Below are 115,343 nucleotides of genomic sequence, written 5' to 3' on the forward strand. Positions count from 1 at the left end.
AATTCCGAAGGGGCTGAAGATGCGGACAAAATCCTCATGAAGCAGCTTGGAATTATGGCTAAAATGTGTGACGACGATTTGGCCTTCAGGCTTCAGGATATTTTCTTTTTGGAACTCGCGCTGGACTTCCAGCACCGTCTCGACGCACATATGATTGCGGTCGCGGGAGTTCCCCGTATATCCATGCGTGCAGTCGAGGATGGCGCAATCCAGATTTTTGCCCTTTAACCATGCCCATGTCGCATCCGGGAACCAGCCCGAATCGTGCCCGTACAGCAGTTTTTTTCCTTCCCTTTCGATCACGTATAACAGACAGGTTTCCATGCGGTCATGATCCGCCAACAATGGCGTTACCGTTGCATCGCCCATAGCGAAGGTCTCAAACGGGCGCAACAGATGGAATTGATACCTTTGTCCTTCAAATCGGCCGATGGCGGCACGCGTGTGATGCATCACCGTACCATTCCCGTAAATGTGCATCGGATGCTGAAGGCCGTGCGCAATTCCTTCCCTGCGGGATTCCAGATCAGCAGCATTGTAATGGTCCATATGCGAATGCGTCACCAACAGGTGCTCGATTGCTCCCAGATCGATATTGTCCCGCAGCGCCTGCATATAGGAATCCGGGGAATAGTCAAACTTGATGACATCGTCCAGGATGGCGGAAGTTCGCGTACGGATATTTTTTCCCCCAAGCTCCCGCGCTTTGTTGCAATGCTCGCAGCGGCAAAAGGCATTGGGAAAGCCTTCTGCGGCTGCAGTTCCTAGAAAGTGAATTTTCAAAGTCATGTCTCCTTGCCATGCAAACTGTAGTGATCCATTTTTACGTCCTGGATTGAACGGATTGTCGTTCTACAATCGATGTTTGAATTTTAATGGTGATGGGATTTTCGTTGGAGTTGCCCACGCGCTTCATCAGCAAATCAACGGCCGATCGGGCAAGCTTCTCGGTATCTTGTCGAACCGTCGTAAGCGGTGTCGGAATATATGCCGCTAACTGAATATCGGAGAACCCGACGATGGACAGCTTTTCAGGAACCGGAATCCCCATTTGCAGTGCGGTGTGAATGGTCGAGATGGCGACATGGTCATCCCCGCACATGATGGCCGTCATCCGGGGGTTGTCGAGAATAAACTGCTCCTGTTCCGGATCGCACTCATTAATGCGGCTGGTATCGCAAGCGACGCTTCGAAAATGAATGTTCTGGATCTTCACCGGAATTTTATGGTCGAGCAGCGCTTGGATATAGCCTTGATACCGTTCCTTCCGGCTTGTGATATTGTCGATCGGATTCGAAGTGTATCCGACTTCCCGGTGCCCCTTCTCGATCAAATACTTCGTCATTTGATAAGAGCCCGTATAGTGGTCGTGATACACGCAATCAATCTCCACTTCATGGAAAATACGATCGATGATCACCAGCGGCAGTTTGCGCAGCTTTAGTCGCAGCACCTGATCGCTGCAGGTCTTCCGCCCCTGAGGAAACAGAATGATACCGGTGATCCCTCCTTCGGCCAGCCTTTCCAGACAAAGATCCTCATCGTCGCAGTCCTTCGTCATTTTTAAAATGAGGTCGCACCCGTGCTTTCGCACTTCAGCCTCGGCTGCGGCGATGATTCTGGAAGTGTAATCGGATAGATGGGGCATAATGAGTGCGATCTGTCCAACCAGCCTGTCCACGTTCGGCGCCGCCTCGGTGACTTGGGGAGAAGTTCCTCCATCGGCCATCAAACCTTCTATCGGCTGGGCAAGGAAGGTCCCTCTTCGGGGCAGGCGGTATACCAGTCCCTGCTCTGCCAGTTTTTGAAGCGCCAGCTTGCTTGTCATTCGACTCACGCCGAACAGCTTGGCAAGCTCTCCTTCGGATGGAACAGGATCATGCGGCCGCAGCCTACGACTTTGAATAATCTCGATTACCTGATCCGCCACCCGGTGATATAATTGATTCTGTTTAATCAAACGTACATCTTTCATCAAATTATCCCTCTAATCGTTGAGTCGACTCGTAATCCGCAAGGGATCTGATTTAAACTTAATGAATGTCACTGACATATTCAATGATATATTTGTAAAAGCCTTGTAAATTCTATGTTAAATCTCAATGCAGCGGTCCTGAATCATAAATTATATATCAGTGATTCATTCATTCGCTTCATATGTTTGCTTCAAAAAAGCGCACCGCAAGCCTTGAAGTAAAGGCTTGTGGGACGCTTTGCTTTTTATTGCCGGGTAAATTCTGCCCGGTCAAAGTTTCCGATATATTTATAGGTGGAATCGGTTGAGTCGGTCAAAACAATATGGATCGTGAACGCCTGTGAGCGTCTCCGTCAGCTGTCCGGCTGGCGCCTGACAACCATCCGTACCCGCTTATTACGTCCACTCGTGCAACCAATCCTCCTCTGTCGGCGTAATAAAAGGAAGACACACACGCTGGAAAAATGGGTCGTATTCTTCTAGTCATGCAATCATTGTCATCAGGCAACCTTCTCCACCAAGGCGATCAACATCCTGGGGGCGGTGTACCAACCTGGTTTCACGATTGGCAAGGGCCATTTTTTCGGAAGTTATTTTTACATGTATTCGCTATAAAAATCTATTTGAAAGAAGGAAGAACGCATGATTATTACAACGACATCCACCATTGAAGGTTACCCTGTTCAAAGGTATATCGGTATTGTGACCGGCGAAGTCATTATGGGTGCTAATGTAGTGAGGGACTTTCTGGCCTCCATTACCGATATTGTCGGCGGGCGCTCAGGGGCTTACGAAAACAAGCTGCAGGAAGCAAGGGATGCAGCGTTTGTCGAGATGGAAGATCGAGCCGTGCGCCTGGGGGCAAACGCCATTATAGCAGTGGACATCGACTATGAAGTTATTCGTGAGGGAATGCTGATGGTGGCCGTCAGCGGAACCGCAGTGGTGGTATAGCCGGTACAGTGTCAATTTTCCGTATATAAGTTCTTGTCGTTAAGTTATGACAAGAACTTATATACTTTGCCGTCTTTGGTATCTCAAATCTCTTATAAATAAAAAAATCCCATCATTCATAATTGATGGGATTTTTTTAGACCTTTAATTTTGAAACGTATTTATCAACGTATTGTTGATATTCATTTTTGTTGATTCCATTCCAATTACCGCATCCAGATTTCTGCGTGTCTCTGTGCAAATTGTTGGAAGGAGACAGGCGCCTTCCCAGTCACCCTCATTACAGTATCAGTACTTACATCCTCCGCTCCTTCCTTTCGAATTTTACGGTCGAATCTGAAAAAAAAGAAGACGGTACCTGGAGTTCCGTGCATGTCTCCAAAGGTGCCGTCTTCCACTTTGGGGCAAGAGAAACTTTAAGTCTTTCACTCTTAGTAGGAAAAGAATATATAGATAAGTTGAAATCCGAAAATGATGATACCTTCGGATCTACTAAAGGTGCTTGAACCGGGTTGATTATACCTGAATCCAAGCGTTAGCTAGTAGAAGTGCTCCCCGAGCAGCCGCGGTATCGGCCAAATCGTTTAACATCACGAAGTCATGGATGATGCCTTGGAAGCGAACAGCCGTTACTCTAACTCCGGCTTCCCGCAGTTTATTGGCATACGCTTCACCCTCGTCCCGCAATACATCGGCTTCGCCTGTAATTACCAGAGCTTCAGGAAGCCCAGCCAATTGCTCAGTTGTCGCTTGCAGAGGAGATGCGTAAATTTCTTTTCTTTGCTCCGGATCCGTTGTGTATTGATCCCAGAACCATTGCATCGCGTCGCGACGCAAAAAGTAACCTTCGGCGAATTGTATGTAGGAATCGTTGCCGAATGAAGCGTCCGTTACCGGGTAGAACAACAATTGTTTGTGAATCTTCGGCCCTTTTCGATCTTTGGCCATCAGCGTAATGGCTGCGCTCATGTTGCCTCCGACGCTATCACCGGCTACTACAATACGGTTGGTATCAAATCCGTATTTGCTCCCGTTCTCTGCCACCCAGTCGAGTGCCGCGTACACTTCTTCGATCGCTACCGGATAGCGATTCTCGGGAGATAAACTGTAATTTGTGAACACAACTGCAGATTGGGAGCCAACGGCCAATTCGCGGATCAGTCGATCATGCGTATGTGCGTTACCGAATACCCAGCCGGCTCCGTGTGTGTACAGAATAACCGGAAGCACGCTCGGTGCATTTTGCGGGCGGACAATGGTAAGAGACACACTACCCTTAGGGCCGCCGTTAATGGTCAATTCTTCTATTTCAACCGGCAATTTATTCACAGAGCCGGATTGGACTTGATCGACGACTTCGCGGCCTTTCACCGGGCCATGATCAAACAAATAGGGAGGGTTGGCTGTCGCCTCCGCAAATTGTTTAGCAGCTGTTTCGAGTACGACTTTATTTGTCATTTTAAAAACTCCTGTCTCTTCTTTGGATTTGTTAAATTAAATTTTGAAATATTTGTGAATATAACATTTGTTCCCGAGATTTGTCTTACTTTACCATAAAATAAGTGTCAACATCCATATTACCAGGTATTCACGGAAGGTGAATAGGCGTTTCAATTTTAAAATCACATTTAGATTTAGATAGCTAAAAAAGATTCATGTAACACACTTCCTTCAAATTAATTTAGAAATCTAATATTCCCATTGTATTTGCAAAGAACCCGGAAATGTAATTACGCACATATTTGTAACTTAATCAATGATTTGGGTAGTATTGGCAGATGTGAATTGAACAAATTGAGGAAAAAGGGGCCCTCCGCAAAAGGAGGTCCTAATACTTGCCGTTACAGACAGCACGGGGATGCGTATCATCAACCATAATACTGTCGTACCCGATAGTTCAATCTAGCGTGACGCGGCTCTTGTTCATTGCCAAGCCAATCAGGAGTTTAAAACCGAAGATTTTCTTCGATGCGGTTGATGTGCGGACGAATATCTCTCACGCCTTCCGAACCGAAGGCGAGTAAAATACGTCACCATGCATATGCTGAATTTTGTCCCAGTTGCCGGGATTGGTCGTGTCTGGAGCGCGGTGCTCCAAAATGGCCTGATATAGGACGGTTTTTTGTTCCAAATGGGCAATGTGCTGTTTGGCTTCTTCGAGCTTAACGAGCGCCGCTTCTTTATGCTCCATTATGAGAGTGTAGCGTTGCGGAATGGTCGAATCCCCTTCGAGGCAGAGGTCGACGTACGTTTTAATGACTTCAATCGGCATCCCGGATTGCTTGAGGCATTTGACGCCATGCAGCCAGTTGATCGATTCTTCGTCGAACATCCGAATGTTGTTTTGATTGCGCTGTACGCTTGGCACCAGGCCTTTATCCGTATAAAAGCGCACGGCGTGCTCGGTAAGTCCCGTAATCAGGGCGGCTTCTTTGACCGTATGCATGTGTAATCCTCCTTGGAAAATAAATTTTTGAAGACGGCTTGACTTCGTGTAACACGAAGGCAGTAGGCTTATTGTAATGCAAATCGACCGAAAGCGGAAGCCCCGCTGAGGTGCCCGATTCACGGGATTCGCGGCCGTTTGCCGTTTTACATTTGAACCATGGGAGGAATTACAATGCAAACTGTAACATTGAACAACGGAGTGAAAATGCCGATCATCGGCTTCGGAGTCTACCAAATTCCCGATGCTGAAGAATGCGAGAATGCAGTATATGAAGCGCTGATGGCCGGTTACCGCCTGATCGACACCGCCGCGGGTTATCTGAATGAGGAAGCGGTCGGACGCGCGATCAAGCGCAGCGGCGTACCGCGTGAAGAGCTGTTCATCACGACCAAGCTCTGGGTTCAGGATGCCGGCTACGAGAGTGCCAAGCTGGCGTTTGCCAAATCCTTGAGGAAGCTGCAGCTCGACTATCTCGATCTGTACCTTATTCACCAGCCGTTTGGCGATTACTACGGCGCTTGGCGTGCGATGGAAGACCTGTACCGCGAAAGCAAAATCAAAGCGATCGGTGTCAGCAACTTCCTGCCCGATCGACTTATGGACCTCATCGTGAATAACAAAATCGTGCCCGCCGTCAACCAGGTCGAAACGCACCCCTTCTACCAGCAAATCGAGAACACCGCTTTTATGAAAGAGCAGGGAGTGCAGCACCAATCGTGGGGGCCGCTCGCTGAAGGACGCAACAACATGTTTGGCAACGAAGTGCTGACCTCGATCGCGGAAAAATACAACAAGTCCGTCGCTCAGGTCGTGCTGCGCTGGCTTGTTCAACGTGAAGTCGTTGTCATTCCAAAATCAGTGAGAAAAGAGCGGATCGTCGAAAACTTCAACATTTTCGACTTTGCGTTGAACGCGGACGATATCGAACAAATTTCCACCCTCGATACGCGGAAAAGTCTTTTCTTATCGTACCGCGATCCGGAAGTCGCCAAGATGATGGGCAACTGGAAAGTCGATCTGTAAACCTTGATCGAACCGTAAACTCATCACGCGTTCATCCTCATCTATAAAGAAAGGACAGTGCGCCCCTGTCCTTTCTTTACTTGAATTGCAAATTGTTTGTCCTGGATAGGATCGGGTCGCGAAAATAAAACAAGCAGCGCCGGGAACCCCCACGCTGCTTGTTTTCATGATTTAAATTGATTACCCATCATTGTATTCAATTTCGTCCCCAATTCGCCCCCAAGACCTTTTCTGAAAAGAATTAACAAGTCATTAAAAAACAAAAAAACCCTTGATGTACCATCAAGGGTTTTCTTCATATGGAGCCTAGGGGGATCGAACCCCTGACCTCATCGCTGCCAGCGATGCGCTCTCCCAGCTGAGCTAAGGCCCCGTAAGCGACTTCTATATCATATAAAAAATCAGCAGGCATGTCAACATGTTTTTCACATTTTTTGATGACGTGCTGTATCCCTTTTACTTCTCTATATCATGTCACTTATCGATAATGAGGATGGGCGCCATGGGAGCACCGGAAGAGCACCTGGATCACGCGGAACCCCGGCGCTCTTACAGCTCCTGACCGTCCGTATCCTTGGACAGCAGGCTTTTCAGTTCCTTCATAAACATATTGATATCCTTGAACTGCCGGTACACGGATGCAAACCGGACGTAAGCCACTTCGTCGACTGGATATAACCGTTCCATCAGAAGCTCCCCGATCTGGCGGCTCTCCACCTCTGCTGCTGCGGTATTTCGCAGTGCCTTCTCAACATCCGATACGATCATATCCAGCTGGTCCACCGATACCGGACGCTTCTCGCATGCACGTATCAAACCGCGGAGTACCTTCTCCCGGCTGAATTCTTCGCGGCTTCCGTCCTTCTTCACGACGATCAGCGGCGTTTCCTCCACCATCTCAAAGGTTGTGAATCTCTTGCTGCACTGCTCGCATTCCCTGCGGCGGCGGATGGATTTATTCTCGTTGGCAGGCCTGGAATCAAGCACTTTCGTCCCGGCATAACTGCAATATGGACATTTCATAAAGTCAACTTCACTTCCTTCGTTTCAGCGTATTTTAGCCTTAATGGCGCTTAAGAAAAATTTACCAGCAAAACTTTTTTCTTTTATGTTATGAAAATGCGAAACCCGAGACATAATACTTTTACCAACCCAAGGAGGTGAACTTAACATGGCACAAAGCAACAACAACTCCAACAACCTGGTTGTTCCTCGCGCAAACGCTGCTCTTGAGCAATTGAAGTACGAGGTAGCTCAAGAACTTGGTATCTCCATTCCACAAGACGGATACCAAGGTAACATGACTTCCTACGAGAACGGTTCGATCGGGGGATACATCACAAAGCGTCTTGTAACCCTGGCCGAGCAACAATTGGCTGGTCAATTCTCCGGTCAATAATTGATTCTTCCTTAAAAAAGGAGTGTTGGACGGCTCGATGTAAGAGCCTGTCCAGCGCTCTTTTTTCGTTAAAAGCCGTCCTTATACACATCCGTATATTGATTATAATAATAAATCACGCGCTGTACATAGTGACGGGTTTCCCCGATGGGAATACTCTTCACATTCTCGTAGGTTCCATCCCACATGCCCTTGTTGATCCAATTCTTGACGTTCCCGGGGCCTGCATTATAGGCAGCGATGGCGGCAATCGGATTGCCGTCCATTTCCTTGTGCAGGTTCTGAATATACCAGGTGCCGAGCTGGATATTCGCATCCACTTCATTCTTCACGCTCAGCAGGTTCACCGACGGCAGCTTGGCCATTTCCATCGCCCAGTTCGCCGTATCCGGCATCAGCTGCATAATGCCCAGCGCGCCTTTCTTGGACTCCTTGCCCGGCTTGAAGTTCGTTTCTACTCGTATGATGGAAGCCACCAGGAATGGATCAACCTCATAATAAGCGGCATGCTTCCGAATTTCATCCTTATAATGAATCGGATACAGCAAGGTCATCCAGTTCGAGCTCAGAAACAGCAGCGCTACAAAAGAAACAAACAGCAGGAGCAGCACTCTTTTTTTACGGAGCCACTTCATAACCGAACCAACCTGCCCCACAGGTTGTCCACCTGCTGCTGTGTTTCGGCCAATGTTCCGCTGTTATCGATGAGGATATCCGCCAGACGCTTCTTCTCCTCGATATCCATCTGGCTGTTTAAACGCGCTTCTGCCGCTTCCCGGTTAAGATCATCGCGCACCATCAGGCGCTCAAGCTGCAGCTCTCGCGGCACATAAACGACAGCAATCTGGTCAAGATAAGAATACTGCTCCCTTGCCTCAAGCAGCAGCGGAATATCCGCTACCACGAGCCGGTCGGGATACTGCCGCTCATATGCTTCCGTCCGTTCCCGGATTTCCTGCCGGATCGCCGGGTGCGTGATCTCATTCAACACCGTTCTCTGCTCGGGATGATGGAAGATCATTTCCCCGAGTTTTTTTCGATTCAACGTACCGTCCTCAAACAGGATCGCTTGTCCAAAATGTTCGGTCACTTTACCCAGCACCGGATGACCCGGGAGCATGACTTCCCGGGCGATAAGATCCGCATCGACGAGAAGTGCTCCCTTCTTGGTCAACATAGAGGACACGGTGCTCTTGCCTGTTGCAATTCCTCCGGTTAAACCGATATTCATGACTTCACCTCATAACAGCTTCATTATACCCATGACGATTAACAAAAAAGCAGGCAAATAAGAGATAAAACGCATGCCGCCCTTGGATGCAAAGCGTAAACCAACCCTCATGCCCAGCACCAGGAATATCCCGCTAAACAAGGAAACGATAGCTGCCGTACCTAGCGGTGAGAAGCCCAGCATGGCAGCGCCAAGTCCTGCTCCGAACGCATCGAGCGATAACGCGATCCCGAGCCACATCGCCTCCCACGGGGAGATGCTGCCGGAGTCGTCCAGATCCGCTTTTGATGGACTGCGGAGAATTTGAATGACAATGCCGATCTTTGGAATCTCAAGAGAGAATACCGCCCGCTGAACATGCTCTTGACCTGCCGTGTTAACCTCACGTCGTGATTTCACTTGATAGTCAGCCGCCTTCGTTTCCATAAGGGACTGGGAAATATCCCTATTAGAAACCGGCTGCACATCAGACTCGTTTTTTCTGCGAACTTGCTGATATAGAGACCATAAGCCCAGCAGAATCAAAATGGCGGCTCCGATCACGGACGCCACAGATGGGGATAAGAACCGCTGCAACAGCGCGCCTGCCTGCATGGAGGCGCCGAGCACCAAGCCGGAACATAGCGAGATGATCAATACAGACAGCAGCGGTATCCTTGTTTTGCGCAGACCGTATGTAACCCCCGCGCCAAATCCGTCCAGGCTTAACGCCATGGCCAGCAGCGCAGACGAGAAAATATGACTGAGCACCCTTTTCCCTCCTCGTAAGCTCCACATCAAGCGGCTCATTCATGAAGAAGAGCAGCTCCATGCGCTCCACATATGTTCCACATTATATGTGTAGGGAAAGGAATGGGTGCACGCCTATTGGATTACTTCTTTACCGGCTGACACTTCGGGCAGAAATGGGTCCCCCGTCCGCCAACCACGATCTTATGAATCGGTCCGCCGCATGTATGACACGGCTTGTCCTTCCGTCCGTAAATCTGATGACTATGCTGGAACATCCCCATTTCACCCTGTCCATTGACATAGGACTTTATGGAAGATCCACCCGCGTCTACGGCTTCGGACAGTGTATCCACAATCGCATGATACAGTCGCTTGAGCTCGGCATCCTTCAGGCTGTTAGCATTACGCTCCGGATGAATCTTGGCTCGAAACAATGCCTCATCGACATATATATTGCCGATGCCGACCACATATGCCTGATTCAGCAGCACCGCCTTAATCTTCGTTTTCTTGCTGCCGATGACTTCCTTGAAGGTTCCGAATGTAAACGTATCATCCAGCGGCTCATACCCCAGCTTGGCAAGCGGAGCATGCTGGAACTCTTCCCCTGTTGCAAAGAGATGCATCGTTCCGAATTGGCGTACGTCCTTATAGCGCAGCTCCGTGCCGTCCGAGAAATGGAATATGACATGGGTGTGCTTCTCCACCGGCTCCTCGGCAGGGTACAGCCCGTAACGCCCTTCCATCCGAAGATGCGACACGATCACCAGTCCGTCCAGCAATATCCGCAAAAATTTCCCGCGGCGCTCTACGCCTTCCACGGTATGATCCTTCAACATAAACGCAAAGGCCTCAATATCGTCAGGACGCTGTATAATCCGCGGCAGATGTACGGATACATGATCTATATGCTTACCTTTAATCAATTGGTTAAGTGTTCGTTTCACGGTTTCTACTTCCGGCAATTCCGGCATAATGACTTCACCTCATCTCCCATTATACCGGAAGTTGGGACAGAGCGGGACCATGGTTTTGTGGAAAGGTATGGTGCATATGGCCCCCCTCTTCACGCCATGATCCCTGTAAACAATCCTCTATCGGCTGGCACCGTGTGCAGCTTTACTTCGCTTCGTACCAGTTCTCGCCATAGCTGACTTCCGATTTCAGCGGTACCGACAGCTTCAGTGCCTGACTCATCACGTCCGGCACCAATTCCTTCATGATCTCCAGCTCATCCTCCGGCACCTCGAACACCAATTCATCATGCACCTGAAGCAGCATGCGGCTCTTCAATTGACGATCATGCAGCGCCTTGTCCATATGGACCATGGCCAGCTTGATAATGTCCGCAGCGGTTCCCTGAATCGGCGTATTCATCGCCGTCCGCTCGGCAAAAGACCGCAGGTTAAAGTTGCTGGCGTTAATCTCTGGCAGATAGCGTCTGCGTTCAAGCAATGTTTTCACATAGCCGTCTTGCTTCGCCTGCTTGACGATCACGTCCATATAACGCCGCACACCCTGGAATACCTCGAAATACTGGTCGATGAACGCCGCGGCTTCCTTCCGGGTAATATTCAGGTTCTGGGACAAGCCATAGTCGCTGATTCCATACACAATGCCGAAGTTAACCGCCTTCGCGGATCGGCGCATATTGGAATCCACCTCATCCACGCCGACTCCAAACACGTCCATCGCGGTCTTGGTGTGGATGTCCATATCGTGGACGAAGGCTTCCTTCAGCCGCTCATCATCCGAGATATGCGCAAGCACGCGCAGCTCAATCTGGGAGTAGTCCGCCGCCAAAATGCTCCAGCCCGGCTCGGACGGAACGAAGACCTTGCGCAGCTTGCGGCCCTCCTCCAGACGGATCGGAATGTTCTGCAAATTCGGGTATTGGCTGCTCAGACGCCCCGTTGCGGCAATCGTCTGGCGATAGTACGTGTGCACTTTACCAGTCTGTGATGAAATCTCCTTCAGAAGACCTTCCACATAGGTGGATTGCAGCTTGGCCAAGGTACGATACTTCAGAATCAAGCGGACAATATCGTGATAAGGCGCAAGCTTCTCCAGCACCTCGGCATCGGTAGAATAACCGGTTTTGGTCTTCTTGATGACCGGAAGCTCCAGCTTCACAAACAGAATTTCGCCCAGCTGTTTAGGCGAATTGAGATTGAATTCCGTCCCGGCAATCTCATAAATCTCATGTACGAGCTTCTCGATCTGTTCTTCAAACTCGCGACCCAGCTCCTTCAAAGCCTCCGCATTAACGGCAATGCCCTGCTTCTCCATATCGGCCAGAATTCGGGACAGCGGCATCTCCAGCTCATGGAACAGCGGCAGCATTTCATTGGAAGCCAGTTCCTTCTCCTGAACAGGTACCAATTCGGATACGGCCAAACATTTTCTGGCCATGTGCTCGCTGAGCTTCTCCATATCGGGAACCTTGTACTTTGCTCCTTTACCGAACACGTCCTCATCGGCTTGAAGATACGCAAGCCCGTATTTGGAGGCCAGGCCGCTAAGGCTTTGATTGGATTCGGTCGGGTCCAGCAGGTATGCAGCCAGATGAACGTCGAATGCCGCGCCGGCAAAAGCGATGCCCTGCCAATGGAGGGCCAGATCAATGCGGTGCAGATCATAACCGCGTTTAGGGATCTCGCTGTCGGCAAGCCAAGTACGGACAGGCTCTGCCCCTTCCGACTTCAGAACCTCAAACGGAATGAAGTACTGTCGTTCCTCTGTAGCGAGCGCGAGTCCGATCACCTCGGCATGATGAGGGTTGTCCCCATGCGTCTCTACATGGAGTACGGTCACCTGGGTCAGATTATCGGCAACCTCCTTAAGCCCCTTTGTGTCCACAAGGGTCACGTCAATCTTCGCTTCGGGCTTCGATTCAGCCGCATCTCCGCCCATTCCGCTTGTGCTTAGGTTTAACCGTTCAATTAGCGATTTAAACTCCAGCTTCGCCAGTGCAGGTCCTGCCGTCTCTTCATTCAGGCCTGTAAATGCCATTTCATCCAGCGACTGCTCCAGCGGTACTTCGCGGAAGATCGTAGCCAGCTTCTTGCTGAGTATGGCGGAATCGGCATGCTCTTCGATTTTCTCTTTCATCTTGCCCTTCAGTTCATCTGTGCGTGACACCACGGCTTCAACGGACCCAAATTCATGAAGCAGCTTCAGGGCCGTCTTCTCACCCACTCCAGGAACGCCGGGAATGTTATCGGAAGCATCGCCCATTAGTCCCTTAAGGTCGATAATCTGATCAGGCGTCAGGTTATATCGCTCCTTAATCTGTTCCGGTCCGTAATACTCGATATCGGTAACGCCCTTGCGGACCATCGCGATCGTAGTATGCTCCGAAGCCAGCTGCAGCATATCCTTATCCCCGGATACGACCATCACCTTCCGGCCGGCTTCGTCAGCCTGACGGGTAATGGTGCCGATAATGTCATCGGCCTCATAACCGCCGATTTCAAACTGGGATACGCCTAGGCCTTTCAGCAGCTCCTTCAGCAAAGGGAATTGTCCGGAGAGCTCGGGAGGTGTCTTCTGGCGACCACCCTTGTAATCCTGAAAATCCGCATGCCGGAACGTTTCCTTGCCTGCGTCGAATGCGACCATCATATGGGTCGGCTTATGCTCCTCAATCAAGCGAAGCAGCATGGTTGTAAAGCCGTAAACCGCATTCGTCTGCTGTCCGCTGGCATTAGTCAGCGGCGGCATCGCGAAGAATGCCCGGTAAATGATATTATTTCCATCAATTAAAATCAGCTTGTCCATAGAACACCTCGCACCAATATAACTTCCTTTCCACATGATAACATAGGTTACCGTCAATTCCGAACAATCCGTTCGATTCACGATGATTTCCTAATCATACGCAAAATAACCCCACAAAGTGGAGCCTGTGCTTCGATGCTTATTCCAAATACTTTGCGGGGGCCCCCAATATATAAATGCGATTAAAGAATTGCTTCCGCTTCGCTGGAATTTTCTAAATTCTCGCAAAAAAACGCCAGCTTTCGCCAGCGTTTGACTAATTCATTATGCTATTGATTGAGGTCGGGACGGTGACCCGTTACAAGGTACACGGTGCTCTCTCCAATGTTCGTCGCATGGTCGGCGATCCGTTCAATGTAACGGCCCACCATGATCAGCAGCATCGCCTGATTGGCCGAATCCGGATCGGAGGTTAGATGCGCATACAGATCCTGCAGAATGACGCTGTACAAATGATCGACCTGATCGTCATCCTGGGCCATTTTATAAGCCAGATCCGTATTTTCCGTCAGATAGGACTCGATGGATTCCGAAACCATCGCACGCACCAAATCCGACATCCGCGGAAGATCCACCAAAGGCTTGATCAGTTTCTGGCCTTGCAGACGGATCGTAACTTTAGCGACATCCCGAGCCAAGTCTCCCATACGCTCCAAATCGCTGGCGATTCGGAAAGCAACCAAAATCCGGCGCAAATCCTTCGCCACAGGCTGCTGGGTCACGATCAAGCGGGAGCCGATGTCCATGATCTGCTCTTCCATTGTGTTTAACTGCACATCATTCTTGATAACCGCCTGCGCTTTCTCCGCATCCAAGGTCTGGAGAGACTCTACGCTGCTTGCCAGTGCCTCCTCCATATGCTTGCCCATATCCTGCAGCAAGGTTTTCAGCTCATCAAGCTGCTGATCAAACTCAATTCTCCGGATCATATGTGATGCTCCTCCTATCTACTTTTAAGAAAGATCATAGTCGTGATAATGGCTTAACCGAACCGGCCCGAGATATAATCCTCGGTACGTGCATCCGACGGTGTCGAGAACAGCGTATCGGTGTTTGCGGATTCAACCACTTCGCCATTCAGGAAAAATACCGTCTGCCCGGATACGCGTGCAGCCTGATGCATATTGTGCGTAACCATGACGATGGTATATTTGCTCTTCAGCTCTTGCACCAGCTCTTCGATCTTCAGTGTCGAGATCGGGTCCAGCGCGGACGTGGCTTCGTCCATCAGCAGGATATCCGGCTGTACGGCAAGTGCCCGGGCAATGCACAGACGCTGCTGTTGGCCGCCGGACAAGCTCAGCGCGGACCGCTTGAGATAATCTTTGACTTCATCCCACAGCACGGCTTGTTTCAAGCTTTGTTCCACGATTTGATCAAGCTCCGCTTTACTGCGGATCCCGTGGAGACGAGGCCCGTAGGCGATGTTGTCATAGATCGATTTAGGAAACGGGTTCGGCTGCTGGAATACCATCCCTATCTGCTTGCGCAGGGCTTCAACGTGGACTTCCTCGCTGTAGATTTCGGTCCCGCCGATTTGAACGCTGCCTTCAATCCGTGTGGAAGGAATCATGTCGTTCATCCGATTCAGCGTACGCAGCAGCGTTGACTTACCACAGCCCGACGGTCCGATGAACGCCGTCACCGTTTTCTCCGGAATGTCCAGATCCACGTTTTTAAGCGCATGGTACGTGTCGTAGTAAAGGTTTAATTTCTTAATCTGTATGATGGATTCCATATCTTATTCATGTCTCCTTTTTCACGATTAGATCTGCTTATGCGTATCTTAGATGTTCTTCGAATACTTGTTCCGGATCCATACGGCTGCAATGTTCATGATGAACAGCATGATGAGCAACAGAATAATACCCGAAGCCGCCAGTTCGTGGAAAGCCTCACTTGGTCTTGATACCCAGTTAAAGATCTGGATCGGCATGACAGTAAACGAATCGAGCAGATTTTCCGGCAAGAAGGCCACGTACGTTAAGGCACCAATCATGATCAGCGGTGCGGTTTCGCCGATCGCACGAGACAAAGCCAGGATAACCCCGGTCATAATTCCTGGAATCGCTGACGGGAGCACGGCGCTGGATACCGTTTGCCATTTCGTTGCGCCCAGCGCATAAGAAGCATCGCGCCGGTTCTTAGGCACGGCGCGAAGCGCCTCCTGAGCGGCAACGATAATAATCGGCAGCACCAGCAGCGTCATCGTTAATACCCCGGAGAGCAGGCTGCGGCCAAGATTCATGCCGCGTACAAAAATCGCCAGTCCCAGGATACCGTATATAATAGAAGGAACCCCTGCAAGCGTACTGATATTCAGCTGAATCAGCCGAACCCAGCGGCTGCGTCCTGCATACTCTTCGAGAAAGATCGCTGCGCCCACGCCTAATACGAAGGACAGCGGGGCCATGAGCAGAAGCAGATAAACCGTGCCGACAATCGGCGATTTCAGTCCTGCTTTATCCGCGATACGTGACGGAAAGTTGGTGAACAGATCAGGTGAGAGTCTGTGAACACCATCCATCACGATCGTGACAATCAAAGCCATCAAGGCAAGAATACCGATACTGGTACAAGCCAGGAATATCATGTGCAGCGTCTGGTCACTACGGCGTCTCCGGTTGATTCCTTTGCTATCTCCCAGATTCAATTGTTCCATCTAGTATTCCTCCCTGAAGCGGCGAGCGACCCACTGCGCCAATATATTAAGCAAGAAGGTGATGACAAACAAGGTCAGACCTACAGCAAAAATCGTGCCGTATTCAATCGTTCCGCGCGGAACATCACCCATACTTACCTGAACGATATAAGAAGTCATCGTCTGAATGCTATCCAGCGGATTCAGCGTCAGCTGCGGCGTAGCGCCGGCCGCAACCGTTACGATCATCGTTTCGCCAATCGCGCGCGAGAATGCCAATACGAAGGATGATACGACCCCCGACAGAGCGGCAGGCAGCACAATTTTCAGCGCAACCTCAAATCGGGTAGCACCCAGCGCGTATGCTCCGTGACGAAGGCTTTTAGGTACCGCGCGCATCGCATCTTCACTTAGAGACGAAATCATAGGCAGGACCATGATCCCTACCACAATACCCGCACTTAGCGCATTGAATATACCCATATCGGGAAAAATCTTTTGAAGGAATGGCGTTACCGTTTCAAGCGCAAAATATCCATAAACAATCGTTGGTACACCAGCCAATACCTCGAGCACTGGCTTTACAACCCCCCGAACCCGGGCAGGAGCGTATTCATTAAGATAAATAGCGCATGCCAAGCCGATAGGCACTGCGAATAAGATCGCAATGCCTGTAATCAGCAATGTGCCGCCCAGCAGGGGCAGCACGCCGAATTCTTTTGGAGGGAGAATCGGACTCCATGTCGTTCCTGTCAGAAAGGACCATACCGGCACTTCCTTGAAGAAGATCACGGATTCCTGTAGAAGCGTATATACAATACCGATGGTAGTAAACACCGAAAGCATGGCACACAAGCCGAGCAGGATTGGAATGATTTTGTCTGAGGTGCGCGTTTTGCTTCGACGGAATGTCATGCTTTTTGTGTTTACCGCCACGGGTGAAGTTTTGTTCATTCTCCTCTTCCCTTTCTATCGGTTGCCCGAAGGATTCCCTTCGGGCATGTAGTCTTTAAATTATTTTGCCAACTTGTCTTTTTCTTCTTTGTACTGTTCATCTTGAAGCGGTACGAAACCAACTTCGCCAGCAAGACTAGCGGCATTATCAAGGTAGAAGTTCATGAACGCATTCACTTCTGGACGCTCAAGCTCTTTATCGTTAACATAGAGCAGCAGCGGACGGGACAATGGAGCATAACTGTTATCCTTGATCGTTTCCATGCTTGGAGCTACGGTAGCCGTACCGTTATCGATCGGAACCAGCTTCAATTTGTCTTGGTTCTCTTCATAGAACGAGAATCCGAAGTATCCGATGGAGTTCTTGTCGCCGGCAACCCCTTGTACAACTGCGTTTGTATCGGCACTGAACGTAATTTGGCTATCGTTTCTGCTTGCTTGCGCTTCACCGTTGATCGCTTCTGTGAAGTAATCGAATGTTCCGTGGTCTGTACCTGGCGAGTAAATTTTGATTTCCTCTGCCGGCCATCCTTCACGAACGTCAGCCCATGTTTTTACAGTGCTGTTCGGCTCATAAATTTTCTTAAGCTCATCTACGCTCAATTTATCTACGAAATCATTGTCCGGGTTAACAACAACGGACAATCCGTCATAAGCTACCAGAACCTCATGATAGGTAATGCCTTTGGATTTTGCTTCTTCAGCTTCACTGTCTTTAATTGGACGGGATGCATTGGAAATTGGAATCTCTCCATTATTGAAGCGTTTGAATCCGCCACCTGTTCCGCCTGTTCCAATCGGAATGCGGACATCCGGGTTAGCTGCGCCGAACTCTTCAGCAATCGCTTCGGTTAATGGATGCAGTGTGCTGGAACCGTCAATCTCAATCGTTCCTGACAAAGCTGTTGCAGTACTTCCTTCGTTTTGCTGTGCTGAACCGTTGTCTGTAGTTTCTCCGGAAGCACCGCCGGAAGTTGTTCCTCCTCCGCATGCCGCCAAAAGCGTGCTCAGCATTAACACCAATACGAGAATACCTGCTGGTTTACGACCCCTTCTTTTAAACAAACGAATCCACTCCTTCAAAATGGTTGTTGTCTCTACTTCCTACTTACAATATTGATATTAATCCCGGAATGTAATAGCAGTTTCTGAGAAATGTAAACGTAGTGTAAAATATTTAATAAAAGTAGAGTTATAGATTCGAACTTTCTTCCATGATCGAATTTTCACCGGTGTTCATTCCGGCAAGCTCATCCTTGACCCGCTCCACACGCTTCACGGTTTCCTCGGCCAGTTGATAAACGTGATTACCGGACTTCTGAACCTCTTGAACGGCGTTGTCCATCTCATTAAACATCTGGGCACCTTCCGTTACATACCCCTCGCAGGATTGGATTTCCCTGAGCGATGAAACTGCCCCCTTGGCTGTATCTGCTGCCAGGCGCTGGATGTGCTCGAGCAGCTGCGATATGTCCCCTGACAGCTTGCGCGTTTGTTTTGCCAGCGATTGTACCTCTGCCGCAACCACTTGAAATCCCCGCCCATGCTCGCCGGCATGTGCGGCTTCAATCGAGGCATTCATGGCCAGCAGACTGCTTTGGTTTGCAAGCTCGGTAATCATGCCGGTGATGGAAAATATTCGGCTGGCATCGGCAGCGAGCTCGGAGGCCTGGCCTTCACGCTTCGTCATATCCTCCACAAGGCCAAGGTACGAGGTCCGGACAAGATCCAATTTCTCCTTCCCGGTTTGTGACCACTCCCTCATGCGTATACATTCCGAGTTTGTTCTCGCTGCTGCCGTTCGGACTTCAGTTAACGAGGATTGAATGTTCCGAGTATGCCGGTAGCTTTCCTGCAGGATCAGTTCCCGCTTCTCTTCCGCTTCCGCTTGAAGCCCGCTGGACAGACTCATCAGATCCCGGACGGTAAGCACGCCCAGCAGCCGGTCAGCCTCCGTGATCAGGACACAATCGTAAAATTTTGAATCCGGGCGCTGCAGGGACCATTCCAGCAGCGTTCCGACCTTCTCGGAAATATCGACACGCATCGGTTGATGGTCCGCAAACTGAAAGGCGGGCTTGGAGTAATACAGGTCAACGGCAAACCTGCCCATCATTCGCTGGTAAAAGACATCCCGCATGATCAGTCCTGCCGGTGTATCTGCCTCATCGCAATAAATAACGCACGGAATACGGTGGTCCTTCGTAAACACATTCAGCACATCGAGGCAGGATTCAGATTTTCTTATAACAGGGACCCTTCTTATGTAATGCCGATATAATGCGCCTGCTTCAGGCTCGCTTGTTACTTGTTCATCAAGTTCCGGCTCTACCTCCATCTTCATTCTCTCTGTCTGATTCGGTTTGGTTTGAAGCAGTGTCATGCGCCTTCACCCCTTCTTCATCTGGTCCTTTAGACGCATCTTACCGGACAAGTATTATGGGAATATACTCGAATGATTAAGGGAGTGTAAACTACGGAAGGATCATGGCCGGGATATGAGACATTAGACAGGTCAGAATCTGACCAAAGACCCAAAAAAAAAGACCCCTCATCATTTCAAACGGAATGATGGGAGCCTTTTTTCGGATTCACTACGAGTTTATAACCAACCCCGCGAATGGAGTCAATGTGTACAGATTCAGGATCGAGCTCAAGCTTCTTGCGCAGGGAACTCACATGAACGTCCACGGTTCGCTGACCGCCGATATAATCGAAGCCCCAGACCACGTTCATCAGATCATCCCTCGTTAACACTACGCCCGGTTTTTTGGCCAGGTAGAGCAGCACCTCAAATTCTTTCGGCCGGAGATTAATGCTCTGACCGCCAAGCCGGACCTCGTATTTCTCAGGATAGATTTCCAGCTGTCCAAGTGAAATGACATTTCCTTGATGGTCTGTCGTCTTTACTTCATCGGCGTGACCGGACACCCGGCGCATGACGGCCGATACACGGGCCAGCAGCTCAGATACGCCAAATGGCTTGGTAATATAGTCATCCGCCCCCATCTTCAGGCCTTGAACAACTTCCTCCTCGGCGTTCTTCGCGGTCAGAATGATGATCGGCGTGGTAATTCCGTTGCTGCGAAGCTTCTCCAAAATCTGAAAGCCGTTCATGCCAGGCAGCATGACATCCAGCAGAATCAGATCATATTCATGGTGCGACGCTTTCTCGTAACCTGCGGTACCGTGTTCCTCTACCTCGACTTGAAAGCCTTCCTGTGTCAGATTGTAGGACAACAGCCGCGAAAGTGTCGGCTCATCTTCAATAACAAGCATGCGTTGCGTCAATGTTACCCCCGCCCTTATCTTGATAATTGGACTGCTCATGCAAGTATATCAACAGAATGTTAACGGAGTGTTAACTTCCTGTATCGGCCGTTTCCTGCAATACCGGGAGCTCAATGATGAAGGAGCTGCCGATTCCCAGCTCGCTCTCCACCTTGATGGTTCCGTGATGAAGATCCACCAGATGCTTCACGATCGATAGTCCAAGCCCCGTTCCGCCTGATCCGCGCGAACGCGCTTTATCCACCCGATAGAATCGTTCAAATATACGGGGAAGGTCTTTCTTCGGAATGCCAATCCCGGAATCCTTAACAATGAATTCCACAATATCCTCGGCATTCCCATTACTATGCTTTTCACGAGCCGTTAATTTTACTCGTCCGCCTTCTTGCGTGTAACTGATCGCATTCGAGAGCAGATTCATAAAAATCTGGCGGAGCTTGTCCTCGTCCCCCTCCATAAACAGCTCTTCCGGAATGTCGAGCTCCAGGCTGATCCGCTTCTTCTCCGCGACCGTGCGCATCATTTCGGATATCGTATCAAAGAACGCCGACAGATGAATCGGCGAGTAATCCATCTGAATCCGCTTGGATTCGATCTTGGACAGCTCCAGAATGTCACCGATCAGCCGGTTCAGCCGTTCGGACTCGTCATAGATAATCTGGAGGAAGGAGCGAGATGTCTTCTCATCAGTAACCCCGCCGCCAAGCAGCGTTTCGGCAAACCCTTTAACCGCGGCAAGCGGAGTCTTCAGCTCGTGAGATACGTTGGCTACGAATTCGCTCCGCATGCGTTCAAGTCTGCGGATATCACTTACATCCTGCAGCAGGAACAGCATGCCTCGATAAGACTCCTGCTCTTCCTCTTGCATCATCGCAACCCCATCCAGGCGGATGATCGATTCCACCGGATAATAAATGTTGCGCTCCTCATGGAAGCCTTCCTTGCTCTCCAGGCCTTCCTCCATCAGTTTGGTCAATTCATAATGCTGCTTGAGCTCACGGTACGATTTGCCTGTTATCACTTCGGCATTAATGCCGAGCATTTTCTCGGCAGCACGGTTCACAAGAATGATCTGGCCTGCCCCGCTCACCATGACAATACCGCCTGTCATATTGTTTAGAACGCTTTGCAGCAAATCTTCATTATCCCGTATCGTCCGCAGCTGGGTCTGTAGGCTGTCGGCCATTCCGTTAATGGCTTGCGCCAATTGACCGATCTCGTCTTTACGGTGAATCTTCACCCTCGCATCATATTCTAGGCGCGATATCCGTCTGGCTACGCGCGTGATCTTCTCCAGCGGCGATGTCAAGCCCTTGGCAACGCGATAACTCACCAAGGCAGCAATCAAGAACAGCACCAGCAGGCCGATCCCCATCACAGTCCAGCCTTGTTTGACTCCCTGGTCCACTTCCTTGAGACTGACGGACAATCTGACGAATCCGTCGAAATTCTCTCCGGCCTTGACCGGAAGAGCGACATACAGCATGTCCTGCTCAAGCGTATCGCTCCGACGAATGGTACTCCCGCGGCCTTCTTTTACGGCTTCAAGCATCTCCTCACGATTAGCGTGGTTATCCATGGTTAACGGATCACTCTCCGAATCCCCGATCACCTTACCATCCTTCAATATAAACGTCACTCTCGCATCGGACAGTTCCTCAAGCTGCACGGATCTGTTGGTATAATACGAAATAGCATCCGCGCTGTCCGTATCCGGAAACTCCATCATGGTCTGCAGAAGCCGTATCTCCCGGACCATATTGTCCTCCAGCAGCTGAATATGGGACTGCTTGAATACCGTCACCATAGCCAGTCCTGCCGCGAGCATAGATAACCCAATTAAAGTAAGCATAATTAGAGTCAAACGATTGCGATACTGCCTCATGGTCTCTCCTCTTTCTGCCGCGTGGTCATTTTGGATAACTTACCGTCCGTGTGCGTCTTCGGTGAAATAACGCATGAATGAAGGTTGCCGCCGGCTGCTGGAACATAATGCCCAGCACTACCGGGATCGAAGCCTGGGGTGAGAAATAAGTTGTAGCCAGCACCATCCCGAGTGATATATTACGCATTCCGGACGCGTATGTAAATGTAATTTGCATTTCCCGTGTCGGTCCCAGCATCGCATACGAGCCAAAATAACCAAGCAAATAACAGATCACAATCAGCGTGAAGACAACCGGGACGACCACCAGCATCTCCTCTTTCATGCCTGCTGCATGGGGAGCGATGGCTGCTGCATTCAGCATAACCACAAGCATAAAAAACAGCTTCGATATCGGCTGGGCTACGGGAGCCGACCAGTCCTTAATCCGTCCTTTGGAACCTTCATACAGCATCACCCCGATCAGAGTGGGCAATACCACCATCGTCAGCAAATCGAGAATCAGCTCAGACGCATTCCAGGTAACCAGCGCATCTCCGATAAACATATCCATCAAAGCCGGGACGACTAGCGGACTGAGTATGGTATCCAGCACGACCACCGCTAAGATGAACGGAACGCTGCCGCCGGAGCTACCGACCCACATCACCGAGGATATTCCCAGCGGAATGATCGCAAATAACAGCAAGCCGATCGTATAATCCGAGTGCGCACCAAACACGGCCGAGCCCAGTCCATAGGCAAGCAACGGAGCTGCCGCATGGGCAAGAAAGAGCGTTAACATAACGGCAAAGGGGCGTTTGCGAACCCCTTGCAGATGACGGATCCCACAGCCAAGCGCCATAACCAGCGTGATATAACCGAATAGATAAGGAATCCAGTGTACAAAGTCCAGCAAAACATCCGAAAGCAGCCAGCCTAGCACCAGCGAGCCGGGAATCAAGAGAAAGGTGTACTTTTCAAACCAAGATGCAAAGGCCAGTCCAAAACTTCTCACCTGTTTCCTCCTATGACTGAATTGACGTATTTGACTTTCATCATAAACCGGAGCGTGCGAAAACCGCAACGAAAATTCGAAATAAGAGTCCCAATCCCAAGCTCAACAAAAAAGCATCGACCGGCTCATTGTGGCCAATCAATGCTTCTTCATATGCTATGGATTAGGAGAACACCGGATCTTTAAACATGGCCAGCTTCTGTGCCGAATCCTTGCTCACATCGGCATGCAGGCTGTTTCCGTGCGAATCCATCGTGACGATGGCGGCAAAGCCATCGACCTCCAAATGCCACATCGCTTCCGGAATGCCAAACTCCATGAAATCCACGCCGTTTACTTTTTTGATGCATCTCGCATAATACTGGGCGGCCCCGCCGATCGCATTCAGATACACGCCGCCATGCTCCTGCAGCGCTTGAAGCGTCTTGGGACCCATGCCGCCTTTTCCGATGACCGCGCGAATGCCGAATTTTTTCAAAATATCGCCCTGGTACGGTTCCTCACGAATGCTGGTTGTCGGGCCTGCCGCCTTGACATGCCATCCCTCTTCATCCTGCATCATAACCGGGCCGCAGTGATAAATCACGGATCCGTTCAGATCGATAGGAGCATCGTGATCCATCAGGTATTTATGAAGCGCATCCCGTCCGGTATGCATCTCGCCTCGGATAACCACCACATCCCCAACGCGCAGGGAACGAATTTGCTCCTCGCTGATTGGCGTCTGCAGGACCACCTCGCGGCTCTTGGAATCACTTGGTCCGGAGTCCTCGGCTTGAGAAACAGCCGTTTCGGAATTTGCGTTCATCTGCACCTCGCTGCCCGCTTCATACAGCCAGTCTGTGATCTCCCCGGTTTCCGGTTCAACCAATACGCCTTGACGGCGGAATGCCCAGCAGTTATAAGCAACCGATACAAAAAAGCTTGCCGGCAAACGGTTCATCGCACCGATCTTGCAGCCGAGCAGCGTAACTTCTCCGCCAAAGCCCATCGTGCCGATCCCCAGCTTATTTGCATTTTCCAATATGTAATCTTCGAGCTTCGCCAAATCTTCATTCGGATTCACATCTTCCACATGACGGAACAGCTGATGCTTCGCAAGCTCGTAACCGGTCGTCCGGTCGCCTCCAATGCCTACGCCGATAAATCCGGCGCTGCAGCCCTGTCCTTGAGCTTGATACACCGCATGCATGATGCATTTGCGGATTCCGTCCAGATCGCGGCCCGCTTTCCCCAACCCTTCAAGCTCTGCAGGAAGACTGTACTGGATGTTTTTGTTCTCGCAGCCGCCCCCTTTCAGGATGAGACGGACATCCACCTTATCCTGCTCCCATTGCTCGAAATGGATGACGGGCGTACCAGGACCGAGATTATCCCCGCTGTTAGCGCCAGTCAACGAATCCACCGAGTTTGGACGCAGCTTGCCATCCTTCGTGGCACGAATCACTGCGGAGTAAATCGCCTTCTTCATCTCGATTTGGTTCGCACCCACCGGGGTATGCACGATGAATGTTGGCATGCCGGTATCCTGGCAGATCGGCGATACTTCCTGCTCGGCCATCTCAATATTTTGAGCGATCGTTGCCAGTGCCAGCCCCGCTCGCGTTGCCGCATCCTCAGACGCTCGCCCGCGGTTGACTGCTCTTCGCACATCCCCGGGCAAATTCGTGGAGGTTTCTACAATCAGTCGATACATGCTCTCTTCAAATAATTTCATAACGTTGGTAAACTCCTCTCTTTCATAACCCTGACATGATAGCAAAAAAGAATCATTATAAACGGCCAATATTGTTATCATATCATATCATTTCGCACATGAAAGGGTTTACTTCAAAAAATGAAAGAGTAGAGAAAATGTGTTGATTTTCCCCGTCGCATCGACCATACCAATCTATGAATCTCACATATATTGGTTAAGGAAAGGAGGTGATTGCTATGATGAAAGCCTCAATCTCCCAGGTGGTCTTTCCAAGGCTTGCCTTGTTTAGAAACGAGTTTTACAGAGGACGCCGATTTGTAGTTCGTGGTAACGTCGGGATCCGTAATCTCGAGAGAACTTTCGGGGACATTGAAAGCTTGAGATTCTTCTCGACCAGTTCCAATGCAACCCTGGTCCTGTTCTCGGAGACGAATTTCAGGGGCAGATTCAGGGTATTCCGCGGCAACACCAACATCGCCGATCTGGATGATATTATTCGCGGCGAAGAGCCAGAATCCATTATCAGCTCCAACCGTCGTTTGACGCTGGCACAGATCAGAGCGATCCGGGAAACCGGCGTGCTTCCTTCCGGTTTTAGAAGCATCTGATTCTCCGTAAGCCCCGTAACCTCTCCTAAACTCACCCATGATAAAATAGCGGACATCCGGGCCGAAGCCCCGGATGTCCGCTCTGTTTTCCATGTTATGTTGTAACCAACGGTTGTTAGCGAGCGAAACGTCTTAGCCGTTAATGACTTCGCCGCCATTCACGTGGATCACTTGACCGCTCACATAGGAAGAGTCGGTTGAAGCCAGATATACATAGGCAGGAGCCAGCTCTTCCGGTTGGCCCGGACGTTTCATCGGCTGGGTCGCCCCAAACTCGGCTACCTGATCCGGCGGGAACGTCGAAGGAATCAGCGGCGTCCAGATCGGTCCCGGCGCAACGGCATTCACCCGGATTCCTAGCCCGACCACGTTCATCGACAACGAACGCGTAAAGGCTACGATAGCCCCCTTGGTTGATGCATAATCTAGCAGCTGCGGACTTCCCCGATATGCCGTAATGGAGGTTGTATTAATAATCGAGCTTCCCTTGGACAGATGCGGCATCGCCGCCTGCGTCAGATAGAACATGCCGAATATATTCGTACGGAATGTCCGCTCCAATTGTTCTTTGGTAATATCCTCAATCTTCTTCTGTGGATGCTGTTCGGCTGCGTTGTTGACAAGAATATCGAGCTTCCCAAGTTTCTCCACGGTTTCGGTGACCGCATCGCGGCAAAACGCATCGTCGCCAACATCGCCGGCGATAAGCAGGCATTTACGGCCTTCCTGCTCCACTTGACGCTTGGTCTCTTCCGCATCCTTGTGCTCGCTCAAATACACAATGGATACGTCCGCGCCTTCCTTGGCATAGTGGACCGCAACCGCACGGCCGATTCCGCTGTCGCCTCCGGTAATTAGCGCAACCTTTCCTTGTAACTTACCGGCTGCTTTGTACTCGTTGCTTTCAAACTCCGGTTTTGGGTGCATCTCCGATTCGGTTCCGGGTCTGTGATCCTGATGCTGGGGCGGCAATGTTTGTTTCTGTTGATCTTGTGGCATATGAACATTTCTCCTTTCAGGTCAGTATCTCAAACTACCTCTCATAGGATGCGTTCGACGCGGCTTCTTATTCTCATAAAAAGCCCTTCGCTATTGTTTTTACCCATATTGAACGGGATCAAACGTAAGCGCGGTTCTTTTCCCGTAACAAAAACCCTCCTCAAAAACCGGGCCTTGCGCCTAAAGTCCAGTCAAGATTTTGCCGGGACCCCCCGGAATATATAATTGCTGTAACATCAAAAAACCGCCCGAATAAACGGACGGCTTCTCTTTCATATGTAGCTGTTCTTAGATGATGTCATTAAATACCATGAAGAAAATCATGACGAGCAGCAGGAGGGACAACAACGCGCTGAATGTACTAAGCTTACCCGTTTCTTCCTTCACTTCACGCTTCTCGCGGATTCCTGCAAGCGCATTCTTCAGGGGTTTGCCCATAATGCCTCCAATCGCAAACATCGCCAGCAGCAGAACCGTTACAATGATCATCCAAGGAACCGAATACTCGCCCTGGGACATCATATATCCGCCAGTCAACAACTGAATAACCAAACCGTACTGAGCAAAACGGTTCGCTACTCGAATTGTATTAACGGCTCCTTCTTGAGCGCCGAGAGACAGCTTCTGAATACCGCCAACAACAAACGGCAGGATCAAGTAAAACCCTAGCGCCGCCGTGCCGACCATATGCAGAAAAAATGTCACATTCCACATAAACAATTCCTCCAAAGTCATAAGTGTGATTTTTATTACATCAAGTTCATCGTCTCTTATTATACTGGAGAGATCATCCAAAGAAAAGCAATCCCGTCCCGAATCACGGGACGGGATTGCATTATTAGACGATTTTGTGAATCCTGATTCAATTACAGGTTCACAACCGAAGTTACGTTACGCACGGATTCCGCTGACTTATCAAGTGCAGCTTTCTCTTCGCCAGTCAGCTCAAGCTCGAAAATTCGCTCGATGCCGTCTCCGCCGAGAATTGCCGGAACGCCCATGAACAGGTTGTCATAACCGTACTCGCCTTCCAGAAGTGCAATAACCGGAATGATCCGTTTCTTGTCCTTCAGAATCGCTTCCGTCATTTGGACCAGGGAAGCAGCCGGCGCATAGTATGCGCTGCCGTTCCCCAGCAGGTTGACGATTTCGCCGCCGCCGACCCGGGTGCGCTGCACAATCGCTTCAATGCGCTCAGCCGGAATCAGCGTGTCGATCGGAATGCCGCCCACGCTAGAGTAACGAACGAGCGGAACCATGTCATCGCCATGGCCGCCCAGAACGAAACCGCGGACATCCTCAACGGATACGTTCAGCTCTTGCGCGATGAAGGTGCAATAGCGTGCCGTATCCAGTACGCCCGATTGACCGATTACGCGGTTCTTAGGAAAGCCGAGTGTGTTGTATGCCACATAGGTCATGGCATCCACCGGGTTACTCAGGATGATAACCGTGGAGTTCGGTGCGTGACTCTTCACGTTCTCACATACGGATTTTACGATCCCTGCATTGGTATTAACGAGATCATCGCGGCTCATACCCGGCTTGCGGGCTACACCTGCTGTAATGATTACGATATCGGAATTAGCTGCATCTTCATAGTTGGACGTACCGACTATGTTGCTGTCAAATCCTTGAACGGGACTTGCTTCGAGCATATCCAGCGCTTTACCTTTCGTTGGGTTCTCGAGCTGCGGGATATCCAGCAGCACCACATCACCCAGTTCTTTTTGAGCAAGCATCAGGGCGGTAGTCGCACCTGTAAAGCCAGCACCTACTACCGTAATCTTTTTACGAGTAATTGCCACGATGAATCTCCTCCTTACAGGTTTTTAATGATTTCGTCTGCGAACTCGGAGCATTTCACTTCGGTAGCGCCTTCCATCAGGCGGGCGAAGTCATAAGTCACAGTTTTGTTGTTGATGGATGTTTCCATACCTTTGTAGATCAGGTCAGCCGCTTCCTGCCATCCGAGGTGCTCAAGCAGCATGACGCCGGAGAGGATAACGGAACCAGGGTTGACTACGTCTTTGTCTGCATATTTCGGAGCTGTACCATGAGTCGCTTCGAAAATCGCATGTCCTGTTACATAGTTGATGTTAGCCCCTGGAGCGATACCGATACCGCCAACTTGTGCAGCCAGCGCGTCAGACAGATAGTCCCCGTTCAGGTTCAATGTCGCAATGACATCAAAGTCGGTTGGACGAGTCAGAACTTGCTGCAGCGCGATGTCGGCAATCGCATCTTTAACGATGATTTTGCCAGCCTCTTCAGCTGCTTTTTGAGCAGCGTTAGCCGCATCTACGCCGTCTTTGTCCTTGATGATATCGTATTGAGCCCAAGTGAACACTTTATCGCCGAATTCAGCTTCAGCCACTTCGTACCCCCAGTTTTTGAAGGCACCTTCTGTAAATTTCATGATGTTGCCTTTGTGAACCAGTGTCACGGATTTGCGGCCATGCTTGATCGCATACTCAACCGCTGCACGCACAAGACGCTTGGAACCTTCGGAGGATACAGGCTTGATCCCGATACCGGACGTTTCCGGGAAGCGGATTTTGTTTGCTCCCATTTCGTCTTGAAGGAACTTGATCATTTTCTTCACTTCTTCGGAGCCTTCTTTATACTCAATACCTGCGTAGATGTCTTCCGTGTTCTCACGGAAAATAACCATGTCAACCAGCTCAGGGCGTTTTACCGGAGATGGTACGCCGTTGAAGTAACGAACAGGGCGCAAGCAAGTGTACAGGTCCAGCTCTTGGCGAAGGGCAACGTTCAGGGAACGGATACCGCCGCCGATTGGCGTTGTAAGTGGTCCTTTAATAGCAACGATGTACTCGCGAATCGCTTCAAGCGTATCGTTCGGGAGCCATTCACCGTATGTATTGTATGCCTTCTCACCGGCAAATACTTCATACCAGGCAATTTTCTTGGAACCGTTGTATGCTTTTTCTACGGCTGCATCAAGGACGCGCTTGGAAGCTTTCCAAATGTCACGGCCTGTACCGTCACCTTCAATAAAAGGAATGACAGGGTTGTTAGGCACCTGCAGGGTTCCGTTATCAATCGTGATTTTCTCGCCTTCGGTTGGTAATGCGAATTTTTCCAATTTCATGAGTATGAGTTCCTCCTTAGAATATGGTTCTTGTCTCTAGCCATTCCCAAAATACTCGCGTGAATAGGCACAGAGAAACCCGCCACCCGCGATTCAGTCACGTTTGAGCGGTTCTCTAGCCTATTGTACATGATTGCCAGCCACTTAGCGAAGTTCTATCGGCACATATTTTTGGTCGGTCATCCCTGTATACTCTGCGCGCGGGCGGATGATACGGTTGCCTTCATACTGCTCAAGAATGTGCGCAGTCCATCCGGATACACGGCTGATGGCAAAAATCGGCGTGAACAATTCCTGCTCGATGCCGAGCTGCGTATAGACCGATGCGGAATAGAAATCAACGTTCGGCTTCAGCCCTTTTTGGTTGGTAACCGTTTCGTCGATCAATACCGACATGTCGTACAGCGTGGTGTCGCCTTTCATTTCACCAAGCTCGCGGGACATTTTTTGCAGATGCTTCGCTCGCGGGTCGCCGTTTTTGTATACGCGGTGTCCAAAGCCCATAATTTTTTCACGGTTGTCCAGCTTCTCCTGAATGTAAGCCTGAGCCCGATCAATCGAACCGACTTCGTTCAGCATCTTCATGACGGCTTCATTCGCGCCGCCGTGCAGAGGTCCTTTCAGCGCGCCAATGGCGGAAGTAACGCCGGAATATATGTCGGACAGCGTGGCTACGGTTACACGGGCAGCAAACGTGGATGCGTTAAGCTCGTGATCCGCATGCAATACCAGTGCCTGGTCCAGAGCCTTGATCGAAGTCTGATCAGGGTCTTCGCCTCTGAGCATATACAGGAAATTCTCCGAGATGGAGACGCCGGCTTTCGGAGCCACCGGCTCTTTGCCCTGACGAACACGGGCGATGGCAGCAATGATCGTCGGAAGCTGCGCTTGAAGTTTAACCGCTTTCTTCTCGTTCGATTCACGGCTCATATCGTCGCCTTCGGCGTCATACAGAGCAAGCGCGGATACAGCTGAGCGAAGCGCAGCCATCGTATTGGTATCCTTCGGATACAATTTGATCTGCTGGATAAGCTCATCCGGAATGGCAGCATAGTCGCTCAAATCTTGTTGAAGGGCTTTAAGCTCTTCGGCATTCGGAAGTTTTCCGAACCAGAGCAGATAGGCTACCTCTTCAAAACTTGCATGTTCTGCGAGATCGTCAATATCATATCCACGGTAAGTCAGAACGCCATCGACGATCGAACTAATCGCGGAGGTGGTAGCTACAATGCCTTCCAAACCCTTGGTAGCTGTCATGCAACATCTCTCCTTTATGATCGGGATAAACTGAACTATTTTGACAATCATGAAAACATTTTCATGAAGTCGGATAAAAAAGAAAAACGCGCAAAAAAATTGCTATGGTCCTAGTCACAAACCTTCTCATATCATACTGGATTTTGTCTGATATGTGAACATGAGCAGCGACATTCGCCGCATCAAATTGTTTTATCGACACCATAAACATTTTTTTGAAATCACTTACAATTCCATTATACCTGTGATAATTCTCATTGTCGAATCATGAAGACAAGCGTTTTCCAACTCTTTATCCTTATATTGAAACTCCTTGCATACGTATAGGAATGAGCGATTCTGCTCGTCCCTGAAGTGCTGCAAAGGAGTGTGATGGTTTGGAACGATTGATGCTCAAGCGTTTTGGCCGGGGAGTGTGGGTGCTGTCTTCCATCTTCGTGATCGCCTATTTGATATATGTACTGCTGCCGCTGCTTTATCCCTTCCTTCTGGCCTGGATCATCGCCTATGCCATGAATCCTTGCGTCCACCTGCTTCAGCGGAGTTTGAAGCTGCCGCGGTGGCTCGCTGTCACGTTGTCCCTGCTGCTGTATTTCGGAGCGGCTCTGCTGATCCTCACTGCGGCTGTCACCAGACTGGTCAAGGAGCTGATTATCCTGTCCCAGTCCTTCAATCTCCATATTGATGCCTGGATGGAATGGCTGACCGCCTGGACGCAGAATGATAGCTTCCAGAATATCATCAATGAGATTAGCCGGTTCTATCAGAACAACCCGAATTATCACGATACCATCAATCAGAATATTACCCGCACAACGCAAACGATTGGCACGGCCGTGACCGATTTAGTTACTGGTATTTTTAACGGAATTTTGCAAATTATTTATTACCTGCCGAACTTAGGCACGATTCTCATCGTCGTTTTGCTGTCCACGTTCTTTCTCAGCAACAGCTGGGAGCGCCATAATCGCGCGCTTCTCCGCATCCTACCGGGCGTCATTCGCAAACCCATGATCTATATCTTCTCAGATCTGAAAAAAGCGTTGTTCGGATTCGCGAGGGCCCAGTTGATTCTCATCTCCATCACGGCACTTATCGTCATGATCACCCTTTATGCGCTCGGGGTCGATTCCGCCTTCTCCATCGGTCTTCTGATCGGCTTGGTGGATCTTCTCCCATACCTGGGCGTCGGCATCGTCCTGATCCCTTGGTCGCTGTATGCCTTTATGACGGGCGACCTGACGCTCGGCATCGGACTCACCGTCCTGTACAGCATCATCCTGATCGTCAGGCAGATCATGGAGCCCAAGGTGCTCGCCAGCAGTGTGGGACTGGACCCGCTCGCCGCCCTGCTGGGCATGTTCGTCGGGCTCAAGCTGTTCGGCATTCTGGGGCTGATTGTAGGTCCCGTGTCGCTTGTCATCCTGGATGCTTTTCACCGGGCCCATGTATTCAAGGACCTTAGGAATTATATTATCGGGGGCAGGTTCAGGTAGCAGTCGGACGGACATGTTTGACTCATCATAGGGCTATAGTGATCAGATTATCATAGGATTGATAGAGGTACTTTCTGATCTTCCCTGATATTTCCTGATACTCTCTTGTGCTCCATGCATAAATAGACCGGCCCCTGAGGGGCCGGTCTTATGGGTGATGCCTGTTAGTATTATCTGCGAAATATCGTAATCTTGCCGTTTTTCATGTTTTTCTTCATCCATTTCAACAGCAAAATCCGATACAGCGGGCGAGTCAGCGGAAATATCAGCGTAAATCCGATAATGTCAGTTACAAAGCCCGGCAGAATAAGTAGTACTCCACCCGCAAATATACATAGACCATCGGCCATGGAAGCACCCGGAACCATGCCCGAATTCATTCTCTGCTTGGCATCTTCCATCGCTTTGCGGCCTTCGAACCTCATCATGGCCACGCCAACCGCAGAGGTCAGCAGCGTCAATAGCAAGGTATTCATGCCGCCCACGCGATCCGCAACGAACTGGAAGCCGAATATTTCAATAGCAGGCACGAAGATAATCGCTGCCAGCAACCATTTGAACATGAAGCTACTCCTTCCTCCCCCAAAGGGTGTCCCTCAATGCATCATACAGCTTTGGCGCGCATTTATCCAGTCGGGCCGGCTTCCACTCTCTATTCAGCCATACATGACGGGTCGCGCCTGCCGTTAACAAGGCACCGGGAAGCCCGGATTCGGGAGACAGATCCATCGTCCCCAAATCTGCCTGCTCCTGCTCGCTCAGCAAACGGACCTCATATTCATAGTGTATTCGAAGCGGGGAGAAAGCAGTCATTCTGGTAAACACCGTTACAAGATCATCATACCGCGCAGGCTGGCGGTACTTGATATCTAGATCAACCACCGGGAGCAGGACGCCTTCTTCTTCCATTCCGCGATACGTAAATCCCATTTCACGGATCATTTGGGTACGCCCGATCTCGAACCAGTTTAAATAGTTAGCATGATAGACGACACCCATTTGATCGCTTTCCTGGTAACGCACCCGAAAGGAAGTCCAGAACCAGCGACTTGGTGCCGGTACGGATGGTTTAGGCATCAACATCACCCCCTCATCTATGCAAAAAGCAATGGTCGATTATAATCATCGTCCATTGCTTATATGCAGCTATATTCAGAATCCAGCGGATTCTTGACTGTTGTATTACTTCTCCTGTGGAATTTGATCCACTTTCAGAAGGTTGGTTGAGCCGGAACGGCCCAGCGGCACGCCTGCTGTAATCACAACAAGATCGCCTTCTTTCACGAGTCCGGACTTCACGCCGCCTTGCAGCGCATAATCAAACATCTCATCCGTAGAAGAAGCCTGTTCGCCTTTAACCGGCGTTACGCCCCAAGTCAGTGCCAAACGTCTCAACGTTCTGTCTTGAGTCGTGACAGCGACGATAGGAGCCTCTGGACGGTATTTGGATACCATTCGAGCCGTTTGACCGGATTCCGTGGACGAAATGATGGCTTTAGCATTCAGGTCAAGTGCCGAGATCGCAACGGATTGGCTGATTGCTTCGGTAACGCTGGTATCTTGAGCAATACGCTGCTTCAGGAACATTTCACGGTAGTTCAGTGCGGATTCCGCTTTCTCTGCGATACGGGACATGGTCAGTACGGATTCTACAGGGTATTTACCTGCAGCCGTTTCGCCGGACAGCATGATGGCATCGGTGCCGTCGAAAATCGCATTGGCAACGTCACTTGCTTCCGCACGGGTAGGACGCGGGTTGCGCTGCATGGAATCCAGCATTTGCGTAGCCGTAATGACCGGTTTGCCAGCCAGGTTACATTTTTCGATCATACGTTTTTGAACCAATGGAACTTCCTCAGCCGGAATCTCTACGCCGAGGTCGCCACGAGCTACCATCAAGCCGTCGGATACTTCGAGGATTTCATCCAGGTTGTCAACGCCCTGCTGGTTCTCGATTTTGGAGATGATTTGGATGTGCTCGCCATTATGCTTCTTCAGCAATTCGCGAATTTCAAGCACGTCACTTGCTTTACGAACGAAGGAAGCGGCAATAAAATCGATGCCCTGTTCGATCCCGAAAACGATATCGTTGGCGTCTTTTTCCGTAATTCCTGGGAGAGAAATCGCGACTCCCGGTACGTTTACACCTTTTTTGCTCTTAATGGTTCCGCCATTGACGATGCGGCATCTGATTTCGGTGCCTTGAATCTCCACCACGGTCAGACCGATCAGACCGTCATCGATCAGGATCGTGGATCCGACTTGAACATCTTGCGGCAACTCTTTGTAAGTAATGGACAAACGATTCTTATCACCTAGGATTTCCTCGGTAGTAAGGGTGATATATTCATCTTGTACAAGCTCAATCGGTTCCACTTCAAGTTTGCCTGTACGGATTTCCGGTCCTTTGGTGTCAAGCAGGATCGCTACCGTTTTGTTCAACTCTTCACAAGCTTGGCGGATGTTCTTGATCCGGTTGCCATGCTCCTCGAAGTCGCCGTGGGAGAAGTTCAGACGAGCCACGTTCATGCCGGCCATAATGAGCTTCTTGGTGTTTTCCAACGATTCACTGGAAGGACCGATGGTACATACAATTTTTGTTTTGCGCATTTGGGTTTCCTCCGTTTATTAAAGGGTTCTCTATATCTCTTTTTCCAACAACTAAATCTACTACAAAAAGTCTCATTTGTATAGGAACTTTGTCATATCGTCACATACTCATCAGACTTTTACAGAATCACGTCTTCCTGTTCCGCCTTTGCAAAATCGAATTCGCCGATCTTGCGGAATTTGCGGTACCGGTCTTCCTTCAGCTCGCAGGCATCCATGACGGACAGCTCTTTCAGCTGGCTGATCAGTGCGCTTTGAATGGCGGCGGCCGTCTCTTCATAGTTGCGGTGCGCACCGCCCTTAGGCTCCGGTATAATTTCCTCAATGACTTCCATTTCAAGCAGGTCCTTAGCGGTGATCTTCATGGCTTCCGCAGCCTGATCCGCTTTGGATGCATCCTTCCACAGAATGGATGCGGCGCCGTTCGGTGAAATGGCGGAATAGATGGCATGCTCGAGCATCAGCACACGATTGCCTACAGCCATCGCAAGAGCACCGCCGCTTCCACCTTCGCCGATGACCACACAAACAATAGGCACCCCAAGGGACGACATTTCCCGTAGATTACGGGCAATCGCCTCGGACTGACCTCTTTCTTCTGCTGTATTACCCGGATATGCGCCTTTTGTATCAATAAACGTGATAATGGGACGCTTGAACTTGTTCGCCTGCTGCATAAGTCGCAGGGCTTTACGGAAGCCTTCCGGATGTGGACTTCCGAAGAAACGCGCGATATTGTCCTTCGTATCCTTACCGCGCTGCTGACCGACCACTGTGACGGGAACGCCGTCGAGTTTGGCCAGGCCGCCGACAATGGCAAGATCGTCCCCGTAGAGACGATCTCCATGCAGCTCGATAAAATCCGTAAAGATCAACTGGATCAAATCAAGCGACGTCGGTCGCTGCTGATGACGGGCCAGATGCATTTTCTGGGAAGGCGAAATCGAAGAATAGATTTCTTCCTCCAAACGACTATATCGTTCTTCCAGGCGGGCGATTTCATCCGTGAAATCGATCCCTTTTTCCTGTCCGAATTGTTTCAGTTCATCAATCTTCTTGCGCATTTCGGCAAGTGGCATTTCAAAAGGCAATTCGCCTGACATCAGAATCCCCCTTTCACGGTATGCATCTCCAGCAGCTTACCAAGCATGGAGCGCATATCTTTCCGATGAATAACCATGTCAAGCTGACCATGCGCCAAGTTGAACTCCGCTGTCTGGAAATCATCCGGCAGCTTCTGGCGAATGGTCTGTTCAATAACGATACGGCCCGCAAAGCCGAATACGGCTCCCGGCTCGGCAATATTGATGTCGCCAAGCGTCGCAAAGCTGGCGGATACACCGCCGGTCGTCGGATCCGTTATCACTGAAATATAGAGCCCGCCGAGCTCGTTAAACCTGGACAGGGCAGCGCTTGTTTTGGCCATCTGCATCAAACTGAGAATACTCTCCTGCATCCGGGCACCGCCGGAGGTCGAGAAAATAATGAGAGGCAAACGCTTGTCCGTCGCAAACTCGATCGCTCGGGTGATTTTTTCCCCGACGACGGAGCCCATGCTTCCCGTGAAGAAATCAAAACTCATCACGGCTACCACAACAGGCTGGCCGAGAATCGAGCCTTGACCGGTAATAACCGCATCATGAAGACCGGACTTCATCTTCTGCTGCTCGAGCTTGGCCGCATATCCCGGAAATTTGAGCGGATCCACCGAGATCATGTCCGCGTCAAACTCTTCAAAGCCTGTCTCATCCAGCGTCATCGCAATCCGTTCTACCGCGTTCAGGCGCATATGATGTCCGCATTCCTGACACACCTTCAGATTCTTCTCAAGCTCTTTGCTGTATTGAATGGTGCCGCACTTAGCACACTTATTCATCAGACCTTCCGGAATTTCCCGTTTCGGGCGTTCGCCTTCCTGAGGCTGCCCTGCCGTCCCAAGTCGTTCCGATGGGATCGTTGCGTATTTCCTTTTTTTCTGAAACAAGTCTTTAAACACAACTACACCTCTCCAGCCGTAAATTTGAATGGCCGCTGCAATAGCACATCGCCGATCCGTACGCTAAGCTTCGCTATGTAACCCAGATGAAACTAGGGGTGCAATATCGAATTCAACACTTCCTGTACTTCCTCAAGCTCTCCGGAGGGTACCAAAATCTCAAACTGCTGTTTGGAAAGATTCACAGGACGGCTTTGAACCAAAAAACCTTCTTCCGTTAGCCTGGTCTTGATCATTTCCGCCACCTTTGCAGTTGGCGCAATATAGATTACCGTCCACATGCCTTTCAGATCCCCCTAATCTCGTCCCACAGGCATATCCTGAGCCGATATAATGGATAATGATAACATACTTCAGTTTTTACCTCAACAAAGAGAGCAGGGGGCTGAAAGCCAAATCTGTACCCTTATGCAGCGATTCGACACCGCTCGCGCAAATCAGTCAGAACCCGCGGTGTAATGGGCCGCATCGGGATTGTTATGGGCGATGCGCGAGGAAGCGGCAGCGGCGATGCCTGCAACGAGATCATCCAGAAACACATGAATCCCGTCGGACTTTTCATTTAATATCTCAATTACACCAATTTTTTCTTTGTCCAGATAACCGAAACTGGTCAGTCCGATCATGCCATATATGCTCGTGACACCAAGCGCCATGGTCTCATCCACTCCGTAGAGCGGTTCGTCTTGCTCCATAATCGATTGCAGCGGCTCCGGCAGCAGTTTTTTCTCCGCCAACTCATCCAGCGCAATGCCCGTATACAGCGTATACTGCACTTCGCGCTTGCCGAGAACCGCCCGGACGCTTTCTTCACATTGCTCGATGGTTAACTTCGGATGATAACGCTGCTGAAGCTTCAACACAATATCCGCGATGGAGCTTACGCTGACTCCTCTGCGGCTGAGCATGCTTTCTGCCAAGTCCATTGACATCACAAATCCCCCCCGCGTCTTTGGCCGTGCTCTTTCATTCCGGTTCTATCATGAAGAGCCTTCTTCATGCGAATACTCGGCCAACATTACCTGTAGTGTCCTAATTGTATGCGGGAGGGATGGGAAACGTTCTTAAATTTTCATGTCACTTCACTTTAACGGTGTCCTTGCCCAGCATGCTCTCCATTTCGGCAAAAAGCTCTGTCGAGGGCTTGATCCGATAGGCATCGCTAAGCGCAAGCACCTTCTGGCTTCGCTCATAAAACAGCACCGTCGGCACATGCCCCGGGTGCTGCTGCAGGAGCTCTTTCAGCTTCACCAGCAGCTCTGATTGTTCCGCATCGGCTGTTATTTTCACAAACACACGCTGCCCAGCCTTATGATTCGATACGACGGTACGAGATTCCTTCTCGGGCGATAGGCTGCTGCCCGATGCTTCGTTTCCGATTGGGGTCGAATCATGACCACGGCGGGCGGCAAGCGGCTCCGGGGTCGGGACTGCCGATGAATTACCGGCCGAAACCGGCTGCATGCCGGCTGCCCCCGATTTTCCGCCCCGGCCGTTATTCTCTCCGCCGGATCTTCCTCTGCCGCTCGCTGTTCCCCGCAGCTTGCTTCGTTGAACCAGTTGGCTCAAGGTTTGCGCCTCGAGCGGAGCGATTTCTTCGGCCAGCAGCTTGAAGCCTTCGTCCTGCAGTTGGACCTTCGCCCGTATCGCGAGCAGCGCGCCTTTTTCAATCAAATGCGCGCTTCGCTTCCACACTTCTGGGAAGAGAACGACCTCACAGCGCTCGATTTGATCCTCGCACTCCATGAAAGCCATCGCTTTCCCCTGTTTCGTCGTAATGGTCTTCAGTGTAACCACCATCCCGGCAACCGTAGCCATCGACTCATCTTCCGCTTCATGCAGATCCATTAACCGATCAGCTCCGGACTCCGTCAGCGTATCTTCGAAGCCGTCCAGCGGATGGCCGGACAAATACATACCCAGCAGCTCACGTTCGAATTCGAGCTGTTGACTTGCGGTATAAGGCGGGATGTCCGGATATTCAATGTCCCAATTCGTCGTTTCCACGAAGTCGAAGAGCTGAATCTGGAGATCATCCCGCTCCTTTCTCCACTTCACGGCCGCTTCGACCGTTTCGTCCAGCATGGCAACCAGCTGGGAACGATGCCCCTGCAAGGAATCGAAAGCCCCCGCCTGAATAAGCGACTCGATCACACGCTTGTTGCATACGCGGAGGTCCACCCGGCGGCAAAAATCGAGCAGGCTTTCAAACGGCTTTTCACGCCGGATCTCGACGATATTCTCCACCGCTTGCGTGCCGACGTTCTTGATCGCGGCAAGCCCGAATCGGATTCCGCCTCCGGCCGGACGATTGGCTTCATCATCGCCGCCCTCGGCAGCAGGGCCGCTCATGACAGGCGTGAAATACGTTCCGCTTTCGTTCACGTCCGGCGGCATCACCTCGATGTCGAGGCGCCGTGCCTCCAGCACATATTCGGCTACCTTCCGGTGGCTGCCCATAACGGCAGTCAGCATGGAAGCCATGAACGGAACCGGATAGTGCGCCTTAAGATAAGCCGTCTGGAAGGCCAGCACGCCGTAGGCGGCGGCATGCGCACGGGGAAATCCGTAGTTCGCGAACCGGACGATCATATCGTACACGCGGTTGGCCTCATCCTCGCTATAACCGAGCTTGAGACTGCCCGAAACGAAATGGCTCCGCTCCCGGTCCAGCACTTCGCGCTTCTTCTTCGAAACGGCTCTTCGCAGCAAATCCGCTTCCCCGAGCGAGAAGCCGGCCATCGTCGAAGCGATCTGCATGATCTGCTCCTGATAGACGATAATGCCGTACGTATCGCCTAATATCGGGATCAGGTCCGAGTGGGGATACTCCGGCTCAATCCGGCCATGCTTGGCTTGAATGAACTTTGGAATAAACTCCATGGGACCCGGGCGATACAAGGCATTGACGGATACGATATCCTCAAACACCGAAGGTTTCAGATCCTTCAAGACCCGCCGGATGCCCGCGGATTCGAGCTGAAATACGCCCGTGGTATCGCCGCGCCCCAGCATCTCATACGTTAGATCATCGTCATCCGGCACTTGTTCGAAATCGAGTGTTCTGCCGGTCAATTCTTGAATCCATCTCAGCGTACGCTCAATAATGGACAACGTTCTCAGACCTAAAAAGTCCATCTTGAGCAGCCCCACACTCTCCAGATTCTCCATGGAATACTGCGTCAGCGCCGTCTTCTCGCTGCCTTCCTGCAGCGGCACCGCATCCGTCAGCGGATCGCGGGAAATGACAATGCCCGCCGCATGCGTCGAAGCATGACGCGGCATGCCCTCGACCTTCATTGCCATATCAATCAGCTCGCGCACCTTCGGCTTCTTCTCGTACTGCTCCTTCAGCTGCGGGCTTTGCTCCATCGCACCTGCGATGCTGATGCCCAGATGGTTAGGGATCAGCTTGGCCGCCTTGTCCACATCCCCGAACGGCACATTCAGCGCACGTCCCACATCACGGACGGCTGCCCTTGCCGCCATCGTACCGAACGTAATGATCTGGGCGACATGCTCTTTCCCGTATTTATCCACCACGTAATCAATGACCTCTTCCCGGCGCTCGTCACTGAAGTCGATATCAATATCCGGCATCGTAATCCGCTCCGGATTCAGGAAGCGTTCAAACAACAATTTATATTTCATCGGGTCCACATTCGTAATCTGAAGGGTGTAGGCTACCAGGCTGCCCGCCGATGAACCCCTTCCCGGTCCAACCGCGATGCCTTGCCGATGGGCATAGGCGATAAAATCCCATACGATCAGGAAATAATCGCTGAAGCCCATGTTCTCGATGACGCCGAGCTCATAGTTCAGACGCTGCTCCAACTCGCTGCGTTGCGCTTCATCCTGCCACCGCTCCGTATTCCCGTAACGTTCTTGCAGCCCGTTCAAGCAGAGCTCCCGCAAGTATTCGGCTGCATCTTTCCCTTCCGGAAGAGAGCTGTATTCCGGCAAAATCGACTTGCCGAATTCCAGCTCCAGGTTACATTGGTCCGCAATCTTAGCCGTATTTAATATAGCTTCTGGCACATGAGGATACAGACGCTCCATTTCGCTGCCGCCCTTCAAATAGAGCTGGTTCGTCTGGATTTGCAGCCTGTCTTCATCTTCCACCGTTTTGCCCGTGCCGATGCAGATCAAGACGTCCTGAACTTCAGCATCGCTCTCGGCCAGGTAATGCACATCATTGGTGGCGACCAGCGGAATGCCGGTCTCGCGGCTCAGCTGAATCAGCTGGGGATTCACGCGCTTCTGCTCCGGAATTCCGTGATCCTGCAGCTCCAGGTAGTAATCTTCTCCAAAAATCGCCTGGTAACGAAGCGCAGCGACTTTTGCTTCCGCCTCCCGTCCATGAAGCAGATGCTGAGGAACCTCGCCTCCCAAGCAAGCACTGAGACATATAATCCCTTCATGATGGGCGGCGAGTGCCTCCATATCGATTCGGGGTCTGTAATGGTACCCCTCCAAATGTCCGATCGAGCACAGCTTCATCAAATTGCGATAGCCGGTCTCATTCTTGGCAAGCAGAATCAGATGATAGATCGGCTGATCCTTGCGGCTTCCCCGCTCCTTGCGGGAGCCTGCCGTGATATAGGCCTCGCAGCCGATAATCGGTTTGATGCCTTGCGCCAGACAGGCTTTATAGAATGGTATGGCACCATACATCACGCCATGATCCGTCAGCGCCAGCGATTTCATTCCAAGCGCCGCCGCTTCCCGCACCAGGTCACCGATACGTGCCGCTCCATCGAGCAAACTGTATTCACTATGCACGTGCAAATGCACGAAAGAGCTCATCGTAACGCCTTCCTTTCGCCGGTACATGTATATTTAAAATCAATCCAAGAGTATCTTAAAAAGTCTTTATACCATTTTATCATAATCCCGCTAGGCCCGCCCATAGAATGAAACTAGGGAGTACGTGGACAGGCGGTTGCCGTGACATCCACCAAGACAAGAGAGGAGACATGAGGGCATGAGTGTTTTTTTATCAAGAGCAATCCTGGACTTTTTTATAGCCTTCGGCATCGTGCTGGGGGGAGCCATGGTGGGAGGCGTGGGCGCCGTGTTGTCCCTGCAGCCCCCCACCCAGACCATGCTAGAAGTTGCGGACCGGATTAAGATATGGGCGCTTGCGGCTGCCATCGGAGGCACCATTGATCCGATGCGGGTCATTGAAAGCAACGTGGCCGTCGGCAATTTATCCCCTGCGATCAAACAAATTCTATATCTCGGCTTTGCATTTCTCGGAGCACACATGGGCAGTGAGCTGGTCAAATGGGTGTGCTCCAGCCGGAGTTAATCCATGCGGGTACCTCCAGCCCACCGCTTCCGCCCCTTCTATCAGGTTGCTTCCATCTTCGTGCTGGGGATGGTTGTCGGCAGCATCGTCTACAACTCGGTCTATCATGCAGCCTACAATAAACTATGGGAAACGAATCAAGGCCAGCAGATCCAAATCGCACAGTATAAAAAAGACATCGATTCGTTAAAAAAATACAATAAACAATCCACGGTCATCAAGGAAATCAAGATCCGCAGCGAGCAAAACGACAGGGTGCCGCTGGATCCCGTCATCATCAAAGAGCTCGTCAGGCTTATGAGCGACGATCTGGCTGCCCTTCGCGGCCGCAACGTGTTTGATATCGACGCCGACAGCAAGCTGACGCGCTCGCTCCTAAGCGACAAAATCTATACGGTTCGCGAGAAAGATTACAAGGTCCAGATCAGGACCATGCTGGTCATGGAAGGCGTACTGCAAATCTGGGTTAGCTTTGATCATGTGGATGCAAAGTCAACCGGATCATGATACAATACCGGTATTGTACATGATCGAATCTAACACGCTTGGCGTCGACATCGTCAATCGTTAAGCTGTTATGGACCCAAAGGAGCCTCCCATGATCACAGTCATCCACTATATCCTATACATGATCCTCGTTGTGTCCGTGGTAGCTGCCGCCCTGTATAGCATTCGCGCACGCCGAGTAGCGGATCCCGCTGACCGCGGCATCTATATGTCCATGATGAACCTCTTTATGGGCATTATGCTGGTTTCCCTTTCGCTAGTCTGCATGTTTCTGTTCAGCGGCTCCACGCCGGCTGTCATAGTAGAGGCCGTGTTCTTGGTGCTTGGAGCATTTAATATATTTTCCGGCATAAGAAGCCGCTCCTATTACAGCAGACTGAAAAATTCGCGGACAGCCAGCTAAGTGAAATTGAACGAACAGGGGCATCCCGGAAGGTCCATTGCGACCTGGGGATGCCCCTTTATGTTGTCCGGCGTTTGAGTTAGCCGTGATCGATCGCCTGCATCGTCATGACCGCTTTGGCAATCAGGTTTGTCTGATGCTGGATCTCAATCTCCATCTTGCAGGTACGACGGCTGATCTCCAGCAGTTTCGGCATAATGACGATCGGATCCTCAATCTGCACGGGCCGGATGAAATACGTCGACAGATGGTCCAGCACATGATCCCAGCCGCTGATATCCTTGGCCGCTTTAACCGCCGCTTGGCTCATCACGGTCGTGAGCACCCCTTGCGAAATCGTTCCGAGTTCTGAAGCCATTTGGGGCGTGATAAAACCGTGAAAGAACAAACGCCCCTCCTCATCCCGATCCTCTGCGATTCCGTTCCAGATCAGCTGATCAAACGTCTCGCCGAGCTGAGGCTGGTTTCGCGCATCCCGCAGTGCCCCAAGCACTTCTTTACGGGTGACCGTAGCAAGCAGCTTTCGGTTGCGATCCACAATCGGCAGAAAATCGATCCCTTCCCACATCATAATCTGCGCCGCTGAGGCGAGCGAAGTTTTCATGCTTGCCGTCACGGGGTTTCGGGTCATCGCTTTCTCGATCGACTGGGTTTCGGCGAGCCCTTCCACATCCCGAACCCCGACGATGCCGATGACCCGGTTCCATTCGTCCGTTACCGGATACCGGATTTCCCCGGTCGCCTGTGAAATCCGTTTGAATTCCTGAACCGTGACGGAGTTTTTCAACTGATGATTCTTCGGCTTATCATGAGCGATATCCTCCACCAGCATAATTTTCTTCTTGATTAAACGGTCAAAAATGGCGCGGTTAATCATGGAGGCGACGGTAAACGTGTCATGCCTAGACGATATAATGGGCAGATGCAGCTGGTCTGCCAGCTGTTTCACTTCCCGGCTGGTGCCGAAACCGCCGGTGATCAACACCCCCGCCCCCTGCTCAAGTGCAAGGAAATGGGCATCTTCACGGTTACCGACAATCATGAGGCTTCCGGCATCGATATATCGGATCATTGCCTCCACCTTCATGGCGCCAATCACATACTTATGCAGGCTTTTATTAAGCCCTTCCGCACCGCCAAGCACATGCCCTTCTACAATTTCAACGACATCGGCAAACGTAAGCTGCTCGGATATGTTCCGCGGCTTCCGTTCCACGCGAACCGTGCCAATCCGTTCCTTCGTGACCACGATGCCCAGGCTTTCCGCTTCCTTCACCGCCCGATAAGCGGTACCCTCGCTGACGCCCATCTCTTTGGCTAACCGTCGTACCGATATTTTGCTTCCAACCTTCAAACTTTCAATATGCTGAACCAACTGCTCGTGTTTGGTAATCGTATCATCTCGAACGTCCAACTGTTACACCCCCAGAACACTATCTGTACCATACTGTATCTATTATATCACGTCCAATGACGCTCCCATACCCGTCAGATACAAAAAACCTCCCCTGAAGGATAACGGATGGGCGATCCAAACCGTATCCCTTAAAGGGAGGTTTTTGTTCATCACAGCTTCCGCTGTGATTTGACTCTTAATTGGCTTCCTGGCTTTTCTGCTCCTCAGGCCATTTCAATTCCCATTGATGCAATTTCTCCTTGCGGATCTCATCGAGCGCTTTTTGTTTCGCTTCATCTACACCGATGAGGTAATAGAGATGCGAACCGATCACGAGTAGGGCAAATCCTGCCCAGACTGCACCGAACAGCGAAACCCATGAGAACCCGCCAGAGAAAGAAATGCTGGGAAGGGCGTATATCAACATGCCGAGTGCAACCAATAGATACGCGGTGTGTTTAAACTTGTTCTTCTTTTTTTTCATTGTAAACGCAGCTCCTCTACTCTCTGAAATCTATATTTCTACTCTATGAGGAGCTTGCGCAATTTATGAGACAAGTTTTTAAAAATATACCGAATTTGTCTTGAAGTTATCGGCACGCAACCTGATGAAGAGAGATCGTTTATGGTTGGGCTGGTCCGTACAGATGCTGGAGGCTGTCCGATATAATCTTGTTCACGTCTTCGATAATGACACTCAGACGCCGCTCAGCGTCAAACAAACGGCGGATGTTCAGGTTCAGGCTCAGCACCTCAAACTGCTTCTCCATCTTCTCCATTTCGTCCTGTGCCGGCATATCGCCGGACATCATGCGCTGTTGAAGCTCCATCTGGCGCTGACGGAAGTCATCCAGCATGCGTCTGCTCTCCGGATCTGCATCCACGAGTTTCATAGCTGAGGTAATTTCCTCTACTTCCTTGCTTTCCTTCATCGCTTTTGCCAAATCATGTGCTTTGTCATAAATGTTCATTCGTTATTCCTCCAATATATTCGGCCGAAACGCCGTTTTTTAATTCGCCTTTCGCCTTACTCCATCAAAAATCTTATCTCCACAGCATCGTCAGCATGGATTGGAACAATCCAATCACTCCGCCCAGCAGAACCCCAAGCCAGGTGATGGCCCTGAATTCACGGCCGGACACACTCAGGATGATCTCTTCCAGCCGCTCAATTGGAAACTTCTCCACCTGCTCTTGAACGAGCTGCGGTAAGTTAACAGCCTTCATGGCCGCAGGGATGCTTCGCTCAAGAAAGCCAAGTCCCTTATCGAGCAGTCCAGGCAAAGCTGCTTTAATGGCAGGCATTCGCGGTCCAATTACCTCGTCTACGCGAAGAAACTCGATTCGCTCAATCCACTTGGACCAAGGAAGCTTGTCATCCAATGTGCGTGTGATCCAAGCTAGACCAGGCTCACCCGCAGCATGTTCGATGATATTTCCGAGCGGCATCTCACCGTAATATGACAGCTTTCCTGAGATGATATCCGTGATGGTCTTGCGGATCTTCTCTCCCTCCAGCTGCTGAATCAGCATGGGCGTCAGCTTCTGGACCAGCTTATCCTCATCCACAAAGATCGAAGCCATCGTTCCCAGAAACCCGCCAGCCTTATCGATAAGCGAAGAAGCCACATCCGATAGCATTAGCTGCCCCTTAGCGGACAGCAGAGTGTTCTTCAGCTCCTTCAGCACAACATCGGCGGCAGCTCCGCTCCAGCCCTGAATCGTTTCCTCCGACCAGCCGGGAACAAGCTCCTTCAGCGGCTTTGCCTCCAACCCGTATCCGTGCCATACTGCTGCGGCACCCCGGGCCGTAAGCTGGCGGGCCGATTGTTCGGCCCTGACCTTCAATTGCTCCCACTGTTCGGAGCTCCATACCTTTAGCGCCAAGTCTCCGAAGCTCAGCTCCGACCGGCTCCATTCCTCCAGCTTCCGATAGAGGCTGTCCTCTATCTTACCCCGAAATACCGGCTTACGAATAAGCTCCTGCAAGCCCTCGCTTGTCACCAGGTAATCCGAGACCACGCGTCCCAACGACTCGGCTATTTCGTCTTTACGCTTTGGAATGAGCCCTGGCGTGAAGGGTACGCGGCGGCCCAGGATGATTTTTTCTTCACGGGGATGAAACAGCATTTTTATCGCAAAGTGGTTCGTTATGCCGCCAACAAAAGCAGCAACGCACACGTTCACCAAAATAAACAGCCAGTTCTGCATTTTAAGCACTCCTTTTTCCCGAGCAGTACAATCACCAAGGGATATATGTCCTCATATGATGCATTACATGCAATGATCAGATGAAGTCTTTGTCTGTTCACTTAAGTATCCAGTTGTTGTCGGAAGGAGATCCATCATGCGCAAATCCAAGATCAAATCCAACACCAAATCCAAGGTATCGGTTCAATTAATCCGCTCAGCCCAGCTTTCGGATAACGATATCAAGCTTGGTGACCGGCTCATAAGACAGCTCCGTATCCCGACAGATTCACCGATACAGCTTGCCTTTGGCTCCTTCAAGCAGGAAATCCGTGTTACCTCGGGAGGAAAATCGAACTCGCTGGCCCTTAGCCCTTCCGTATTCAGCCATTCGGGACTTCTTCCGCGTACCGTCATGAATGTCAAATATTATCCAACGGAAAGAACACTGAAGCTCGGTCCGCTTATCGGGATCATGGTCAGCCGCTACCAACCGGATGAACCTGATAAACCTTTCGGATCGATCTCAGCTTTCTGCCTGGAAATGGTCAACGCGGCCAAGAAACAAGGCGCATATGTATATTTTTTCACCCCTGACATGATCGGTTCGAACCCGTCAACACTTGAAGCTATTGTCTATGACACGGGATGGAAAAGGCTCAGCGTTCCAGCTCCGGACGTCATTAATAACCGGCTGTCTACCCGCAAACTGGAGAATAGTCCTAGCGTACAGCATTTTATGAGAGAAGTAAAATCGCGATTCGGCACCCATATCTTTAACGAGAAATTTCTCGATAAATCCGATGTCTTCGAGGCACTCGGACCTGATGCGAAACTCCAGAAATATTTGCCCGAATCCTATTTGCTCAGCGGTTATCCGACGCTTAAAAAAATGTGCGCCACTTATCGGACGCTCTTCCTGAAACCGGTGCGGGGAAGTCTGGGAAAAGGCATCATCCGGATATCCCGCCAAGAGAACGGCAAATATCAAACGATGACCACCTCTCTTGAAGGAAGCAAGAAGAATACCTACTCCTCACTTCCAAAGCTGTTCAGCAGCTTATCCGGGAAAATAAAAAAAACGCGTTATCAAATTCAGCAAGGATTGGATTTGATTCGCATCAACCGGCGAAACGTTGATTTTCGCGCGCTTGTTCATAAAAACAAAAATGGCAAATGGGCAGTGACTTCGGTCGTGGCCCGTATTGCCGGCGGAAACCACTTTGTTTCCAATCTTGCCAGAGGCGGTACGTTATCTTCCGTCAAGGACGCACTTGCCATGAGCAGTATCCCGTTAACCTCCAAGCAAACGGCCCCCGCCCGAATGAATCAAGCGGCACTCGATATTGCTCATGGACTGGAGGCTGCCATTCCCTATCATTTCGGAGAGCTGGGCATTGACTTGGCGATTGATACAACTGGACGCATTTGGCTCCTAGAGGTCAACTCCAAGCCGTCCAAAGGCGAAAACGCACCGCTGAATGCCGACTCCAAAGTAAGACCGTCAGCCGTACGACTCGTTCAGTACTGTCAATACTTGACGGGTTTCTAAAAAAGGAGAACCCTATGTCCTCAAACAAGATAGGCACCCTGGGTGTCATGGTATGCCGCAAACCGGGCTTCCCTCCCTTTGGCGAGAAGGAATTTCTCCGAGAACTCAGCTCGAAGGCCAAGGAACTCGGCATGCAGGTATTTGTTTTTTGTCCGGATGATGCCTCCCCTGCTTCTGGTGTTGAAAGCTCCATAGACAGGATCCAAGGATATCATTTCAATCCGGGAGAAGGCTGGAGTTTCCGCACCTTTCCTCCTCCTGACGTCATCTATGACCGATGTCTGCATCGAAACGGTGAGGAAACGGCTGCCGCCGGTGAGTGTCTGAACCGAATGCTGCAGCAGGGCGTAAGGCTGTGGTCACGCGGTCTGCCCGGCAAACAGAAAGTGCATCAATTATTAAAGCGCTCTTCCGCCTTAAGGCCTTATCTGCCGGCAACCTTAAGTTATGCGGGGGCCGAATCACTGAGCAGGGCTTTGCTGGCTTTTGGCAGCAGACTTTTCATGAAGCCTAGCGGAGGCTCTCAGGGCCGTCATACTTTGTACCTCGCTTTGACAGATCAGCAGCGTGTCAGACTGCAAGGAAGGGATCGGAGCAATCGCATATTTCAGCAGACCATTCCCGCACAAGAGATGAACGAATGGGTGAGGCGATTTACCGGCCGACGCCGGTTTATCATTCAACCCTACCTGGAGCTTCGCAACCGTAACGGGGATCCGTTTGATATTCGGTCATTGGTTCAAAAGAATGACCGCGGCAGATGGTCCATCACAGGAATCGCCGCACGGCAAGGCGTAAGCCAAGGGCTGACCTCAAACCTTCACGGAGGAGGCACGGCATTTCCAGCCCTTCCCTATCTAACGACTGATTTCGGAGAAGAAAAGGCTATGAAGATCATTCAGAACATCCGGGATCTGTCCGCTCAGCTTCCGTCTCTGCTCGAAGAAGGATTCGGCCGACTTGGCGAGCTTGGAATCGATTTTGGCGTGGATACAAAGGGACGGGTCTGGATCCTGGAGGTCAACTCCAAACCGGGCCGCCGCGCATTTACACTAACGGGAGATGGTCACGCAGCCCGGCTGTCCGTCGAACATCCGATTCAATACGCCCGTTATTTATTGCTTCGACAACTTAGGAGGGTAAATACATGAGTTTGAATTTCGGAAATATTCATTTCTCGCAGCAGCCCGAAAAAGTCGTCTTTTTATCCGGTTCGCTTCTAAAGAGCCTGGGGCTATCAAGCAGGAAATCGATTAAGCTTCGCATCGGTACCAACACGGTGTCCGCTGCTGTGAAACCGATAGAGCGATCGGGGAAACACATCTATTTAAGCAATGGTGTCCGAAACGGAATCCACGTTCCCAGACAGGGCCCTGTCTATATTCATTCCCCCCGTGAGGGAGAAATCGAGCTGGGGCCCGTGGTTGGGGTTCTGTCCGACGGACCGCATAATCCATCCAGTCCTTTTGGAGCCCGAACCTCGTATATTCGTCAGCTTCTTCGTGAGGGTAACAAAAAAATGTTCGTATATGCCTTTGCCCCCCGGGATATCAACTGGCAGCGCGAAACCGTTCATGCCTATATGCTCGGTTCCGGCGGCGGCTTTGTCCGCAAAACCGTTCCACTCCCTGATGTCGTCTACAATCGTCTGCCTAGCCGGAAAACCGACTTCTCCCCTTTTACCAATCAACTGAGAGATCGGTTTCTGAAGCGCAACATCAAGTTCTTCAACTGGGCCTTCTTCAATAAATCCGATGTGTACTCACAGCTGGACGGCGACGTGCAGGCAGGCAAATATTTGCCGGAAACGTATAACAATCCTAGTCCCGAGCGGATTAAGGATATGATGGAACGCCATAACTTTGTTTATTATAAACCCTCAGCCGGAAGTTTAGGACTCGGGATTTACCGGTTGACCTATCTTCCCAAAAAAGGATACTTTGCGCGATATCACGGAAACGGGGGCAACACCCTCCTCAAGTTCCCGAACTTTAATAGTTTGATGCGTATGCTTCAGGCTAAACACGGCCCCAAGCTGCGAAACTATGTTATTCAGCAAGGAATCCGCCTTATTGAAATCGATGGCTGCCCCATCGACTTCAGATTCCATATGCATAAGAACAGCAAAAACCGCTGGTCCGTGGTTGGTATCGGCGCCAAAAAAGCCGGACGGGGAAGCGTCACGACGCATATCAAGAACGGGGGTTCCTTGATGACGCCGGAGCAGGCGCTCAGCCGGGCCTTCGGCTCCAAAGCGCGAGATGTGCTGGAGCGTGCCAAGGACGCCGCCATCGCGATGTCGGAAGCCATCGAGAATCATCATCCGCATCTGTTAGGAGAAATCGGATTCGATATCGGAATAGATGATAACGAGAGAATATGGATGTTTGAAGCAAATTCGAAGCCGGGCCGATCGATATTCAACCACCCTTCCCTGCGAGGGGAAGGAAAAGCATCGGTCGAGCATATTTTTGAACACAGTATGTATCTCAGCGGCTTCCACAGGGGGAATGACTCGTGATCAACCGAGTGGAGAGTGATGGAAGACCGGTTGTAGCCATCCTGACCATGCACGATTCGCATACGATGTTCAGGGGCAACCGGCAAAATTTTCAGGAAATCATCAAGACGGGAAAAGATATGGGCTTTCTGGTCTATGTAGTGACTGTACGCGATTTGAAGCTTGATACGGGTGCCGTCAAGGGCTACATGCTGAACAACGACCATTCCTGGGAGCAGAGGCTATGCCCTCTGCCCCAGGTTATATATAACCGGATCCCCTACCGAGAGGATGAAGCGCTCCCTTGGGTTCGCCGCAAAATCAAGGAATGCCAAAAACATCCCCATATCGATATCTACAATCCACACTTCTTCAATAAGTGGCGACTGTTTGCATGGTTGAACAAATCACGGTTAACCAAAAAGTGGGCACCTCTGACCAAGCGTTTGAAGGGTTACCCCACTTTATATGAAATGATAAAGCGGAAGCCTTACCTGTATCTTAAACCCGAGGACGGCAAAGCCGGGCAGGGAATCATGAGGGTAAGTTACCAGAAAAACAAATCGCTCCCCTACCGCATACAGATACAGAACAACAAAAACAGCACCACATACAAAGCAGCCTCCTTAGAGCGGCTTTGGAACCGGGTTTATCAGGAGACTAAAGGAAGCTCATACCTGATCCAGCAGGGAATCGAGCTGGCCCAGGTCCACGGTCGCGCCTTTGACCTCCGTATACTTGTGCAAAAGAACGAATACGGTGCCTGGGCAGTTACAGGAATTGGAGCTCGAATGGCCGGCGCCAAGAGCATAACCACGCATGTTCCTCGCGGAGGAACGATTGAGGATCCGGAGAAGCTGCTTCCGATTGTATTCGGTCAGGAACGGTCCGATGCCATCCTAGGCGAAGTTAAGAAAGCAGCCGTGCATATGGCACGGCAGATTGAGAAGAGCTCCGGTCAGATCCATGGCGAAATGTCCATGGACCTCGGAATTGATAGCGAAGGCGTCCTTTGGTTCTTCGAAGCCAATTCAAGACCCATGAAATTTGACGAACCCGCGATCCGGAAAAAATCACTGGAGCGGATTTTTCAATATTCCGAATACCTGATCAATCAAAGATAGTCCCTACATCATCTAAAGCATCGGTTAAGGAAGACATGAAAGGAGGGGATCATGTGGAAATCTCATGTCTCACTCTCTCAAGCCCGGAAGAATGGCCGCCTGCCAGACAACAGTGCAGCGATTTCTTCCGGCGTTACGGCAACAAACGTTTAACCCGTGAAGGTTACCAGCGCCTGGCCTCGCTATCCTATGACGATCTGCTGCAGCCCGGCACCTCGATCATGGCAGCTACGGTTCGAAGCGATATCGGACGCATACCTGTGGGGATTTGCTTAGCGGCGGATTATGGAGAAGATGCCTGTATGGTTGCTGTACACCCTCTATACCGCAACCGGCATATCGGCTCTTCCCTGATCCGCTCACAATTATCCAAATTCGGGCGGCTGCGATGCAAAGTTGCGGCCGATCATTCCGCAAGCTTGCAAATGTGCTTTCATGCAGGGCTCCAGGCCATAGCGCTTGAGCAAGGTCCGACGGGTAAACCTACGCTCGTTATGAGCGGAACCCTTCCCCTGCATCCATTCCACAGTTCTTCAGCATCTCGTGCTGACTCTGTTCAAGAAGGTGAACTTCTGTGTCAAAACCCGTATTAGGTATTATGACGTTATACTTGGATGAACGGAAAACGCTGGAGGAGCGACATATCTACGAGCATATGATCAGGGAAGGAAAAGCGATGGGGCTTGATGTTTACGTCTTCACTCCCGCCGACGTTAACAGCACCCAAGGCCTGATCAACGCCATGGAATACGATCCCGATCACCGGAGATGGAGCCGGAAATGGCGCTCGTTTCCCAATATGATCTTTGATCGCTGCCGCATTCAAAAGAGCCCCCGCTTTCAACAGCTGCTGCGCTTTCGTTCCCGCTATCGGTATTTGCTGTTTCTGAACAGGCCATTACGCAACAAATGGACGATTCATCAAGTACTGTCCACCAAGAAACGCTTCCGCCCCCATCTGCCGGATACCCGGATCGTAACAAGCGCAGGTGATATCCACCGGATGCTAAATCTTCATCCTACCGTCTATTTTAAACCGATCAACGGAACGGGCGGACGCGGAATTCTGCGGATTACGAAGGTCCCTGGTGTTACGGGCACGTATGAAATCCGGGGACGCAATTCCAACCGGAGCATCATTAGACCGAAACGAATGCCTTCAGGCCATTTGGCGCAATATTTGTCGGGCTGGGGCAATAAAGATCGATATCTGGTTCAAGAAGGGATACAGCTCGAACTCCCGGATGGAAGAGTGCATGATTACCGGATGCTCGTACAGAAAAACGGAGCAGGCCAATGGCAAGTGACCGGTTGCGTGGGGCGCGTCGGGGCGCCGAAGAGCGTTACCTCCAACCTGCATGGCGGCGGACGCGCGACCATGATGGAAGAATTGTTAAGTAAATGGATCACGGATCCGGCAAAGCGCGCCAACATTCGCGAGGAAGCCGATTCCCTCGGTGTGGATGTAGCCCAATTTCTTGACGGACAGTATGGAGGCTTGTGCGAGCTTGCCCTGGATCTGGCCGTGGACAAAACCGGAAGAATTCTTCTCCTCGAGGTGAATCCGAAGCCATCAAGGGAAGTCTTCTCCCAAATCGGCGATATGGCCGCCTACCGTGAATCCATGGTGAAGCCTTTGGAGTATGCGCTGTGGGTGTACAGTCAAAAAAAATCCGCGAAAAATGCGTAAGCCAGAAACGCACAAAGGCTGTTTCCAAGAGGGTACTTGCTACTCTTGGGAACAGCCTTTGTGACTCCTATCTATCCTATCTACTCGGCTTGATCATGAAGCTTCAGCAGGTGTGAAAAAGAATGAATAACGACGTCGGATCCCTTCAGCTCCTGCTCCCCGCCAAAGCCTGCATAGCGGCAGCCAATGACGGTTTGTCCGTTCTCTTTGCCTGCCTCCACATCCGATGACCGGTCCCCTACCATCCAGGCGTCCCGGATATCGTGTTCATCCAGCAGCAGTCTTACCAAGTCCACCTTGGAAGCCGTTCCATGCTCTCCGGCACTGTAGACGCCTTCAAAAAGCGACATGATCCCTCTCGCTTCGGCTATGCCTTTCACGTAATGCTCCAGGCCGTTGCTGGCAACAAACAATCGGACGCCGCGCCGTTGAAGCTCCTCCAGCGTCTCCTTCACCTCAGGATACAATACGGCTGCTTCATTGTTTAAGCCTTCGAGCTCCAGCTGCAGCAGCAGCTCGTCGGCACGGCGATGGGCCGCCTGCGTTCCATTCGGTATGACAATCTTCCAAATGTCTTCGAGCAGCATTCCCAGACATCCAAGCATGATCTCCTCATCCGGCGTTTCGCCCTCATAATGCCCCTCTTCACGCAAAATGTCGAACAATTTGTGATAGGCGGGCAGCAGCAGGGTCTCCGTCTGAAACAGCGTTCCATCCATGTCAAATATCATCGCTTCCGGCTTGATCAACGTTGCTGTATTTTCCAATTTGGTCCTTCCCTTCCCTTTGCTCCATATAATCTGATTCTAGTCTAATCTTTCCTCATCATATAGGAACCATATCACATCTGCAAACCTCATTTCCTCATTACTTTTGATCTATCGCCTATAAAATATGCGTAACTAGGGGAGCTTTATAGTTGTTATACATATAACGAGTACGAATGAGAGGGTGATTGACATGCCTGGAACAAGGGAGTCTGATACTGCGCCGTCAATTGGGCAGCTGGAAGACGAGCTGCTGGCAGAGCTAAGCCGCTATGAGCCTCATGAACAAGCTGCCATTCTCAAGCGGATGGTGAACCGCCTTAAGAAAGGACGGTATGTCCGCAGCCCGATCGTTATTGTTAAAGAGATGATCCGGACGCCGCTTGTATGGCTGCTGCTGTCCATGGGAGTGATGATTCCCATTCTATTCTATATCCTGTTCGTTTGGGTATCGCTGGCGGTTGAAGGGTAATAGGGTGACGGTAGGTGCCACCTGATTGGCGTTACCGTTTGAAGGCCGGACGCGGCCGCCAAATCATTAATATGGCAGCGCACCATACAGAGGTAATTACCGGAAGATACTTGATACCCTTCAACCCATATTCGTCTCCTCCATATAACACGTGCGATATCACGGCAATTACTTCATTCAGAATGACCCCGCCCGCAAAACCTCCGATTAAAGCCATTACCAACACCGCAAGGCCTTTCATTTCAATCTACCCCTCCTGTCCCTGACGATAGGACGGCGGTACGGAGCGCGCCGTATCCACCGCGAGCCAGAACAATCCGATGGCAATAACCGGATGCCATGCACCCGCACCAGGGAAATTGGCCGTGAAATATTGGCTGAAAACCAATAACAACAGGACCAATGATCTCCATTTATACTTGGCGGGCAGCTTGCCTGCAAAACCCGAAAGCAGCATAAGCAGCGGCACAATTTCAAAAAAATGGACAAACAGGGTATGGCTCCTCCACATCGAACCATCGTGAAACAGCGCCATCCCGGCAAATAGCGTCTGAATGGCAATGCAAACAACAAAAATCCATGCCAGCCCTATTGAAATCCAAACGGCGAGCGGTGTTTTTCTTACAGATGAAGCTTGTTGACTCATATCGGTATCCCTCCCCTCTCTCATTTCATAATCTTACGGGTACCATCCTATCACCGGAATGTTGTGATCTTGTGATGATGGGTTGCGTATTCCGTGAAATTTTCCAATTGCGGCTGGAAACCGTATATAATGGGGTGGATTTAGGGTTAAACCTAACGAATCAAAAGAAAGGCAGGATTCAGCATGGCACATACCTTGCTTCTTGTGGACGATGAACGGAAAGTCATAGAATTTATGGAGCCATTCCTCCGGCAAGAGGGATTTCAGATTGTTACCGCAGCCACAGGTACGGAGGCTTTGGCCAAAGCGAGGGATTTCAAGCCTTCCTTGGTCATACTCGATTGGATGCTGCCTGAATTAAGCGGCATTGAGGTATGCCGCGAGCTCAGAAAATCAAGCCGTGTCGGCATCATTATGGTTACTGCAAGGATTGAGGAGACGGATAAACTAATCGGGCTTGAGGTAGGGGCGGATGATTATATGACCAAGCCTTTCTCACTCCGCGAGCTGGCTGCCCGGATTCGTTCAGTTCTGCGCAGAATGGAAGGCGGTTCGGTATCCGAAGATTTGCTTGAGCGCGGCGAATTAACGATCTCGGAAACCCAATGCCGGGTTTGGAAACGCGGCCAGGAGATCCAGCTGACTCCTACCGAATTCAAGCTCCTCCTTACCCTTGCTTCCAGACCGGGCGTGGTATACAGCCGTTTGCAGCTGCTTCAAGCGGCCATGGAGGACGATATCCATAATGATGAACGGACCGCAGACGCCCATATCAGCCGGATCCGCAAAAAAATCGAAGATGACCCTGCCGAGCCGGTTTTTATAAAAACGGTGTATGGATTCGGTTACCGGTTTGAACAGCAGCCATGAGTGTTGGACGCAAAATATTCATCGTGATGTCGTCGTTTATTATCGGATTCAGCACCGTATTCGTCCTTCTTACGTATATCGTGATCCGCGACTCCATGGATGTCATACTGCAAACCTCGCGCAAAGAAGAACTGAATCAGCTTCAGGACAAGCTGCTCAGCTACTATGTAAAGAACGGGCAGACCTTCAATGCCATACAGGATAAGGCATGGTTAGCCGAAAGTCCGCATGCAGCCGACCGTCAGGAAAGTATGCTGCTGGTATCCAGGGAACAAACGATTCTGTTGCATGAGGGGGATGCGGTGGAGAAACAGATCAAACGCTTGGGGGTTAAACGAACGTTATTTTTTGAAGGCGAACCGATCGCGGACATGTATTATTATGATACGGATGTGGCAAACCTGACCAAGCTTCGGATCGGCACGCCCACCTCCATCATCATTCTGTTGGGGGGAGGTACTGTCCTCTTCGTCCTGCTCTCCCTCGGAGCCGCCTACTGGGTATCGCGGAGGCTGACCGCGCCGTTGCGCAAACTTGTACCGGCCATCGAACGACTCGGTCAAGGCGAGTACGGTGTTCAGGCTCCCGTCACCTCGGAGGATGAATACGGAAGGGTCGCGGTTGCTTTCAACGGAATGTCTTCCAGGCTCGAGCAGTCCGAGACGGTCCGCCGCAATCTGGTGGCTGATGTCGCGCACGAGCTTCGAACACCACTGACGATCGTAAGAGGCAAGCTGGATCTGCTTCAACAGAGCAGGCAACCGATCCAGCCGGAACACTTGCTCCCCATCCAGGATGAGTTGATTCGCTTAACCCGTCTCGTGGGCGATCTCCATCAACTATCTCTGGCCGAAGCGAAGCAGCTGCCGCTGGTTCGGAAACCCACGGACATGCTGGATCTTCTGGGTCAGATACAGGAGCGCATCGAGCCAGATGCCGATGCCAAGAACTTGACCTTGCGTTTGACGAGCGCTACGGAGCGTACTTCCGTTCCTGTGGATCCAAACCGAACCACACAGGCGTTTCTGAATCTATTCATCAACGCGGTTCGGTATACACCCCAAGGCGGGCTTGTCCACACCGCGTTACAAGAGGAGCCCGCTTCCGGCATGCTTCGAATTGATATTCGGGATACAGGTCCAGGGATTGAGGAGGAGTATCTTCCCTTTCTCTTTGACCGCTTCTACCGCACGGATGAAGCACGTGCGCGGCATCAAGGCGGCATGGGACTGGGTCTGGCGATTGCCAAGGAATTTATCGTATCTCATGGTGGCACGATTCAGGCAGAGAGCCAGCAGGGGCAAGGAACTACATTTACGGTCCGGCTGCCCTATCATGACTCGGATCAGCAGCCGCACGGGATATAATGGCCCCCATAACTCCTATTTAACCTAAACAATGACAGACCCGGAAAGATATCAACCGGGCCTGTCATCGTTTTATTCATTCGGATGTCGAAACGATATCCGCTCCCCTAGAATATTTTTTTCGTTGCCCGATCTTCCTTGATGATCTCTACAGCTTCCCTGAAGCGGATGGAATGGATAATTTCACGTTCCCGCAAAAATTTGAGACTGTCCTGCAAATCCACATCATCCGTCATGTCGATGAGCCATTGATATGTAGCGCGTGCTTTCTCTTCTGCCGCAATGTCCTCATACAAATCCGCAATCGGATCGCCTTTTGCTTGAATATAGGTTGCTGTCCAAGGGACCCCGGCGGCATTCTCATAATACAGCGCATGATCATGATTGGCGTAGTGCGCACCTAGTCCGGCAGCCTCCATCTCCGAAACCGTTGCATCTTTCGTCAATTTAAACACCATAGCGGCAATCATTTCAAGATGCGCAAATTCCTCGGTTCCGATATCGTTCAGCAACCCGATCACCTTATCGGGAATGGTATAACGCTGATTCAAGTAGCGGAGCGCTGCCGCGAGCTCCCCATCGGCCCCCCCGTACTGCTCAATCAAGAACTTCGCCATTCTTGGATCACATTTACTGACGCGTACCGGATACTGAAGCTTTTTTTCATATACCCACATAGGCTCTTCCGCCTCCTTGTTCTCGCTTTTCCTCTTCATAAGGGCTGCTTGCATAAGGTAAAAAAAAGCCGCAGCCCCCTTGCCATACCGTCATTGTTAAACCTGCCAAGGCCAAGGACCCTGGGCCCATTCAAACGGATACCTGGAATAAGCACGGCCAAAATTTTGCAGCGGCCCATACAGCTCTTGAAATTGCTTCGCTAGCACCGTTCTCTCCTGTGTCAGTTTATTGAACTGCTCGATGCTCTTGAGATCATCCGGATGGGTGTCCAGGAACAGGTTCAGCTCCACCAGGACAAAATCCAATGCCTGAAGCTGCTCCAGCATTTCGTAATACTTCAGATCTCCAACCTGGGGTCTGGCTTCATTCACCGCATATCACTCTCCTTTAAATTTTCGCGAAGTATACGGGCTATACAAGGATGGCCATAACGTTCCGTGCCTTAGCGCCTCGGCAGGGCTAAACTGGGGCAGACCCGGCGGTTGAAACACGACAAACTGGTTAACAGGTACCACATACGATCTGTAAAGCTTGGGCGGGCATGGATCAAATGGCGAATGAAATACCGGGTATACGCGCACCTCTGGATTTTCCTTCAAAGGGATTTCCTCCTTATCGTTACGATCCGTTGTTATCAAGGACTCTTCGTATTTAACATATGTCTTCCGCCCAGAAAATGAACTCCAAAATGACAAAAAAACCCTCTCCCTGGAATATTTCCGGGAAAAGGGTCTTCATGGAGTTGTCCTTAAAATTTGATTTTAATTTGGAACAAGCCCGCTTTACGCATAGCGGAATAGATAATAACGACCAAGGGGCCGATAAAAAATCCGATCACACCAACCAGCTTAAATCCGACATACATGCTGACCAGGGCAGGCAATGCGCCGATTCCAACGGCATCCCCTATAACCTTCGGTTCCAGTACGCGGCGGATCACCGTAATCAGAATGAACATGAAGATCAAGCCAAGTCCTGTAAAAATATCACCTACCGCGAGCAGGTAGATGGACCATGGGATCAAGACGGAACCTACGCCCAAAATCGGCAGAATATCGACAATGGTGACAAGCAGGGCGATAGCAAGTGGATAGTTAACACCTAATACCAGTAAGCCGAGCAGCGTGATCACGTACGTAAACAGGCTGAGGATCAGCTGTGCCCGCAAAAATCCGAAAATTGATTTTTTCAGGCTGATCAGCACTTCGTTCACCTGCGACTGCGATGTCTCATCAAACAGCGACAACACTTTCTCACGCATCGTATCGAGGCTGAAAGCGAACAGGTACACCGCTACGCAGAATACAATGAACGTGACAAACAGGTTCGGCAGCGTTTTGGCAAAGGACAAAAATGTCGATGATACCGTATTGACAAGCGACTGCACATAGGAAGAAATATTCGACATAAATTCGGTAAGACTGTCGGCAAGACCCGGCGAAATGCCGTTCAGCATGTCTTGCGCCTGAATAATCGTATGCTGAAGGAATTCGTTGGCCCCTTCAAAATATTGCGGAGCCCGGCTCCAATATTCGACCAGCTGGTTAAACACCTGAAGACCGATCAAATAAGCCAGCAGCAGCATCAAAAGAAGGAATAGCGTGCTTGTCACCGTTGCGGCCGCGATGCGGTTCAACCGAAGTCTTTTCATTAAGAGCCGATTTAACGGCTCCAAGGCAATAGCAATCACGATGGCCAACAAGAACGGAGCTCCAACCGTAAACATTCCGTACAGCAACAGGAGACCGAGACCGATAAATATCAGCTGCTTAATCGACATAATCCACTTCCTAACAAATAGAGTCTTGCTAGTTCTAAATGAAGCTGCTCTCGAGCTTCTGATGAATCATGACGCGAGTTACACGCAACCGTGTAGACTCCTCTACTTCAAAGACCACCCCGTTAAAGGCGGTTTTCTTCCCGACCGCCGGGTTCCCTTCAAGCTCCTTGAACAACCAACCGCCAATGGAATCCACGTTATGCTCTTCAATCATCAAGCCGGTCAAATCATTCACTTCTTCAATGAGCATCCGCCCGTCCACTGAAAAGTACTCATCATACACTTCAATTTCTGGCCGCTCATCTTCAAATTCATCGTACAGGTCCCCGACAATCTCTTCCAGAATCTTCTCGGCTGTGAGAATACCGGCCGTCCCCCCGTATTCGTCCACCACGAGCGCAAGCTGCTCATGTCTTGCCTGCATCTTCCGCAGCACCTCACTGATCTCCGCCGATTCCGATACGTCCATAATCGGTCTCATCAAGGAAGCCAGATCACGCTGCTTCTCAGGCTCCGCCAGCAAGAGATCGGTAATGTGGACAAACCCGATAATGCGGTCTTTGTTGTCCGTTGCAACCGGGTAACGGGAATGCTTTGTCTCGTTGACGATCTGAAGATTCTCTTCCAAGGTAAAATTGGTGAAAAGAACGTCCATGTCCGTCCTTGGCAGCATAATTTCTCTGGCTCTCAAGTCAGAAAAATCGAACAGGTTGTCCATTAATTTCATCTCGTTCTCGTCAATAACACCGCTCTTTGCGCTCTCGTTCATCAGAATCCGAATCTCTTCCTCGGAGTGGGCGGCTTCGGCCTCGCTTGCCGGCTCGATGCCCACCATCTTCAAAATCCGATTGGCGGAAGCATTCAGGACCCAGATCACCGGCAGAAAAATACGATAAAACCAGAGCAGCGGCGCCGATAGAATCAGAGCCGTGCCCTCGGTCCGCTGAATAGCCAAAGATTTCGGTGCAAGCTCCCCTAACACAATATGCAGGAAGGTGATAATACAGAAGCCCACCGCCACTGATATTGTGCCGATCAATCGCTCATCCGTAAATCCAATGCTATGCATAATGGGGGCCACCAGCAATTCAGAAATAGCAGGCTCCCCAATCCAGCCAAGACCCAGGGAAGTTAATGTGATCCCAAGCTGGGTTGCGGATAAATAGGCATCCAGCTTCTGGTTTACTTTCAGGGCAATGCCTGCCAGCCGGTTCCCTTCGCTAACGAGCTGGGTCAACCGGGATTGACGCATTTTCACCAGTGAAAATTCAGCGGCTACAAACACGCCGTTCAACAAAACGAGAAGGAAAACCAAGAGCAAATTCAAAATCAGTTTCCCGACCTCAAATTCCTCCGCCATGATGACACGCCTTCTTTCTAGGGTTCTAGTTTGTCTTTGCTTGTCTTGACTTGAAATCCACACCCCGGTAGTACATGTCGGCCACCAACAGGTTCGGCCCACAGCAGCTCACGGCATCGCAGTGACAGTTAACCGTTTGGTTCAACGGGTGTCCTGTTGTCCATTCGTTAAAAATATCGTCAAGCTTCTGTTCCTTAATATTACCAAAAGCCGGGATATCAGCAAAATCCGTTACATACACGTCGCCCGAGAATAAATTCACATTCACCCGATTACGGCCATCGGGATCATTCCGGACCGTTACGTTCGGTTCTTGCCGCAGGCGGCGAATGATCTCTTGATCATGATCATCGGAGCTGCAGGCATAGAACGGCAGCGTTCCGAACAGCATCCACATATCCCGATCCCGGACATCCAGCAAATGGTGGATGGCGGCTTTCGTATCGTTCAAGGGCAATACGGGCAGAGCGGAAGCAAAGTTTGAGGCATACATCGGGTGAACCTCATGCCGTTTGCAGCCCATATCCTTGATCAGCTTGTGGATGCCGCTGAGTTTCGTATGCGTCCGGTAGTTAATCATCGATTCAGCGGATATGTACATGCCCGCTGCACTCAGCTTCTCCGAATTGACCAGCATCGTATCGTACATTTTGTATGCCGTTTCCTTGGAGACAGGACGTGCGCTATTCGCAAATCCGACCTCATAGAAATCGTCCCCGTTCAAATAATTGAATGAGATATGCATAACGTCCAGATAAGGCAGCATCTTCTCATACCGACTCATATCGAGCGTCAGATTGGAGTTAATCTGGGTCCGGATGCCCCTTTCCTTGGCATACTTGAGCAAGGGAACAATCACGTTATCCACCGTTTTCCCCAGAAATGCCGGTTCACCGCCCGTCAGACTGATTGTCTGCAGATGCTCTACCTCATCCAATCGCTTCAGCATCGTATCGAGGGGCAGCATCGGAGCTTCCTTCATCACAAGCATATCACCGACAGCGCAGTGCTCACAGCGCATATTACAAAGATGCGTCACTGTCATTTCCACACTGGTCAGCACATGACGACCATGCTCGCGCAGTGAGGTTATCGGATCCCAAGGATCATAACTCGGCGAAATGGGCCTTACGGCTGATGGAAATGGCTGTGCTGTATTACTCATGGTTCACTCACCTTATTTCTTTGAATTACCGATTCATTCAGTACAACTTACGCTTTATGTACTCTACGGTTTTGATAATGTCCATTATATGATTATAACATACCCAAACAGAAGGCTTCTGCTTGATTCGGCTGGGAAATCATCCGGTTTCCCCATGTTTGTCCGAACGTTCTTTGGAAGTAAGCTTATGTGCCGGAAACATCCAACTTGGACTCCACCAATTCGCTCTGCCCATCATCTTCATAAACGCAGGCACAAGCAGCACCCGAATCACGGTGGCATCCAGCAGAACGGCTGCTGTCAGGCCTAAACCGATCGCTTTCATCACTTCATTATCCGTAAACACAAACGCACCCACGACGACGGCCAGAATCAGGGCAGCGCTTGTAATCAGCCCGCCTGTGCTCTCCAGACCTTCAGCCGTACTGAATTCGTTGTCCCCCGTCCGTTCATAATTCTCCATCATTCGCGAGAGCATCATGACTTCATAGTCCATCGATATGCCGAACACCACGCAGAATATCAGGATCGGCAAAAGCGCAAAGATGGATCCCGTGGAGGAAACACCCAGCCACTGCGCGCCTATTCCCTCCTGAAATACCCACACCACGATACCCAGTCCGGCGCCGAGGCTGAGCATGTTCATTACGCTTGCTTTTAAAGGGAGCAAGACCGACCGAAACGCCAGGAGCAGAATGACATAGGTAACTACAAACACAAAGACCAGAACGAAGGAGATATTCTGTTGGATGGCTTCCATGATATCCAGTTTGTATGCGGGGCTTCCGGTAACATAGGTCGTCAGCTCATTCGTGTCCATCGTCCGTAACTCTCGGACAAGCTGCATCGTAAGTGCATGGGATTCCCCATATTCCGGGATCACGGCGACGGCTGCTACATTCCCCCTAACAAAACGATGCTGCTCCAGTTGCTGGCGGATATCTTCGCGGGACAAATACTTCGATGCTTCTTCCACCGATCCTCTGCCAATGCTCAGGTAACTCTCTACCTGCTTCACGCCCGGCATCATCCGTATCTCATCCGTATATGCCTTCATTCGCTCGATGCTGCGCGAGTCCTCATAAGAGGCCGGAAGCTCTACCGCCACAACGATCGAATTCAATTCACGTTCGTCATAAGCCTGTATGAGCAGGTCGTGACCATAACGGGATTCATAGGCGGGGGGAAGCACTTCGGCCGCGGGGATGGCGATATTCATGTGCCGAACCGGATAAATCGCCACCAGCAGTAAACCGATCGCGGCGATAGAGATGGTCACAGGATGCGCCATAACAAATCTGGAGAGCTTTCTCCACATACCGGAGGTCTGCCGTGCCCGGAGCGTCCGGTATGCGGCAGGGAATAGAGGGAGCGCATCGATGCGCGGGCCCAATATTGCCAATAATGCGGGAAGAAGCGTGTTACCGGCCAGCACCGATAACAGCACGACGGTAATGCCGCCTATGCTGAAGGAACGGAAGATCGGCAGGTCTATGAAACTCATCGCCACAAAACCGATCAACACCGCCGCCCCGGAGAACATCACTGCTTTGCCGGCGGTTGCGCAAGTGACAGCCAGGGCAGTTCCCACATCTCCGCTCCGTATCCGCATCTCTTCTTTGAAGCGGCTTACGACCAGCAGCGCATAATCGATACCGACGGCCAGGCCCAGCATCGTTACAACATTCGGAAGGAAATTGCTGATCGAACCGTCGGCCAAAGCGACGAAATACAAGATTCCCATCGTGACCACCACACTGGCAACACCGGCTAACAATGGAAGGAGCGCCGCAGTCAGTGTTCCGAATACAACCGCCAGGATGAGCAGAGCTGCGGGAATGCCTATCATCTCGGCATGGATGATATCGCTTTTGACGGCTTGGTTCATATCGGCGAAGATGGCGGTATTCCCTGTTATGTAAGTATCCGCTCCCGTGATGTCGGGAACCGAGTCTCTAATCTCTTCAAACTGCTTCAAGGCTTCCGTGGCATCCAGATCCAGCAGCACCGTCACGGATACGATATGATCCTGGCCTGCCTTATGAGCTGCCATATTCATATCAATATCCCTGACATAAGGACGGGCTCGCAAAGGCGCAAGCTCCGTCAATATTCGCCTCTGCGCCGTGCCAGCCGTCAGATTCTCATCGTGCTGACTGACTACGACAATATCCAGCGAGGCAGCCGACAATCCTAATCCCTCTTCCAGCTTCTCAATCCCGATCTGGGCCGGACTATCCTTCGGCGTAAACCCGTTGTGCTGCAGAATGGATGGCAGCTTGAACGCAAACGGAAGCAGACCGCAAAACAAAAGAAGCCAGGTCACAACAATGGCTTTACGGTAGCGGTATATCTGTCGCCCCCATGTATGCAGCAATGTTGTATGGCCGTTACGTCTCACGAGTCAACCTCCTTAAGGTCAAGTTTGATCTATGGTGCACGCCCGATACCAGCGATCATAATGGCCAGTGTTTCAGACAAATCCAATTCGTAAGGTGCAGATAGCGGGGTGCCTTCGGCATCCGTTAATACGCGGACGACGGGTCGATGCGGCACATGTGCGTGAATTTTGGATACCACTCCACTTTCACCCGTATGCAGTTTCACGGTGATGCCTGGAGGATATATCGCTACCCGATCCCGAAACATCGCCAGAAATGACTGTTCATACAGCGTTCCCGAGCCAGCATACATCACCTCAACCGCTTGATGCGGCAACAAGGCAGGCTTGTACACCCGCTGCGTTGTCATCGCATCGTAAGAATCCGTAATCGCAATCCATTTGGCGTATTCATGGATCTCAGGTCCCTTCAAGGCTCTGGGATAACCACTGCCATCCAGGCGCTCATGATGCGACAGGGCGCAATGCGCCGATAGCAGCGGAATGTTCGGTTCGTCTTTCAATATTTTGAACCCGATCTCGGTATGCTTCTGAACCTCGCGAAATTCTTCCTCGCTCAGCCGTCCTGGATGATTCAGCAGCTTCTGGGATATCCTCGTCTTGCCGATATCGTGAAGCAATGCGCCCAAGCCCAGCACCTTCAGCTCCTCCCGATTATACCCGTAAGACACGCCAAGAACCGTTGAATACAGACATACGTTAAGAGAATGATGATACAAGTTGTAATCGTTCGTATTCATATCGGTCAGCAGCACCATGCACTCGTCATGATCCGATATTTCATCCATAATCGACTCCATCATCCCGGAGAACGTTTTGCCTAAATGAAGGAAGCTTCCCTTCAGAGCAGCCTGGTTCTCCAGGGTTTTGAAGCTCGTCCGAATCGACTGGATCGCCTGCAGCCGGGTTTCCTCGGTCAACAACTCCGGAACCATGATATCCTCTGTCATCGGATCCTCGATATAGACATACCCGAGTTCCAACGTGCCCAGACGGCGGATCAGCCCTGTTGTCAGCTCCACGCCTTCGGCAAGCAGGATTAAACCATCGCTATTATATATTCTTTTACCAAGAACCATCCCCGGCTTCAACGCGTTGATAGGTATAAGACGCAAAATCCGTCACTTCCTCTGCTATGATCAAACTTGTGTGGGATATAGCGTCTAGTCTTCAGTGGATCACGATACGAAGAAGCCGGATCTCCTCCTTATGTCTCCTCCTGCTTAATGCATGATAAACAGCCAAAAAACGGCAGCGAGAACAAAACGGTAGATCGCAAAATGAGTAAGCCTTATCTTCTGTATGAGTTTCATGAAGGCTAAGACGACAAAATAAGCGACAACAAACGAAACGATGAATCCGGCAAGAAATACGCCGATCGTGTCTACTGTAAAAAATCGATAAGAATCCAGTAATTCATATCCTGCTGCGGCAAACATAATGGGAATCGCGATAATGAACGAGAAATCGACCGATGCCTTATAGCTTACCCCGCTGAGCATGCCACCGGAGATGGTGGAGCCCGAACGGGAAAATCCCGGCCATAATACGGATATGATCTGGTAGACGCCAATCTGAAGGGCCTGCTTGTATGTCATATCATCCAAATCATGCGATGTTACTTGAACTTTATGCTTATTGTACCATTCTGCAAAAATCATAAAAATACCGCCGGCAACGAGTGCAAACAACACCGTCTGAGCATGGAACAGACTTTTGATGAAATCCCTCGCAAAAAAAGCAACCAGCAGAGCCGGTGCAATCCCCAAAAAGATGTGGATCAAATTCAATCGTCTTCGAGGCGTGTTCCTGGTCAACGGCTCACTTCGGCTCCAGCCGAGCAGGTTCAAAATCCGATTCCAGTGAACCATCGCGATCGCCATAATGGCGCCAAGCTGAATGACAACCTCAAACGTCTTCATGATCGGAGTTTGATCGTCGTAACCGAGTACCTTAGCCGTCAAAATCATGTGGCCTGTGGAAGACACCGGAATGAATTCGGTTATTCCTTCCACAATCCCCAATATAATGGATGTGATAAAATCCATGGTCCTTCCCCTCCCTTACCTTTGTCCTCCTCATATGTATGCTCGGCCAAAGGAAGTTAGTCGGGGATTGTCAGGATATCCAGCGTGGGATCATGGACTCTTCAAGCGAACCGGGCCTCGAAAGCTCACTTCGCAGCAAGTCTCTAATAAACTCCGGCAGCATATATACCGTATCCTTACCAAGTGACAACGACTCATATCCGATTTTGAAAGTGAACATGTCGAGTGTTCCCACCTTGTATTCTCGTTGCGGCTCTAGCCGTTGTCCCTTCATAGAGATATGTGTGATCTTGCGATAAGGCTCTCCGTTCTTGTCATAGTGAATCTTCAATCCATCAACTGCCAGGCCGCCTAATATATAACCGCGGAAGCCAAAGCCCAGTATCTTCTTCCCGCTGAACTCCTGGAGCAGGCTTTCCTCAAGTGCTTGATAGATATGTTCTCCGCGCAGCTTCACTACGCAGGGATTAATCGGGGACGGGCACAGGCCATGCAGCATACCGGTGCTGATCTCGCCCTCCGGCAGCGGTCCGAGCAGCTGCCCTGAGTTAACGATGGCAAAATCGGCATCCGTGTGCTGCAGCACGGCCTGAGCCAGCAGGTTCGCAAACGGCGACTCCTTCTCATAGTGAATGGGCAGACTACGGTCAATAACGGCTACGGCCTCCGTTAATTTCTCTCTTGCCAGCTCATGGTGTCTCATGATCGCCTGCTCTACGATGGGTTCCATCAAGTTTTTATCCACGGGCAGCAGACTTCCCTCTATACAGGTAAAGCGATCTTCTGCATGACTGCGCTGCATGACGAGACGACCTACATATTGTCCGAATTTGCCTGCACCGCAGACAGCGGTCTTCCCGATCATCAGAGGCTCCTCGAGGATATGATGGGTGTGACCACCAAGAATAACATCAATCCCCTCAACATTTTCTGCTAATCTTTTATCAATCGTTAGTCCTAAATGGGATAAAACGATCATGATATCACACTGGCCCTGAAGCGCCCGCACTTGCTCAGCAATAGCCTGTACCGGATCTCCGGCTTCCCAGCCTAACAATTGATAAAATCCTGCAAAAGCAGCCGTTGCGCCGGTGAGCCCGATCCGAATGCCTTCTCGTTCCAGGATCACATGCGGCTTCATCCATGGAGGAGGATCACCGCTCTTTGTCTCACTTATGTTGCAGCATACAACGGGACACTGCAGTCCGGCGTATACACTCTCCAGAACATCATACGAAATGGTGAGCCCTTCGTTATTGCCAATCGTAATGGCGTCGTATCCTGTCAAATTAATGACATCCACATTTGCTTGGCCCATGGTGCCTTCCGTTTCCACGGATGCCCGGTCCATATGATCACCGATATCCAGTACGATTGCCCCATCACCGGCAGCCGTCTTTTCCCGGGAAATAAGTGCCGCCACATTACTCATCATTTCAAAATGGCTGTGTATATCGTTGGTATACAATATCGTCAGCTTCTGTTTGTTGCTTCCTAACCCCATCTGGCGGCCCCCTCCCCAAGTTCGTTATTCGATAATTTCCGGTCTTACAAGCATAACATTTTAGCGAAGAATATGGTATATTGTAGCCCATAAGAATTACGAGGTGATGAAGAATGTCAACAACCATTTCGATATTACTATTTGCAGGATTAGCTGATCGGATCGGCACAGCTTCGCTTACGTTCAACGTACCGGGCTTTCCCCTTACAGCCGGGGAATTAAAGCTGCTGCTTAGTGATGCTTATCCTGATGCCAAAGCCCAGATTGCCACGGCTTTTGTCGCGGTCAACCAAGAATATGCGCCTTCGGAACAGCTTATTCAGAGCGGCGACGAGGTAGCTCTGATTCCGCCTGTGTCCGGTGGTGACGGCTCCGCCCCGCAAGACTCCGGATCCAGGTCCTCGGCAGATGGGAAGTGCTCTATATCCTACGACCCGCTGTCCGTAGAAGCAACCATTGCCAAGGTTCATCATGATAATCATGGAGCAACGCTTTCCTTTGTAGGTACAACGCGAGAGATGACCGGCCAGATGCGAACGGTTACGTTGGAGTATGAAGCATACATCCCGATGGCGCTAAAAGAGATGCAGCAAATATGCGCAGACATCTTTCGACAATGGCCCGGCACGGAATGTGCGATTTCCCACCGTATCGGTACGGTCGGTATTGGAGAAACCAGTGTGGTTATCGCTGTATCCTCCCCGCATCGAGATGCATGTTATGAGGCCAGCCGTTATGCCATTGAACAATTGAAGCAATCCGTTCCAATCTGGAAGAAAGAGATCTGGGACGATGGTTCGGAGTGGAAAGGACCGCAGACCGGACCCTGGGACCCAACCGTTAGGCAATAAGTCATGATTTCTCATTGTAAAACCATAATTTTCTTGCTAAGATAGTTTTGATCTTTTTACTTATATAAGGGCAAGAGGTGCAATGATTTGAGAGTACATGTCACGGACCTGATACCCGGTGATCAAATGCAGCATGATGCTTACAACACAAACGGCGTTCATGTTCTACAAAAAGGAGCAACCCTTCGTTTTGAGGATATATCCAAGCTACTGCAGCACGGTATCGATTACATAGAAATAAAGCCACGGGCACTGTCTGTATCCCTCGATTCATCAGCTGAAATTTCAGATTCATACAACAAGGTTAAACCCCATTTCAATCTTGCGTTTGACGGGTGCTCCACCTTATTTGCGGAAGCGTCACAAACCGGTAAATTCAATGAGTCCGTCGTGGACGATGTTTTCAGACCCTTAGTCGGCTCTCTGAATGAGCATACGGATGTCGTCTCCCTGCTTTTGCTTTTTAATGGCACAGACGATTATACCTACAGGCACTCGATTCAAGTTGGAATGTTATCGTATTATATCGCGGATTGGATGGGTTATTCCGACAAGGAAGCATATGAAATCGGCAAAGCCGGTTATCTCCATGATATCGGCAAAAGCAAGATTTCTAGGGATATACTGGACAAGCCAGGCAAGCTGACTTCTGAAGAATATGAGGAAGTGAAGCTGCATACCATCTATGGTTATGAGATGATCTCTGAATCCATGGATGATAAAGTTACCGCTATAGTCGCGCTCCAGCACCATGAACGGGATGACGCTTCCGGGTATCCACGAGCGCTCCATGCCGATCAGATTCATCCATACTCTCATATTTGCGCTGTAGCCGACGTATACAGTGCGATGACAACGACTCGGGTCTATCAATCCAAGCAGCAGCTGTTAACCGTACTTCGGGAGCTGTATCGTCTTAGTTTTGGTAAGCTGAACGGCAGGCCGACGCATGCCTTCATCCAGCAGATGCTGCCAAACTTTATCGGCAAAAAGGTTCTGCTGACGACTGGCGAATCCGGCATTATCGTTATGAACAATCCTTCGGATTACTTCCGTCCGCTTGTGAAGACCGAGGATCGATTCATCGACCTCTCCAAAGAGTACAATACCGAGATCCAAGAGATACTTCTGTAACCGGCGTTTTCGCCTAGCCTCTTCCCTTAAATAGCCCGTATAAACCGTCCGGCTTGTATGCTGGCGGTTTTTTTGCGTGCTTTTGTGACATTTCCATTTCCCCTCATTCTTGATTTCTGGCAAAATAAAACGCGTGTCCTGTCGAGACGGCTCACGCCACGCAACCATAAAAGTCACAATAAGCCAACATAGCGTAAACACCCAAGCATAAAAAAAGGAGCAAACCACTCGTGCCCGAGTGATTTGCCCCCTGTGTATATAAGAACTATTTAGCCGATGCTGCCTTCCATTTCGAACTTGATGAGTCGATTCATCTCAACGGCATACTCCATCGGAAGTTCTTTGGTGAATGGCTCGATGAAGCCCATAACGATCATTTGCGTAGCTTCAGACTGGCTAAGGCCACGACTCATGAGGTAGAACAATTGTTCCTCGGACACCTTGGATACGGTCGCTTCATGCTCCAGCGTAATGTTGTCATTCTTGATCTCGTTGTAAGGAATCGTATCCGACGTCGATTCATTATCGAGGATCAGTGTATCACACTGGATGTTGGCTTTCGCTCCTTCTGCATTGCGGCCGAAGGAAGCCAGTCCACGGTACGTTACTTTACCGCCATGCTTACTGATGGACTTGGATACGATGGTAGAAGTCGTGTCCGGTGCCAAATGAATCATTTTGGCTCCTGCATCCTGATGCTGGCCTTTGCCTGCTACAGCGATGGACAATACCATCCCTTTTGCACCGCGACCCTTCAGAATAACGGCAGGATATTTCATGGTCAGCTTGGAACCGATGTTGCCGTCAACCCATTCCATAGTTGCATTCTCTTCAGCAACAGCACGCTTGGTCACGAGGTTGTAGATGTTCGGCGCCCAGTTCTGAATGGTTGTATAGCGAACGCGTGCATTCTTTTTACAGATGATCTCTACTACCGCGCTATGAAGCGAGTTCGTGCTGTAGATCGGAGCCGTACATCCTTCTACGTAGTGCACGAAGCTGTCTTCGTCCGCAATGATCAGCGTACGTTCGAACTGACCCATGTTCTCGGAATTGATACGGAAATACGCTTGTAGCGGAATTTCACATTTCACGCCTTTTGGAACATAGATGAAGCTTCCGCCAGACCATACAGCACTGTTCAATGCGGCGAATTTGTTATCCGTTGGAGGCACTACCGTTGCAAAGTATTCTCTCAAGATTTCCGGATGCTCTCTGAGAGCCGTATCGGTATCCATGAAGATAACGCCCTGATCCTCAAGATCCTTTTGCATGTTATGGTAAACAACTTCGGATTCGTACTGTGCGGATACACCCGCCAGGAACTTCTGCTCTGCTTCCGGAATACCCAATTTATCAAAGGTTTCCTTGATCTCGGCAGGCACTTCCTCCCAAGTCTTGCCTTGCTTGTCGGAAGGTCTTACATAGTACTGGATATCGTTGAAATCCAGCTCGTCGAGATCGCCGCCCCAGCGAGGCATTGGCATTTTCTCGAACTGCTCCAGTGCTTTCAAACGGAATTCCAGCATCCATTCCGGCTCGTTCTTGATTTTGGAAATTTCCGTTACCACTTCACGCGTCAAACCTTTGCCGGTTTGAAAAATAGCTTTGTGCTCGTCACGGAAACCATATTTATACTCTCCAATTTCTGGTGCTTTTTTAGCCATTTAACTTACCTCCCTATCGATCTATTGATTCACTTACTTCGCGTCTATTCCTTTTCGGAGTGCGTTCCACGCAAGTGTTGCACATTTAATGCGTGCAGGAAACTTGTTAACACCGGATAGGGCTTCAATATCCTCGTACTCGTCAAAATCTACTGCCTCGCCTTTCATAAGGGAGGAGAACCGATCCGCCAGACTGATCGCTTCATCCAGCGTTCTGCCTTTTACGGCGTCCGTCATCATCGAAGCGGAAGACATGCTGATGGAGCAGCCTTCCCCTGTATATTTGGCATCGGCTACCACGCCGTTCTCTACCTTAAGCTGTAAGGAAATGCGATCTCCGCAAGTCGGATTGTTCAAATCGATGGTTACCGCATCTTCTTCAAACTTGCCGCGATTGCGGGGGTTCTTATAATGATCCATGATGACACGTCTGTACAAATCGTCAAGTTGCATCGCCAAAATACTCCTTTGTCTGGATTAAGGCGCTAACTAATCGATCAACGTCCTCTTCTGTATTATACAGATAAAAGCTCGCACGTGCCGTAGAGGATACTTTTAACCAACGCATAAGCGGTTGACAGCAATGATGTCCTGCACGAATCGCAATCCCCTGTGCATCCAGCACCGTGGCCACGTCATGCGGGTGCACGTCGCCAAGGTTAAAGGTAACGAGGCCCACTTTTCGCTCACGGGGGCCGTAAATGGAAATGCCTTCGATCTCGGAGATGCGGTTCATGGCGTAGGCCGCAAGCTGCGTCTCATGCTGCTCGATGGCATCCATTCCGATTTCCTGGAGGAAATCGATGGCAGCGCCCAAACCGACAGCCCCTGCAATGATAGGTGTCCCCCCCTCAAACTTCCAAGGGAGCTCCTTCCAGTTCGATTCGTACAATCCAACATCATTGATCATTTCTCCGCCGAATTCGATCGGCTCCATTGATTCCAGCAGCGCCTTCTTGCCGTATAATGCGCCGATACCTGTTGGAGCACACATCTTATGGCCGGACAAAGCGTAGAAATCGCAATCCAGATCCTGGACGTCCACTTTCATATGCGGTGTGCTTTGCGCACCGTCAACCACAATGACGGCACCATGACGGTGCGCGATTTCCGCAATTTGTTTTACGGGATGCACAACGCCCATGACGTTGGATACGTAAGCGATGGCTACAACCTTGGTCCGTTCGGTAACGAGTGCCTCCACATCTTCGACACGGATCGTGCCGTCAGGCTGCAGAGGAATATATTTCAGCGTAGCGCCAACGGCGATAGCCGCCTGCTGCCACGGTATCAGATTACTGTGATGCTCCATTTCCGTCAGGACAATTTCATCCCCAGGACCGCAAACAGAGCGAGCGTAGGACGAAGCTACCAGATTCAGGGCCGTCGTCGTACCGCGGGTGAAAATAATTTGCTCCGAACTCTCGGCATTAATGAAACGGGCAACCTTCTCCCTGGCTCCTTCATAAGCATCGGTAGCACGGCTGCCGAGTGTATGAACCCCGCGGTGTACATTGGAGTTTTCCCACTCGTAGTACCGCTTGATAGCATCTATGACCACCTGCGGCTTTTGCGATGTCGCGGCATTGTCGAGATATACCAGCGGATGTCCGTTGATCTCCTGATGAAGAATGGGAAATTGCTCACGGACAGAGGCGATCATTGTCCCAGCTTCCTTTCAACGAGCCCCTGCAGTTGGTCACGAAGTCCCTCAAGCGGAATTTCGCTGACAACCGGAGCCAAGAAGCCGTAAATAATCAAGGATTCTGCCACGGTACGCGAGATACCGCGGGACATCAGGTAGTAAATTTGCTCCTGATTCACTTGTCCTACGGACGCTGCGTGTCCAGCTGTTACATCATCCTCGTCAATCAACAGAATCGGGTTCGCGTCGCCGCGAGCTTTCGGGCTGAGCATCAACACGCGCTCGGTCTGTTGTCCGTCCGCCTTCGTTGCACCCTTCTCGATCTTGGTAACTCCGTTGATGATGGCTTGTGCCTCTTCGCGCATGACTGCACGGGTGATCATCTGGGACGCCGAGCTCTTGCCGAAATGCTTCGCTTGGGTAGTGTAATTGATCTTCTGGGAGCCGGAGCCGACCGCGATGACTTTCGCATCGGATGTCGAACCGTTGCCCTTCAGAATACTCATGGTATCGCTAGCTGTATCGCCATCGTTCATCTCGCCAACAATCCACTCGATCGAAGCGTCATTGTCCAGCACCGCACGACGGAACGTAACATCGGTTGCTTCGCCAGCCAATTGGTGAACGGAAGCATAACGCACCTTCGCGCCGTTTTTAACGAAGACTTCCACCGCTCCGTTATGGGTCACCGGCGCAGCCAGGGAATCCGAAACGTAGTTGTCTACATAAGTGATCTGACTGTTCGCTTCGGCTACGATCAGCACATGCGGAGCAAATGTGGCTTCGGCATCATCCGTCAGCATAACCGCCTGCAGAGGGACATCGACCTCCACATTCTTAGGAACATAGAGGAACACCCCGCCGTTCCATACAGCAGCATGCAGAGCGGCCATCGAATGCTCGTCATTCTTAAGCGCTTGATGCAGATAAGGTTTAACCAAATCCGCGTGTTCTTTAACCGCTGTTTCCAAATCGGTGAAAATGACGCCTTTGGCAGCCAGTTCCGGAGCCAGACTTACATGTACGGTTCCCGAGTTGCGTTGAATAACCAGGCCGCCTTCTCTTGAACCTTCGACAAGTTTGGCTACCTGCTCAGGCAATTCGTCAAGGGAAGCAAGTTTGCTGCTCTCTTTATATTCACCATAACTTTGAATGTTCCAGCGCTCGATGCGTTGTTTCTCCAGCTTGGGCAGTTCCAACTGGCCAGCCAGTTCCAGAGAAGCCAGACGGCTGTCTGTCAGCCAGGCCGGTTCCTGTTTCCTTTCGGACAATGCCTTCAGAGCCTCAGCGTTGACCGGAAGAATGGTTTGTGTAGTCATATCGTTTCCTCCTCCCGTCTATTTACGCGTCTTGACCTACAGTTTCATCAGTAATGCCCAGCTCTTCCTTAATCCAGTCATAACCTTCTGCCTCCAGGCGTTGTGCCAGTTCAGGACCGCCGGATTTTACGATGCGTCCTTGCATCATCACGTGAACGTAATCTGGAGTGATATAGTTAAGCAAACGCTGATAGTGGGTAATAATCAAGAAACCGCGTTCTTCGGATTTCATGGCATTTACACCGTTCGCTACAATTCTCAAAGCATCGATATCAAGACCGGAGTCGATTTCGTCAAGCACAACGATTTTCGGATCCAGCATCATCATTTGCAGGATTTCGTTACGTTTCTTCTCACCGCCGGAGAAACCTTCGTTCAGGTAACGGTGAGCGAACTCAGGATTCATCTCAAGCTCCTTCATTTTGCCTTCCATTTGACGAATGAACTTGATCAGGGAAATCTCATTGCCTTCACCGCGGCGTGCGTTGATGGAACTGCGCAGGAAGTCGGAGTTCGTAACGCCGGCGATTTCGCTCGGATATTGCATGGCCAGGAACAGACCTGCGAGTGCGCGCTCGTCAACTTCCATCTCCAGCACGTCTTCATCGTTAAGCAATACTTTACCTTCTGTAACTTCATATTTAGGATGCCCCATCAACGCGGAAGCCAAAGTACTTTTGCCTGTACCGTTTGGTCCCATGATGGCATGAACTTCTCCGCCCTTCATCTCAAGGTTGATACCTTTAAGGATCTCCTTGCCTTCGATTGTTGCTTTCAATCCTTCAATGACAAACTTGGTTGACATATTAGATTCCCTCCGTTGAATAGGTAGTGTATTGTTGTCCTATATGATAACAGGATTGGACGCCCTGATTTCATAAAACAAAAAATAATTATTTATTTATAATCATTCTAAACTGATTATCAATGATTCTCAAGCCATTTTATAATAAAATATGACGTATTTCAACCGGACAAGCGTTTTGCAGACAACATTCAGACAACCGTAACAATTAAAAAACAGGCATGACCGATAGACCGGCCAAGCCTGTTTCGTTCGCCCTGTTCCCCTTCATATGTGCTTGTTGCTCCCGAGAGTCATTACGGCATCCGGCACCGGCGTTTATCGCGCGTTGACAGACGGTGCTCAGGTCAACAGCATGAGCTAAAGGGCACACGGCAAGGTGACCGGCACCCTCAGCTCTTGCAAATACTAAGGAAAGAACAGGCATCATTCTGTTGTATCACGCTTTATCCAAGGAACGAACGCAGCATCCACATATGCTTCTCAAGATCGGCTTTAAAGCCGGTGAACATGTCCGCTGTTGGCGCATCTCCGGCTTCCTCGGCCATTTCGATGCCTTCCGCCAGCTCCTCGGATACGGTTGCAAAGTCTTCAATCAAGGCTTGTACCATGCCGCGGGTATCCTCGTTGCCTGAAGCCTCCTGGACCGTTGCAAGTTCCAAATATTCTTTCATCGTTGCAGCCGGTTTGCCTTTAATCGACAGCAGGCGCTCCGCAACCTCATCCATTTTAAGCGTAACTTCATCATACAATTCTTCGAATTTAACATGAAGGGAGTAGAATTGCTCTCCGGTTACATACCAGTGATAATTGTGGAGTTTGACATAGAGCACGTTAAAGTTCGCAACCTGTTGATTCAACAATTGCTCCAGACTTGCGTTCTTCGTTTTTCCTGCAGCTTTGCCAGATGTAGTTTTTGCCATGGTTAATCCCTTCCTTTTCTATATGAAATGCACCCTGTACTGCGTCAAAGGAACATTCGGCAGAGCGGTGTTTACCCATTGTAACTGGTACCATCTGCTAATGCTAATCCTTCATTAATATATGAGTACATCCTGTGCTTGGGCGTCTATTTGTAGTTTACCCTTAGGACTACGAAGCGAATCAGTTTCGCAAACCTTTCGTCTTGCCAAAAAATTATACAAAATTCGCGAAAAAACGTTATACTAGGTAATACCAAGCAAAAAAGTTGGCTTTGTTTTTCTTCTATACTATTTGGGGGTGACCATCCATGTCTGCATATCATCCGTTGAACGCGGAAGAAGCTATACAATTAGCTAAAAGTATACCGGGCCGGTTCCCGGACCATGCCGAGCTCGAATGCCGCGAAATCGGCGACGGCAATCTCAATCTGGTGTTTCATGTCACCGCCAAAAATACGACTGATAGTATCATTATCAAGCAAGCTGTTCCTTATGCAAAAGTTGTAGGCGAATCCTGGCCGCTGTCTCTCGACCGGGCCCGTATCGAACGTCTGGCGCTGGAGACGGAGTATTCCATCTGCCCCGACCTCGTACCCGAAGTATACGGTTATTCGGATGAGCTCGCCTACACCGTAATGGAAGACCTGAGCGAGTATACCATCATGCGCAAAGGCCTGATTGAGGGCAATGCCTATCCGAAGTTCGCAGAGCATATCGGCCGCTTCCTGGCCAGAACGTTGTTCTACACGTCGGATCTCGGGATGAACCAACAGAAGAAGAAGGAACTTGCCGGCCGCTTTGTCAATCCGGATTTATGCAAAATCACCGAAGATTTAATCTTCGAAGATCCATACCGCGAATCCGCCAATAACAATTATGCGCAGAGCATTGCCGATGAAGCGGAAGCCCTCCGCGCCGACCTGCCGCTTCACTTTGAAGTCGCGCTGCTTCGGGAGAAGTTTCTGACTCATGCACAGGCTCTGCTCCACGGGGATTTGCATACAGGCAGCATTTTCGTCACGCCGGAATCCACCAAGGTCATCGACCCGGAATTCGCTTATTTCGGCCCGATGGGATTCGATATCGGTGCGGTCATCGGCAACCTGCTGCTCAACTATGCGGCACAGCCGGGCTGGAGTGAGGACGAGCATACGCTGGCTGCCCGGGAAGCCCGACTCCTCGAGATGGCAAGCGACGTATGGACCCACTTCGAGAACAACTTCCGCCTGCTGTGGAACGAAGACCTCTTGGACGAAATGTCCCGCACACCAGGCTACCAGGACCATTATGTGTCGCAGATTTTGAAGGATACCGCAGGATTCGCGGGCTGCAAAATGATCCGGCGCATCGTCGGATTGTCCCATGTTGCAGACATTGACACCATACCCGATGATAAGGCCAGAGAAGCTGCGCAGCGCAAAGCGCTTGCCATCGGCAAAAATCTAGTGCGCCATCACCGCAGCATGAAGTCCTTTGAGGACATTTTAACTTTGATTACACAAGCAATTAAAGGAAATGAGGTATCGATATGAGCGGTATGACTACCGGCAATGCCAGCACCTATGAACCGCTAAGCTCGGTTTACTGGGGAGGAGACCATCTGGTCCTTCTGGATCAGCGCTTGCTCCCGGAAGAGATCGTCTATCTTAGGCTCTATACACCGGAGGAAGTCTGGGAAGGGATTCACTCCATGAAAGTCCGCGGCGCGCCGGCTATCGGCATCGCGGCAGCATTCGGCGCTGTCCTTGGCGGCATGCAGGTTGAAGCCAGCGATAACGAAGGCTGGCTGCAACAAGTCGCAAAAACCTGCGCTTATCTCGCCACTTCCAGACCAACGGCCGTCAATCTGTTCTGGGCGCTGGACCGCATCAAGCTTGCAGCTGAGAAGCTGGCGGATTCGGATCTCGATACGGCAGGACTGAATGCGGCGCTGCTCGCCGAAGCCGAGGCCATTCGTGCCGAGGATGAGGATGTATGCCGCCGCATCGGCGAAAACGCGCTGCCGTTCTTCAAAGACGGTATGGGTGTGCTTACCCACTGTAACGCGGGCGGACTGGCGACTGCCAAATACGGGACCGCCCTGGCGCCGATGTATCTGGCTCATGAACAGGGCCTAAACATCAAGGTGTTCGCGGATGAGACAAGACCTGTCCTCCAAGGCGCGCGTTTAACTGCTTTTGAACTCCAACAGGCAGGGATTGACGTTACGCTGCTGGCAGACAACATGGCTGCCATGGTCATGTCCAAAGGGTGGATCCAAGCAGTTATCGTCGGTACGGATCGCGTAGCTGCAAACGGCGATGTCGCCAACAAGATCGGTACGTACGGGGTCGCGGTTCTGGCTAAAGCTCACGGCATTCCTTTCTACGTGGCGTGCCCGCTGTCCACGATTGATCTGAATACGAAGACAGGTGCCGATATTCCGATTGAGGAGCGTCCTGCGGAAGAGATCACGGAAGGTTTCGGCAAGCGCACAGCGCCGCAAGGCGTGAAAGTGTACAACCCTGCCTTCGACATTACGCCGAATGAATATGTGACAGCAATCATTACGGAAAAAGGCGTCGTGCAAGCTCCTTATCATGAGAGCTTAAAAAGCTTGTTCGAATAGCCGCTATATCCGAAGGTTTAATGACATCATAAAACGGACAAACGGCCCTCCAGCCGAATTGTCCGTTTTTTTACGGTTTGCATGTTAGTGCATCTGAAGTGCAGACCTTTCTTTTCTCTAAAAAAAGAGCGATCCGCACAGGAATCACTCTTGTAACGTAAGGCATACATGACTCATAACATGCGCAGGATCGCTTCCTTGCCAGCCAAGCCAGGATGAATGCCCCACTTCTCCGCCTCCAGGGTTACCGATTCCAGCGGTGCCTCCAGCAGCTGTTCCAGTGTGCGAACCCCTACGGCTCTTCCTGCGATAATCTTGCGGTCCGCAAGCTTTTCATTAAGAAGGCCCACATCGAGTGCACCGCACATAATATAGCCGCGGGAAGTGTAAACGGCCAGCAGCGTTGTTTTCGGAAGCTTTACCTCGACGCCCATTACGGTATGTCCTTCAATATCGATCGGCAGTAAAGTCACCAATATCAACAAACCTCCCCTCACGTCGGCTTAGAATTATGTTTATTCTCTTGGAACCGACATGGTGCGAATGTCTCTGATATTATGCATTCCAGCCCACACTTATGGTGCGAATGACTCGTAAGTCATTAGAATAAAGATGAAATATGTATGACATTAGGACTATGAATATTCGAAAATTATGGTATATTTGATTCAGTAGAAACCCTGTGAAAGCTGGTGAATGATAAAAGCTATGAACACAATTCCTGCCACCGATGATAACGGCTTTTTATTCAACGTTGATATTCTGGTCAAGAGTTCCTCCAACGCACTGGCTTTGCAATATTTGCTAGAAATGCTGAACGACAAGGCTGAAGTCGTCGATTTCCGGGTTAAGTCCGGAATGGAGCTTGGAGAAATTATCAACACCTTGGTTCAAGCCAAGAAAGATTCCGTTATTAGCAGAGCCTCTGGGAAGATGGCTTCTGCCACTTCTCAGAAAGAGAAACCTGCGCCGCCTGCGACATCCTCGCCGGAAAAAAAGATCGCTGCAAGCGTACCTCCTGTCCAAACTCCACTCACCGGAAATGATCCCTTTGAATGGATTAAAGTATACAGTAAGGACAATCGCCTTGTTCGGCTGACAACCAACCGCCACGGTAAGCAGACCAGTCTGCCCTGCCGGATTCTCAACTATGACGAAAGCAATTTCCTGGTCAACGTTTATCATGTTGATGAGAAACAGGTGTATACCTTCAAACTCAACGAAATTGACGAGTTCAGCGTCAGCTGAGTCGGTATCACGTCAACGGCATACATTAAAAAAAACGGCTTCGCCGCCCCATAAGAAGGGATCGGTGAAGCCGTTCTTTTTTTGGAATCAAGCATTTTTTCGGGACAGCGCCGAAGACATCAGCATCAGCCAGCCCACGATAAAGGAGACACCGCCAATCGGCGTAATCGCGCCAAGCCACTTGATGCCGGATATACTTAACACGTAGAGACTTCCGGAAAATATGATGGTTCCCGCGATGAATAAAGTCCCTGTCCAGAACAGCTTCCGGGATTCGCCCAAAACCTTCGCCACAATCCCGGTAATCAGGACCGCAAGTCCGTGAATCATATGATAATGGACTCCCGTCTCATAAATGGCAAGTTCGTCCGGCGTAATCTTATCCTCCAGCATATGGGCACCGAATGCTCCGATAGCGACAGATAATGCCATCAGGATCGACCCCCATGCGATGAATCTACGACTCATGCCTTTTCAACCCCTTTTGTCAGCGGACATCCGTGTCCTTATGTAATCAAATTAAGTTTAACGGATTCGAAGAAGCTTTTCCACCGGTATGCAAGCGCCTTGGACTTGATTTCAGGGCCATTTTATGAAAGATTAATAAGGATGTCTTTTTATAGAAGACCTACATGAACCTATTAGAGAATGAATTCTTAAGTTAGGAGCGATTATGCACATGGATCAACGATCACCTTCCTCCCCATCCGAGGATCAAGATTCACCCAAACGACCCAAAACCACATTTATTCCACCCGAGGACAGAAAAAACTCCCGCTTCGGCATCGCCTCATTCATCCTGTCGATCGTGACGCTGCTCGGGTATATTCTGCTCGGCGCGCTTGGCACCACGATGATTGAGCCTTACATGACGGAGAACGGACCGATCCTTGAGCCGACTCAGGAAACGCTGGAAGCGATGACCACACTGGCGGCCGTGTTCATCATCGTCATGGTCATCAATATCGTCGGCTTGGTGCTTGGCATTGTAGGCTGCTTCTCCAAAACGCGCAAGCGTGCTGTCGCCGTCATTGCCACCATCGTAAATGCCGTAGTCATCATCACCATCGGAGCCCTTTTCCTATTCGTATTAAATGCTTAAGGAGTCCCCCCTTCGAGACACTTGCCTGATTCATCCCAGGTTAAGTGTCTTTTTCACGACAAACCCGGATTCATACTCACATATCGCTCTTTCTCCCGAATATAATGAAATACTACAGCCGAAAAGACGGCAACCGTGTCAAGGCTATACTTGGGAGGTGACTGTCCATGCAAAATGAAGACGCTCTGTCGTTTGTCGTATCCCGTGAAGACTGGTCGCTGCACCGCAAAGGCTACCAGGATCAGGTACGTCATCAGCATAAAATCCGTGAAGTCATCAAACGCAACCTGCCCGACCTTATTACCGAGGAAAACATTATTCTGTCTGACGGTAAGCAGATCATTAAAGTTCCGATCCGAAGCCTTGACGAATACCGTTTCATCTATAACTACCAAAAGCAAAAGCATGTCGGTCAGGGCGACGGTGACAGTCAGGTTGGAGACGTCCTTGGACGCGACCCTTCATCAGCCCAGCCCGGTAAAGGTGAATCAGCCGGCGATCAGGCAGGGCAGGACATCGTGGAAACCGAGGTCAGCCTGGAAGAACTGGAGAATATGCTGTTTGAGGAACTGGAGCTCCCGCTGCTGCAGCCCAAGGATAAAGAGCAGATCGAGACGGAATCCATCGTGTTCAACGACATCCGCAAAAAGGGCATCATGTCCAACATTGACAAGAAGCGCACCATCCTGGAGAATTTGCGCCGCAATGCCAGAGACGGCAAACCCGGCATCCACGGCATCAGTCCGGACGACCTGCGCTACAAGACCTGGGACGATACCGTCATTCCGGAGTCCAATGCGGTCATTATCGCTATGATGGATACATCCGGATCCATGGGCTCCTTTGAGAAATACTGCGCACGCAGCTTTTTCTTCTGGATGACCCGTTTCCTCCGCAAGCAGTACGAGAAAGTGGAAATCGTGTTTATCGCCCACCATACCGAAGCCAAAGAAGTGACCGAAGAAGAGTTCTTCACACGAGGTGAAAGCGGCGGAACCATATGTTCATCCGCTTATCAGAAGGCGCTGGATATTATCCATCACCGTTATCCCCCTACCAAATACAACATTTATCCCTTCCATTTCTCCGACGGCGATAATCTCACGTCCGATAATGAACGCTGCGTCAAACTCATTGGCGAACTGCTGAAGGTTAGCAACATGTTCGGTTACGGTGAGGTCAACCAATACAATCGCAGCAGCACGCTGATGTCGGCCTATAAGAATATCAAGCTGGACCAATTCATGTACCATGTCATCAAAGACAAAGGGGAAGTGTACGAGGCACTCAAAACCTTTTTTCGCAAACGGCAAGGAGCCGCGCTCTAATCCGTATACTATATGAACAAAAGGAAAATCATGGGTGTCGAATCATCCAGGATATTGGAGGAGGCAGGGCCTCCTCTTTCTTATGGCCTCCTGCGATACAGCTAACAGCTCGTTGCCGAAAAATGGATATGCTCAGCATAAAGGCTTGCCAGTTCAAATGAAAAATCTGTTTTATTATTGACATCTTAATGTAGCCGTAGCTTCACTTTTTTGTCACCTTCTGATTTTCCTGGAATGATAGTATTAGCTATGACATCTTGTTGCAGGATATTACAGGATTCGATATGCGTCTCCTTAATTTAAGATATCCTCCTATAAAGGAAAGGGAAGGTTTACCATGTTCCAAATGACACATTCACTATTCAGCACCCAGACGTTTGAGAATATGTCCTACATATTATCGCAGCGGCTGTTCCAGGGCGGCATAAGCGCAGATCCTTCGAAAGGAGCGATCTCCCGTGCCGGTATCAGATAAGCCACATTCACGCTACATGCCCGGTCTCGACGGACTTAGGGCCCTCGCCTTGATCGGAGTAATGGGATACCACTGGAATTTTGGTTTTGTCGGCGGTGGTTTTCTCGGAGTAAGTTTATTCTTCGTTCTGTCCGGGTATCTCATTACAGATATTCTCGCATCACAATGGCATCATCAGCGCCGGATCGATCTGAAAGATTTCTGGATACGAAGGTTCCGGCGTCTCCTCCCGGCCATGCTGCTCATGCTGTTCTTCCTTGTGGTATGGGTTACGCTGTTTGACCGATCGCGACTGGCTACGCTTCGGAGTGAGGTGCTCGGCGCGGTTACATACATAAGCAACTGGCAGTTTATTTTTCAGCAGCAATCTTATTTCGAAACATTTGGCCCACCGTCTCCACTGGGGCATTTCTGGTCGCTTGCCGTGGAAGAGCAGTTCTACTTGCTGTGGCCGCTGATCATGTTAGCGGTTCTCAAGCTCTTCCCCCGCAGGGGACAGCTGTTCACTTTCATTGCTGCCGGAGCCGCGATTTCAGCTCTGACTATGGCAGTGATCTATCAGCCGGGAGATGATCCTAGCCGGGTCTACTATGGAACGGATACCCGAGCGTTTGGTCTGCTCATCGGAGCGGGGCTGGCTGTCGTATGGCCCAGCTGGAAGCTGTCCACCCATGTTTCAAGGGCTTCCCGGCGCAGACTCAACGTGACCGGCGCCGCGGCAATGCTTATCATACTCTCTATGATGTGGCAGGTGGACCGTTACGATTCGTTCCTCTATCAAGGAGGCATGTTCCTCTTCTCTCTTGCTGCCGCCGTTCTCGTTGCGGTGTTGGCGCACCCGGGCGCTTCAATCAGCCGCTTGTTAAGCTGGAAGCCCCTGTTATGGATCGGCGTTCGATCCTACGGGATTTACTTATGGCATTACCCGGTAATGATCCTGACCTCACCTGCATCCGGTACAGGCGATTTGAGTTTGCCTCAGGTTGCCCTGCAAATTGCGGCAAGCGTACTGCTGGCCGCCCTATCCTGGAAGTATGTTGAAGAACCGATACGGCATGGCGGACTGAAAAAAATATGGTTTAAGGCCCGATCCATTCGGCGCCGTTCGATTTCGTTAAGAGGCTGGGTCGTATCGCTAAGCTCGCTAATGCTAATCGGCATCTTTTGCTCGGGGATGATGAGCAGCGTATCCTCTGCGAGAACGGTAGGCGATATCGCTGCCATGCTGAACCTTGATCCTGCCCTGGAAGAACCGGATCAGACTGAAGGCACAGAGCCCGGAACGATGGAGCCACCGCAAGGACAAACTCCGCCTCCTGTAGGCACGAATGGGAACATCACCCCTCCGCCTACCGACACGAAGCAGCCTGGTGTAGTTAAGAAGCCGGACTCCGAGGATACACCGGATCAGATGCCGTTTCCGGATGGAGCGACAGGTTCTGGCGATGACGATGCTGGCAGAAACAAAGAGCCGGACCATCCTGCTGGTAATGAAACAGACAACGAAGACGATCAAACCAACGCAGGGAGCAAAATCCCCGATAACGCGGATTCCGAGAAAACAATCCCGGATCAACCGAATGAAGATAAAGCGGGTAAGCCTAGTGAGGATAAGGCGGATATGCCGGATCCCTCCAAGGACGCGGCAACCGAAACGACCGGCAAAGAGAGCAATCCTACGAAGCCAACGAATAAGCCTCAAAATCCTCCGGTATCCAAGTCCGCCATCACGGCCATTGGAGATTCGGTCATGCTCGGGGTATCCCCTTATCTGGAGAAATCGCTGCCCGGCATTCACATCGATGCGGTGATAGGCCGCCAAATGCGTCAGGCCGATGACCTGATTCCCGTTATGAAAGCCCAGAACCGGATAGATGGCGGCATTATCGTCATCGGACTGGGAACCAACGGCGCTTTCTCGAAAAAGGATCTGGATTCTCTTCTGCGTCCGCTGGATACAGCTAAGCAAATTCTGCTTATCAACACACGGGTTCCACGTGATTGGGAACAGAACGTCAACGGCATGCTGGCAAAAGCGGCTGCCCAGAACCCGAAGGTTACGCTGGTGGATTGGTATTCAGCCAGTAAGGATCATCCGGAATACTTCCGGTCTGACGGCGTCCATCTGGAGCCGGAAGGTGCTGAGGCTTACACCTCCATGCTGCTTCAAGCGATCAAGAAATAAAGCGTTTATCCTGATTCTTGCCATCATTCATTCTGGTATCGTCGACCTGATCTCATCCTTCTATGAGACAGGTCGACTTTTTAGTTATATACGTAATGAAATGCAGCAATATGATATAATTCGGTTACCTAATCTCATTATTTCTTAATAGAAGGCGGTGTCCTGGTATATGAATAATATCGTGACCATGAAATGGCTGCTGGCGAGACTCTATGAACCGGATTTGGTCATCGTCGACTGCCGTTTTGCCCTCGGCAAGCCGGAAAGCGGACGAGCCGCTTATGAGGAATCGCATATTCCGCGTGCCGTTTATCTCGACCTGGAGAAGGACCTCTCCTCCCCTATCTCCCAACATGGCGGACGCCATCCTCTGCCGGACCTGGATCAGCTTGCAAAGCGTCTCGGCCAGTCCGGCATTCAGGGGAGCAGCCGTGTCGTCATCTATGACGACCAGGGCGGAGCCATGGCCAGCCGACTATGGTGGCTGCTGAAATACACCGGGCATGAACAGGCTTATGTGATGGATGAAGGCTTTACAGCTTGGAAGAATGCCTCGTACCCGGTAACGGATGAACAACCGATCGTCATTCCGGTACCATATGAAATCAAGCTTAAGCCCGATAAACTGGTCCTCGTAGATGAGGTGCGCGAGGCGTTGGTGCAGGGTACCCAAGCGATTATCGATTCCCGTGAGCCCCGCAGATATGCTGGAGTCGAGGAGCCTTTGGACACCAAGGCCGGACATATTCCGGGGGCGGTGAACTACTTCTGGAAGGGTGTTCTGGACGACTCCGGGCATTGGAAGGAAACCGAAACGATCCGCGAGCATTTCTCCGACATTCCGCAAGATGCCGAGATCATCGTATACTGCGGCTCCGGCGTCACTGCTTGCCCGAACGTGCTTGCCCTGGAGGAAGCCGGTTACGGCAATGTGAAGCTGTACGCCGGCAGCTGGAGCGATTGGATTTCGTACAGCGAGAACCCGGTGGCGACTGGCGAGAAATAAAAACGAAGAACCCGCGTCCGACGCGGGCCACTGAAGAACTTCCAGATTTTCATCTTTGTCGACATGCTCAATCAAAAAGAAAACATCTATCCCCAGTTTAGGGACGGATGTCTTCTTTTTTTGGCCAAATTCGGTTGCATCCCCTCAATAATCCTTAGTTCGTTATTTTCGGTATTCGTTTTAGATTTACTGCAAATATGACAATCGCACTTTGTAACTGCATACAAGTAGACCCGAGGATGTGGCGACATCGTTACCCGTATCCATGTTTTAGCTCGATGTTTCGCTTCAATTTTGTAGTGTTCTTTTGTTTTCGCCTTGAAATACTTCGTTTCCTGAAACGCCATTTGTTCCGGTTGTTCATCGGATTTAATGGTCACGGAGTATATCAGATGTCCGGCCGAAGAGCTCCTTTCATTCGTTTTCATAGCTGTCGCTACCGGCCGGAACGAATTCCAGAATATCTCCCGGCTGACAGTCCAGAATTTCGCAGATCGCTTCTAATGTGGAGAACCGGATGGCCTTCACTTTACCCGTCTTCAGATTGGACAGATTGACGTTCGAAATTCCTACCTTGTCGGCCAAGTCATTCAATTTCATTTTTTTGTCGGCCAGAACCCGGTCCAGGCGTATGATAATCGGCACTTTTTTCAAACTCCATTCTTAGAAAGTCGAATCATGCTCTTCCTGTAGAAGAGCGCCGTACTTGAAAATCTCGGACACGAACAGAACGAGTATACCGATGATAATGCCGATTAAAGAGATACCGCCCAGATTGATCGAGAAGATGCGAGTGACGAGCAGGCAGATCAGAATATTGAGAATGAGCTTCGCCAGCAAAGAATACAAAATTACGGCGATTCCCAGCCTTCTCAGACGGGTGGCATTCGCCAGGATGAACGGACTGATTCCGCTAAGTATGCTTCCTATCATATGGCGAATCTGACCGATCGAGTAGAGGTAAACCCAGAAAACAAGTACGATATTAGTCAAGCTGACGACCAGATATGCGTTCTTGACATCGAACATGTCGGGATTGATCGGTTGAAAATAAGTAAAAGGAACCAAGACGCTATTCCTCACCGTATCCGATAACGGTACCGAGAAGGACCAATGCGCAATTCCCTTCTCTGCAGAGAACAAGTCCTGGGGCTTCAATCCGATCCATAGATTGAAACAGACGAATGCAACGAGCAGCCCGATTCCTCCCCAGTATCCGATCTTAAGCGCAGTGTGCATTGTTTTGAAGCCAGGTTTAGCTTTGAATTCGATTCCGTTCATGGGCAATCTCCTTTTCATGTGAACTTACAGTATATATTAAGGTGTTTATTTATGAAAAACAATAACTATTTAATGATAAACATTAAATTCTCTGATGGCAGAGCTGCTCATCACGCTGATTCATGGCAGGAAGACGTGCACGGTTCACATGGCACCAGAGCTTAATACTTATTACCTGGCGTTTTCTTCTCGATCCCCCTGGCGACTGGAGAGGAATCCAAAGATCGGCAAAAAGCCCGCTGTGATAGCGGGCTTATCGCTTGTTATATGCCATCTGCACTCTTACATCAGGATTCCTGACAGATGCTCAAGAGCCATCGATCGTATCCGCTTCTCCTCGGGGATATTCTCGTAGAGAAGACGCTCTTTGCCCGCTTCAGTCATTCGCTTACGCATGGCGGCAATACGACCTTTGCCGGAATCGATAAAACGGAAGTCTACCTGCCGCAGGCAATCCATATCCGCCAAGCCGTCCAAGGCTTGCGCTTTGATCCTTGTAGGAATCTCCTTTAACATCAGACCCTCCAACCGGTCCGCGGTCCATAAGTTCCCGATCTCCTGCAAGGATTTCATGTAATCCAGTTCAAGCTGTCGGAGATTTCGCATATGCGAGAAATCGCACAGGCGCTCAACTTTCGGCAGCGACAAGTGAAGGAAAGCCAAATGATCCAATACCGCCAGGGCATCGATATTCGTCAGGTTTCGGACGGCAGAGAGCCTCAGCATACTTATATTAGAGTTAGCCAGCACTTCCAGCGAACCGTTCAAAGTACAGCTGTCTATGGCCAGATACTTCATCAGCGGCAAAGCCACGACAAAATCCAGCTGGTCGATCGCGCAGTTCAGGACCATCGTATCCAGCTGAACGCAGTCCGCTATCGCCGATAGATCATCAAATTTGCCACTGAGCTCAAGGTATTTTAAAAACTTGTAATTCCGGATAAAATCGAGATTTTGCGTTTTGGGCGAGCGTATCTTTAGAAACTCCATTCGATCCATCGCACCCAGCCTATTCAAATCCTGTTGCTGTTTGAGATCCATGTGCAAAGCAGCGACAAACTTCAATCCTGAGAGTTTCTCCAAAAATTCCTCCGTATAACGACCTTTCACCTCTGCATGATAGATATGCAAAATCAAGTCCGGACGCTTGGAGAACACCTGTTCATCCAGCTTCAACAGATCTTCCGCTTCGTCTACCCCGACAACAAAACCGATCGTAGCACGGTTCCGCAGTTGTTTGACAGCGCTGTTCATTTTGTCCGTGTTCCAGGGAACCCCGTCCATCGAAGCAGCCCACGGTTCACTCATCCCGGTCGCCCTCCATTTCTTTGAAAGGAAATTGAAATTCTATATGAAAAAAGTCCATTTGAGCCTCATGCCACCGTTAAAGACCCGCCATCTTCTTCAACAAGCCCCGCACATGCGTCCAATCTGCCGGAATCTCTCTTTCGATCTCCTCTAATGAGGCAAAGGCGAATTCCTCCAGCCGCACCTTGATATTGGAGCGGATGTAATCCTTGTTGGTCTTATGCTTGCGCAGCAGCCGTTCATAGATTTCCATCAATCCGGGATCGGTGACCTCCCCCAGTGCCTGCAGTGCGGTATACTGCACACGTACTTCTTCGTCTTCCAGGGCCCGAATAAAATCCGGCAGATAATTCGCCTTGTCCGCTGATTTTCCAGCCAGATAAACAGCCTGGATACGAACCTCCAGGTTAGGGTGCCTAAAAAAAGGAATGAGCAGCGGTAGCGGCTCCACACCGGCCTCGTACAGAAGCTGACTGCAGAGTCGGAATGCCTCCTCATTCAGCTCCTGCGGGAGCAGTGCGAGCAGTTCGTCCATAAAGCGCCTCTCCCCCTGAGGCATATACTTGACTGGGGGTTCATGAGTCGGGTAAATTAATGACTAATCGGTAAAATATAGTAATTAAATGCTTGATCCAATAAGGCACTAGCCTCTTGACGTTTCAAAAGTTCTTTTGAACGGAAGTTCACGGAGCCATCAGATTTAACCTTGGTATCTGGGTCTATGATACCTTGGGAAACAAGCGCCTTGATCGCTTCCACTGCCCAGGCATCCGTTTTTCCACTCAGTTTAACCTTCGTTCTAGGCTCTACCTGTTTCAGGTTTTGGATCATTACCGCCACCATTTGTCTAGTGATCGGAGAATTAGGCTGATAATTAGGCAGTCCGGCTTTCATCTGTTTCTTATTGGGTTCAATCATGTAAGGCTGTTTATGCATCCCATGGGCGCGAAGCAGCACTTCTGAGAATTCTCCCTGAGTCATCGTTCCTTTTGGATCAAAGATATGGGAAGACTTCCCGATCATGACTTTCAAAGCGTTAAGATTGTTAATATATGATTTATACTTACTATTCGCAGGTACATCAGAGAAAGGTGAATCAACGTTAATTTTTTCTGAAAATGCAACTAAGTCTGGTAGCCTCGTAGAATACATATATGCGATATGGCCAGCTGCGTTTTTCTTAAACGTAATTTTAGTACCTGATTCATCTTCGAACAATAAAGGATGGATCATTTTCAGCATCTGTTTGCCTGCAGCTCCTGCTTCCAAAACTAAGTTCCCGTTCGAATAAGAAACCTTAGTCCTCATGGCATCAATACGCGTGTTTTTATATAGTCCGACATACGCTTTGGCTTGCTGCTCACTGATTGCCGAATAGGTTGGCTTTGGAACTTCTGTCTTTCTTGGATAATAGTGATTCATAAATGCTTCATACACGTCAATGCTCACATAGGGGTTGTCGTCATTGTTGGACATATACAAGGCTGTATTTTTCTCAGGCAGAATAACAATCAGGGATGAATGCCCTGTAACATTCCCTCCTTTTAGAACCACATGTTGACCATTCATCTTCTCATGGAAGTAGCCTTCAAACCCTATTGTTGTAATAGGAATCGTTTTATCAGCAAAAAGCTGGTATGTTTGCATTTGCTCTATGCTTTTTTGACTCACAATTTCTTTGCCATCATACTTTCCTTTGTTCAGATGCATTAAGAGATACTTTGCCATGTCATCTGCTGTTGAGACGATACCACCTTCAGGTTTTTCTGTAGGAATAGTTCCATCCATAGGGATTTTTTCACCCTTCGGTCCATAGTGAGCAGACATTCTGCCTAATAGCTCAGGCGTAATTCGCACATTCGTTGAGGTCATGCCTAACGGTTTGAAAATGTTTTTCTCCATATACTTCGAATAGGGCATTCCCGAGACGTTCTCTACCGCATACCCTGCTAGCAGAAACCCAAAATTGTCATAAGTGTATATTTCCCCCGGAGGCCTTACAACCGCTGACATATGTGATCTGACAAAATCCTTTATTTGAAAGTTTTTGTTAACATATTCCGGTGAATAATACGAAGCGATATCGGGTGAATCAAATCCGGTTGAATAGGTAAGCAGATCATACATGGTCAGGTTTTTCCCCGTTTTATTCGGAATTTTCACTCCTCCTAAGTACTTTTGAATGTCGCCTCGTAAGTCGATTTTTCCCTTATCGACCAACTGCATTGCCGCCAAGGCCGTGAATGTCTTGGTAACAGAGCCGATCTGGAAAACGGTGTCTTTATCAACGGGAATCTTCTTTTCTTTGTCGGCATAACCGTAACCTTTGCTTAGTAACACTTTCCCATCGGCCACGACCGCAAAATTAGTACCGACTGTGTTATACTTCTTCATCACGTCCGTAATAACGCTATCTGCAAATGCTTCTACCTCCTTGGCATCGCGGGGCCCCTCCAAGCTAGAACTTACAGATGCAATGGGTGTGGCCATTGTTGCGCTAGCTGTCGAGCTGCTAGCTGGGATACATGCGGTCGTTGCCATAGCGGATAATAGCAGAACCGCGATGGTGCGAGTCTTTTTATTCATACATGGTTTCTCCTCAAAATGTATTTGCCTCATAACAACTGGCTGAACCGAGTATGGCAAAAGGATTGTCATATCCACAAGTGTCATTTCGTCACCCACAATGCCAAGACACTTCAAAATGTCATATGACAATGGGGCACTAGGATTTATGACCATAAAAGAATGCTCAACAAGTATCAAGAATTTGGATGAAATGGTCGTTCAAGTGAAAGATGCATTCCTAAAACTGGGGAGAGCTCACAGGTGTTAAAATAAACCATTAGACTCGAATTTTCACACAGTATTTTTGGAACCTCCGAATCGAAAGGGAGACTTAATCCAGTGGAACAAGAAGAAGCTGCCCCTCCTGCTAGAAAGGGGACAGCTTCTTTTCAATCCTATATGAAACTTAAACAAAATGCCGGACTACCTCCGCGCATATCCAGCAAGCTTCTTGCTCACGCAGACCATGACTACCGCAAGACCAAGAAAATACAAGGGCATCACGATTAACGAGCCATTGTGAAGGAGACTCATGCCGCTGGTAATCAGGCTGACGACAACGTAATAACCCAATCCGAAGATCGCTCCTGCCGTTCCGAGCACATCTCCATATTGGTTCAGCGCCAAACTAAGGCAATTCGGAATCGCCATTCCGATGCCGAGCAAAAGAATAAAAATACACGCTACCATGAACACCATGTCTATTATAGTAGTGCTCATTTCGCTTACAGCAAGAACGGTAAGGCAAAGGGCACCCAGCATCGTAATGATCGTGCCGATCACGATAATGCGCTCAGCCTGGAGCCGGGTCAGCAGTTTCTTCGACAGCATCGCACCCAGGATGGATGACGTCGCAACAAAGATACCAAAGAAACCAAACCCGCCGGGACTCATCTGAAAAAATTCAATAAAAATAAACGGAGCCTCCGCATAGTAACTGAACAATATGCCGTTGGTGGCTCCAATGAGAAAACCGAATCCCCATATTCTGCGGTCGGAGACCAGGCGCTTGGCCACGGAGAGGGTGTTCATCTTCGAGACAGCCTTGACCCTGGTTTCAGGCAGAGAAGTCCAGGTACACGCCAAAATAGCGGCGCTCATCAAAACCAGCGTCAAGAACACCGCCCTGAAACCAAGAGATTGATCCACCCATCCGCCAATGAGCGGCCCAATAGCGGGCGTAAACGCAAGCGCTGCCGAAATCTGGGCAAACACCGCATGACGCTTGGCTCCATCGATGCTCTCACGCAAAATGGTTTGGGTGACAACCGAGCCGGTGCTGGCACCGAAAGCCTGAATGAATCGGCTCACCAATAACCATTCGGCCGAACCGGATAGGTAGCAGCCCAAGCTGCCTATTCCATAAACCAGGATGCCCCACAGCATGGCAGGACGACGTCCGATGGAATCCGAGAGCCTTCCCCAGCAAAACACCCCGAAGGCAAAACCCAGGAAGTAAATGCTGAGCGTCAGTTGGATGGCATTGTTGCTTGCTCCCAATTGATGGGCAATGTCCGGTAATGAGGGTGTATATATCGTTTCACTAATTTGCGGGAAACCCACAAGGATAATTAATAACCAGATGGATGGATTTGAGATTTTTCTTTGCACAGCTAACATCCCCCTTATCATTCAAAAATCTCAAGTTGGCTGGCAAAGAAATTACGGGATCGGGGGTTTGCATTTGGTTAGTCTAGTAAATGAAAGCATGAAAATTCACCTTTTTTTCTGAATAAGGGGGTAAGTCTACTGAGTAGTATAGCAGATTATTTAGCAAAATACGTTCTTAATTCGTCTCCCACAGGGGGCTTTATACTTTGGGCCAGGAGGTTCAAGAATAGGATCACATAAAAAAACAAGGCGCTCTACCTTCATCTTGTATGACAAGACTCAGGAGAGCACCTTTGTTATGTATCAATTCTTCTTAGAGAGCCATTCCACCCACTTGATTATGATAATCATTATCAATTAATGTGATGTTTTTATACCAGATGCTCCGCTCATCTGTGATGATAATCCGTTGCGGAAGCTTTTTTTCGATCATATAAAAACAAAGCCTTATCTAAAACATTCGACTTATCTGACGGGTTTTGCCGCCCATTCCTGCCCTAAACCTGCATAAGATCTCCTCTTGCTTCAATGTGCTACGCTTGAATGAAGAATCACATTCCATAGGAAGGAAGTGTTTACGATATGATAATGAACCATCTTAATCTCACCGTAACCGATGTAACCGCCGCCAAGGAATTTTTGCAAACCTATTTCGGACTCAAAATCGGAGGCGAGCGTGGTCAGTCATTTGCAGCGCTGTTTGACGAGCAAGGGATGGTGCTGACCTTAATGCGGGGTACCGAGGTTAACTATCCCAAGACGTTTCATATTGGCTTTATTCAGGAAAGCGAAGCGAAGGTAAATGAGATTCATCAGCGCCTAAGCGTTGACGGCTTCGATGTCACAGAGCCCCGAAGAGCCCACGGATGGACCTTCTACGTTAAAGCTCCGGGCGGTTTTACTGTTGAAGTACTGGCTTAATCATCATCGTTATCGTTACATGGGACAGCGCCATTCCTCGTCCGCTAAACGCAAAAGCCCACGCATGGCGCGTGGGCTCTTCTGTTATGTCAGGCTTAATAAAGCTCCCATGTCTCCGTACATAACGCAAGAAAAGAATCGGTAACCCGCTCGCAGTCCTCATAGCCCAAGCTGCCGGAATGCGCGAACAGAATCGGATATTCACCGTTTACCGGCTCTTCCCTCATATCGAACATATAATGATTTCCTCTTCCATCCATGGCAAACGATACCGCATTCGGCATATACTCCGGCAGCTCATAAGCCAGGTTCATCTCCCTCAGATCCTCCGTGTTAAAGAACTGGAAATAACGTTCTCCCTGTTGAAATTCCCCGCCGTTGGAGTACTTCATTAAATCCACGTAGCTTGCAGGGAGATCCCTCTGAGGCAGCTTCCAGCCTGCAGGATCGAGCGGCGTATATTGATCGTAAAAGGGCGACGATTTGTGAAAAGGATTCACTTGTCTTCCCTTAATATCCTCCATTTCTTGCGTAGACAGCTCCGTATTCCACTCCTTAACAAAACGTGCCATTTGTTCACCGGTCGCACCGGAACGTTTGTCATACTGATGCTCAAAATCGATATTCCACATCTTGGCCTTCCTCCATCCTGGTACTTCCTGCCTTGGAACTTCTCCAACATTATAAAAGAAAAATTGGAAAAAAGGGATCGTACCATCGATGTAAGGAATTCCTTGGGTCCTTCGATCTATGACTTGTACTAAACAACAAAGACCGTGCACAAGCGCACGGTCTTTGAAGATATCAAAGCAGCCATGCGTGAACCGGACCGCCTCGATAAAAGTAGTCATTACAGATGGGATCCTCCACTGGCATCGATGCATTGACCGGTGATCCAGCGGCTGTCCGGAGAAGCCAGAAATGCTGCAATATCAGCGATATCCCCAGGCTCACCCCATCTGCCGAAGATCGAATAGCCGGCTCCGAACTGGAAAGAGGCTGGGTCCTGAAGCATGGCGGCATTCATGTCGGTAGCAACGAAGCCGGGCTGTATCGCATTGATCGTGATCCCGCGTGAACCCAATTGGCTCGACAGGGAGAGGGTCAGCGAATTGATGGCCCCCTTCGTCATTGTATACGCTGGAATATTGGGCAAGGAGATTCGGGTTACCGCAGAAGATAGATTGATAATGCGCCCATCGTCTCGAAGGCGCGGGAGAGCCTGCTGAATCATGAAGAATGGCGACTTCACGTTCATTCGCATCACTTCATCAAAGCTTCCCTCCGTGGTCTCCTCGATGGTTTCCACTAAACCGATCCCTGCGTTGTTGACCAGAATATCCAAATATGTGTCACCGGTTCGTGCTCTCAACATCTCATCCAGCGACCCGTACAGGGCACTTATTCCATCCGAGGAGGCCAGATCCGCCCCTACCAAGAAAGCTGCTCCTCCGGCCTGTGTTATCTCGCTGACGACCTCTTCCGCGGCCTCATGGTTCTTGCCATAGTGAACGGCTACCAACGCTCCTTCCTTCGCCAATCGTATCGCGATGGCACGTCCAATGCCTCGGCTGGAGCCCGTAACCAAGGCAACCTTCCCATTCAATGTATTCATGGTCTCATCATCTCCTCCTCTTCTTCTTTCACTTTTAGTTTTATCACAGGCCCCATTTCGAAATATTGCGCTCCTATTCGACTACTCACAGTGAATTAAAAATCATTTACATTCCATGTAATGATTATTATAATGAGAATATCAAAAGAGCTGCGCAACCTGTGTTTGCATAAAGCGATTAAAGGATGATTTTTTCCTTTAGTCGCTTTTTTTGTGAGCTTGTTGAAAGTCATGGAGGTATATCGTATGAAAAAAAGAGCGTTTGATATGATCATGCTGCTCATCGGGGCATTTATTTTTGCGCTGGCCGTCAATTTATTCGTCATTCCCAACGATTTTGGCGAAGGCGGCGTTACCGGGATATCCATCATTCTGTATTATGTGCTGAAATGGTCCCCGGCGTTGGTCGGCATCGTGATTAACGGGATTTTGCTAATTGTCGGCTACAAGCTTCTCGATAAAAAAACGACGGTCTATACCATTATCGTTGTTGCCTTTCACTCTCTGTTCCTTCATTTGACGGAGAACTGGCGCATCGCTTCGGATGAGCCGGTGATCAATGCCATATTTGCCGGACTGTTTGCCGGCGTCGGGATTGGACTCATCGTCCGGGTGGGCGGGACAACGGCAGGTACGGTGATATTGGCCCGCCTGGCGAATAAATATTGGGATTGGAATATCAGTTATGCCCTGTTGTTCTTTGACCTGATCGTGGCGGGACTGTCCGTTTTTGTGATCGGGATCGAGAAGGTGATGTTCACCGTGGTCATCCTCTATATCGGTACCAAGGCGATGGAGTTCATTATTGAAGGCTTGAATCCGAAAAAGGCCGTTACCATCATCTCGACTCATCATGACCGCATTGCGATTCGGGTTACGGAGATTATGGACCGCGGGGTGACCGTGCTCCGGGGTTATGGATACTACACCGGCCAGACCAAAGATGTTCTTTACATCGTCATCAGTAAACAGGAAGTCTCCATGCTCAAGAAAATCGTCCGGGCCGAGGACAAAAATGCGTTTGTCACGATCCATGACGTACGCGACGTGTTTGGCGAAGGATTTATTGATATTTCGAAATAAGACCGGACTTATCCTTAGTATGAAAAAAAGATCGAAACAGCCTTCGGGCAGGTTTCGATCTTTTTTTCAGCATCGCTGCCGATAACTTTTTTACGCCTTAAGAATCTGTAATAATATCCCAATTTTTCCATGACCTCAGATGCTAAATAGGCCGAAAAGGTTGAAGCCAAAGTTCCTTTTATTTGTATTTTTCCATGACAAATTCGGATTATTTTTTGCATTTTCGCTACACGAAACACAGGGTTATAGCTTATTAACTTACACCAAATGACAACTTTATAGAAATATTTAATGAGTTCGCAAAAAACATTTTATTGGTAATACGAGGCAAGATTCTATACAATTCTTTTTAACTTAAAAATGCTGAGTGCAAACTTTTAATGTTTTAGTACAAATTGTCCGAGACAGGCTTTCTTTTCAGCAAAACCGACGATTTATCACGCAATTCTACTTTAACGATTTGAAGGAGTGCATCGCAAAAGTGACTACGAATATTTCTGTTTCTTCACCCCTTACTGCCGCGAAAGACTATGTGGAATCCATCTATAACCAAGTGGTGGCCCGAGATCCGCACGAGCAAGAATTTCATCAAGCCGTCCGGGAATTTGTAGATTCCCTCGTCCCTGTTTTAGCCCAGCATCCGAAATATCGGGAACATGGTATTCTGGAGCGCCTTGTCGAGCCTGAACGAATGATCACCTTCCGTATACCATGGGTGGATGATCAAGGCAAAACCCAAGTAAACCGCGGGTTCCGCGTCCAGTTTAACAGCGCTCTGGGTCCGTACAAAGGCGGGATCCGGTTCCATCCTTCGGTTTATGCCGGCATCGTCAAATTCCTCGGCTTTGAACAAATCTTCAAAAATGCGCTCACGGGCCAGCCCATCGGCGGCGGCAAGGGCGGTTCGGATTTCGATCCGAAAGGCAAATCCGATCAGGAAGTCATGCGTTTTACCCAGAGCTTTATGACCGAGCTGTACCGCCATATCGGACCTGATTCCGATGTGCCTGCCGGCGATATCGGCGTTGGCGCTCGCGAGATCGGTTATATGTTCGGCCAATACAAGCGGATCCGCGGAGGGCATGAGGCTGGCGTGCTGACAGGCAAAGGCGTCATCTATGGCGGAAGCTTGGCACGTACGGAAGCAACCGGCTACGGCTGCGTTTACTTCGTACAGGAGATGCTGGCTTCGCAAGGCCTTAGCTTCAAAGACAGCCGCGTGGTTGTGTCCGGCTCGGGCAACGTCTCCATCTACGCGATTGAAAAAGCACAGCAGCTCGGTGCACACGTCATCGCCTGCAGTGATTCCAACGGATATCTGTATGATCCGGACGGAATTAACCTCGAAACCGTCAAGCTGCTGAAGGAACGGGATCGCCTGCGGATCAGCGAATACGTTAAGATTCACCCGCATGCCGAATATACCGAAGGCTGCACGGGCATCTGGAATATTCCATGCGATATCGCACTGCCTTGCGCCACGCAGAATGAGCTGGATGAAGAAGCAGCGAAAACACTCATCTTGAATGGTGTAAAAGCCATCGGTGAGGGAGCCAATATGCCTTCCACGCTGGAAGCGATTGAGCAGTTCATCAGCAGCGGCGTGCTGTTCGGACCGGCTAAAGCTGCCAATGCGGGCGGGGTTGCCGTATCCGCGCTGGAGATGAGCCAGAACAGCATGAGAATGTCATGGACCTTTGAAGAGGTGGATGCGAAGCTGCATCAGATCATGAAAAACATCTACAGCAGTGCCGTAGATGCTGCAGAGGAGTATGGCGTAGCCGGCAATCTTGTGGCTGGTGCCAATATCGCAGGTTTTATCAAAGTGGCCGATGCCATGATCGCACAAGGTATCGTATAAATAAGAAAAAAAAAGAAGCCCTGCCGCATATGCGGCAGGGCTTCTTGCAGCTTATAGAAGCTCGCTACGGAGCTCTTCAGCCGATTTTGGCGATAAGTATCCCAGCGGGATATCAAACACCGTCTTGGCGCCTTGCTGTCCCTCTCTGCTCAAACGATGGGCAGCTCTTGCATATGATACCAGCACACTGGCCGTAAATTCCGGGTTGCTGTCGAGCTTCAGGCCAAATTCAACAATTTGTTTATTTCCGCTTCCGGTAACGCCGCTGCGAATAACAAATCCGCCATGAGGCATACCTGCATGTTCAGCCTCAAGCTCTTCTTGCGTAATGAACGTTACGGTTGTATCGTAATCGGAAAAATAGTTAGGCATCGACACAATCGTTTGACGGATTTGCTCTTGGTCCGCGCCTTCTTCCGCTACAACGAAGCAATCTCTCCGGTGCTTCTCGCGTGTGGCAAGCTCCGGTGTTTCACCAGCACGGATTTGGTTGATAACCTCTTCTACTGGAACCGTATATTGAACGCCTGCCTTCACCCCGGGAACACGACGGATGGCATCCGAGTGGCCCTGGCTCACGCCTTTGCCCCAGAAGGTATAATCTTTTCCTTCCGGCAAAATCGCTTCGGCAAGCAGACGGTTCATGGAGAACAAGCCCGGATCCCAACCTGTCGAAATGACACTGACATGGCCTCCGCCCAACGCCGCTTTGTTGACTTCCTCGAAAAACTCAGGGATTTTCGCGTGTGTGTCAAAGCTGTCTACTGTATTGAACATGCTGGCAAGCTGTGGCGTTTGCTCAGGCAAATCCGTAGCCGAACCGCCGCACAGAATCATAACGTCAATCTTACCGATATATTGCTCTGCCGCTGATATATGCTCGAAGCGAGCACCGGAATTGGCTGGCATTTGCTGCGGGTCTCTGCGCGTGAAGATGGCTACCAGCTCCAGATCCGGATTTTGCCCGATTGCTTTCTGTACGCCTTTGCCCAAATTTCCATAACCTACGATCCCTACTTTAATAGATGCTTTCAATGTAATCCTCCCTTTGTCAGAACCATTTCCTGTGGCATGATGTTTATGTACCGCTTTAAAGTATAAGTATATAGACATCACTCAAATTGTAAACTATTTTATATGGACAGGAAATTCTTTCTATTTGTTTTTGTTCCATTTTTATACCTGTCTATCCGATAACTTGAACAACATTTCCTTCTTGATCCTTGATTTCCGTCTTCAGAACTTCAATCCGGATTCCTTGCAGGCCCGAAAGCTCGAAGGTGCTGACCTTTGGCAGCAATCGACTTGAAAATTCACCCGCGGTCCGATCGTCCAAAACCAGGGTAACATCTCCATCCTCCGCAGTCCAGCGACTCTCCTCCCCCGGCTCAAATACGACCCGAACGTCCGAACCGACAAGGCTCAGTTTCTTATCCTTCAGAATTCGGCCCTGCAGCAGCTTCCCGATAATTTCGGCCTGCTTGGCGCCTATTTGTAATGTAGCCGGGGTTTTACTTAACCACCCCTTCTTCCCCGGTTCAAAAGCCAGCTGGCTCACGTAGAGAAATCCGGTGTTCGAGCCCTCTTGTTTTGTCCCTCGGTCAACGGCTTCCGAAATCGAAGGTACCTTCAGCAGCGATTCCCGATCCAGATCCGTTATGTATTGCGGCATATACTCCGCACAAGCTTGTAATACGCCCAGCGTATTCCATGTCTGCATCGCCTCGAGTTCTTCACGTGTGATGCCAACCATCTGCAGGAATTCGACCCGACCATTCGGTGTATCCATCTCCGGCAGCTCGGGATCCAGGGTAAAGGAGAGTGCGGTCAATTGCGTATCGGCACCCAGGCAGATCGGCCCATTGGCATCCAAATAATCCCCCGAGCGAAAAACATTCCCGCTGTTAAACACGTATCTCCCCATGTTCTGAAGCAGATTTAGCGCCCACGTCGGCGGATCTTCCTCATCCTCCTGCTTAGCCAGCCTGAACGTCAATTCGAATCCGTAACCGCTCTCCTCCAGATTGTCCGATTCCTTGTCATACAGCTCGCTAAAACCATAAGTGACCATATGCCAATGCGGACTCGGGGCATTCGACGTATAAGCGCTGATTCCATTCAGCGGATCGGGTCCTCCCAGAGCATAGGGAATTAGAGCCCCGTAATGTTTCGGCTCCTGCTCCCCGTACAGCTTCAGCAGCTGCTCGTCAATCGCGTCCCAGCCTGTGGCGTTTTCTTCATGTGTCATATCCTGTTCCCTCCGTTATCATTTGCATTCAAAAATAAAACCGTATCCGTGTAGGCCGTGCCCTAATCACCATTCTCTTCCGCTTCATTATATAGGACATAGAGAGGAATGTTGAAGTAACCCGCGAAGTGTATAATAGAACCATATCAACAAAGGAGCCTACATGTTCATGAAAAAAATAACGGCATTATCAGTAACCTTAACACTTTCAGCTTCGCTTATGGCCTCTTCTTTTGCCTCGCTGCCGGTTTCCGTCGATGCGGCCTCCGCCAAGGAATGGATACAGATCTCCGAGCGGACGTCCTATTACGGTGAAACGGCTAACGGCCAGCCCAATGGACGCGGCACGATCAAGTGGGGAAATGGCAAGCAATATTCCGGCGATTTCGTTAACGGGAAGCGCACCGGAAACGGTAAATACATCAACGAATACCAAGTCGACGGCGAAGCACATAAGGTGGTATACACCGGCCGCTGGAACAACGACAAAATGGATGGCGAAGGCACCCTGACGCATAAGGTAACATTGCCCGACGGGTCCGTCCGATGGAATCAGATCCAGAAAGGGACATTCCAGGCAGGCGTCTTCCACAGCGGATACGATGTCATTCATGCCGTCGCGGATCCCGACTACAGCTTTACCTACAAGAAAGGCAAGGAACTGCTCGTGGTTATGGGCACCAATCAAAACATGAAAAAAAACTGGGCCAACGGAACAATGTTCAGCGCTCAATACAAGAACGGTTCCGTCAACCATAATTATTCGATCTTCCCGGCCAATTCGGCGGCTGAACAGGGTCAAAACGACGCCGCGCTCCGATATTTCCAGAACATTCAAGCCAAGGTTGCTCCACATCTGCAGCAATTCGAAGCATTGTCCAAGCAAGTTCCGTTAAAATAACCCGGCCCATACCATCGTCAAAGAACCCGGTAACTTGCCTATAGCAAGACCGGGTTCTTTTTTGGTCAGCTAATTGATCCTTTACATAAAAAAAGAGGCCGCTTTTTAAGCGCCCCGTGTTACCCTGCTCTTTTTTCCATTATCCAGACCATCTCTACTGTGAGCGTCCCTCGTTCAGCATCGTGATTGTTTTATCGATTCGCCGCTGACGGGTTTGCATCGTCTTGGCCTCGATCGACGGATTGTATCTCTACGAACACAGCCTTATTGTGCTGTCCAACCGCCATCCACAAGCAGCAAAGTGCCTGTCACGAGATCGGATGCCGGGGAGGCGAGATAAATAACGGCTCCAGCCACATCGCCAATGGTGCCGATCCGCCCTGCCGGGATCCGTGCCAGTACGCCGTCGCGGAAATCGGGTGAGTCCAATCGCTCGGCTGTTCCCGGCGTATGGATGAACGTAGGACCGACGGCATTGATGTTCACGCCACGACTGGACCACTCCAGCGCCAGCACCTTCGTCAGCTGATTCACGCCGCCTTTGGAGGCACAATAGGCAGCCCCTTCCGTAATCCCAACGACACTCACCTGGGAGCTGACGTTAATGATTTTTCCGCCCCCCTGTTCCAGCATGATGCGGCCGGCGGCCTGACAGCAGAAAAATACGCCCTTCAAATTCACGTCCATCATCTCATCCCAGTAATCCTCCGTGATGTCTTCCGCGAGCATTCCCTCTCCCAGACCCGCGTTATTGACCACGATATCGAGCCGGCCGAAATCCTCGGCTACCTGACCGAACACGGTTCGGATCTGCTCCACATTCCGGACGTCCAGCTCATAGGCCTTGGCCTGACCCCCTGCCTGTGAGATTTTCTCAACCAATGGACCCAGCAAGTCTTTGCTTCGTGCCATGACGGCAACCTTGGCCCCTGCCGCTGCCAGCGCTTGGGCTAGTCCATAACCGATGCCTTTGCTGGCCCCTGTCACGATTGCGATTTTATCCTGAATGCTGAAATTAGGCTGCATATATAATACCTCCATCCCTCATATACGTTTATGTTAGTTTCATTAAAGCATGATGGCTGGTCAGCGGCAATCATTGCGAGTTCTTCCCTCCCAATAAATCCATCCAAATAAGGCCTAAAGTACGTTAATTTGCGGCAGCCATAGAGGAATTTCTACTCGTGGGCTAGAAATGATGAGGATTATAGCGATCGTTGTCTAGTATGGAGAGTATGGAGGAAATCCAATGATGAACGAACGGTTATCTAAAGCGCAGCAACAAGCGATTCTTCATGTCGAATCCACAGCGGCGTGCCAACGAATGGCTGCCTTGGACATGACGGAGCAAATCTTGCGGAAACATGGAAAAGATTCCGTGGCGGTCGGCTCGCTGTTAACCAGTATCGGAAAGTCTGCCCGCGTCACGTTGAATTTCCATCCGGATCGGATACGGCCCACCGGGCACGCTGTCATCGAATCCCTCTTGGCAGAAGGCATATATCATAACCAGTTCATCACGAGCGTGACGAATGGAAGCAAAACCGCCTACCCGGGCGGCGACCGCGACCAATGGGAACGGCTCCTGTTTGGAGGTGCCTACCAGCAGCCCGGCGTACATAATGACGAGCGGCCCAAATACGGGGCACTCAATCTCATGCATTATGCCGATGGTGCGTCGCCCCGCTTCGGTTCCTGTTTTTTGGTGCTTTCCCCTAATATATTGAACCGCTGCACCTTTACATTCGGAGACAGTCATGCAGGTCCTGAATTTGTGGGCACCATCCGTCAATGGAATTCGATTCTCGCTGCACTCTTGCATCAAGTCGAGTCCACTGGCGCGGCCCTGGGCTTCCCTAATGTGGACATTCCATCCATGCTGGAACGCATTCTTCATCTGCCTTTTTCGCATACCGGTTTCTCCGGGCCTCTCGGTCGTTCCTTGGATGATTATATTGAAGCGCAGATCCATGGTGTCATCGACTTGTCCAGCGATGTGGAGGCCCTGGTGGCCGATCCGTCCTATAGGGACACCCCGATCGGGCACTTGCTCCATGCGTTATGTGAACGGTATAACCTCACCTTGTCCTGGCATCCAGGCTTCTGCCTTGCCGTACAGGATGTTCCGGATGATTTTCGGGGACCTGCCATGCCGCCGCTCGCCAAGCGGATCGATCAACGGTTTGGAGGCTCACTGGGCAAACTGGATGCAGTCATTATCGGTAAAGCGGCTGCTCAACTGCACCATGATCCGATCGAGTGGAGCGACTGGGGAGCATTGGATGAAACCTTCCAGCATCTCAAACAGCTGTGGCATGTGCTCGTAAAGTATGGACATTCCTATCCGTATACACCAAACCGCTAAGCTGTATTTTTTGCCTAATTGGAATGATGGTCTGGCTAAAAATAACCGGGCTAGCGATATCCGTGCAGCAACGGCTAGGCCTTTTGGATGCAGCTTCTTATATATTGATCTTAGAAAGGATGATGACCGGATGGATTGGGTAAAGCGGATGAATGAGGCCATTGGCTATATAGAAGCGCACATAACCGAGGAGATCGATTACGCTGAAGCTGCTCAGATCGCTTGCTGCTCCGTCTATCATTTTCAGCGCATGTTTCCGTTCATTACGGATGTTTCGCTGTCCGAATACATACGAAGACGCCGGCTGACACTGGCCGCCTACGAGCTGCAAAACAGCGAAATCAAAGTAATCGACCTTGCGCTTAAATATGGTTATGATTCCCCGGAGGCGTTCGCGCGTGCATTCCAGAACATGCATGGCACCACGCCGACGGCCGCACGCCAGGCGGGTACCAAACTGAAAGCCTATCCCCGCATCTCCTTTCAATTCTCAATGCGAGGAGCTGCCGAAATGAATTACAGAATCGAAGAAATGAAGGAGTTCTCCGTTATCGGTTTCAAGGAGCAGGTAAGCACGCAGTGTGCCTATGAAGACGTTCCCCGCCTCTGGAAGGAGGCCCAGGAGAAGGGCATTTTCGAGAAGCTATGGAACTATCGTGTGCAGGACCATCCGATCCGGGGAATACTGGGTGTTTGTGCAGACGGTGACTATGGGAAGAATGAGCATTTTGACTACATCATGTCCGTCGTATCCAAGGATACGCCTCAGGAACCGATGGTGCAGCGACATTTCCCTGCCGCCACTTGGGCCGTCTTCGAGTTGGAAGGAGATCCGAGCGGCATTGCGGAGATGTGGAAACGTCTCTATACGGAGTGGATACCATCCCATGCTTATGATCTCGCGCCGCTTCCTGCCATCGAATGCTATCTTCCTCCGGACGAGTATAAGAACGAATTGTGGATTCCTGTGATTAGAAAGGCATAGTACATTTCCGCTGAAGCGATGATTTTTTTCGCTCACCGCTACAAAGACCATGAACATGAGCTTCATATCGACACCGCGCGGTGAGCACCCCCTATCCATTTTCTTTCAAAATGTTCTCAAACCTGAACGGGAATCATGATGATAAATTCGGGGTCATCCGCATAAGGATCCTGACTCATCGGATATTTTTCGAAATGCGTTAAATGATCCGGGTTATATTCCGAGTAACCTTGTTCTTTGATCCAGGCATAGATATTGTTATAGGACTGATCGATGCTCTGCTCTTTCCGATGAGTACAAGTGGCATAGGTTAGAGCAGGAACGGATATCGTAACCATCCCGTCCGGAACTGCGTCGATCCGTTCCACTTCCACAACCGCGTAATGGATAAATCCGTCACCGCCGGGAACAGCATGGTAAGATAGCCCCAGCAACGTGTCGGTATGTAAGGCATGGGGTATCTCCGCCAGCCGCTCTTGCAGGGTCCGATGCACCGCACGTATCCCGCCTGCACCCGCCTCGGCAAATGTGCCTTCCCATTTCAATCCCATCGCCTGAAAAGCTTCCTTACTCGTAACCGCTGCTTCGTTTCGTTGATCGGTTGTCATTAGTAAATGCTCCTTTATCATATATTTGGTTTCATTATATACTTGAACTATGCCAGAAACTGTCACAGTATAAAAAAATCATAGGAGCGAAAACATGCCCAAAACCGAACGGATCCTTAAGGTCATGCAGCGGGTGTATGAACGGCAAAACTTCACCGTCGGCGAGTTAGCCGAAGAATTCTCGGTTTCGTACCGTACGATGCTCCGCTATCTTCATGAGCTGTCTCGTCTAGGTGTTCCTTTGTATGCCAATGAGGGAAAAAACGGCGGGTACTCCATTCTGACATCGCGGCAAAAGAGAGAACGGTCCGCGCAGACGAATGAATCCATTCAGCGGATCATCAAACCGCAGACCCTGATCGTCGGCCTGGAGATGAAGCTTCCTTTTACGGCCTACTATATGTCCCAAGCCCTCAAGCCAAAGCTCTGGCAGGAACTCCAGGATCGCATGGAGGAAATTCCTTATATTCGCAAGAAAACGTCGAATCCCTTATATATTGCAGCTGTTTTGAACCGGCAGCAGATCTACCACTATGTAGCCGGAATCGAGGTGATGGCGATCGGTGATACGCCGGAGCGGATGGTGGGTTTAACCTTGCCGACACAGGAATATGCCATGTATACCCATGAAGGACATTCCGATCGGGAGGATACCGACCAGTCTCATGCCTATGTTATCCAGCAGTTGAAGCAACGGGGTCTTACGCCAAACCCGGCGCTCTACAGCCTGGAACTGAGAACCTCGGTACATGCCGCTAAAGCCCAAATCTACATCCCTTTATCTTGAATGAATCAGGGACTTGCCAATACGGATGCGTATATTCAAGATGATATAAAAAAAGCGAGCCCCGGTCATGTCCGGGACTCGCTTTTGCTCGTTAAATGGCTTTCGGATTATCGACCACAGGATTAACATCCGCATCGTAATCCACGCCGTCGGTTTCAAAGCCGAACAGCTGGAAGAACTCGCGGCGGTAACCGGCAAGGTCCGTCAGTTCTTCAATATTTTCGCTCGTAACCTTGCTCCACAATTCGGCTACCTCAGCTTGCACGTCATCACGAAGTTCCCAATCGTCGATACGGATGCGCCCCTTCTCATCCACCGGCGTTTCTTGCCCTTTATAGAGACGATCGGAGAATAGACGATAGATCTGCTCGATGCAGCCCTCGTGCAGCCCCTTCTCCTTCATGACTTTGTACAGCGCCGATACGTACAGCGGAACGACCGGGATCGCCGAGCTGGATTGGGTCACTAACGCTTTGCTGACCGTCACATAAGCGCGTCCGCCTCCGGCAGCAAGCTTCTCGTTCAATTTCAGCGCGGTTGCCTCCAGGTGATCCTTGGCTTGTCCAATGGATCCATCCCGATAAATGGCTTTGGTAATCTCGGAGCCGATATAGGAGAACGCAATCGTGGTCACATTAGGAGCCAATACGCCGCCTTCCGCCAGCTCATTCATCCATAGTTCCCAATCATCGCCGCCCATCACCTCAACGGTGTTCTTTACTTCCTCTTCCGTGGCCGGCTCAATCGTTACCTCTGTCACTTCACCCGTATGGAAATTTACCGTCTTGTTGGTATAGGCTGGTCCGATCGGCTTCAATACGGAGCTGACCGTCTCGCCCGTGTCAGGCAGCGTACGGCGAGCCGAGGCAACACTGTACACCACGAGATCAACCTGTCCCAGCTCTTTGCGGATAAGCTCCACCGTCTTGGCTTTGGTCTCTTGCGTGAAAGCATCTCCCGTCACGCTGAACGACTTTAAGCCTGCGGCCTCCGCTGCCTTCTCGAAAGCGACCGAATTATACCAGCCTGCCGAAGCGGTCCGCTTCTCGGTTGCCTGGCTGGGACGATACACACCTACAGTATTTGCCCGGGAGCCGAAGGCGGCAGCAATTCTGGCCGACAAGCCGTACCCGGTGGAAGCGCCGATGACCAGCACATTGCGCGGCCCCTCGATTCCAGGCTGTTTTAACACATAATCGATCTGCTCCTGCACCTGGGCTTCGCAGCCTACAGGATGGGACGTTGTGCAAATAAATCCGCGTGTTCTAGGTTTAATGATCATATTTATATACCTCTCTTCCAGTACTCGTCGTCTGACACCATATGTATGGTCTTTTAAATTTCCTTTCTATTTTACCTGTTTTTTGTGGAGAGAGGAAATCTTTTGACAGGAAATCCAAGAAAACCTCCCTTCGTAGTTATGGAGGCTTAAGCCTGCATTCCTTCCAAAGAGAGGTTCTGTATGTTTAATGCTCTATATACGTTGCCATTAAATGCCTAACGGATTATTTAAATGAAGCATAGCCTTGGTCAGCCATGACCACGCTGCCTGTAATCGCAGCAGCTTCATCCAGAGACACGAGATACACGGTATCCGCTACAACTTCAGGCTGTGTTAATTCTCCGCCCATGACTTTGGCTTTCATGGAATCCAGCATTCCTGAATCCTTATAGCCCTGGATAATCGGTGTATCCACTGCTCCGGGAGCAACGGCAACGACACGAATGCCATATGGCGCCAGTTCAAGCGCAGCCGATTTGCTCATCATGATGACGGCGCCTTTTGTAGCGTGGTAAGCAAATGTGCCAGGTGAAGCCAGGAATCCGAATACGGATGCTGTATTGATGATAACGCCTTTAATACCAAGCTCTTTCATCTTTCTGCCTGCCGCAATAATACCGTAAGCAACCCCGTGCTGATTCACATTAATGGTGCGATGGTAGAGATCCATATTTTGCTCGAGAACCGGTCCAGCCCCGCCAATACCCGCATTGTTGTGCATGACATCGATGCGGCCGTAAAGCTCAACCGCTTTATCCACAAGCGCCTCGACGCTTTCTTGTTTGGAAACATCGACTTGAACGAAAGTGGCTTCGCCGCCTTCTTTTTTGATCATGTCCACCGTCTCTTGACCGGCAGCCTCATTATAATCGGCAACGACGACACGATCGCCTTTTCTTGCAAATTTAAGGGAGACCTGACGACCGATTCCGCTCGCTCCGCCGGTAATTACCGCTACACGTTGTTCTGACATTATCAATGACCTCCTAGGGTAAAATAGCGCTATTATTTGAACATTGTGTGTCCATGTCCTTGTGTTCATTGTAACGCTGCGTTATATTTAAGTAAATTTAAACCTAATTAATATTACTTAACTATAGATTAAGGATGAGTCATATGAATCTTGAACAACTGGAATATATCGTGGAGACTGCCAAAACAGGATCGTTAACCAAAGCAGCCCAGAATTGCAACGTTACCCTTTCCGCCGTCAGCCAAGCGGTGTCCAGCCTGGAAGCCGAGTTCGGTTTCTCCTTGTTCACCCGATCGCGGCTTGGTGCCGTTCCCACAGCCGAGGGCCAGCGAATCCTCCAGAAAGCCTATGCCATTTTGGAACAATTTCAGGAGCTGAAATCAGAGGCCGAAGGATATTCCAACCTGCTGAGCGGATCTTTGCGGATTGCTACCGTTCCGGTACCCTTAACGCTGTCCATCGATGCCATTATTCAATTCAAAAAAGACTTTCCCCAAATCAAACTCGAAATCACGGAAAAAGCAACGCTTGATATTATTGAGGATATCAAACAAAATCATGCGGATATCGGTTTGATTTTTGTCGATGATTCCATCATTCATCAACACCGCGGCCTCCATTTCGGCAAGCTGCTGGAGAGCAAATTCGTGGTCGGAGTCAGCCGTCAATCTCCACTCGCCATGCGGCAATCGATCACGCCGGAAGAACTGCGTAAATACCCCTTGGTTCTCTACAAGGATGACAGTCTGTTCAAACTAATGGATGAATTCGAGGAGCAGTACGGGAAAATGGAGCTGCTCTTCTCAACCAACCAGACGAGGGTCATACAGAAGGTCGTCGAAGAGAATGTAGCGGTCACGGTGGGGGTCGATTTGTCCTTCTCCAGCTTCACCCCCATACCTTCCGGAAACATCGTAACACTGGAGCTGGAGATGCCCCCTGGCCACGCTGCTTCCTCATTCGGGTGGGTACAGCCCGGAACCCACCATCTGTCAAAGCCGGCCTCGATCTTTCTGGACAAGCTGAAACATCAGATTGGATAAACGCCACCTTTGCTCCCAAATATAAAAGCCAACCGGCGTAGGCGAGGCTGTTATTCAGTCCCCTGCTCTCCGGTTGGCTTTTTTCTAAAAAAGTCAGTCTTAACGTAATGTCTCGCTGAGCGTCAAACTCACCGGGCAATGATCGCTTCCCATCACATGGCAGTCGATCTCGGCATCCTTCAGCTTCTCGGTTAAACGGGCAGACGTCAGAAAATAATCGATGCGCCAGCCGATATTCCGCTCCCTTACCTTGGCCATATACGACCACCAGCTGTACACGTCCGTACGGTCCGGGTAGAAATGACGGAAGGAATCAATAAAGCCCGCTGCCAGCAGATCGGTCATCTTGCCGCGCTCCTCCAGGGTGAAGCCGGAATTGCCATGATTAGACTTGGCATTCTTCAGGTCGATTTCCTGATGCGCCACATTCAAATCGCCGCATGCGATCACAGGTTTGCGTTCGTCAAGCTGAAGCAAGTAAGCACGGAACCGTTCCTCCCACTCCAGCCGATAATCCAGCCTGCTCAGGTCACGCTTCGCATTCGGCGTATATACGTTCACAAGATTGAAGTCCTCAAACTCCAGCGTGATCACTCTGCCCTCCGGCTCGCTGTCCTCCTCCAGACCATAGCGTACGGACAGTGGTGCGACTTTCGTAAATATCGCCGTTCCCGAATATCCCTTCTTCTCTGCATAATTCCAATATTGTTGATACTCCGGCCCCAAATCAAGCTCAATTTGCCCGGCTTGCAGCTTCGTCTCCTGCACGCAAAATATATCGGCATCCGCCTGTTGAAAATAATCCATAAAGCCCTTCGTTACACAGGCTCGCAATCCGTTGACGTTCCATGACACTAACTTCATTTACGCAACCTCCGTGATATCCATATCGTATTCGTATTAGCGTGTTGAATCTATGAATCTTCTAAATTCTATTATGGTATCATGTCACGGCTAATACGAACAAGCAGTTTCGGGCGCGTTCATCATTACTTCATGAACAGAAAGAAGAGGCTTACGTGCATAATCCCGCGCCAAAACAGGAACAACATAAACGTTCGCAAAGTACGATCATTCGTACGTTGGCAATCGATGAGAACCCCACATAAGGAGGAATACAGCATGACAGGCAGAAACAGCAAACCTAAGAACGACGGTCCTTCCAGCAGCCCTGAACGTTTGGACCAATACGGTGACAAGCTTGCTTCCGAGAATGAGGAAGAGTTTACTTCAGCGGCCGAGGAGCACTGTCGGGATCAGGAATAGCGGATTATCGCCGATGCGCATTCCATAAACAATCAAACAGCAAAACACCCATCCTTGCTAAGCGACGGGTGTTTTTGCTATTACGATATCCTGCTCTTTTTACTAAGAGTGACACCATGTCTTGTCGATCCTGTACCGCTGTCCTTGGTTTTGCTATGCCGTCACGCCGTACCGGTTGCCGTCCGGGTCCATCAGCGAGAAGCCTTGGAATCCATCAAAATCCTCAATATCGCCCACATCCGCTCCCTTGGCTTTCAACAGCCGATGCATCCCGCCAACATCCGTGGTGTGGATATTGAAGTACTGTCCTACACCATAGTTGTTGTTAGGAAAAACCGGCTGCTTCACCTCATCGGAGCGCACCAGACAGAAGCTCACTTTCTCATCGTTCATTCGCATGACAATAGCATCGGGTTCATCCCTGTGAATGATTTCGAGGCCCAGCATCTCGGTATACCATGCCGTTGAACGCTTCAAATCACTCACCGGTACAAAGATACCCACACCATACAATGGGGGTTTGGTCAATCTCTCCAGCCTCCTCCCTATCCAGCGTATATTCTGGCATAGCAGTCAACCACCTCGCTAATTAGTTCTCTGGGTGCTGATGTTTTCCTGCTCAAAATCCCATGTGTTATATCCAGAATCAGCAAAGCGCAGGTTAAAGTATCCAAAGCAAAACAGCCGCCTCCCCGATCAACACTGGGAAGACAGCTGCACGTTCAATCTCATAACGTTTATTTCACCAAACTCTCCAGCACGTCATCAATGATCTGGCTGTTGGCAATCGTGCCGGTATACAGCCAGCTCGTATCTTTTCCATATTCATAGATGTTGCCGTTCTTAACGGCCGGAATATTCGCCCAAAGCGGATCCTGAAGCACTTCTGCCCCTTCGCCGTCACTATTAATGAAGAACAGATGATCCGCGTCGAGCTCCGCCAATTTTTCTAGGGAAATGGAGGACCAGTTGCCCGTAGCCGATGCCGAAATTTCCTTCACCACACTCGGAACCGTGAGACCCAAGTCACCGTACATAACGGCTCCGCTGGACAACGTCTCGCTAACGACGAACAATTTACCGCCGACAAGCCAAATCGCTGCAGCAGATTCACCGCCGATCGATTGCTGGATTTGCTCCTTGGCATCTTTGGCCTTCTGCTCGTATTGATCGAGCGCCGCTTGCGCTTCCTCCTCCATGCCAAAGATTTCTCCCACTTTCTTCAGCTCTTCGCGCCAATCGTTATTGACCTCATTGCCGATGACGTAGGTTGGAGCAATCTTCTCGTATTGACTGTACTTGTTGCCTTCGACCATGGAAGCCGAGTCCATAATCAATAGATCCGGCTGGAAGCTCGCTACCGCTTCAAAGGGAAGATCATGCTCAATCGTAGGCACATCCTTCAATGAGTCCTGCAGATAATCCTGGACGCTTCCGCCCTTGACCGACCACTGCGCAATCGGAGTAATACCCAATGCCACCAGGTTATCCTCCAAGTAAGAAGCAATCACTCGTTTCGGCTCCGCCGGAATTTTTACCTCATGGCCCATAGCGTCTGTCAACGTGCGTTCTGTCTTGGCTTCTGTGCTTCCTTCGTCCGGCTTGGCTTCGGTGCCGTTGTTCTGGTCACTTGGCGCTTGGGCCTCCGTTGGCTCGTTCCCGGCTGCTTCCTTGCTATTTCCACAAGCTGCAAGCAGCGTGAAAGCTGCCAGCAGTCCTGCGATAATCCATATTTTTTTCTTGAAAAGACTCATCTTTCGTTTCCCCCTATGTATATTTTTTTGGCGCAATCACTAGCATTCTACGCATGAAGTGATATAATAACACTAATCATGATAATGAAATTCATTCTCATTTACAATACGTTATTTTAATATTTTTATCAACATAAAGGTTTAGGTGAACATGCAGGCAAATCATCCCAATCACAAAACAAACGCAAAATCCATTTACCGCCCCAAAACAGCGGCGGCCGTCATTCTCCTGGGGCTTGGTCTACTGGCCGCCGCGATGGCATCCTCGATTATCTATGGCGCTTCGAACATTAAATTGTCCACCATATGGGAGGCGTTTGTCCGCTTCGATGCCCATTCCACCCAGCACCAGATTATCCAGAGACTGCGCATGCCGAGGGCCTTGGCGGCTGCACTGATCGGCGGTTCCCTGGCGGTTTCGGGAGCCATCATGCAAGGCATGACAAGAAACGCGCTTGCTTCCCCTTCCATTATGGGAGTCACCGCAGGTGCCACTTTCATGATGTCGATCGGGTTTGCTTTTATGGAGTCGCCGTCCATCACCACGCTCATGCTGTTATCTTTTGCAGGTGCGGGCCTTGGGGCGGGACTCGTGCTTCTCATCGGCTCGTTATCCAAGCGGGGACTGACGCCTGTCAAGCTGGCGCTGGCCGGATCAGCCGTTACCGCACTGCTGAGCTCGATATCCTCGGCCATTGCCATCCGTTTTAACGTAGCCAAGGATATCAGCTTCTGGTATGCCGGAGGCGTGTCGGGTGTGCAATGGATGAACGTGAAACTTCTGATCCCCGTCGCCATCGTCGGGCTGCTGATTGCGCTGGCGCTCAGCAGATCCATTACCGTCATGAGCCTGGGCGAGGAAGTCGCTACCGGCCTTGGCCAAAAAACAGGAACCGTGAAGTTCCTGGGCACGCTCGTTGTACTGCTACTGACAGGCGCAGCGGTGGCTGTAGGCGGAACGATCGGATTCGTGGGGCTCGTCATCCCGCATATCGTTCGCTTCATCGTAGGTCCCGACTATCGGCTGATCATCCCTTGCTCCGCTGTCATGGGAGCACTTCTGCTGGTGTTTGCCGATGTGGGGGCGCGGATGATCAACCCTCCGTTCGAAACGCCTGTCGGCGCAATTACGGCCATGATCGGCGTTCCTTTCTTCCTCTATCTTGCACGTCGGGAAGGGAGGGGGCTGTAACGATGAATACAACGCGAAAAATCATGTCCGTGTCGATGATCCTGCTGCTGGCCATATTCGCCGTATTTCTGGTCAGCCTGAATATGGGAACGATGAAAATCCCGCTGGCTGAGGTCATTAAAGCATTCAACGGGACAGGATCTGAGCAAAATTATACCGTACTGATGCACTTTCGTTTACCACGCATGGTCATTGCCATCCTGATCGGAGCGGGAATCGCCGTCTCCGGCGCTATTCTGCAGAGTGTTTCGCGGAACGCGCTGGCAGACCCGGGCATCCTAGGCATTAATTCCGGAGCAGGACTGGCCGTCGTGCTGTATATCTTTTATTTCCAAGGCAGCTCCTTCAGCTCCGGCATATGGTCCGTCTATATCATGCCTTTTGCCGCCCTAGTCGGTGCATTTCTTGCCGCCTTTCTCATATATTCAATAGCCTGGAAGCAAGGCGTAACACCGATCCGGCTGGTGCTTGTGGGGATTGGCATCAACGCGGCCTTCGGGGCGCTGATTATCGTGTTCCAGCTGATGATGGACCCCAACAATTTCATGCAGGCCACCATCTGGCTGTCCGGAA

At 50.3% G+C, this 115,343-nt stretch carries 113 protein-coding genes, 1 tRNA gene and 1 pseudogene (2 of these 115 running past the window's edge); 38 read left to right on the forward strand and 77 right to left on the reverse strand.

All coding sequences use genetic code 11. The features are described from left to right. Together PAEVO_RS17965 and PAEVO_RS17970 are read right to left on the reverse strand one after the other, a co-directional pair. Positions 1-783 carry the 5' portion of an MBL fold metallo-hydrolase gene (locus PAEVO_RS17965; protein WP_100538776.1) on the reverse strand. 36 nt of this gene lie to the left of the window's left edge, so 783 of the gene's 819 nt are visible here — the first part of the coding sequence; its start codon is at positions 781-783; its stop codon lies off the left edge, out of view. A 40-nt stretch (positions 784-823) separates the two neighbouring features. Beyond that, a complete protein-coding gene (locus tag PAEVO_RS17970; protein ID WP_100538777.1) occupies positions 824-1,975 on the reverse strand; it encodes a GntR family transcriptional regulator in 1,152 nt (383 codons plus the stop codon). A 642-nt stretch (positions 1,976-2,617) separates the two neighbouring features. Between PAEVO_RS17970 and PAEVO_RS17975 the strand changes: the two genes are divergently transcribed. Further along, positions 2,618-2,929 (forward strand): YbjQ family protein, encoded by a 312-nt coding sequence (locus PAEVO_RS17975; RefSeq protein ID WP_076323519.1) that lies wholly within the window; start codon positions 2,618-2,620, stop codon positions 2,927-2,929. A 516-nt stretch (positions 2,930-3,445) separates the two neighbouring features. On the opposite strand, the gene PAEVO_RS17980 is transcribed toward PAEVO_RS17975, so the two are convergent. Together PAEVO_RS17980 and PAEVO_RS17985 are read right to left on the reverse strand one after the other, a co-directional pair. Continuing rightward, positions 3,446-4,387, reverse strand: a complete 942-nt coding sequence (locus PAEVO_RS17980; protein WP_100538778.1) for an alpha/beta hydrolase — start codon at positions 4,385-4,387, stop codon at positions 3,446-3,448. 538 nt (positions 4,388-4,925) lie between these two features. Beyond that, complete coding sequence (locus PAEVO_RS17985) at positions 4,926-5,375, reverse strand: MerR family transcriptional regulator (protein ID WP_100538779.1); 450 nt, start codon at positions 5,373-5,375, stop codon at positions 4,926-4,928. 174 nt (positions 5,376-5,549) lie between these two features. On the opposite strand from PAEVO_RS17985, the gene PAEVO_RS17990 reads away from it, so the two are divergent. Continuing rightward, positions 5,550-6,401, forward strand: coding sequence for an aldo/keto reductase (locus tag PAEVO_RS17990; RefSeq protein WP_100538780.1), 852 nt, complete (start codon positions 5,550-5,552; stop codon positions 6,399-6,401). 300 nt (positions 6,402-6,701) lie between these two features. Here the strand turns inward: PAEVO_RS17990 and PAEVO_RS17995 are convergent. Continuing rightward, positions 6,702-6,774 (reverse strand) — tRNA-Ala (locus tag PAEVO_RS17995). A gap of 176 nt (positions 6,775-6,950) precedes the next feature. Further along, entirely contained in the window at positions 6,951-7,424 is a 474-nt protein-coding gene (nrdR, locus tag PAEVO_RS18000) for a transcriptional regulator NrdR (RefSeq protein WP_071218088.1), read from the reverse strand. Positions 7,425-7,572: 148 nt separating this feature from the next. Between nrdR and PAEVO_RS18005 the strand changes: the two genes are divergently transcribed. Next, the gene (locus tag PAEVO_RS18005) at positions 7,573-7,800 is read left to right on the forward strand and encodes an alpha/beta-type small acid-soluble spore protein (RefSeq protein WP_053492022.1); all 228 of its coding nucleotides are present in this window, start codon (positions 7,573-7,575) and stop codon (positions 7,798-7,800) included. 68 nt (positions 7,801-7,868) lie between these two features. Here PAEVO_RS18005 and PAEVO_RS18010 read toward each other — a convergent pair whose 3' ends face one another. The 15 genes from PAEVO_RS18010 to PAEVO_RS18080 all read right to left on the reverse strand — a co-directional run bounded on the left by PAEVO_RS18010 (position 7,869) and on the right by PAEVO_RS18080 (position 25,028). Beyond that, positions 7,869-8,435, reverse strand: a complete 567-nt coding sequence (locus tag PAEVO_RS18010; protein ID WP_100539503.1) for a lytic transglycosylase domain-containing protein — start codon at positions 8,433-8,435, stop codon at positions 7,869-7,871. After that, positions 8,432-9,031 (reverse strand): dephospho-CoA kinase, encoded by a 600-nt coding sequence (coaE, locus tag PAEVO_RS18015; protein ID WP_100538781.1) that lies wholly within the window; start codon positions 9,029-9,031, stop codon positions 8,432-8,434. Before coaE ends, PAEVO_RS18010 begins: the two co-directional genes overlap by 4 nt. Before the next feature lie 9 nt (positions 9,032-9,040). Beyond that, the gene (locus PAEVO_RS18020) at positions 9,041-9,781 is read right to left on the reverse strand and encodes an MntP/YtaF family protein (RefSeq protein WP_100538782.1); all 741 of its coding nucleotides are present in this window, start codon (positions 9,779-9,781) and stop codon (positions 9,041-9,043) included. 122 nt (positions 9,782-9,903) lie between these two features. Further along, positions 9,904-10,737, reverse strand: a complete 834-nt coding sequence (gene mutM, locus PAEVO_RS18025) for a DNA-formamidopyrimidine glycosylase (protein ID WP_100538783.1) — start codon at positions 10,735-10,737, stop codon at positions 9,904-9,906. 145 nt (positions 10,738-10,882) lie between these two features. Further along, complete coding sequence (polA, locus tag PAEVO_RS18030) at positions 10,883-13,543, reverse strand: DNA polymerase I (protein WP_100538784.1); 2,661 nt, start codon at positions 13,541-13,543, stop codon at positions 10,883-10,885. Between the two features lie 269 nt (positions 13,544-13,812). Further along, positions 13,813-14,472, reverse strand: a complete 660-nt coding sequence (gene phoU, locus PAEVO_RS18035; protein ID WP_100538785.1) for a phosphate signaling complex protein PhoU — start codon at positions 14,470-14,472, stop codon at positions 13,813-13,815. Positions 14,473-14,525: 53 nt separating this feature from the next. Continuing rightward, the gene (pstB, locus tag PAEVO_RS18040) at positions 14,526-15,281 is read right to left on the reverse strand and encodes a phosphate ABC transporter ATP-binding protein PstB (RefSeq protein WP_100538786.1); all 756 of its coding nucleotides are present in this window, start codon (positions 15,279-15,281) and stop codon (positions 14,526-14,528) included. 48 nt (positions 15,282-15,329) lie between these two features. Beyond that, entirely contained in the window at positions 15,330-16,205 is an 876-nt protein-coding gene (pstA, locus tag PAEVO_RS18045) for a phosphate ABC transporter permease PstA (RefSeq protein WP_100538787.1), read from the reverse strand. Continuing rightward, positions 16,206-17,099 carry a phosphate ABC transporter permease subunit PstC gene (gene pstC, locus PAEVO_RS18050; RefSeq protein WP_243390879.1) on the reverse strand — a complete coding sequence of 298 codons (894 nt, stop codon included), beginning with the start codon at positions 17,097-17,099 and terminating at the stop codon, positions 16,206-16,208. Positions 17,100-17,198: 99 nt separating this feature from the next. After that, positions 17,199-18,203: a PstS family phosphate ABC transporter substrate-binding protein gene (locus tag PAEVO_RS18055; RefSeq protein ID WP_100538789.1), complete on the reverse strand. Its 1,005-nt coding sequence runs from the start codon at positions 18,201-18,203 to the stop codon at positions 17,199-17,201. A gap of 127 nt (positions 18,204-18,330) precedes the next feature. Beyond that, positions 18,331-19,521, reverse strand: a complete 1,191-nt coding sequence (locus PAEVO_RS18060) for a methyl-accepting chemotaxis protein (RefSeq protein ID WP_100538790.1) — start codon at positions 19,519-19,521, stop codon at positions 18,331-18,333. 176 nt (positions 19,522-19,697) lie between these two features. Next, positions 19,698-20,429, reverse strand: a complete 732-nt coding sequence (locus PAEVO_RS18065; RefSeq protein WP_100538791.1) for a response regulator transcription factor — start codon at positions 20,427-20,429, stop codon at positions 19,698-19,700. A 70-nt stretch (positions 20,430-20,499) separates the two neighbouring features. Continuing rightward, complete coding sequence (gene pnpS, locus PAEVO_RS18070) at positions 20,500-22,314, reverse strand: two-component system histidine kinase PnpS (RefSeq protein WP_100538792.1); 1,815 nt, start codon at positions 22,312-22,314, stop codon at positions 20,500-20,502. A 25-nt stretch (positions 22,315-22,339) separates the two neighbouring features. Then, on the reverse strand, positions 22,340-23,311 hold the full coding sequence (locus tag PAEVO_RS18075; protein ID WP_100538793.1) for a bile acid:sodium symporter family protein: 972 nt from the start codon (positions 23,309-23,311) through the stop codon (positions 22,340-22,342). Positions 23,312-23,474: 163 nt separating this feature from the next. Beyond that, a complete protein-coding gene (locus PAEVO_RS18080; protein ID WP_100538794.1) occupies positions 23,475-25,028 on the reverse strand; it encodes a fumarate hydratase in 1,554 nt (517 codons plus the stop codon). A gap of 218 nt (positions 25,029-25,246) precedes the next feature. Here PAEVO_RS18080 and PAEVO_RS18085 point away from each other — a divergent pair, with 218 nt between their 5' ends. Continuing rightward, positions 25,247-25,618, forward strand: a complete 372-nt coding sequence (locus PAEVO_RS18085) for a hypothetical protein (RefSeq protein WP_394054277.1) — start codon at positions 25,247-25,249, stop codon at positions 25,616-25,618. Between the two features lie 132 nt (positions 25,619-25,750). On the opposite strand, the gene PAEVO_RS18090 is transcribed toward PAEVO_RS18085, so the two are convergent. The 5 genes from PAEVO_RS18090 to citZ form a co-directional block, all read right to left on the reverse strand. After that, positions 25,751-26,617 carry an SDR family oxidoreductase gene (locus PAEVO_RS18090; protein ID WP_100538795.1) on the reverse strand — a complete coding sequence of 289 codons (867 nt, stop codon included), beginning with the start codon at positions 26,615-26,617 and terminating at the stop codon, positions 25,751-25,753. Positions 26,618-26,905: 288 nt separating this feature from the next. Then, positions 26,906-27,331 (reverse strand): hypothetical protein, encoded by a 426-nt coding sequence (locus PAEVO_RS18095; protein ID WP_100538796.1) that lies wholly within the window; start codon positions 27,329-27,331, stop codon positions 26,906-26,908. A 152-nt stretch (positions 27,332-27,483) separates the two neighbouring features. After that, positions 27,484-28,425 (reverse strand): malate dehydrogenase, encoded by a 942-nt coding sequence (mdh, locus tag PAEVO_RS18100; RefSeq protein WP_100538797.1) that lies wholly within the window; start codon positions 28,423-28,425, stop codon positions 27,484-27,486. Between the two features lie 14 nt (positions 28,426-28,439). Beyond that, positions 28,440-29,732 (reverse strand): NADP-dependent isocitrate dehydrogenase, encoded by a 1,293-nt coding sequence (gene icd, locus PAEVO_RS18105; RefSeq protein ID WP_100538798.1) that lies wholly within the window; start codon positions 29,730-29,732, stop codon positions 28,440-28,442. A gap of 144 nt (positions 29,733-29,876) precedes the next feature. Beyond that, positions 29,877-30,989, reverse strand: coding sequence for a citrate synthase (gene citZ / locus PAEVO_RS18110; protein ID WP_100538799.1), 1,113 nt, complete (start codon positions 30,987-30,989; stop codon positions 29,877-29,879). A 377-nt stretch (positions 30,990-31,366) separates the two neighbouring features. Here citZ and ytvI (PAEVO_RS18115) point away from each other — a divergent pair, with 377 nt between their 5' ends. Continuing rightward, positions 31,367-32,485, forward strand: a complete 1,119-nt coding sequence (ytvI, locus tag PAEVO_RS18115) for a sporulation integral membrane protein YtvI (RefSeq protein WP_100538800.1) — start codon at positions 31,367-31,369, stop codon at positions 32,483-32,485. A 170-nt stretch (positions 32,486-32,655) separates the two neighbouring features. Here ytvI (PAEVO_RS18115) and PAEVO_RS18120 read toward each other — a convergent pair whose 3' ends face one another. The 8 genes from PAEVO_RS18120 to PAEVO_RS18155 form a co-directional block, all read right to left on the reverse strand. Continuing rightward, positions 32,656-33,048, reverse strand: coding sequence for an FxsA family protein (locus tag PAEVO_RS18120; protein WP_098748409.1), 393 nt, complete (start codon positions 33,046-33,048; stop codon positions 32,656-32,658). A 4-nt stretch (positions 33,049-33,052) separates the two neighbouring features. After that, positions 33,053-33,562 (reverse strand): acyl-CoA thioesterase, encoded by a 510-nt coding sequence (locus PAEVO_RS18125; protein ID WP_100538801.1) that lies wholly within the window; start codon positions 33,560-33,562, stop codon positions 33,053-33,055. Positions 33,563-33,667: 105 nt separating this feature from the next. Continuing rightward, the gene (gene pyk / locus PAEVO_RS18130; protein WP_100538802.1) at positions 33,668-35,095 is read right to left on the reverse strand and encodes a pyruvate kinase; all 1,428 of its coding nucleotides are present in this window, start codon (positions 35,093-35,095) and stop codon (positions 33,668-33,670) included. Between the two features lie 119 nt (positions 35,096-35,214). Then, entirely contained in the window at positions 35,215-36,198 is a 984-nt protein-coding gene (locus tag PAEVO_RS18135; RefSeq protein WP_100538803.1) for an acetyl-CoA carboxylase carboxyltransferase subunit alpha, read from the reverse strand. Next, complete coding sequence (gene accD, locus PAEVO_RS18140) at positions 36,198-37,091, reverse strand: acetyl-CoA carboxylase, carboxyltransferase subunit beta (protein ID WP_071218063.1); 894 nt, start codon at positions 37,089-37,091, stop codon at positions 36,198-36,200. Before accD ends, PAEVO_RS18135 begins: the two co-directional genes overlap by 1 nt. A gap of 92 nt (positions 37,092-37,183) precedes the next feature. Further along, positions 37,184-37,372: a hypothetical protein gene (locus PAEVO_RS18145; RefSeq protein WP_006212044.1), complete on the reverse strand. Its 189-nt coding sequence runs from the start codon at positions 37,370-37,372 to the stop codon at positions 37,184-37,186. Positions 37,373-37,528: 156 nt separating this feature from the next. Beyond that, the gene (locus PAEVO_RS18150; protein ID WP_076324336.1) at positions 37,529-38,023 is read right to left on the reverse strand and encodes a phosphatidylglycerophosphatase A family protein; all 495 of its coding nucleotides are present in this window, start codon (positions 38,021-38,023) and stop codon (positions 37,529-37,531) included. Positions 38,024-38,168: 145 nt separating this feature from the next. After that, a complete protein-coding gene (locus PAEVO_RS18155) occupies positions 38,169-41,897 on the reverse strand; it encodes a DNA polymerase III subunit alpha (protein ID WP_100538804.1) in 3,729 nt (1,242 codons plus the stop codon). Between the two features lie 178 nt (positions 41,898-42,075). Between PAEVO_RS18155 and PAEVO_RS18160 the strand changes: the two genes are divergently transcribed. The 3 genes from PAEVO_RS18160 to PAEVO_RS18170 all read left to right on the forward strand — a co-directional run bounded on the left by PAEVO_RS18160 (position 42,076) and on the right by PAEVO_RS18170 (position 43,312). Further along, a complete protein-coding gene (locus tag PAEVO_RS18160; protein WP_100538805.1) occupies positions 42,076-42,402 on the forward strand; it encodes a YtrH family sporulation protein in 327 nt (108 codons plus the stop codon). A 3-nt stretch (positions 42,403-42,405) separates the two neighbouring features. Continuing rightward, positions 42,406-42,909: a sporulation membrane protein YtrI gene (locus tag PAEVO_RS18165; protein ID WP_100538806.1), complete on the forward strand. Its 504-nt coding sequence runs from the start codon at positions 42,406-42,408 to the stop codon at positions 42,907-42,909. Positions 42,910-43,000: 91 nt separating this feature from the next. Next, positions 43,001-43,312: a YtpI family protein gene (locus PAEVO_RS18170; protein ID WP_100538807.1), complete on the forward strand. Its 312-nt coding sequence runs from the start codon at positions 43,001-43,003 to the stop codon at positions 43,310-43,312. A 79-nt stretch (positions 43,313-43,391) separates the two neighbouring features. Here PAEVO_RS18170 and PAEVO_RS18175 read toward each other — a convergent pair whose 3' ends face one another. The 4 genes from PAEVO_RS18175 to PAEVO_RS18190 form a co-directional block, all read right to left on the reverse strand. Then, a complete protein-coding gene (locus PAEVO_RS18175) occupies positions 43,392-44,726 on the reverse strand; it encodes a DRTGG domain-containing protein (RefSeq protein ID WP_100538808.1) in 1,335 nt (444 codons plus the stop codon). A 178-nt stretch (positions 44,727-44,904) separates the two neighbouring features. Beyond that, entirely contained in the window at positions 44,905-45,192 is a 288-nt protein-coding gene (locus tag PAEVO_RS18180; protein WP_100538809.1) for a hypothetical protein, read from the reverse strand. A gap of 139 nt (positions 45,193-45,331) precedes the next feature. Next, positions 45,332-45,679, reverse strand: a complete 348-nt coding sequence (locus tag PAEVO_RS18185; protein ID WP_071218055.1) for a YlbF/YmcA family competence regulator — start codon at positions 45,677-45,679, stop codon at positions 45,332-45,334. Positions 45,680-45,752: 73 nt separating this feature from the next. Continuing rightward, positions 45,753-46,919 (reverse strand): DUF445 domain-containing protein, encoded by a 1,167-nt coding sequence (locus tag PAEVO_RS18190; protein WP_100538810.1) that lies wholly within the window; start codon positions 46,917-46,919, stop codon positions 45,753-45,755. A gap of 136 nt (positions 46,920-47,055) precedes the next feature. Here PAEVO_RS18190 and PAEVO_RS18195 point away from each other — a divergent pair, with 136 nt between their 5' ends. The 6 genes from PAEVO_RS18195 to PAEVO_RS18220 are packed head-to-tail and all read left to right on the forward strand — an operon-like array spanning position 47,056 to position 53,764. After that, positions 47,056-48,450, forward strand: a complete 1,395-nt coding sequence (locus PAEVO_RS18195) for a YheC/YheD family endospore coat-associated protein (RefSeq protein WP_100538811.1) — start codon at positions 47,056-47,058, stop codon at positions 48,448-48,450. 14 nt (positions 48,451-48,464) lie between these two features. Then, positions 48,465-49,601, forward strand: coding sequence for a YheC/YheD family endospore coat-associated protein (locus tag PAEVO_RS18200; RefSeq protein WP_100538812.1), 1,137 nt, complete (start codon positions 48,465-48,467; stop codon positions 49,599-49,601). Continuing rightward, entirely contained in the window at positions 49,598-50,971 is a 1,374-nt protein-coding gene (locus tag PAEVO_RS18205) for a YheC/YheD family endospore coat-associated protein (RefSeq protein ID WP_100538813.1), read from the forward strand. The genes PAEVO_RS18200 and PAEVO_RS18205 overlap by 4 nt, the downstream gene beginning before the upstream one ends. After that, complete coding sequence (locus PAEVO_RS18210; RefSeq protein ID WP_100538814.1) at positions 50,968-52,074, forward strand: YheC/YheD family endospore coat-associated protein; 1,107 nt, start codon at positions 50,968-50,970, stop codon at positions 52,072-52,074. The genes PAEVO_RS18205 and PAEVO_RS18210 overlap by 4 nt, the downstream gene beginning before the upstream one ends. Positions 52,075-52,127: 53 nt before the next feature. Next, complete coding sequence (locus tag PAEVO_RS18215; protein WP_100538815.1) at positions 52,128-52,667, forward strand: GNAT family N-acetyltransferase; 540 nt, start codon at positions 52,128-52,130, stop codon at positions 52,665-52,667. Next, a complete protein-coding gene (locus PAEVO_RS18220) occupies positions 52,649-53,764 on the forward strand; it encodes a YheC/YheD family endospore coat-associated protein (protein WP_100538816.1) in 1,116 nt (371 codons plus the stop codon). Before PAEVO_RS18215 ends, PAEVO_RS18220 begins: the two co-directional genes overlap by 19 nt. A gap of 80 nt (positions 53,765-53,844) precedes the next feature. On the opposite strand, the gene PAEVO_RS18225 is transcribed toward PAEVO_RS18220, so the two are convergent. Next, positions 53,845-54,531 carry an HAD family hydrolase gene (locus PAEVO_RS18225; RefSeq protein WP_100538817.1) on the reverse strand — a complete coding sequence of 229 codons (687 nt, stop codon included), beginning with the start codon at positions 54,529-54,531 and terminating at the stop codon, positions 53,845-53,847. A gap of 193 nt (positions 54,532-54,724) precedes the next feature. Here PAEVO_RS18225 and PAEVO_RS18230 point away from each other — a divergent pair, with 193 nt between their 5' ends. After that, positions 54,725-55,003: a hypothetical protein gene (locus tag PAEVO_RS18230; RefSeq protein WP_100538818.1), complete on the forward strand. Its 279-nt coding sequence runs from the start codon at positions 54,725-54,727 to the stop codon at positions 55,001-55,003. A 31-nt stretch (positions 55,004-55,034) separates the two neighbouring features. Here the strand turns inward: PAEVO_RS18230 and PAEVO_RS18235 are convergent, their stop codons facing one another. Continuing rightward, positions 55,035-55,220 (reverse strand): DUF5957 family protein, encoded by a 186-nt coding sequence (locus PAEVO_RS18235; RefSeq protein ID WP_243390818.1) that lies wholly within the window; start codon positions 55,218-55,220, stop codon positions 55,035-55,037. 30 nt (positions 55,221-55,250) lie between these two features. Beyond that, positions 55,251-55,649 carry a DUF6220 domain-containing protein gene (locus PAEVO_RS18240; RefSeq protein WP_100538820.1) on the reverse strand — a complete coding sequence of 133 codons (399 nt, stop codon included), beginning with the start codon at positions 55,647-55,649 and terminating at the stop codon, positions 55,251-55,253. A gap of 183 nt (positions 55,650-55,832) precedes the next feature. Here PAEVO_RS18240 and PAEVO_RS18245 point away from each other — a divergent pair, with 183 nt between their 5' ends. Further along, positions 55,833-56,519, forward strand: coding sequence for a response regulator (locus tag PAEVO_RS18245; protein ID WP_100538821.1), 687 nt, complete (start codon positions 55,833-55,835; stop codon positions 56,517-56,519). After that, the gene (locus PAEVO_RS18250) at positions 56,516-57,886 is read left to right on the forward strand and encodes a sensor histidine kinase (RefSeq protein WP_100538822.1); all 1,371 of its coding nucleotides are present in this window, start codon (positions 56,516-56,518) and stop codon (positions 57,884-57,886) included. The genes PAEVO_RS18245 and PAEVO_RS18250 overlap by 4 nt, the downstream gene beginning before the upstream one ends. A 107-nt stretch (positions 57,887-57,993) precedes the next feature. Here PAEVO_RS18250 and PAEVO_RS18255 read toward each other — a convergent pair whose 3' ends face one another. From PAEVO_RS18255 to PAEVO_RS18300, 10 genes are all read right to left on the reverse strand, one after another. Continuing rightward, entirely contained in the window at positions 57,994-58,563 is a 570-nt protein-coding gene (locus tag PAEVO_RS18255) for a manganese catalase family protein (protein WP_100539505.1), read from the reverse strand. Positions 58,564-58,659: 96 nt separating this feature from the next. Continuing rightward, positions 58,660-58,935, reverse strand: coding sequence for a spore coat protein CotJB (locus PAEVO_RS18260; protein WP_100538823.1), 276 nt, complete (start codon positions 58,933-58,935; stop codon positions 58,660-58,662). A 6-nt stretch (positions 58,936-58,941) separates the two neighbouring features. Further along, a complete protein-coding gene (locus PAEVO_RS18265; RefSeq protein WP_100538824.1) occupies positions 58,942-59,163 on the reverse strand; it encodes a spore coat associated protein CotJA in 222 nt (73 codons plus the stop codon). Between the two features lie 149 nt (positions 59,164-59,312). Next, entirely contained in the window at positions 59,313-60,344 is a 1,032-nt protein-coding gene (gene ytvI / locus PAEVO_RS18270) for a sporulation integral membrane protein YtvI (RefSeq protein ID WP_100538825.1), read from the reverse strand. A gap of 34 nt (positions 60,345-60,378) precedes the next feature. After that, positions 60,379-61,704, reverse strand: a complete 1,326-nt coding sequence (locus PAEVO_RS18275) for a hemolysin family protein (protein WP_100538826.1) — start codon at positions 61,702-61,704, stop codon at positions 60,379-60,381. A 25-nt stretch (positions 61,705-61,729) separates the two neighbouring features. After that, on the reverse strand, positions 61,730-62,869 hold the full coding sequence (gene yfkAB / locus PAEVO_RS18280) for a radical SAM/CxCxxxxC motif protein YfkAB (protein ID WP_100538827.1): 1,140 nt from the start codon (positions 62,867-62,869) through the stop codon (positions 61,730-61,732). A 139-nt stretch (positions 62,870-63,008) separates the two neighbouring features. Continuing rightward, the gene (locus PAEVO_RS18285) at positions 63,009-65,270 is read right to left on the reverse strand and encodes an MMPL family transporter (RefSeq protein ID WP_100538828.1); all 2,262 of its coding nucleotides are present in this window, start codon (positions 65,268-65,270) and stop codon (positions 63,009-63,011) included. Between the two features lie 29 nt (positions 65,271-65,299). Then, positions 65,300-66,385 carry an HD-GYP domain-containing protein gene (locus tag PAEVO_RS18290; protein WP_100538829.1) on the reverse strand — a complete coding sequence of 362 codons (1,086 nt, stop codon included), beginning with the start codon at positions 66,383-66,385 and terminating at the stop codon, positions 65,300-65,302. Between the two features lie 108 nt (positions 66,386-66,493). Then, the gene (locus PAEVO_RS18295; protein ID WP_100538830.1) at positions 66,494-67,318 is read right to left on the reverse strand and encodes an undecaprenyl-diphosphate phosphatase; all 825 of its coding nucleotides are present in this window, start codon (positions 67,316-67,318) and stop codon (positions 66,494-66,496) included. 70 nt (positions 67,319-67,388) lie between these two features. Then, a complete protein-coding gene (locus tag PAEVO_RS18300; RefSeq protein ID WP_100538831.1) occupies positions 67,389-68,822 on the reverse strand; it encodes a bifunctional metallophosphatase/5'-nucleotidase in 1,434 nt (477 codons plus the stop codon). A gap of 113 nt (positions 68,823-68,935) precedes the next feature. Here PAEVO_RS18300 and moaD point away from each other — a divergent pair, with 113 nt between their 5' ends. Both moaD and PAEVO_RS18310 read left to right on the forward strand, forming a co-directional pair. Then, positions 68,936-69,673, forward strand: a complete 738-nt coding sequence (gene moaD / locus PAEVO_RS18305; protein WP_100538832.1) for a molybdopterin converting factor subunit 1 — start codon at positions 68,936-68,938, stop codon at positions 69,671-69,673. 87 nt (positions 69,674-69,760) lie between these two features. Next, on the forward strand, positions 69,761-70,807 hold the full coding sequence (locus PAEVO_RS18310) for an HD-GYP domain-containing protein (RefSeq protein WP_100538833.1): 1,047 nt from the start codon (positions 69,761-69,763) through the stop codon (positions 70,805-70,807). Between the two features lie 269 nt (positions 70,808-71,076). Here the strand turns inward: PAEVO_RS18310 and sufB are convergent, their stop codons facing one another. From sufB to PAEVO_RS18340, 6 genes are all read right to left on the reverse strand, one after another. Continuing rightward, on the reverse strand, positions 71,077-72,474 hold the full coding sequence (gene sufB, locus PAEVO_RS18315) for a Fe-S cluster assembly protein SufB (RefSeq protein ID WP_100538834.1): 1,398 nt from the start codon (positions 72,472-72,474) through the stop codon (positions 71,077-71,079). 33 nt (positions 72,475-72,507) lie between these two features. Next, the gene (gene sufU / locus PAEVO_RS18320; RefSeq protein WP_100538835.1) at positions 72,508-72,927 is read right to left on the reverse strand and encodes a Fe-S cluster assembly sulfur transfer protein SufU; all 420 of its coding nucleotides are present in this window, start codon (positions 72,925-72,927) and stop codon (positions 72,508-72,510) included. After that, positions 72,917-74,137, reverse strand: coding sequence for a cysteine desulfurase (locus PAEVO_RS18325; RefSeq protein ID WP_100538836.1), 1,221 nt, complete (start codon positions 74,135-74,137; stop codon positions 72,917-72,919). Before PAEVO_RS18325 ends, sufU begins: the two co-directional genes overlap by 11 nt. Then, on the reverse strand, positions 74,134-75,438 hold the full coding sequence (gene sufD, locus PAEVO_RS18330) for a Fe-S cluster assembly protein SufD (protein WP_100538837.1): 1,305 nt from the start codon (positions 75,436-75,438) through the stop codon (positions 74,134-74,136). The genes PAEVO_RS18325 and sufD overlap by 4 nt, the downstream gene beginning before the upstream one ends. 22 nt (positions 75,439-75,460) lie before the next feature. Then, the gene (gene sufC, locus PAEVO_RS18335) at positions 75,461-76,243 is read right to left on the reverse strand and encodes a Fe-S cluster assembly ATPase SufC (RefSeq protein WP_100538838.1); all 783 of its coding nucleotides are present in this window, start codon (positions 76,241-76,243) and stop codon (positions 75,461-75,463) included. 446 nt (positions 76,244-76,689) lie between these two features. Next, positions 76,690-77,166, reverse strand: coding sequence for a Dps family protein (locus PAEVO_RS18340; RefSeq protein ID WP_076324372.1), 477 nt, complete (start codon positions 77,164-77,166; stop codon positions 76,690-76,692). A 308-nt stretch (positions 77,167-77,474) separates the two neighbouring features. Here PAEVO_RS18340 and mtnK point away from each other — a divergent pair, with 308 nt between their 5' ends. Both mtnK and mtnA read left to right on the forward strand, forming a co-directional pair. Continuing rightward, positions 77,475-78,698, forward strand: coding sequence for an S-methyl-5-thioribose kinase (gene mtnK, locus PAEVO_RS18345; protein WP_100538839.1), 1,224 nt, complete (start codon positions 77,475-77,477; stop codon positions 78,696-78,698). After that, positions 78,695-79,774: an S-methyl-5-thioribose-1-phosphate isomerase gene (gene mtnA, locus PAEVO_RS18350; RefSeq protein ID WP_100538840.1), complete on the forward strand. Its 1,080-nt coding sequence runs from the start codon at positions 78,695-78,697 to the stop codon at positions 79,772-79,774. The genes mtnK and mtnA overlap by 4 nt, the downstream gene beginning before the upstream one ends. A gap of 173 nt (positions 79,775-79,947) precedes the next feature. On the opposite strand, the gene PAEVO_RS18355 is transcribed toward mtnA, so the two are convergent. Further along, positions 79,948-80,250, reverse strand: a complete 303-nt coding sequence (locus PAEVO_RS18355; protein WP_100538841.1) for a YunC family protein — start codon at positions 80,248-80,250, stop codon at positions 79,948-79,950. 232 nt (positions 80,251-80,482) lie between these two features. Here PAEVO_RS18355 and PAEVO_RS18360 point away from each other — a divergent pair, with 232 nt between their 5' ends. Beyond that, positions 80,483-81,022, forward strand: coding sequence for a hypothetical protein (locus tag PAEVO_RS18360; protein WP_243390819.1), 540 nt, complete (start codon positions 80,483-80,485; stop codon positions 81,020-81,022). A gap of 87 nt (positions 81,023-81,109) precedes the next feature. Here PAEVO_RS18360 and PAEVO_RS18365 read toward each other — a convergent pair whose 3' ends face one another. Next, positions 81,110-81,490, reverse strand: coding sequence for a DUF423 domain-containing protein (locus PAEVO_RS18365; protein ID WP_100538843.1), 381 nt, complete (start codon positions 81,488-81,490; stop codon positions 81,110-81,112). 211 nt (positions 81,491-81,701) lie between these two features. Here PAEVO_RS18365 and PAEVO_RS18370 point away from each other — a divergent pair, with 211 nt between their 5' ends. From PAEVO_RS18370 to PAEVO_RS18385, 5 genes are all read left to right on the forward strand, one after another. After that, positions 81,702-82,124 carry a hypothetical protein gene (locus PAEVO_RS18370; RefSeq protein WP_127593340.1) on the forward strand — a complete coding sequence of 141 codons (423 nt, stop codon included), beginning with the start codon at positions 81,702-81,704 and terminating at the stop codon, positions 82,122-82,124. Between the two features lie 167 nt (positions 82,125-82,291). Next, on the forward strand, positions 82,292-83,452 hold the full coding sequence (gene yhbH / locus PAEVO_RS18375; RefSeq protein ID WP_100538845.1) for a sporulation protein YhbH: 1,161 nt from the start codon (positions 82,292-82,294) through the stop codon (positions 83,450-83,452). Between the two features lie 346 nt (positions 83,453-83,798). Continuing rightward, on the forward strand, positions 83,799-83,927 hold the full coding sequence (locus PAEVO_RS34675; RefSeq protein ID WP_279300459.1) for a hypothetical protein: 129 nt from the start codon (positions 83,799-83,801) through the stop codon (positions 83,925-83,927). After that, on the forward strand, positions 83,911-86,112 hold the full coding sequence (locus tag PAEVO_RS18380) for an acyltransferase family protein (protein WP_100538846.1): 2,202 nt from the start codon (positions 83,911-83,913) through the stop codon (positions 86,110-86,112). Before PAEVO_RS34675 ends, PAEVO_RS18380 begins: the two co-directional genes overlap by 17 nt. A 169-nt stretch (positions 86,113-86,281) precedes the next feature. Beyond that, positions 86,282-87,118, forward strand: coding sequence for a sulfurtransferase (locus tag PAEVO_RS18385; RefSeq protein WP_100538847.1), 837 nt, complete (start codon positions 86,282-86,284; stop codon positions 87,116-87,118). 154 nt (positions 87,119-87,272) lie between these two features. Here the strand turns inward: PAEVO_RS18385 and PAEVO_RS34430 are convergent. From PAEVO_RS34430 to PAEVO_RS18420, 7 genes and pseudogenes are all read right to left on the reverse strand, one after another. Then, positions 87,273-87,504: pseudogene (locus tag PAEVO_RS34430) on the reverse strand (IS5/IS1182 family transposase); the annotation flags it as partial. Positions 87,505-87,532: 28 nt separating this feature from the next. After that, entirely contained in the window at positions 87,533-87,763 is a 231-nt protein-coding gene (locus tag PAEVO_RS18395; protein ID WP_100538849.1) for a helix-turn-helix domain-containing protein, read from the reverse strand. Positions 87,764-87,781: 18 nt separating this feature from the next. Then, complete coding sequence (locus PAEVO_RS18400; protein ID WP_100538850.1) at positions 87,782-88,399, reverse strand: DUF2975 domain-containing protein; 618 nt, start codon at positions 88,397-88,399, stop codon at positions 87,782-87,784. Between the two features lie 282 nt (positions 88,400-88,681). Then, a complete protein-coding gene (locus PAEVO_RS18405) occupies positions 88,682-89,707 on the reverse strand; it encodes a leucine-rich repeat domain-containing protein (protein WP_100538851.1) in 1,026 nt (341 codons plus the stop codon). A 76-nt stretch (positions 89,708-89,783) separates the two neighbouring features. Next, on the reverse strand, positions 89,784-90,242 hold the full coding sequence (locus PAEVO_RS18410; RefSeq protein ID WP_165789684.1) for a HEAT repeat domain-containing protein: 459 nt from the start codon (positions 90,240-90,242) through the stop codon (positions 89,784-89,786). A gap of 56 nt (positions 90,243-90,298) precedes the next feature. Continuing rightward, positions 90,299-92,293, reverse strand: a complete 1,995-nt coding sequence (locus PAEVO_RS18415) for a serine hydrolase domain-containing protein (protein WP_100538853.1) — start codon at positions 92,291-92,293, stop codon at positions 90,299-90,301. A 405-nt stretch (positions 92,294-92,698) separates the two neighbouring features. Further along, on the reverse strand, positions 92,699-93,886 hold the full coding sequence (locus PAEVO_RS18420; RefSeq protein WP_100538854.1) for a multidrug effflux MFS transporter: 1,188 nt from the start codon (positions 93,884-93,886) through the stop codon (positions 92,699-92,701). Between the two features lie 582 nt (positions 93,887-94,468). On the opposite strand from PAEVO_RS18420, the gene PAEVO_RS18425 reads away from it, so the two are divergent. After that, complete coding sequence (locus tag PAEVO_RS18425) at positions 94,469-94,807, forward strand: VOC family protein (protein ID WP_100538855.1); 339 nt, start codon at positions 94,469-94,471, stop codon at positions 94,805-94,807. Between the two features lie 95 nt (positions 94,808-94,902). Here PAEVO_RS18425 and PAEVO_RS18430 read toward each other — a convergent pair whose 3' ends face one another. Further along, complete coding sequence (locus PAEVO_RS18430) at positions 94,903-95,439, reverse strand: SMI1/KNR4 family protein (RefSeq protein ID WP_100539506.1); 537 nt, start codon at positions 95,437-95,439, stop codon at positions 94,903-94,905. Between the two features lie 218 nt (positions 95,440-95,657). Next, positions 95,658-96,422, reverse strand: coding sequence for an SDR family oxidoreductase (locus PAEVO_RS18435; protein ID WP_100538856.1), 765 nt, complete (start codon positions 96,420-96,422; stop codon positions 95,658-95,660). 246 nt (positions 96,423-96,668) lie between these two features. Here PAEVO_RS18435 and PAEVO_RS18440 point away from each other — a divergent pair, with 246 nt between their 5' ends. Both PAEVO_RS18440 and gdhA read left to right on the forward strand, forming a co-directional pair. Continuing rightward, positions 96,669-97,505, forward strand: a complete 837-nt coding sequence (locus PAEVO_RS18440) for a YitT family protein (protein ID WP_100538857.1) — start codon at positions 96,669-96,671, stop codon at positions 97,503-97,505. A 481-nt stretch (positions 97,506-97,986) separates the two neighbouring features. Further along, entirely contained in the window at positions 97,987-99,366 is a 1,380-nt protein-coding gene (gene gdhA, locus PAEVO_RS18445; RefSeq protein ID WP_100538858.1) for an NADP-specific glutamate dehydrogenase, read from the forward strand. Positions 99,367-99,417: 51 nt separating this feature from the next. On the opposite strand, the gene PAEVO_RS18450 is transcribed toward gdhA, so the two are convergent. Then, positions 99,418-100,401 (reverse strand): diaminopimelate dehydrogenase, encoded by a 984-nt coding sequence (locus PAEVO_RS18450; RefSeq protein ID WP_100538859.1) that lies wholly within the window; start codon positions 100,399-100,401, stop codon positions 99,418-99,420. Between the two features lie 151 nt (positions 100,402-100,552). Then, positions 100,553-101,614, reverse strand: a complete 1,062-nt coding sequence (locus PAEVO_RS18455; RefSeq protein WP_100538860.1) for a suppressor of fused domain protein — start codon at positions 101,612-101,614, stop codon at positions 100,553-100,555. A gap of 169 nt (positions 101,615-101,783) precedes the next feature. Between PAEVO_RS18455 and PAEVO_RS18460 the strand changes: the two genes are divergently transcribed. Continuing rightward, a complete protein-coding gene (locus tag PAEVO_RS18460; RefSeq protein WP_100538861.1) occupies positions 101,784-102,515 on the forward strand; it encodes an MORN repeat-containing protein in 732 nt (243 codons plus the stop codon). A 264-nt stretch (positions 102,516-102,779) separates the two neighbouring features. On the opposite strand, the gene PAEVO_RS18465 is transcribed toward PAEVO_RS18460, so the two are convergent. Beyond that, a complete protein-coding gene (locus PAEVO_RS18465; RefSeq protein ID WP_100538862.1) occupies positions 102,780-103,541 on the reverse strand; it encodes an SDR family NAD(P)-dependent oxidoreductase in 762 nt (253 codons plus the stop codon). Positions 103,542-103,767: 226 nt separating this feature from the next. Here PAEVO_RS18465 and PAEVO_RS18470 point away from each other — a divergent pair, with 226 nt between their 5' ends. Both PAEVO_RS18470 and PAEVO_RS18475 read left to right on the forward strand, forming a co-directional pair. Then, positions 103,768-104,880: a DUF3626 domain-containing protein gene (locus PAEVO_RS18470; RefSeq protein ID WP_100539507.1), complete on the forward strand. Its 1,113-nt coding sequence runs from the start codon at positions 103,768-103,770 to the stop codon at positions 104,878-104,880. A 130-nt stretch (positions 104,881-105,010) separates the two neighbouring features. Continuing rightward, on the forward strand, positions 105,011-105,865 hold the full coding sequence (locus tag PAEVO_RS18475) for an AraC family transcriptional regulator (RefSeq protein ID WP_100538863.1): 855 nt from the start codon (positions 105,011-105,013) through the stop codon (positions 105,863-105,865). Positions 105,866-105,981: 116 nt separating this feature from the next. Here the strand turns inward: PAEVO_RS18475 and PAEVO_RS18480 are convergent, their stop codons facing one another. Further along, the gene (locus PAEVO_RS18480; RefSeq protein WP_100538864.1) at positions 105,982-106,473 is read right to left on the reverse strand and encodes a GyrI-like domain-containing protein; all 492 of its coding nucleotides are present in this window, start codon (positions 106,471-106,473) and stop codon (positions 105,982-105,984) included. Between the two features lie 94 nt (positions 106,474-106,567). Between PAEVO_RS18480 and PAEVO_RS18485 the strand changes: the two genes are divergently transcribed. Next, positions 106,568-107,260, forward strand: a complete 693-nt coding sequence (locus PAEVO_RS18485) for a GyrI-like domain-containing protein (RefSeq protein ID WP_100538865.1) — start codon at positions 106,568-106,570, stop codon at positions 107,258-107,260. A 91-nt stretch (positions 107,261-107,351) separates the two neighbouring features. Here PAEVO_RS18485 and fabV read toward each other — a convergent pair whose 3' ends face one another. After that, on the reverse strand, positions 107,352-108,542 hold the full coding sequence (fabV, locus tag PAEVO_RS18490) for an enoyl-ACP reductase FabV (protein ID WP_100538866.1): 1,191 nt from the start codon (positions 108,540-108,542) through the stop codon (positions 107,352-107,354). Positions 108,543-108,765: 223 nt separating this feature from the next. Beyond that, on the reverse strand, positions 108,766-109,515 hold the full coding sequence (locus tag PAEVO_RS18495) for an SDR family NAD(P)-dependent oxidoreductase (protein WP_100538867.1): 750 nt from the start codon (positions 109,513-109,515) through the stop codon (positions 108,766-108,768). Between the two features lie 143 nt (positions 109,516-109,658). Here PAEVO_RS18495 and PAEVO_RS18500 point away from each other — a divergent pair, with 143 nt between their 5' ends. Further along, positions 109,659-110,558 (forward strand): LysR family transcriptional regulator, encoded by a 900-nt coding sequence (locus PAEVO_RS18500; RefSeq protein ID WP_100538868.1) that lies wholly within the window; start codon positions 109,659-109,661, stop codon positions 110,556-110,558. 99 nt (positions 110,559-110,657) lie between these two features. Here PAEVO_RS18500 and PAEVO_RS18505 read toward each other — a convergent pair whose 3' ends face one another. Continuing rightward, on the reverse strand, positions 110,658-111,422 hold the full coding sequence (locus tag PAEVO_RS18505) for an exodeoxyribonuclease III (protein WP_100538869.1): 765 nt from the start codon (positions 111,420-111,422) through the stop codon (positions 110,658-110,660). A 258-nt stretch (positions 111,423-111,680) separates the two neighbouring features. Here PAEVO_RS18505 and PAEVO_RS33880 point away from each other — a divergent pair, with 258 nt between their 5' ends. Further along, positions 111,681-111,824, forward strand: a complete 144-nt coding sequence (locus PAEVO_RS33880) for a hypothetical protein (protein WP_009595787.1) — start codon at positions 111,681-111,683, stop codon at positions 111,822-111,824. Between the two features lie 153 nt (positions 111,825-111,977). On the opposite strand, the gene PAEVO_RS18510 is transcribed toward PAEVO_RS33880, so the two are convergent. Continuing rightward, entirely contained in the window at positions 111,978-112,352 is a 375-nt protein-coding gene (locus tag PAEVO_RS18510) for a VOC family protein (protein ID WP_100538870.1), read from the reverse strand. 209 nt (positions 112,353-112,561) lie between these two features. Beyond that, on the reverse strand, positions 112,562-113,578 hold the full coding sequence (locus tag PAEVO_RS18515; protein ID WP_100538871.1) for an iron-hydroxamate ABC transporter substrate-binding protein: 1,017 nt from the start codon (positions 113,576-113,578) through the stop codon (positions 112,562-112,564). A gap of 151 nt (positions 113,579-113,729) precedes the next feature. On the opposite strand from PAEVO_RS18515, the gene PAEVO_RS18520 reads away from it, so the two are divergent. Both PAEVO_RS18520 and PAEVO_RS18525 read left to right on the forward strand, forming a co-directional pair. Beyond that, complete coding sequence (locus tag PAEVO_RS18520; RefSeq protein ID WP_100538872.1) at positions 113,730-114,770, forward strand: FecCD family ABC transporter permease; 1,041 nt, start codon at positions 113,730-113,732, stop codon at positions 114,768-114,770. 2 nt (positions 114,771-114,772) lie between these two features. Next, positions 114,773-115,343 carry the 5' portion of a FecCD family ABC transporter permease gene (locus PAEVO_RS18525; RefSeq protein WP_100538873.1) on the forward strand. The gene runs 434 nt beyond the window's last position, so 571 of the gene's 1,005 nt are visible here — the first part of the coding sequence; its start codon is at positions 114,773-114,775; the stop codon falls past the right edge of the window.

This window comes from Paenibacillus sp. GM2FR (genome assembly GCF_002803325.1).
Classification (GTDB): Bacteria; Bacillota; Bacilli; order Paenibacillales; family Paenibacillaceae; genus Paenibacillus_AQ; species Paenibacillus_AQ lautus.

Bases quoted from the DNA above. Each gene is read 5' to 3' on its own strand.
- PAEVO_RS18515 (WP_100538871.1), bottom strand. From the start codon at position 113,578: ATGAGTCTTTTCAAGAAAAAAATATGGATTATCGCAGGACTGCTGGCA.
- PAEVO_RS18360 (WP_243390819.1), top strand. From the start codon at position 80,483: ATGAACACAATTCCTGCCACCGATGATAACGGCTTTTTATTCAACGTT.
- coaE (WP_100538781.1), bottom strand. From the start codon at position 9,031: ATGAATATCGGTTTAACCGGAGGAATTGCAACAGGCAAGAGCACCGTG.
- PAEVO_RS18180 (WP_100538809.1), bottom strand. From the start codon at position 45,192: ATGAAAAAAAAGAAGAACAAGTTTAAACACACCGCGTATCTATTGGTT.
- PAEVO_RS18400 (WP_100538850.1), bottom strand. From the start codon at position 88,399: ATGAACGGAATCGAATTCAAAGCTAAACCTGGCTTCAAAACAATGCAC.
- PAEVO_RS18120 (WP_098748409.1), bottom strand. From the start codon at position 33,048: ATGTTCAAATGGTTGCTGGCAGCGATTATCTTCGTGCCTGCTATTGAA.
- PAEVO_RS18005 (WP_053492022.1), top strand. From the start codon at position 7,573: ATGGCACAAAGCAACAACAACTCCAACAACCTGGTTGTTCCTCGCGCA.
- PAEVO_RS18340 (WP_076324372.1), bottom strand. From the start codon at position 77,166: ATGGCAAAAACTACATCTGGCAAAGCTGCAGGAAAAACGAAGAACGCA.
- PAEVO_RS18275 (WP_100538826.1), bottom strand. From the start codon at position 61,704: ATGGCGGAGGAATTTGAGGTCGGGAAACTGATTTTGAATTTGCTCTTG.
- pstB (WP_100538786.1), bottom strand. From the start codon at position 15,281: ATGGAATCCATCATACAGATTAAGAAATTAAACCTTTACTACGACACG.
- PAEVO_RS18405 (WP_100538851.1), bottom strand. From the start codon at position 89,707: ATGAGTGAACCGTGGGCTGCTTCGATGGACGGGGTTCCCTGGAACACG.
- PAEVO_RS18495 (WP_100538867.1), bottom strand. From the start codon at position 109,515: ATGTCAGAACAACGTGTAGCGGTAATTACCGGCGGAGCGAGCGGAATC.
- PAEVO_RS18060 (WP_100538790.1), bottom strand. From the start codon at position 19,521: ATGACACTGCTTCAAACCAAACCGAATCAGACAGAGAGAATGAAGATG.
- mtnA (WP_100538840.1), top strand. From the start codon at position 78,695: ATGAGCGGTATGACTACCGGCAATGCCAGCACCTATGAACCGCTAAGC.
- PAEVO_RS18185 (WP_071218055.1), bottom strand. From the start codon at position 45,679: ATGAACATTTATGACAAAGCACATGATTTGGCAAAAGCGATGAAGGAA.
- yfkAB (WP_100538827.1), bottom strand. From the start codon at position 62,869: ATGAGTAATACAGCACAGCCATTTCCATCAGCCGTAAGGCCCATTTCG.
- PAEVO_RS18095 (WP_100538796.1), bottom strand. From the start codon at position 27,331: ATGTGGAATGTGACATTTTTTCTGCATATGGTCGGCACGGCGGCGCTA.
- PAEVO_RS17985 (WP_100538779.1), bottom strand. From the start codon at position 5,375: ATGCATACGGTCAAAGAAGCCGCCCTGATTACGGGACTTACCGAGCAC.
- PAEVO_RS17980 (WP_100538778.1), bottom strand. From the start codon at position 4,387: ATGACAAATAAAGTCGTACTCGAAACAGCTGCTAAACAATTTGCGGAG.
- icd (WP_100538798.1), bottom strand. From the start codon at position 29,732: ATGAAATTGGAAAAATTCGCATTACCAACCGAAGGCGAGAAAATCACG.
- PAEVO_RS18415 (WP_100538853.1), bottom strand. From the start codon at position 92,293: ATGAATAAAAAGACTCGCACCATCGCGGTTCTGCTATTATCCGCTATG.
- PAEVO_RS17975 (WP_076323519.1), top strand. From the start codon at position 2,618: ATGATTATTACAACGACATCCACCATTGAAGGTTACCCTGTTCAAAGG.
- PAEVO_RS18235 (WP_243390818.1), bottom strand. From the start codon at position 55,220: ATGGCTTTAATCGGAGGTTTTGCGGGCGGGGTCATTCTGAATGAAGTA.
- polA (WP_100538784.1), bottom strand. From the start codon at position 13,543: ATGGACAAGCTGATTTTAATTGATGGAAATAATATCATTTACCGGGCA.
- PAEVO_RS18255 (WP_100539505.1), bottom strand. From the start codon at position 58,563: ATGTGGGTATATGAAAAAAAGCTTCAGTATCCGGTACGCGTCAGTAAA.
- PAEVO_RS18465 (WP_100538862.1), bottom strand. From the start codon at position 103,541: ATGCAGCCTAATTTCAGCATTCAGGATAAAATCGCAATCGTGACAGGG.
- PAEVO_RS18370 (WP_127593340.1), top strand. From the start codon at position 81,702: ATGGATCAACGATCACCTTCCTCCCCATCCGAGGATCAAGATTCACCC.
- PAEVO_RS18145 (WP_006212044.1), bottom strand. From the start codon at position 37,372: ATGTGGACGGTAATCTATATTGCGCCAACTGCAAAGGTGGCGGAAATG.
- PAEVO_RS18365 (WP_100538843.1), bottom strand. From the start codon at position 81,490: ATGAGTCGTAGATTCATCGCATGGGGGTCGATCCTGATGGCATTATCT.
- pyk (WP_100538802.1), bottom strand. From the start codon at position 35,095: ATGCGCAAAACAAAAATTGTATGTACCATCGGTCCTTCCAGTGAATCG.
- fabV (WP_100538866.1), bottom strand. From the start codon at position 108,542: ATGATCATTAAACCTAGAACACGCGGATTTATTTGCACAACGTCCCAT.
- PAEVO_RS18150 (WP_076324336.1), bottom strand. From the start codon at position 38,023: ATGTCAATGGACTTGGCAGAAAGCATGCTCAGCCGCAGAGGAGTCAGC.
- PAEVO_RS33880 (WP_009595787.1), top strand. From the start codon at position 111,681: ATGACAGGCAGAAACAGCAAACCTAAGAACGACGGTCCTTCCAGCAGC.
- moaD (WP_100538832.1), top strand. From the start codon at position 68,936: ATGTCAACAACCATTTCGATATTACTATTTGCAGGATTAGCTGATCGG.
- PAEVO_RS18480 (WP_100538864.1), bottom strand. From the start codon at position 106,473: ATGACAACCGATCAACGAAACGAAGCAGCGGTTACGAGTAAGGAAGCT.
- pnpS (WP_100538792.1), bottom strand. From the start codon at position 22,314: ATGAGGCAGTATCGCAATCGTTTGACTCTAATTATGCTTACTTTAATT.
- PAEVO_RS18295 (WP_100538830.1), bottom strand. From the start codon at position 67,318: ATGGATTTTATCACATCCATTATATTGGGGATTGTGGAAGGAATAACC.
- PAEVO_RS18125 (WP_100538801.1), bottom strand. From the start codon at position 33,562: ATGCCTAAACCATCCGTACCGGCACCAAGTCGCTGGTTCTGGACTTCC.
- sufB (WP_100538834.1), bottom strand. From the start codon at position 72,474: ATGGCTAAAAAAGCACCAGAAATTGGAGAGTATAAATATGGTTTCCGT.
- PAEVO_RS18240 (WP_100538820.1), bottom strand. From the start codon at position 55,649: ATGAGTCAACAAGCTTCATCTGTAAGAAAAACACCGCTCGCCGTTTGG.
- PAEVO_RS18245 (WP_100538821.1), top strand. From the start codon at position 55,833: ATGGCACATACCTTGCTTCTTGTGGACGATGAACGGAAAGTCATAGAA.
- PAEVO_RS18135 (WP_100538803.1), bottom strand. From the start codon at position 36,198: ATGTCAGGCGAATTGCCTTTTGAAATGCCACTTGCCGAAATGCGCAAG.
- PAEVO_RS18440 (WP_100538857.1), top strand. From the start codon at position 96,669: ATGAAAAAAAGAGCGTTTGATATGATCATGCTGCTCATCGGGGCATTT.
- PAEVO_RS34675 (WP_279300459.1), top strand. From the start codon at position 83,799: ATGACACATTCACTATTCAGCACCCAGACGTTTGAGAATATGTCCTAC.
- PAEVO_RS18435 (WP_100538856.1), bottom strand. From the start codon at position 96,422: ATGAATACATTGAATGGGAAGGTTGCCTTGGTTACGGGCTCCAGCCGA.
- PAEVO_RS18505 (WP_100538869.1), bottom strand. From the start codon at position 111,422: ATGAAGTTAGTGTCATGGAACGTCAACGGATTGCGAGCCTGTGTAACG.
- PAEVO_RS18430 (WP_100539506.1), bottom strand. From the start codon at position 95,439: ATGTGGAATATCGATTTTGAGCATCAGTATGACAAACGTTCCGGTGCG.
- PAEVO_RS18080 (WP_100538794.1), bottom strand. From the start codon at position 25,028: ATGAAATTATTTGAAGAGAGCATGTATCGACTGATTGTAGAAACCTCC.
- PAEVO_RS18460 (WP_100538861.1), top strand. From the start codon at position 101,784: ATGAAAAAAATAACGGCATTATCAGTAACCTTAACACTTTCAGCTTCG.
- ytvI (WP_100538825.1), bottom strand. From the start codon at position 60,344: ATGTCGATTAAGCAGCTGATATTTATCGGTCTCGGTCTCCTGTTGCTG.
- PAEVO_RS18385 (WP_100538847.1), top strand. From the start codon at position 86,282: ATGAATAATATCGTGACCATGAAATGGCTGCTGGCGAGACTCTATGAA.
- sufU (WP_100538835.1), bottom strand. From the start codon at position 72,927: ATGCAACTTGACGATTTGTACAGACGTGTCATCATGGATCATTATAAG.
- PAEVO_RS18170 (WP_100538807.1), top strand. From the start codon at position 43,001: ATGATCACAGTCATCCACTATATCCTATACATGATCCTCGTTGTGTCC.
- PAEVO_RS18300 (WP_100538831.1), bottom strand. From the start codon at position 68,822: ATGGGGTTAGGAAGCAACAAACAGAAGCTGACGATATTGTATACCAAC.
- PAEVO_RS18160 (WP_100538805.1), top strand. From the start codon at position 42,076: ATGAGTGTTTTTTTATCAAGAGCAATCCTGGACTTTTTTATAGCCTTC.
- PAEVO_RS17970 (WP_100538777.1), bottom strand. From the start codon at position 1,975: ATGAAAGATGTACGTTTGATTAAACAGAATCAATTATATCACCGGGTG.
- PAEVO_RS18085 (WP_394054277.1), top strand. From the start codon at position 25,247: ATGATGAAAGCCTCAATCTCCCAGGTGGTCTTTCCAAGGCTTGCCTTG.
- phoU (WP_100538785.1), bottom strand. From the start codon at position 14,472: ATGATCCGGAGAATTGAGTTTGATCAGCAGCTTGATGAGCTGAAAACC.
- pstA (WP_100538787.1), bottom strand. From the start codon at position 16,205: ATGGAACAATTGAATCTGGGAGATAGCAAAGGAATCAACCGGAGACGC.
- PAEVO_RS18470 (WP_100539507.1), top strand. From the start codon at position 103,768: ATGAACGAACGGTTATCTAAAGCGCAGCAACAAGCGATTCTTCATGTC.
- PAEVO_RS18250 (WP_100538822.1), top strand. From the start codon at position 56,516: ATGAGTGTTGGACGCAAAATATTCATCGTGATGTCGTCGTTTATTATC.
- PAEVO_RS18475 (WP_100538863.1), top strand. From the start codon at position 105,011: ATGGATTGGGTAAAGCGGATGAATGAGGCCATTGGCTATATAGAAGCG.
- PAEVO_RS18410 (WP_165789684.1), bottom strand. From the start codon at position 90,242: ATGGACGAACTGCTCGCACTGCTCCCGCAGGAGCTGAATGAGGAGGCA.
- yhbH (WP_100538845.1), top strand. From the start codon at position 82,292: ATGCAAAATGAAGACGCTCTGTCGTTTGTCGTATCCCGTGAAGACTGG.
- PAEVO_RS18155 (WP_100538804.1), bottom strand. From the start codon at position 41,897: ATGAGCTCTTTCGTGCATTTGCACGTGCATAGTGAATACAGTTTGCTC.
- mtnK (WP_100538839.1), top strand. From the start codon at position 77,475: ATGTCTGCATATCATCCGTTGAACGCGGAAGAAGCTATACAATTAGCT.
- nrdR (WP_071218088.1), bottom strand. From the start codon at position 7,424: ATGAAATGTCCATATTGCAGTTATGCCGGGACGAAAGTGCTTGATTCC.
- PAEVO_RS18455 (WP_100538860.1), bottom strand. From the start codon at position 101,614: ATGACACATGAAGAAAACGCCACAGGCTGGGACGCGATTGACGAGCAG.
- PAEVO_RS18230 (WP_100538818.1), top strand. From the start codon at position 54,725: ATGCCTGGAACAAGGGAGTCTGATACTGCGCCGTCAATTGGGCAGCTG.
- citZ (WP_100538799.1), bottom strand. From the start codon at position 30,989: ATGACAGCTACCAAGGGTTTGGAAGGCATTGTAGCTACCACCTCCGCG.
- PAEVO_RS18325 (WP_100538836.1), bottom strand. From the start codon at position 74,137: ATGATCGCCTCTGTCCGTGAGCAATTTCCCATTCTTCATCAGGAGATC.
- mutM (WP_100538783.1), bottom strand. From the start codon at position 10,737: ATGCCGGAATTGCCGGAAGTAGAAACCGTGAAACGAACACTTAACCAA.
- sufD (WP_100538837.1), bottom strand. From the start codon at position 75,438: ATGACTACACAAACCATTCTTCCGGTCAACGCTGAGGCTCTGAAGGCA.
- PAEVO_RS18010 (WP_100539503.1), bottom strand. From the start codon at position 8,435: ATGAAGTGGCTCCGTAAAAAAAGAGTGCTGCTCCTGCTGTTTGTTTCT.
- PAEVO_RS18195 (WP_100538811.1), top strand. From the start codon at position 47,056: ATGCGCAAATCCAAGATCAAATCCAACACCAAATCCAAGGTATCGGTT.
- PAEVO_RS18200 (WP_100538812.1), top strand. From the start codon at position 48,465: ATGTCCTCAAACAAGATAGGCACCCTGGGTGTCATGGTATGCCGCAAA.
- PAEVO_RS18485 (WP_100538865.1), top strand. From the start codon at position 106,568: ATGCCCAAAACCGAACGGATCCTTAAGGTCATGCAGCGGGTGTATGAA.
- sufC (WP_100538838.1), bottom strand. From the start codon at position 76,243: ATGTCAACCAAGTTTGTCATTGAAGGATTGAAAGCAACAATCGAAGGC.
- PAEVO_RS18425 (WP_100538855.1), top strand. From the start codon at position 94,469: ATGATAATGAACCATCTTAATCTCACCGTAACCGATGTAACCGCCGCC.
- PAEVO_RS18500 (WP_100538868.1), top strand. From the start codon at position 109,659: ATGAATCTTGAACAACTGGAATATATCGTGGAGACTGCCAAAACAGGA.
- PAEVO_RS18205 (WP_100538813.1), top strand. From the start codon at position 49,598: ATGAGTTTGAATTTCGGAAATATTCATTTCTCGCAGCAGCCCGAAAAA.
- PAEVO_RS18165 (WP_100538806.1), top strand. From the start codon at position 42,406: ATGCGGGTACCTCCAGCCCACCGCTTCCGCCCCTTCTATCAGGTTGCT.
- PAEVO_RS17990 (WP_100538780.1), top strand. From the start codon at position 5,550: ATGCAAACTGTAACATTGAACAACGGAGTGAAAATGCCGATCATCGGC.
- PAEVO_RS18090 (WP_100538795.1), bottom strand. From the start codon at position 26,617: ATGCCACAAGATCAACAGAAACAAACATTGCCGCCCCAGCATCAGGAT.
- PAEVO_RS18190 (WP_100538810.1), bottom strand. From the start codon at position 46,919: ATGCAGAACTGGCTGTTTATTTTGGTGAACGTGTGCGTTGCTGCTTTT.
- pstC (WP_243390879.1), bottom strand. From the start codon at position 17,099: ATGACATTCCGTCGAAGCAAAACGCGCACCTCAGACAAAATCATTCCA.
- PAEVO_RS18520 (WP_100538872.1), top strand. From the start codon at position 113,730: ATGCAGGCAAATCATCCCAATCACAAAACAAACGCAAAATCCATTTAC.